Genomic DNA, 115,343 nt, shown 5'->3' with positions numbered 1-115,343 from the left:
GGTGGCGGCATCGGCACGCCCGAGCGGGCGACGGAGTACCTCACCGGCCGGTGGGCGGAGCGGCACGGTTATCCGGTGATGCCGCTGGACGGTGTGCTGGTCGGCACGGCGGCCATGGCGACGCTGGAGGCCACCACCGCGCCGGAGGTCAAGCAACTGCTGGTGGACACCCCCGGCACCCCGGACTGGGTCGGTGCGGGCACCGCGTCCGGCGGTATGGCCTCGGGCCGCAGTCAGCTGGGCGCCGACATCCACGAGATCGACAACGCCGCTTCGCGCACCGGCCGCCTGCTGGACGAGGTGGCCGGCGACGCCGACGCGGTCGCCGCGCGCCGCGACGAGATCATCACGGCGCTGAACGCCACGGCCAAGCCGTACTTCGGCGACCTGGCCACCATGACCTACCAGGACTGGCTGGAGCGCTACGTCGAACTCGCGGTCGGGCTGGACCGCCGCAAGGACTTCGACTGCGGCAGCGACCTGGGCGACGCGATCGCGGAAGCCACCCGCTCGGTGTGGCTGGACATCACCTGGCGCGACCGGTTCGCGGAGATGGTGCGCCGCACCGAATCCCGGCTGCATCCGGCCGACCGCGGCGAGATCCCGACGCTGTTCGCCGGCGACGACGACTTCGAGGACCCGGTCGCGGCGCTGTGCGCCCTGAAGGACGCCTACCCCGCCACGGCGCAGACCCTGCTGCACCCCGCAGATGTCCCGTTCTTCATCGCGCTGTGCAAGACCCCGGGCAAGCCGGTGAACTTCGTGCCGGTCGTGGACGCCGACGTGCGCCGCTGGTGGCGCTCGGATTCGCTGTGGCAGGCGCATGATCCGCGCTACTCGGCCGATCAGGTGTGCGTCATTCCCGGCACCGTCTCCGTCGCGGGCATCACCCGGGTCGACGAGCCGGTCGGTGAGCTGCTCGACCGTTTCGAGCAGGACACCGCCTACTCCCTGGTGCGCGCGGGCGTGACGCCCGCCCCGGTGGACGCGCGCCGCACGGCGGGTGTCACCAGCGGCCCGATCGACGCCGTGCTCGCCGCCCCCGACGTGCAGTGGGCCGGACGCACCACGATCAGCCCGGTGCACCGGCTCGGCGACCTGTCCGAATGGGTCGTCGACGGCAAGGGCGCGGTGCACCCGCCCAGCGGCGCGACGCTGGCCGAGACCACCGGCCCTGAGCCGGAGCACGCGTACCTGGAGCTCACCGTTCCGCTGCTGGCGGGCAACGCGGTGCGTATCCGGATCACCGTGCCGACCTCGATCTACAACGGCGGCGCCCCGGTGGTCACCGAGGCCGACGCCGACGAGGCCATGTCCGCACTGCTCGCGGTCGCGGCGGGCCAGGATCTGCCGGAGGTCAAGGGCAAGGTCGCGCATGTGAACCTGGCCTGGACGCCGGATCTGATCGCCGACCACGCCGGGGTCACCGGCTCCGGCCTGCCCGCCACGCTGAGCACGCTCGGCCGCACCGTGCCCGACGTGCTGGTCGGCGCCTGCTGGCCCGCCGTGTTCGCGGTGCTCGGCGCGTCCCGCACCGCTCAGGACGAGAGCGTCATCGAGGGCATGCTCGACCTGGTTCACCTGGATCACCAGGTGCATCTCGCCGGCGAACTGCCCGCCGAGACCAGTGTGCTGGCGGTGCGCGCGGAGGCCGGGGAGACCCTGGACACCGACCTCGGCCGCGTCGTCGAGGTGCACGTGCGGATCACCGCCATGCTGGACAAGCCCGAGACCGGGATGTCGATGCCGGTGCTGGCCACCCTCACCGAGCGTTTCGCGATTCGCGGGCGTACCGGCGCGGGTGAACTCACCGATCCGCCGCGCGCGGCGGGCACGGTGTCCGACGCGGCCACCGACACCCCGCGCAGGCGTCGTCGCGACGTGACGATCGTGGCGCCGCGCACCATGCACGCCTTCGCCGAAGTCTCCGGCGACCACAACCCGATCCACACCAGCGATGCCGCCGCGAAGCTCGCCGGGCTGGGCAGCCCGATCGTGCACGGCATGTGGCTGTCGGCCGCCGCGCAGCACGTCGTGTCGGCGGTCGATCCGGCGGCTTCGGTGCCCGCGCGGACACTGACCGCGTGGACCACCCGCTTCCTCGGCATGGTGCGCCCCGGTGCGCAGATCGATGTGCGCGTCGAGCGGGTCGCCGTCGACGCGGGCAGTGAGATCGTCGAGGTCTCCTGCCGGGCCGAAGGCGAACTGGTGATGGCCGCGACCGGTCGCACCGCGGCGCCGAAGACCGTCTACGCCTTCCCCGGACAGGGCATCCAGCGCAAGGGGATGGGGCTGGACGCCCGCTCCCGGTCGAAGGCGGCCAAGGAGATCTGGGACCGCGCGGACAAGCACACCCGTGCCGCGCTCGGGTTCTCGATTCTGGCCGTGGTGCGCGACAACCCGACCTACCTGAAGGCGCGCGGCGTCGAGCACCGGCACCCGGACGGCGTGCTGCACCTGACCCAGTTCACCCAGGTCGCCATGGCGACGCTCGGTGTCGCCCAGGTGGCCGAGCTGCGCGAGGCCGGCGCGTTCGTCGAGGACGCGCTGCTCGCGGGCCACTCGGTCGGTGAGTACAACGCGCTCGCCGCCGTCGCCGGAGTGCTGCCGCTGGAAGCGGTGCTCGAGGTGGTGTTCCAGCGTGGGTCCGCGATGCACGAGCTGGTGCCGCGGGACGCGCAGGGGCGCAGCGACTATCGGATGGCCGCGATCCGGCCCTCGCAGATCGGTCTGCCCGACGCGGAGGTCGTCGGCTTCGTGCAGGAAGTCGGCGAGCGGGTCGGGGAGTTCCTCGAGGTGGTCAACTTGAACCTGCGCGGTTCGCAGTACGCGATCGCGGGTACGGTGGCCGGGCTCGACGCGCTGGAGGAGGAGATCGACCGCCGCCGTGCCGAATTCGGCGGCAAGCGGGCGTTCATCCTGGTCCCCGGCATCGACGTGCCCTTCCACTCGACGGTGCTGCGCAAGGGCGTTCCGGAGTTCCGGCAGAAGCTCGAGCAGCTGTTGCCGGTGGATCTGCGCCCGGAGACCCTGGTCGGCCGCTACATCCCGAACCTGGTGCCGAGGTTGTTCTCGCTCGAGCGGGCGTTCGTTCAGGAGATCGCGGACCTGGTGCCGTCCGAGCCGCTCGCGGAGGTGCTGGCCGACTTCGACAGCTGGGCCGCTCGTCCGACCGAGCTGTGCCGTGTGGTGCTGATCGAGCTGCTCGCCTGGCAGTTCGCCAGCCCGGTGCGCTGGATCGAGACCCAGGACCTGCTGTTCACCGACCCCGCCCATGGCGGCCTCGGTATCGAGCGGTTCGTCGAGATCGGCCTCGGCGCCACGCCGACGGTGGCCAACCTGGCCTCCCAGACGCTGAAGCTGCCCGCGTTCGGCGGCGCCACCGTCGAGGTGCTCAACATCGAGCGCGAGGCGGCCATCGTCTACGCGACCGACACCGACCCCGCGCCGGTGGACGAGCCGGTCGAGGAGGCCCCGGCCGCAGCGGCTCCGGCGGCGGCCGCCGCCGCCCCCGTGGCCGCGCCGGCCCCGAGCTCCGGCGGCCCGCGTCCGGACGACATCGCGTTCACCGCCGCCGACGCCACCCGTGTGCTGATCGCGCTGTGGACCAAGCTGCGGCTGGACCAGATCGGCCCGGTGGACACCATCGAGGGCCTGTGCGACGGCGTGTCGTCGCGGCGCAACCAGCTGCTGGTCGACCTCGGCTCCGAGCTCTCACTCGGCGCGATCGACGGTGCGGCCGACGCCGACATGGGCGCGCTCTCCGCGACGGTGGAGCGGCTCGCCCGCACCTACCGTCCCTTCGGCACGGTGCTCACCGACGCCATCGGCGACCATCTCCGCAAGGTGTTCGGCCCGTCCGGCAAGCGTCCGGCCGCCATCGCCGAGCGGGTCACGAAGGTATGGGAACTCGGTGACGGGTGGGCCAGCCACGTGACCGCAGAGGTGTCACTGGGCACCAGGGAAGGCACCAGCGTGCGCGGTGGCGACCTGGGCGGGCTGGTCTCCGGTGCGCTGAGCGACGCTGCCTCTGTCGACGCGGCCATCGACGCGGCCGTGCAGGCCGTCGCGGCCCGCCGCGGTGTCGCGGTGTCGCTGCCGTCGGCGGGCGGGGGTGGCGGCGCGACGGTCGACGCCGCCGCGCTGGGTGAGTTCACCGAGCAGATCACCGGACGCGACGGCGTGCTGGCCACGGCCGCGCGCGTCGTGCTGGAACAGCTCGGCCTCTCCGAGCGGGTCTCCGCGCCCGAGGCGACCGACGACTCGCTGGTCGACCTGGTGTCGGCCGAACTCGGCTCGGACTGGCCGCGCCTGGTCGCGCCCGCGTTCGACGCCCGCAAGGCGGTCCTGCTGGACGACCGGTGGGCCACGGCGCGCGAGGATCTGGCCCGGCTGTGGCTGGCCGACGACTCGGGCAGCGCGAACGGACCGGTCACCGGATTCCTCGGCGCGGGCGAAGCCGTTGCCGCACAGGCGAACTGGTGGCGCCAGCGTGCGATGCACGAGGCGCGTTCGGTGCTCGCCGGGCTGTACGGGCGCATCGCAGAGGCGGCGCTGAGCACCGCTGAGCCGGGCCTGTGGTCCTCGGACATCGCGGTGATCACCGGCGCCAGTAAGGGTTCCATCGCCGCGGCGGTGACCGGCAGGCTGCTCAGCGGCGGCGCCACGGTGGTGGTGACCACCTCGACGCTGAACGACGAGCGCCTCGCCTTCTACCGCAAGCTGTACCGCGACAACGCCCGCCACGGCGCGGCGCTGTGGGTGGTGCCCGCGAACATGGCGTCCTACCAGGACATCGACGCTCTGATCGACTGGATCGGCTCCGAGCAGGTCGACAGCGCGGGCGGCGCGAAGATCAAGATCAAGGACGCGATGACGCCCACCCTGCTGCTGCCGTTCGCGGCGCCGCGGGTGGCCGGTGATCTCGCCGACGCGGGCGCGCGCGCCGAAATGGAGATGCGCGTGCTGCTCTGGTCGGTCGAACGGCTGATCGGCGGTCTGTCGAAGCTGGGCGCCGAGCACGACGTGGACGCGAAACTGCATGTGGTCCTGCCGGGTTCGCCCAACCGCGGCATGTTCGGCGGCGACGGCGCCTACGGCGAGTCGAAGGCGGCGCTGGACGCGGTGGTCGCCAAGTGGCGGGCCGAGAAGTCGTGGTCGGCCCGGGTCACCCTGGTGCACGCGTTGATCGGCTGGGTGCGCGGCACCGGTCTGATGGGCCACAACGACCCGATGGTCGAGGCGGTCGAGAAGGCGGGCGTGCAGACCTGGTCCACCGCCGAGATGGCCGACGAACTGCTCAAGTGGTGCACCTCGCGGGCCCGTCAGGTCACCGTGAGCGGCCCGCAGCAGATCGACCTGACCGGTGGGCTGGCCAGGGCCAAGCTGGATCTGCCCGCGCTGGCCAAGCAGGCCGCGGAGCAGGCGGAGGAGCAGACCGACGCCGACGCGGGCCGCACCATCGCCGCGCTGCCCGCGCCGCCGACCGTGACCTCCGCGCTGCCGGTGCCCGAGTGGGGCGAGGTGACCGCGGACCCGGCCGACATGGTGGTCATCGTCGGCGCGGGTGAGCTGGGCCCCTACGGCTCGGCGCGCACCCGCTTCGAGATGGAGGTCTCCGACGAGCTGTCGGCGGCGGGCGTGCTGGAGCTGGCCTGGACCACCGGCATGGTCACCTGGGAGAACGACCCGAAGCCGGGCTGGTACGACGCCGCGTCCGGTGACTACGTGCCCGAGCACGAGCTGGCCGAGCGTTACCACGACGCCGTGGTCGCCCGCTGCGGTGTGCGCCGCTACGAAGACGACGGCGCCATGACCGACAACTCGGCCCCGCTGATGACCTCGGTCTTCCTCGACCAGGACCTGTCGTTCACGGTGGGCGGCGAGGCCGAGGCCCGCGCCTTCCACGCCGCCGATCCGGAGCACACGGTGATCACGCCGGTCGAGGGCTCCGGTGACTGGACCGTGACGCGCAAGGCAGGCACCGAGATCCGCGTGCCGCGCCGGGCCAAGCTGTCGCGCACCGTCGGCGGCCAGATCCCGACCGGCTGGGACCCCACCATCTGGGGCATCTCGCCCGACATGGCCGCTTCGGTGGACCGGGTCGCGCTGTGGAACATCGTCTGCACGGTGGACGCGTTCGTCGGCTCAGGGTTCAGCCCCGCGGAGCTGCTGAGCTGGGTGCACCCCTCGCTGGTCGCCAATACGCAGGGCACCGGCATGGGCGGCATGTCCTCGATGCGCTCGCTGTACATCGACAACCTGCTCGGCGAGTCGCGCCCGAACGACATCCTGCAGGAGGCGCTGCCGAACGTGGCGCTGGCCCACGTGGTGCAGTCCTACGTCGGCAGCTACGGCGCGATGGTGCACCCGGTGGCGGCCTGCGCCACCGCAGCGGTGTCGGTCGAGGAGGGCGTGGACAAGATCCGGCTCGGCAAGGCCGATCTGGTCGTGGCCGGCGGGTACGACGACCTCGGCATCGAGGGCATCGTCGGCTTCGGTGACATGTCGGCCACCGCGGATTCCGCGGCCATGAGCGCCAAGGGCATCAGCGACCGGTACTTCTCCCGCGCCAACGACCGCCGCCGCGGTGGATTCATCGAATCGCAGGGTGGCGGAACGGTTCTGCTGGCGCGCGGCAGCGTCGCGCTGGAGATGGGCTTGCCGGTGCTGGGCGTGGTCGCCTACGCGCAGTCCTTCGCGGACGGCGTGCACACCTCCATCCCGGCTCCCGGCCTGGGCGCGCTGGGCGCCGGTCGCGGCGGCAGGGAGTCCAGGCTGGCGACCGAGCTGCGCAAGCTCGGCGTGACCCCGGACGAGATCGCTGTGGTGTCCAAGCACGACACCTCGACGGCCGCCAACGACCCGAACGAGTCCGAGCTGCACGAGCGCCTCGCCACGGCCATCGGACGCTCGGACGGCGCTCCGCTGTTCGTCGTCTCGCAGAAGACCCTCACCGGGCACGCGAAGGGCGGCGCCGCCGCCTTCCAGCTCATCGGCCTGTGCCAGGTGCTGGAGCAGGGCGTCATCCCGCCGAACCGCAGCCTCGACTGCGTGGACGAGAAGATGCTGGCCTTCCCGCACCTGGTGTGGCTGCGCGAGCCGTTGCGGCTGGGCGATCGTCTTCCGCTCAAGGCCGGTCTGGTCACCTCGCTCGGCTTCGGCCATGTGAACGGTCTGCTGGCGGTCGTGCACCCCCAGGCGTTCATCCAGGCCATCGAGCCGGAGCAGCGCGAGGAGTACCAGCGCAAGGCGCAGGAGCGGCAGCTGTCCGGGCGGCAGCGGTTCGTGGAGGCGATGTGCGGCGGCGCGCCGCTGTACGAGCGTCCCGCGGATCGCAGGCTCGGCGGGGACGGCACCCCGGCCAAGCGGGCGCGCGAGCTGGAGGCCGACGTGCTGCTTTCGCCGGAGGCGCGCCTGGCGCAGGACGGCGCCTACCGGGCCAAGGGCATCGGATGCGCGTAACCGGAAGCGCGGCGGGGCAACTCGCCGCGCCGGGTCCGCGCGCGGGCTCGCCACGCACGTCGTAGGCTGCCCGCCTATGACGATCCTCGGTATCGGCTTGGACTTGGTGACCATCTCCGAGTTCGCCGAACAGCTCGAACGCGCCGGAACCACCATGCTCCGGGAAAGTTTCACCGCGGGAGAGCGGCGCTACTGCCAGAGCAAAGGGACCGACCCGGCGCGCAGCTACGCGGCGCGGTGGGCGGCGAAAGAGGCGGTGCTCAAAGCCTGGGCATCGTCTCGGTTCGCCCGCCGCCCGCAGATCGGGGACAACCCCTATCCGCTGATCGAGGTGGTCAACGACGCGTGGGGCAGGCCGAGCATCAAGCTGCACGGCCTGGCCGCCGAATTCCTGCCCCGGGTACGGGTTCACCTGTCGCTGACCCACGACGGCGACACCGCCGCCGCGATGGTGGTGCTCGAGGACCCGGGCGAGCTGGCCGACCTCATCGAAGGCCGCGACAACGCCGGGTGAGCCCGCGCGGTGGTCCCGGTTCCCGCCGGGACCACCGTCATCGTTCGCTGCCGGTGCGCGATTCCTTCTCCGCGACGAGCAGGTAGGCGACCATCAGCCGCTTCAGTTCGGCGACCGCTTCCGCACTGCTCTGCTCGTCCTGCACCGAGAAATTGAGCATCGAATAGACCACGTGCACCAGCACTTCGGCCATCATGGTGCGCCGCGCCCGCGGGGTGCGCGGGGTGAGCGGTCGCAGCATCTGCGACACGACCTCGGCGAACTGCTTTTCGTGGATGGCGCCCGTGGCCCGGGTGGACGGCGTGGACTGCATGGCGAGCCACACTTCCCGCCGGGACGGGTCGGTCATCCAGAGGTTGGCCAAGTGGTCGACGAACTGGTTCATGTGCCGCAGCCAGTCCAGGGACGGGATCTCGCCGTGGAAGTCGGCCAGCTCCTGGGAAACGGCAACCAGGTCTTGGCGGTTCAGCTCGCAGACGATGACGTACTTGTTGGCGAAGAACTGATACAGCGTGCCGATCGGCACCTCCGCCCTGGCCGCCACCTCTTCACAGGTGAAGGACTCGAACCCGACCTCGACGAGCAGTTCCCTGGACGCCTGGAGTAAGGCGTCGAACTTTCGTTTGCTGCGTTCCTGCGTCGGCCGGCGTCGCGGCATGAGCTCCTGTGGGTCGTCCTGCAGCTCCAACGCAGGGTCCAGACGGTGCTTCGACCTGGCCTCCGCGCGTACTTCCACGCATCCAGGCTAACGGTAGGGACAAGCGTGCGATACGCGCATCCGCCGTTCGCGTCCCCGCGACTCGATTTCCGCTACCCATCCGTAACCGATGTGGTGCCGAACACTTACCGAGCGCGCGTGCATCGCGACGTGTGTTCCGAGCAGGGGAATCCATGGGGCTCATGGCTTTCGGCAAGTCCGTGAGCTCGGTCAATGCACAGAGGGAAGGCGTGATCAGTGGTGGCTGAATCTGTGGTGACTCTCGGCGTTTCGACCGAACGCGGTGCCGTGCACGCGGTGGCGCTGGCCGACGGCAAGAAGCTGGCCGACCGGGTGCTGCTGCGCCGGGTGGTGCGAACGGACGGTGACGGCAAGGCGGAGGTGGCCGCGGCGGTGGAGACCGCGCTCGGCGCGCTGACCGCAGGGCTCGGCGCGGAGCGGGAGGTCGGCGGCGTGGCGGTCGCCTACCGGGATCCCGCGGAGCGGCGCGCCATCGTGACCCGGCTGGCGGCCGGTCCGTGGCACAGCGCCTCGATGGTGTCGGTGAAATCGGCCCACCTGAGCGTGGCGAGCATGATGACCTGGCTCGACGCCTACGACAACCTGCTGATCTGCGAGGTGGTGCCCGGGTACCACGCGTTCACCCTGGTCGATCGCGGCCGCCGCCGGGTGCTCGCCGCGGTGGGGCAGGCGGGCCGCGCGACGCCGCGTTCGCTCGGCCTGAGCGTTGCGGCCACAGTGGATCAGCTGGAGGCGGCTGCCGCGCGCCCCGACGCGGTGGCGCTGATCGGTTCGGCGGGCGCCGGGTCGGCGGTGCTGACCGCGGTCGAGACGTTCGAGGTGCCGGTGATCCCCTGCACCATGGGGGCTTTCGCGTCGGCCGCCGGTGCGGCGTTGAGCGCGCGGCTGGAGCAGGACGGTTACGCCGGGCCGGTGAGCGAGCCGCAGCGCGGGCGCGGCGGGGTGGCGGTGTTCGCCGCGGCCGGCGTACTGGCCAGCGGAATGGTCGTCGGCGGGAGCTACCTGCTGAACGATTCCGCCCAGCCGCTGCCGACCGTCGTCGCGGCGGACGCCAGGATCGAGGGCACCGGTGCGGGCCACGCCACCGAGCCCGTCCCAGCCGCGGACGCCGAGGTGGACGGGCCGGTCGGTTCCGGCTTCGACGCCTCCACGGCCGGGGTGCAGCTGCCCCAGCACAGCTGGGGCCCCGCGCCGCGGAATCTGCCGCTGCCGCTGGTCGCCGCCGATGCCACGGATGGGCCGGAGACCGAGGCGGAGGGCCCCGAGCCGCTGGTACCGGGTACCGGGCTCCCGTCCGATCGCAAGGTGGGCGCGCCCGACGGCGCGCTGCTGTTCCCCGGTGAGGCGCCGCCGCCCGCCGCGTTCACCCCGGAAGCCGCGGACTGGTGGGACGAGCATCTCCGCCTGATGGCGCAATGGGCCGCCCAGCAGGTCTGGCAGGCCTGAACTGGAGCCGCACGGCGGCCTCGGCCCGGCGTCCCTGCGGCGCCGGGCTTTTCACTGCCGGCGCTACACCGACAGGTCGCGACGCAACTTGGCGACGTGGCCGGTGGCGCGGACGTTGTACTGCGCGACGGCGATCTTGCCCGCTTCGTCCACCAGGAAGGTCGAGCGGATGACACCGACGACCGTCTTGCCGTACATGGTCTTCTCGCCGTACGCGCCCCAGGCGGTGAGCACGGTGCGGTCGGGATCCGACAGCAGCGGGAAGGTGAGCTGTTCCGCGTCGCGGAACTTGGCCAGCTTGGCGGGCTTGTCCGGCGAGATGCCCACCACGTCGATGCCCGCGCCGTCCAGCTCGGCCAGATTGTCGCGGAAGTCGCAGGCTTGCTTGGTGCAGCCGGGCGTGCTGGCGGCGGGGTAGAAATACACGATCACCTTGCGACCGCGGTAGTCCGACAGCGAGACGTTCTTGCCGTCGGCGTCGGGGAGCGTGAAGTCGGGGGCGGTGTCGCCCGGGGAGAGTCGTTGGTTGGGGGTCACCTCCAGCACGCTATCCGAAGGCGGTGACCGGAGATCCTTCGCGCGGCCGGTGGGCGCGGCGTGGCGGCGGATAGACTCGTCCGCGAGCCCCGGCGCCGCACGGACGGCCGGACATGTGGCGTGATCGTGCACCGGGTGCGGCAATCGACAACAGGAGGGTGGAACGTGGCAAGGGATACCGAGCGGATCGAGCGGGAGATCGAGGCCGCCCGCACTCGGCTGGCGAGCACGCTCGACGAACTCGCGGTACGCGCGGACCCGCATCGCATCGCGGATGACACCAAGCAGATCGTGGTCGGGAAGCTGAACGAGCCGAAGGTGAAGTACAGCCTGATCGGCGCCGCCGCACTGGTGGTCGGGCTGGTGCTGCTCAAGATCTTCCGCTGAGCTGGAAAAACGACGACACCCGGTGTGGCATCGCCCACCGGGTGTCGTCGTTTCGCGGTCGGTTCAGACCGTCGGGCAGGCGAAGCCGTCGCCGTCGGGATCCAGTTGCGGCCCGTAGCCGGGTTCGCCGCGGAACAGCGGCGCGTGGCCGGCGGCCCGGGCGTCGTCGCAGTTGGCGAAGGTGCCACCGGCCGAACCGGTCTGCGACAGACCGGCCGAGCCGGTCGCGGCGGAGCCGCTGTCGACGGCCGAGGAGCCGGTTCCGGCGGATCCGGACGGAGGGGCGGCTAGGGCGGCGGGAGCCGCGAGAAAGGTCAATCCCGCGACGGCCGCGCTGACGGAGAGCCGGCGAACGTTCATGTATTCCTCTGTGTGGTTGCTGCGGTGGATGGGCGTCCGACCGGACGCCGCATCCACTGTTGTGACGGGCCGCTCTCTTGTCAACCTCGGGGGGAGGGAACTAGGGCATTAGGGGATCGCGCCCATCGTCGTCGCTCACGCGGTAGTGCCGGTGCCGCGGATGTGCTCCGCGGGGATGTTTCCCATGCGTCCGGCCTGATAGTCCTCCATCGCTTCGATGATCTCGGCGCGAGTGTTCATCACGAACGGCCCGTACTGCACCACCGGTTCCCGGATCGGCTGTCCGCCGAGCAACAGCACTTCGAGTGCTCCGGTCGGATTGTCTTGGCGCGCATCGGCTGTCACGCTGATCGCGTCGCCGCGGCCGAAGACCGCCAGCTGTCCTTCGCGCAGCGGCCTGCGTTCCGCGCCGACGCCACCGCTGCCGGAGAGCACGTACGCCATCGCCGTGAATTCCTGCGGCCACGGCGTTTCGAGGAGCCCGCCGGGCGTGATCGATGCGTGGGCGTAGGCGATCGGGGTGTAAGTCGATCCCGGGCCGGTGAATCCACCGACTTCCCCGGCGATGAGCCGCACCAGCGCGCCGCCGTCGTGCGAACTCACCAGGGTCAGTTTGCGTGCACTCAGGTCTTGGTAGCGCGGTGCGGCGAACTTCAGTGCGCGCGGCAGGTTCACCCACAGCTGGATGCCGTGGAACCACCCGCCCGAGGCGACCATCTCCTCCGGCGGCACCTCGTCGTGCAAGATGCCGGAGCCCGCGGTCATCCACTGGGTGTCGCCTTCGCCGATCACGCCGCCGCCACCCTGCGAATCGTGGTGCACCATGGTGCCGTCCAGCATGTAGGTTACCGTCTCGAAGCCCCGGTGCGGATGCCAGGGCGCGCCTTTCGCCTCGTGCGGTTCGTAGGCAACCGGGCCCATCTGGTCGAGCAGGATGAAGGGATCGGCCGTGCGCAGATCCATGCTGGGGAACGGCCTGCGCACCTCGAATCCAGCGCCCTCACGTTGGGTGTGCGCGGTGACCACGCTTCGGACCGGCCGTTCGCGCAGGGTCGCGTCGGAACGAGGCAGGCGGGGCAGAACCATGATGTCGGGAACGGTCACGGCGGGCATCGGAACCTCCTGAGGAGTTGGTGTCCATGTCAACCAACCACGACTACACTTCATTCCCATGGTCCGGTGGTTGAGTGACGACGAGCAGGCGACTTGGCAGGCCTATGTGCGGCTGCGCCAGCGTCTGGACGGGGCGATTTCCGCCGGGCTGGCCGAGGACGGCCTGTCCCTGGCGGACTACGAGCTGATGGTGGCGTTGTCCGCCGCCCCGAACGGCTGTCTGCGCGCCAAGGAACTGGCCGCGGAGGTGTGCTGGGAGAAGAGCCGGTTGTCCAAGCATCTGGCCAGGATGGACGCGCGCGGCCTGGTCGAGCGGCGGCCCGCCGAGGAGGATGCGCGCGGCGTCATCGTCCAACTCACGCCGGAAGGGCGCGTAGCGCTGGAGCGGGCCGCGCCGAACCATGTCGATCTGGTCCGTCGCGTCTTCGTGGAGCCGATGACGGCGGACGAGGCTCAGGTGCTGCGCGCGCTGGCGGACAAGGTGATCGCCGAGGTGGAGCAAGTAACCGAACTCGGCGCGTGAGCGGCGGGATGGCGCCGAGCTACCCGGCGCCGGTGCTGTTTCCCCGCCACCGACGCCACCACCGCCGACGGGGGCGGGTTGTCGCCTCCGCGTCCCGCGGTGGGGAGGGCGCGGGGTTCCGGCTGCTCGACTGCTCGCGCCTCGGCCGCGCGGTCGCGCGCGCGTTCCGCCACTGCGCGACGATCTCGTCCGCGTTCACCGGAGCGATCGGCACGAACGGCCCTTCCGGCATCCGCAGCCAGTCCACGATGCGTTTGTTGAGTTCGCTCACGGCCGCCCGCACCTGGCGTTCGCTGGTCGCGTCGCTCACCTCGTCGGGCAGGTGCTCGATATCCCGGCGCAACAGCAGCGACGGTGGCAAGAGCGCCTCGCTGCCGACGCCTTCGCGACGCAGATATCCGCGCAGCCACCAATCCTGGTCGTAAGCCGTGCCCGCCCCGGGGATCGGCTTGCCGGTGCCAGGGAGGTTGTCGAATTCGCCGCGCTCGGCCGCCTCGCGGATCTGCTTGTCGACCCACGATTCGAAGGTCTGCTTCGGCGGCTTGCGCTCGGTCATCGCGACGGCCGGGGCGGCGGGTACATGACATTACTCTACGGAACTTTGTAGTAGACGTGGAAAGGCTTGTAGAGCAACTGTTTTGAGACAATCAGGACCACGGACGGATCGGCGGCTTCACCCACAGCAGCTTCTCGTCGGTGTGTTCGCGCCGGGCGGCGGGATGCCCCGGATGGCGGGCGGCCCAGTCGTCCTTCTCCGCCAGCAGCCGCGCCACCGTGGTCCAGGTCTCGTCGGTGCTCGGCGGATTCGTCGCGGCGGCCCTGGCCAGTTTGCGCCGGGCGGGCGCGGGCATCGCGAGCACCTCGGGACCGGTGATGCCGCGGTGCCAGAGATAGCTCGCCAGCCGTCGCGCTTTCTCGGCGCGGCTCTTGGCCGCCGCGTCGTTGTGTGCGTAGTCGGTCACGGCATGTCCACAGGGTCGCAGGTGCCTCGACCCTAACGGACGCAGCCGGAGGTCATCCGGGCCCGCGCCGGAAAACACCACAGCCTCCCCATCCGCGGATAGGGAGGCTGTGGTGGCGGGTGTGGCTCAGTACGCGCTGTTGACGTTGTCCATCGAGCCGTAACGGTGCGCCGCGTAGTTGCAGGCGGCCACGATGTTGGCCACCGGATCCCAGATGTCGAAGGGGGTGCCCGCGACGTGGTAGGCGGCGAAGGTGGGGTCGATCACCTGCAGCAGGCCCTTGGACGGGATGCCCATGGCGGCATTGGAGTCCCACAGGTTGATGGCCTGGGGGTTGCCGGTCGACTCACGCATGATGTTGCGGTGGATGCCCTCGTAGGTGCCCGGGATGCCGTTGGCGTGCATGATGTCGAGCGCGTGGCGGATCCAGCCGTCCAGGTTGTCCGCGTAGACCGGCGGGGCCGGGGCGGGCATCGGGGCAGGGGCCGGCTCGGGGGCGGGAGCGGGAGCCGGGGCGGGCATCGGCGCGGGGATCGCCTCCGCGACCGGGGCGGCGGTCTGCTCGGCGACCGGAGCGGGCGCGGCCTCCGGCTGCTGCTCGGGCTGCTGCTCGGCCACCATGGCGATGCGAGACGGGACGCTGTCATCGGCAACGGACGCCGCGGAGCAGGCGGCCACGGCAACAACACCGGCGGCGGCGACCGCGACGGTGACGGTTTCGCGGAACGAGGGGCGGCGAAGGGTGGAAAGGCGTCTGTCAGGCATTGCGAATCGGTTCCTTGATCGGGGACTTACTCGATCCGGCCGCGGTTGGGCAGCACGGATCCTGCGGCGTACGCTCGTGGACGCGCGCCGAAACGGCCATGTGCTGTTGTGTGGTTTTGTTGTGGGGGACGTTTTTCGTCCCCGGAACGCGACGCGGTTCGTGCGGCGCCGGATCGCCCGCACTGGGGCTCGGCCGCGGTGTCGCGCGGGACTTCGCACCTCGATGCGAAGAGACGGGCGGAAGTAGGTTCGCGGGTCCGTTGCCGGATTCCGCTCCGCTGATCACTGGCGGGCAACTGCCTGCCGTGTGATCGTTACCGAATCGGTGTCTACAACTCCTCGGGCTGACCAACTTCAGGTCGCTTTGTGACCTGATTGCAGAATGGTCACGCTTGGTAAACAAAGGGTGAACGGATCTTGAATGCCCGGGGTTGCCGATCTTGGAAAGCCCAGGACTCGGTAGCCGAATCGTTATCCAAGCTGGGAGTTTGCCGTTAAACCTCTTGTGCTGTACGTCACATAATTTTTCGGCCGCACAGCTGGATTTGTGCGTCTCGACAGGCGTAACGCTGTCCGAATTGAGACCAATGGTGCATCTGGGAAAAAGCCCAGGTCACGGTGATGTCACGGCGGCCGGGCCGCTGTGGGGACGAAAAAACCGCGCCCTTGCCGGCGAACCTGGCAAAAGCACGGTTTTCGTGTTGTGCGCCATCAGGGACTCGAACCCCGAACCCGCTGATTAAGAGTCAGCTGCTCTGCCAATTGAGCTAATGGCGCGTGCACCGTGTTCCGGTGCGGGACAAACCTTAACAGGCGAGGGCCGCAGAAGTGAAATCGTGCCCTGACCGGCGGCGATGTGCGGTGCTCCCGCGCCGGTAACGCGGGGGATCGGCGGGGTGATCTACAGGTGGTAACGCTGCAGTGACGGACAAGGTGTTCACATTGGCGCGAACGTGACGCACTGGCAGAATGTCCGATTGTGGTTCCGACCGCCCGCGTACACGGCGGGGTGAGCGGCGTGGTGGTCGGGAGACTTTGAAACGGGGTTGAAATGAGTGTTGGTCCAGGTCGGCACAAGCGCAAGCCGGCCGCACGCTGGTCGGTGCGCACTTTCGCGGGACCGGTGATCGTCGTCGCGGTCGCCGCACTGGCATTGACGGGATGTTCGGCGTCCGACGCCAAGGATGCGGCGCAGGTGGCCATCGACCGCAACCCCATCACGGAATTGATCAAGCCCAAGCTGCTGTCGCCGGTGAAGGACGGGGAGGTCGGCGTCTCGCCGGGCGTCCCGCTGGCGTTCAAGGTCGAGGACGGCAAGTTCACCAACGTGACCTTGGTCAGCCCGCAGGGCAAGGCGGTGGAGGGCAAGCTCGCCGCGGACGGGCGGTCGTGGGAGACCACCGAGGTGCTCGGCTACGGCAAGACCTACCGATTGAAGGCCGACGCGATCGGGCTGGGCGGCGCGAACTCGGCGACGCTGAGCTTCACCACGAGTTCTCCCGGTAACCAGACCAAGCCCTACCTGGTCCCTGGCGAGGGCGAGGTGGTCGGTATCGGCCAGCCGGTGGCCGTCCAGTTCGACGAGAACATCCCCGATCGGAAGGCCGCGCAGTCGGCGATCAAGATCACCACGGAGCCGCCGGTGGAGGGCGCGTTCTACTGGGTGAACAACCGCGAGGTGCGGTGGCGGCCCGAGCATTTCTGGGCGCCGGGGACGAAGGTCACCATCGACGTGAACGTCTATGGGCGTGATCTCGGCAACGGTTTGTTCGGGCAGGACAACATCCACTCGTTATTCACCATCGGCGACGCCGTGATCTTCACCGCCGACGACAACACCAAGCAGGTGACCGTCGAGCAGAACGGTCAGGTGATCCGCACCATGCCGACCTCGATGGGCAAGGACAGCACGCCCACCGACAACGGCATCTACATCGTCGCCGACCGGCACGAGAAGATCATCATGGATTCCTCGACCTACGGCGTGGCGGTCAACTCGCCGGACGGGTACAAGACGCCGGTGGACTTCGCGACGCGACTGTCCTACAGCGGGATCTTCTTCCACTCGGCGCCGTGGTCGGTCGGTGCGCAGGGCTACAGCAACACCAGTCACGGTTGCCTGAACCTCAGCCCGGCGAATGCGCAGTGGGTCTTCCAGAACGCCAAACGCGGGGACATCACGATCGTGAAGAACACCGTGGGCGGCACCCTGTCCGGCGTGGACGGCTTGGGTGACTGGAACATCCCGTGGCCGGTCTGGAAGGCGGGCAACGCGGACGACAATCGCTGAGCCGAAGCAGAACGCCGAACGGGCCACCGGAGCGAATCCGGCGGCCCGTTCGGCGTTTCCGGGGCGTCAGGGCAGCATGTTGCAGCCCAATTGAGCGTCGCCGAGGATCGCGATCGCGCTGCCCGTGGCGGCGCACAGCAGCTTGCTGCCCGCCGAACCGCTGCCGGCGGAGCCGGTGGTGGCCAGGCCGCCGGCCGAGCCGCTCGATGCCGAACCGGACGCGGGCAGCGGGGGAAGCCCGATACCCGCGACGGCGGTTCCGCTGGATCCGGTGAGGAGGGTGGCGCCGACGAAGGCTGTGATCACCGCAGAACGCATCACGAGGTGTGTCTTTCTGGTCGAACCGGGAGAGCGCCCAGCGACGCCGTCCCCTGTGCACTGCAGTCTACGGAAGCGGGGGAGATTCTGGAGGAAATTCGTTTCACATTTCGCCGACTCCGGAGCGGCAAAGAGTTTGTGGCGCAACGAAAAAACCCGGGTGGCTCCGATCTCTCGGGGCCACCCGGGCTATTGGGGTGAGCGACGGGACTCGAACCCGCGACAGCCAGGATCACAACCTGGTGCTCTACCAACTGAACTACGCTCACCATCGCCGGTAAGAACCGGCGGGCTAGATATTAGCGTGTCAACCCGCCCACTCCCTAATCGGCGTCTGGCGAGCCGTTGACCTGCGCCGATTCGGTCTGCTGTGCGGCGAGGTCGGAGATCTCGGCGGCGACCGCGGCGATTTCGGTGGTGGAGGGACCGGGCGGCGCGACGAACGCGGTTCGCCGGTAGTACTCCAGTTCGCGGATGGACTCCTGGATGTCGGCCAGCGCGCGATGGCTCAGGCCCTTCTCCGGCTGGCCGAAGTAGATGCGCGGGTACCAGCGGCGGCACAGTTCCTTGATCGAGCTCACGTCGACCATCCGGTAGTGCAGGTGGGCATCGAGCAGGGGCATGTCCCTGGCGATGAACCCGCGATCGGTGGCGATCGAGTTACCGGCCAGTGGCACGGTGCGCGGGGTGGGGATGTACTCGCGGATGTAGTCGAGCACGCGCTGCTCGGCCTCTTCGAGGGTGACGGTGGAGCGGCGGACCTCGTCGGTCAGCCCGGAGCGCGCGTGCATCTCGGCGACCACGGCGGGCATCGCGGCCAGCGCGTCGTCGTCGGCGTGGATGACGATGTCCACGCCCTCGCCGAGGATGTTGAGATCGCTGTCGGTCACGAGTGCGGCCACCTCGATCAGCTTGTCGCTGTCCAAGCGCAGGCCGGTCATCTCGCAATCGATCCACACCATGTATTTGTCGGACACCCGTGCAACATTAGCCGGGCGTGGGCCCGGCGCATGCGGTACGGCGCGGCAACTGCGTGGCAGCCGATCCTGCCCCCAATCCAACCGGCGGGGATACGGTTTTCCCAGATCGGCACCCGGCGTTTCCGGTGCGACAGCAAACATTGAGTAACGCAGTTCCGGCGAAGCCAGGAGGACGCGCGATGATCACCCCTCAGGAGAAGGCGGCCGCGGCGCGCAAAGCGGCCGACGAGGCGGCGCGTATCGCGGCGGAGGCGGCCGCAGCCGCAGAGGCCGCGGAACGCGAACTGGAGCAGACCGCGGGAGCCGGTTCGGCAGGACGAGACGAACCGTCCGCCGACGCCCGAGGGGCGTCCGCCGCCCACGAGATCGCCGCCGGGTACGCCTTCGAGGGCGCTGCGCTGGAACTGGGCACCGTCGTGGTCGACGGGACGGTGGTTCCCGACGCACGTGTGCGCATTCCCCTGCGGATGATGAACCGGCACGGTCTGGTTGCCGGAGCAACCGGCACGGGGAAGACGAAAACCCTGCAGGGCATCGCGGAGCAGTTGTCGAGCGCCGGGGTTCCGGTCGTGCTTGCCGACATCAAAGGCGACCTGTCGGGGCTGGCCGAACCGGGGCGATCGGACGAGAGACTCGCCGCGCGCAGCGCGGAGACCGGCGCCGCGGACTGGGCGCCGACCGGTTTCCCGACCGAGTTCGTCTCGCTGGGCACCACCGGGGCGGGACTTCCGGTCCGCGCGACGATCAGCTCGTTCGGCCCGGTGCTGCTGAGCAAGGTGCTCGAGCTGAACGAGACGCAGGAGTCGACCCTCGGCTTGATCTTCCACTGGGCCGACCGCAACGGGCTCGCGCTGCTGCCTGAAGGACCTGCGCGCCGTGATCACGCATCTGACCAGTCCCGAAGGCAAGGAAGACCTGAAGGGCATCGGCGGCGTCTCCGCGACCACCGCCGGGGTGATTCTGCGCGCGCTGGTGAATCTGGAGGCGGGCGGCGGCGACACGTTCTTCGGCGAGCCCGAACTCGACCCGGCCGACTTGGTGCGGGTCGTGGACGGGAAAGGTGTGATCACGCTCTTCGAGCTGGGCGCTCGGGCGGCGCGTCCGGTGCTGTTCTCCACCTTTCTGATGTGGGTGCTCGCCGACCTGTTCCAGACGCTGCCGGAGATCGGCGACCAGGACGAGCCCGTGCTTGTCCTCCTCTTCGACGAAGCCCACGTGCTGTTCTCCGACGCTTCCAAGGCGTTCCTGGATCAGGTCGAGCAAACCGTCGAACTGATCCGGTCCAAAGGGGTGGGTGTGTTCTTCTGCACCCATCTGCCCACCGATATCCCGAATCCGGTGCTCTCCCAGCTCGGCGCGCGTATCCAGCACGCGCTGCGCGCGTTCACCCCGGACGACCAGAAGGCGTTGTCCAAGACTGTCCGCACCTATCCCCGGACCGGCGTCTACGACCTGGAGCAGGCGCTGACCTCGCTCGATACGGGCGAGGCCATCGTGACCGTGCTCTCCGAGCAGGGCGCGCCGACACCGGTGGCGTGGACCAGGCTGCGGCCGCCCCGGTCGCTGATGGACGCCATCGGCGCGGACGCGATCCGATCGCGTGCCCTGTCCAGCTCGCTGGCCTCGAAGTACGCCCGGACCATCGACCGGGAGTCGGCCTACGAACTGCTCGCCGCGAAGGTGGTCGCGGCGTCGCCGGAGCCGGAGGCCGCACCCGTACCCGGCCGTACCGCGACCCGTGCCGAAGAGGACTCGGCGGCCGAGCGGATCATGACCAACCCCGCGGTGCGCGGCTTCCTGCGTTCGGCTGCGGCGGCGGCCGGCCGTGAGATCACCCGCAGTCTGTTCGGCGCCAGGCGCCGGTGAGCGCGGCTGACGCTCAGTTGCCGAGCTTCCTGTAGAACGCGCCCGCGATCGGAGCGGTGACCGCGCGCGGGCCGTATTGCCCGGCCACGCTCATCCCCTTGCTGATCAGGCCGGGGACCACACGCATCTTGTTGCGGGCGAGTGCGTCGACCGAGACCTTGGCGGTGTATTCCGACGAGACCCACATGAAGTCGGGCACCATCCGGTCGACGATGGAAGCTTCGGCGGGGTCGGGAATCTCGGTGCGGACCGGCCCGGGCGCCAACAGCGTGACGTGCACGCCCGAGCCTTTCAGCTCGCCGCGCAGCGATTCGGAGAAGGTGTTGGCGAACGCCTTGCTCGCGGCGTAGGTGGCGTTGTTCGGGATCGGCATGTTGCCCGCGGCCGACCCGCTGATCAGGATGCCGCCGCCGCGCCGGGCGAGCATGCCGGGCAGCACGGCCAGGGTCAGATCGTGCACGGCGACGGCGTTGAGCTCCATCTGCGCGCGCTCGTAGGCCGGGTCGAGTTCGGCGACCGCGCCGAAGGTCGCGATGCCCGCGTTGTTGCACAGCACGGCGATGTCGCGGCTCGCCAGTTCGTCCACCAGCACACCGCGCTGCTCGCGGTCGGCCAGGTCGACCGGGCGCACCTCGGCGGTGATGCCGTGGGCCAGGGTCAGCCGCTGCGCGAGCTCGGTGAGCAGCTCCTCGCGGCGGGCGACCAGGATCAGCGAGTAGCCGCGTGCGGCGAGTTCGGCGGCGAGCGCGGTACCGATGCCGGAGGAGGCGCCGGTGACGACCGCGCGATTCTCGGAGGTGGGGGAGGGCAGGCTCACCCGGTGCAGCCTAGGCGATCCGGCGCGGTGGCCCGCCGCACGATCCCCGGCGAGGTCTCCGCGCCGCCCGATCACAGTCGTGCGGCGAGCCGGGTGCCCTGGTCGATGGCGCGTTTGGCGTCCAGTTCGGCGACGAGTTCGTCGGCGCCGACCCGCTTGTTCAGATGCACGGTGACGCCGGTGCGCTCGAGCATCCGGTTGTAGTAGCGGATCGACTCGCTGAACTCCTCCTTGCCCGGGATGCGGCGGGCGATGTCGAACTGGCCGCCGATCTTGTCGTCGGCCTCGAACAGGTCGACGCGGTGGCCGCGTTCGGCGAGGTTCACTGCCGCGGAGAGCCCGGCCGGACCCGCGCCGACCACCGCGATGCGCTTGCCGCGGCGGGTCGGCAGCAGCTTCAGCTCGGTCTCGTGACCCGCGCGCGGGTTGAGCAGGCACGACACGGTCTTGTGCTGGAAGGCGTGGTCGAGGCATGCCTGGTTGCAGGCGATGCAGGTATTGATCTCGTCGACGCGATCCTGCGCGGCCTTGTTGACCCACTCCGGGTCGGACAGGAACGAACGGGCCAGCGAGACCAGCTGGGCGTCACCGCGAGTCAGGATCTCCTCGGCCACCTCCGGCATGTTGATCCGGTTGGACGCGCAGACCGGTATGCCCACCCGCGCGGTGATCTTCGCGGTGAACTCGACGAAGGCGGCGCGGGGCACCGAGGTCACGATGGTGGGGACGCGTGCCTCGTGCCAGCCGATGTCGGTGTTCAGGATGTTCACTCCGGCGGCTTCGAGTTCTTGCGCCAGCGCGATGATCTCGTCGAAGGTCTGCCCTTTCTCCACCAGTTCGGCCATGGACAGCCGGAACACGATGATGAAGTCCGGGCCGACGGCGGCGCGGGTGCGGCGCACGATCTCCACCGCGATCCGGCGCCGGTTCTCCGGCGATCCGCCCCACGCGTCGGTGCGCTTGTTCGTGCGCGGCGCGAGGAACTGGTTGATGAAATAGCCCTCCCCGCCCATGATCTCGCAGCCGTCGTAACCGGCGAACTGCGCGAGTTTCGCGCAGCGGGCGTAGTCGTCGATGGTGCGCTCGATGCCCTTGGCCGACAGGGCGCGCGGCCGGAACGGGTTGATGGGCGCCTTGATCGATGACGCCGACACACTGCCCGGCATGTAGGAGTAGCGGCCCGCGTGCAGGATCTGAATGGCGATCTTGCCACCATGGGCGTGCACCGCTTTGGTGATCGTGCGATGCCGGTACGCCTCGGTTCTGTTGGTCAGCTTGGCGCCGAACGGCAGCAGCCAGCCCGCGCGATTGGGCGCGTAGCCACCGGTGATGATCAGGCCCGCGCCGCCGCGTGCGCGCTCGGCGAAGTAGGCGGCCAGTTTGCCGGTGTCCCAGGCGCGGTCCTCCAGCCCGGTGTGCATCGACCCCATGACCACTCGATTGCGCAAGGTCGTGAAGCCGAGATCGAGCGGCTCGAACAGATGGGGGAAGGAGCTCATGGGTGAGGTCGCCTTTCTCCGTCAATCCGCGTGCGGGGCTGACGCGCGCGGGTGCAGTGCTTGCAGAACTTCGTCGCACCATTCGACGAACCCCGACTCCACGCGAATGCCCGCGCGCAGGACGAGGTACTGGTGCAGGGCTGTCCCGCCGAGCCGGTCGGGGGCGGGGAAGTCGCGTTTCTCGATGTGCCGGTACAACTCGAGGCGCTGGGCGTGCTGGTCGCGATGGCGGGCCACTTCGGCACGTAAGGCGGTGATGTCTCCATACGCGGCCGCGCGGATCTTCACCGCGAGCTCGTTGCGCGGGGTGCCCGAGTCGCTCGGTGCGGCGATCCAGCGCGCGAGTTCGGCGCGGCCCGCCTCGCTCACCGAGTAGACCTTCTTGTCCGGCCTGCCTTCCTGCGCCACTGCTTCGCCGTCGACCCAGCCGGATTCCTCCATGCGTTTGAGCACGCGATAGATCTGCTGGTGGGTCGCGCTCCAGAAGTAGCCGATGGACTTGTCGAAGCGGCGCGCCAGCTCGTATCCCGAGCCGGCGCGCTCGGTCAGCGATACCAGCAACGCATGCTCGAGGGCCATGCGGTGAGAATAGCCGTGACATTCGGTACTATGCAACTAGGTGCATACCGGCTCCCGCCTGAACTGCGGTCCGGTTGCGATTTCCGCCGCACTCGCGACGGTCGCGCGCATTAAGCTGCGCGGCATGACCGAGGTGAACGCCCGGGCGACAGTAGGACAGGCCGCCGGGCGCGGGCAGGTGCTGGCGTGGGGGCTGTGGGACTGGGGGTCTTCGGCATTCAATGCCGTGACCCTCACGTTCGTCTTCTCGGTGTACCTCACCGACAAAGTCGGCGACGACCTACCCGGCGACGTCTCCGCCAGTGCGTGGCTGGGGTTGGCCTTGGGCCTGGCGGGCCTGATCGTCGCGTTGACCGCGCCGATCAGTGGGCAGCGCTTCGACGCGTCCGCCAAGCGCAAACGTTCGCTCGGCGCGCTGACCGCGCTCACCATCGCGGCGATGACGCTGATGTTCTTCGTGCACGACGACTATCGCGACCTGTGGCTCGGTCTGGTGCTGCTGGCGTTCGCGTCGGCCTGCTTCGAGCTGGCCAATGTGCCCTACAACGCGATGCTGCGGCAGGTCTCCACGCCCGCGACGGTCGGCCGGGTCTCCGGGTTCGGCTGGGCCATGGGCTATTTCGGCGGCATCTTTTTGCTGCTCATCTGCTACTTCGGCTTCATCGCCGGGGAAGGCGACAATCGCGGATTGCTCGGCGTGCCCACCGACCAAGGACTGAATATCCGCTTGGTCGCCGTGCTGGCCGCCGTCTGGTTCGCCGCCTTCGCGCTGCCGGTGCTGTTCGCGGTCCCGGAACTGCCACGCACCGGCGCCGATCCCGGCGCGGCGAACGCCGGATTCCTCGGCTCGTACCGGGTGCTGTGGCGGGACCTGCGCGAGCTGGGGCGCATCGACCCGCGCACGGTCGGGTTCCTGGTGGCCAGCGCCGTGTTCCGGGACGGTCTCGCCGGAGTGTTCACCTTCGGCGCGGTGCTCGCCGTGCGCGTCTACGGCATCGCCGACTCCGATGTGCTGCTGTTCGGGATAGCGGCCAATGTCGTCGCGGCGCTGGGCGCGGTCGTCGCGGGCCGTTTCGACGACCGGAACGGCCCCAAGGTCGTCATCGTGGTGTCGCTGTCCGCGATGCTGGTGTGCGGGCTGGCGCTGCTCGTGGTGTCCGGGCCGTTGATGTTCTGGATCTTCGGCTTGCTGCTCACCGTTTTCGTCGGTCCCGCGCAGGCGGCGGCGCGGTCGTTCCTGGCCCGCCTCGCGCCGCCGGGCCGCGAAGGCCAGCTGTTCGGCTTGTACACGACCACCGGGCGCGCGGTGTCTTTCCTCGCGCCGAGCCTGTTCGGCGCGTTCGCCTGGCTGTTCCACGCCGACCGCGCCGGTATCGTGGGCCTGCTGATCGTGCTCGCGGCGGGGCTGGCGATGCTGCTGCCGCTGCGGTCGCCGAGACCGGTCGCCGTCGCCCGCGGCGACGCCGAGGGGGTGCGCCCGGCCGAGTGAGGCGCGCAGCCGGCCCGGATCAGCGCCTTCCTGGCGGCCGCCAGCCGCCCATGCCGAGGGCGATCAATCGCATCTGCTGGACGGTGCGGTCGATGATCGCCTGCTCGTCGCGCGGCGCGGCCGACACGTAGGCGGCGATTCCGTCGGTCACCGTGGTGACCATGAGATCGGCGGCGATCTCGAGGTCGCGCGGCGTCCAGGAGTCCAGGGCCCGGATCCGGGACAGATCGGCGACGAGTTCCCGCACGATCAGCTGGATCTCCCTGGCGATGGCCGTGCGCAGCGCCGCGGACCCGCCGTGGCGCTCCCTGGTGAGGAAGCCGAACAGCTCACGCTTGGGGCCCACCTGGGCGAACACGAATCGCACCGTGTCCGACAGGCTCGCCTCCGCGTTGCGGCGGACCTCGCGCAGCGCCAGCCGCAACGCGGTGACGCCGTCGTCGACCAGCGTGGCGCCGAGGTCCTCCAACGACGCGAAGTGCCGGTAGAACGCCGTCGGCACGATGCCGGCCGACCGTGCGATCTCGCGCAGGCTGAGCGCGGCGAATCCGCGCTCGGCGGCCAGCGCGAGGGTGCCGTCAAGGAGTGCCTGCCTGGTCCGCTCCTTGCGCTCGCCTCGGGTAGCTGCCTGCTCATTCATCCCGGTGAGCATACATCCGTTCACCATTCGCCCTATCCCTAGATGTAGTTCGAGTCACATGTTTCGCCGGTTGACACCTAGCCCCCGTCATCAGTCACACTAGTTGAGTGTACAGACGTGCACTGAAATCAGGTCGCACGTCGTCAGCCCGACAAGAGGCACGGAGAACTAATGGTGGATCTCATCAACCTGGTGCAGACCCTGACCTCGCCACACCCGCTGGACCGGTATCTGGAGCTGGTCCGCCCCACCCTCACGGTGCGGGACATGCGGGCCGAAATCACTCACGTGCGCCGCTCGGCGCCGGGTTCGGTCACGCTCACACTGCGCCCGACCCGGCAGTGGAAGGGCCATGCCGCCGGACAATATGTCCAGATCGGCGTGGTGATCGACGGTGTGCGGCACGCGCGGTGCTATTCGCCGGTCAACCCGGAAGGCGGGCGGGATCGCCACATCCAGCTGACTGTGAAAGCGCATCCGGACGGCCTGGTGTCGCAGTACCTGTATCGCCACGCCGCTCCCGGCATGGTGGTCGATCTGACGCCCGCCGACGGCGTGTTCCGGCTGCCCGAGCCGCGGCCGCGGCGCCTGCTGCTGATCAGCGGCGGCAGCGGCATCACGCCGGTGCTGTCCATGCTGCGCACGCTCGCCGCGGAGGACCATCCGGGCGAGGTCGTGTTCCTGCACTACGCGAAGTCGCCCGCGGTGCTCCCGCACCGAGCGGAACTGGACGCGATCGCCGAGCGGCACCCGAACTTTCGCATCGAGCTGCGCTATCCGCACCGCACGCGAGATGTGACGAGGGTGGATCCCGGTGCGCTGTGGGTGGATCTGAACCAACCGAAGGGCAGCGGATACTTCGACTACGACGAACTGGAGCGCGTCGCGCCGTGGTTCGCCGACGCGCAGACCTACGTCTGCGGTCCGCAGTCGCTGATGGACGCCGTGCGGACGATCTATCAGGCCGAGCAGCTGGAGGACCGGCTGCACATTGAGGAGTTCACGCTCTCGCTCGCCCCGGCCGACGCCGCGGACGCGCAGGGCACCGTCGACTTCTCGGCCAGCGGCGTGAGCGCGCCGAACAACGGCGCCACGCTGCTCGAACAGGCCGAATCCGCCGGGCTCAGTCCGGAGTACGGCTGCCGCATGGGGATCTGCTTCTCCTGCACAGCGGTGCGTCGTTCCGGCTGCACGCGCAATCTGCGCACCGGCGAGACCGACAGCGACCCCGACCAGCCGATCCAGCTGTGCATCAGCGCGCCGGTCGGCGACGTCGAGATCGACATCTAACGAAGGGGAGCCAATCATGACCATCCTGACCGAAACCGAGCACGGACCGCTGGTCCTGAGCCCCGACCAGATCGAGGAACTCGGCCGCGAACTCGACGAGCTGCGCGCGGCGATCGTCGCCGACCTCGGCGAGCGCGACCGGGAGTACCTGTACTCGATCATCAAGGCGCAGCGCGGCTTCGAGATCGCAGGCCGCGGCCTGATGTATCTCGGCTTTCTTCCGCCGTTCTGGCTGGCCGCGGTGGCCGCGCTGAGTGTCTCGAAGATCCTGGACAACATGGAGATCGGCCACAACGTGATGCACGGCCAGTACGACTGGATGCGCGAACCCGGCCTGAATTCCCGGGTCTTCGAGTGGGATACGGTCTGCCCGGCCGATCAGTGGAAGCACTCGCACAACTACCTGCACCACACCTACACCAACATCCACAACAAGGACCGCGACATCGGCTACTCCATCCTGCGCATGGACGAGGGCCAGGAGTGGAACGTGCTGCGGCTCGGGCAGCCGCTGTACGCCTTCGTGCTGATGATGCTGTTCGAGTGGGGTGTGATGGGCCACGACCTCGAGGTCGAGAACATCCTGGCGGGCAAGAAGAAGTGGCCGGAGGTCAAGAAACTGCTGATCGGGCAGTGGCGCAAAGCGGGCAAACAGGTGCTCAAGGACTACCTGGTCTTCCCCGCGCTCACCGGTCCGCTGTTCTTCCACACGCTGGCGGGTAACGTCACCGCCAACCTCGTGCGCAACGTGTGGGCCTTCGCGATCATCTTCTGTGGTCACTTCCCGGCCGGCGTACAGACGTTCACCGAGGAAGAGACCGAGGACGAGACCCGCGGCGAGTGGTACATCCGGCAGATGCTCGGCTCGGCCAACATCACCGGCAGCAAGCTGTTCCACATCATGTCCGGGAATTTGTCGCACCAGATCGAACACCACCTGTTTCCGGACCTGCCCGCGAGCCGTTATCCGGAGATGGCCCCGACCGTGCGCGCATTGTGTGAAAAGTACGGTTTGCCGTACAACACCGGCCCGCTCGGCAAGCAGATCGGCTCGGTGTGGAAGAAAATTTTCAAGCTGGCACTGCCGCCGCGCTGGGTGGAGAGCGAGCCGTCTCCCGGTGTTATCGTGATGCGACAGCGGAAGGCGAGCGAAGCGGGCGTGTGAATGATCGGGAAATTCGAAAGCAACAAAGATCTCATTCAGGAATTGACGTCTTCCGGCGCCCGGCATGTCGGCAATATCGCCAACATCATCACGGGCACCGTCGCCGAAGTCACCCGGGAGATCGGTGAGTGGATCACCGATGCGATCGAGATGAACGAGGCGGCGGCCGCGGCGCGCCGGGACGCGGCGGCGCAGCAGGACCTCGACCGTGACCTCGGCGACGAGGCCGAGGTAGCGGTCACCAAGCCGCAGTCAGAGGGGGCGGAGAGTTTCCTCGACGCCGAGGTCGTCGAACCCGAAGTCGACGAGCCGCGCTGATCACCACACCGGCAGTCTGCGCCGATGCGCGGCGACGTCGGTGATCAGATCCTGGTAGCCGTCGATCAGCTCGGCCAGCCTGGTCCACTGCAGGTGGGCCGCGTCGCCCGCCTGTGCGGGCTGCGGCCCGGCCGTGACCTCGTCGCCCAAAGTGTGACGAGCCGCAACCCATTTCGCCGCAATTCGATCGATCACCGCGCCGAGGGTCTCGGTATGCAGGGAGGCGCCCTCCCGGTGCTGCACGTTGGCCGCGACCCAGGCGTCGATCCGGCCGATCCATTCGGCACGGCAGCCGTCGATGTCCTCCAGTTGCTGGCTGCAGGCCGCGACGCTGGTGCTGGACGCCCCCGGTGCGTGCGCTCGCGTCAGCGTGCGCTGCCGCCGCTCGTGGCAGTCGACGAGTTTCCGCGCGGCGTGCAGCACGCTGTGGCGATGCTGGCTCTCACCGGGCTCGCGGATCGCGCGCAGCAGTGCGGCGGGCGGTGGTAGCTCTTCGGTTCCGAAACTGCGCTGAGCGTATTCGGTGGGCATGGGCGTACCTCTGCGACATGACGAATCCTTGGATACGCCAGGGCCGAGGGGGATTTCGGGGAGGGGCGCCCCTCGGCTCCGGCGCAGCCCCGCAACCGGATGTCGTCCCACGGTCCACCAGCACGGCAGAGAAACCGGGAAATCCGCGACGATGCGAGAGAAGACGTCCGAGAAAATCGGGACACTTTCAGGAAAGCGCGGTAGCCGAATCCGCGCAACACTCTGGTCTGCGAATCCGGGAGCTGCCGGGAAATCGTTATGTTCCGTTACGGATCGGTCAACCGGCGCGGTTCGTCGCCCGGCGTTTCTCCCATTCCTCGGGCGCATGAGCAGCAACCGATTCGCCGCGACCGCTGCGCGCTGCCGCTCGATCCGCTAGCCTCGGTGTTCGTGCCCGCCTATGTGTCATCGCCCGAGTTGACATTCGGCTTCATGTTCGCGCTGGAAGACCCCGAGCGAATCGCAGAGGTCGTGCGCAATCTGATCGTCCGCAAAACCGTCTCGGTCTTCCGTCTCGCCAGGCTGTCGGACGACGACGGCCCGCCGGAGCGCTACGTGGTCAACTGGGCGGTCATCCCGCAGATCTCGATCACCACCAGCGCGCCGGATCACGAGGAGTTGCGGGCCACCCGCACCATGCTGGTCAACGCCTTCCTGAGCGAAGACGGCGAGGTCAGCCTGTATTCCGCGCAGTCGAGCGGGCCTGCCTGACCGGGCCGCCCCGGATGGCGCGCATCCGGGACGGCCGCACCGATCAGCCGACCGGAACCGGCGCGTCGAGTCGTCCGGACCGGGCGAGGGCGAACAGGCCGGCCGCCGCGGCCGCACCGACGGCGACGAGCACCGCCCAGGCCAGCGCGCTCATCCCGGCTTCGCGCGTGGCGTCCAGCAGCGCTCCGATACCCAGGTTCCCGAGCAGAATGCCGATGCCGACAATGGTGTTGTAGAGGCCGTAGTGCGTCGCCACCAGGCGGTTGCCCGACAACGCGACCACCGTGTCCATTTCGAACGGAAACACCGCCGCCGCACCGATTCCCAGCGCTGCCGCGGTCAGCAGCAGTGCGCCGATCGCGGGCCACACGCCGAAGCGGGTGCCCGGAATCGCCACCAGTGGCACGAACGCCGCCGCGAGGATCGCCAGGCCGGCCACCAGACTGTGCGCGCGACCCCACCGCCGGCCGAACCATCGGGTGATGCGCAGTTGACCGGCGATCGCGATCACTCCGGACAGCACGAACACCGTCGTCATCAGCACGGTCGCCGAGTCGCCCGCGATCCGCGCGGCGTGCACGGGCAACGCCGAGTAGACCTGGAAGGCCAGCACCGAGGAGCTGATCATCGCCGCGGCGAACAGCAGGAACGGGCGATTGGCCAGCACGACCCGCCAATCGTCCAGCACCGAGCCGGTTTTCGGCTCGCCCGCGTGCTGGGGAGCGCGCGTAACTGGGCCAGCGTCAGCACGGCGAACACCACCGCGGCGCCGGTGGCGGTCGCGCGGAAGTCGACGGCCATCAGCGCTAACCGACGATCGGGCCGACCAGGATGCCTGCCTGGTAGAAGACGTTGAACACGGCGAAGGCCTCCACCCGCCGCTCGCCGGAGTTCGCCGCGAGATACGCGCGCACCGCGGGGTTGAACAGCGCACCCGCGAAGCCGGTGGCCGCCGACGCGACCGGCAGCGCCGGCAGTGTCTCCGCGACCGCGAGCAGGGCGAAACCGCCCGTGCGCAGGAGGCATCCGGTCACGATGAGCGGTTTGTAGCCGAGCCGATCGGCCAGTGTGCCGCCGAGCAGGAACATGCCTTGCTGGGCGAAATTGCGGATGCCGAGCACCAGCCCCACCGCCCACGCGGCCAGCCCGAGCGGCCCGGCCAGTAGGGCATCAGCATGTAGAACCCGATGTTGATGGCGAACTGATCGACCATCAGCACGCGGCTGGGCCGATCGAAGCCGCGGAAGGCGGCGATCAGGTCGGTCATCGTGTCCCCTCCTCGCCTGCGCCGCCGCGGGGATCGATGACCGTGGAGCACCGGGTCCAGGACTCCGCGACCGCGTCGCCCGGATGCGCGATGCGGCGCGGCGCGGCGGGTGGGGCGGCGCCGAGCAAGCCGTGGGCACGGCAGTACTCGTCGTTGTAGACGGTGTCGAAGTAGCGCAGCGGACCGTCGGGGAAGACGGCGGCGATTCGCGTGGCCGGGTCGCTGGTGCGGGCCAGCCAGCCCGCGACCAGGGCGACCGCGCCGACGCTCCAGCCGCCGGTGGCGTGGTGGGTCGCGGCGAGCCTGCGGCAGGCCCACACCGCCTCCGCCGGCGCGACCCAGTGGACCTCGTCGAACGCCGGATAGTCGACGTTGTCCGGGTGGATACTCGACCCCAGCCCGCGCATCAACCGCAGGCCCGCCGGCTGCCCGAAGATCGTGGACGCCACGGTGTCGACGCCCACCAAGCGCAGGTGCGGGAAATACCGGCGCAGCGTGCGGCTGATCCCCGCGGAATGCCCGCCCGTCCCGACCGAGCAGACCAGGACGTCGATCCGTCCCAGCTGGGCGACCAACTCCAGCGCCAGCGTCTCGTAGGCGTCGCGGTTGTCGGGGTTGCGGTACTGGTCCGGGCACCATGCTCGCCGGTCCCGGGTCAGCAGCTCGGCGACGCGGTCACGGCGCGCCTGCTGCCAGCCGCCGGTGGGGTGCGGCTCGGTGACCAGCTCCACCCGCGCGCCGTAGGCCGCGAGCATGCGCCGCATGAGCGGCTCCAAGCCGGGGTCGGTGACCAGCGTGACCGGGTGGTGATAGACCATGCCCGCCAGGGCCAGGCCCAAACCGAGGGTGCCGCTGGTCGATTCGATGATCGGAGCGCTTGGGACCAGGTCGCCGCGGGCCCTGGCGCGCTCGACCATGTGCAGGGCCGGCCGGTCCTTCATCCCGCCGGGGTTGGCGCCTTCGAGCTTGGCCCAGAAGCCGCGGCCGTCCGGTTGCGTTGTGCTGTCGAGCGGTTCGGTGATCCAGAGGACCGGCGTGTTGCCCACCATGGTGTCCGGACGCGGGCAGCGCTGGGCGGCGGTCAGGAGACTCGCCGGGCTCGCGAGCGGGACCGAGGCAGCCGGTTCGCGCGGAGCGGGTTCGGGCACAGCCGGGTTCTGCAGTGCAGAAGTCATGGGAATCGTCGATTCTGTGCGGTCGCTGGCTACAGCGACGGTGTGAGTGCGGAGGTCGCACGAACACCGGCCGGGCCCCGGCAGGCTCCGGCCTGACGCTGACCGATCAGTTCCGATCGATGCCGAATCGAGTGAGTTTGTCTCTGCCCGGCCACACCGGGAGCGCCGCGACCGGAGGCGCGCGCACGCCGCCGCCGAGCGCGGCCGCAGGCGCCGCCAGGAGCACCGACACCGCCGCGACCAGCAGCAGCACCAGTAGTGCGACAGCGCGCGGCAGGGCGGCGAGCACCGCGTCTGCGGGTACGTGCCGGTCCGGCTCGGCGGCGTGCTGATGGCGGTCGAGGAGGATCGCCGGAGAGGCGGGGGAGGCCATGACGGGACCGGACGCTTCGATGTGCGCGTGCGGCGCGACGGCATGGGTGAAGACGTGACACTGCGGCACCGCCATGGCGATCACCCAGACGGTGTACGCGAGAGCCACGAGCACCCGGGCAACCGGTAGTCGCAGCGCGCCGAACGTCACGGTTCCCGATGGTACAAGTCCGGCAGCGGCACGAGTCGCCGGTGGCTCGGTCGATTCGATTGCGGCGCAAGCCCGGCCGTGCGACGGGCTCCCCTCCTCGAATTCTGTTCGTTGGCGTGTCGGTATCGGATGGTGCCGTTCCCGAGCGCCTGGATACGGGACAATCAGGACACCTACTGGTTGTGGCTTGGATCACAGCAACCGTAAGGAGCATCGCTCATGGAACTCGAGAAGCCCGTCGTCCCGTCCGACCCGATTCGCGTGCGCGGCGATCTGGATCCCGCGCTGTCGCGGTGGTTGTGGCTGGTGAAGTGGCTATTGGCGATACCGCACTACATCGTGCTGCTCTTTCTGCACATCGCCTACGCGGTGCTCACGGTGGTCGCCTTCTTCGCGATCCTGATCACCGGCAAGTACCCGCGGGGACTGTTCGACTTCAACGTCGGCGTCATGCGCTGGGGATGGCGGGTGACCTTCTACGCCTTGTCGGTACTCGGCACCGACAAGTACCCGCCGTTCAGTCTGCGGGCGAACGCCGACTACCCGGCCGACTTGGAGATCGACTACCCGGAGACGTTGCACCGTGGCCTGGTGCTGGTGAAATGGTGGCTGCTGGCCATTCCGCACTACCTGATCGTCGGGGCGGTGGTGAGCGGCGGCATCGCGGTCGCGGGCGGCGAGGGTGACGACTGGGGCGGCGCCTCGATGTCGCTGCTCGGCATCCTGCTGCTCGTGGCGCTGGTCGCGTTGCTGTTCACGGCGCGGTACCCGCAGGGCCTCTACGACTTCGTGATGGGCATCAATCGGTGGATCATCCGCGTGCAGGCCTACGCCGGTTTGATGCGCGACGAGTACCCGCCGTTCCGGCTCGACCAGGGCGCTCGCGAGTCCGACTGAACCCGATATCGCCACCGGATCCGCCCGCCCGGCAGCGGGCGGATTCGCGCGCTCGGGGCCGGAAAGGCTTCGGCGCTGTTTCCGGAAAAGGCCACACCCGGCAGGCATCGGTGTTAGAAACACTGTCACTTCAGATTTTGGAGCGCTCGCGCACGACGAGTAAGGATCGCCATGACCGTCGCCGAGATGACTGTTTTCGATGCACTCGAATCGAATGTGCGCGGGTACTGTCGCTGCTGGCCCGCCGTCTTCGACACCGCCAGCGGCGCGTGGTTACGCGACGAGAACGGCAAGGAATATCTGGACTTCTTCGCCGGCGCGGGCTCGCTCAACTACGGCCACAACAATCCGGTGCTCAAACGCGCACTCCTGGACTACATCGCCGGGGACGGCATCACCCACGGGCTCGACATGTCCACCGTCGCCAAGCGGCGGCTGCTCGAAGCGCTGCGCGACACCGTCTTCGTCCCCCGCGGCCTGGACTACAAGGTCCAGTTCCCGGGACCGACCGGAGCGAACGCGGTGGAGGCAGCGTTGAAGCTCGCGCGCAAGGTCACCGGGCGGCAGACCGTGCTGAGCTTCACCAACGCCTTCCACGGGATGTCGCTCGGCGCGCTGGCCGTCACCGGGAACGCCGCCAAGCGGGCGGGCGCCGGGGTGCCGCTCGGGCATGCCATGCCGATGCCCTACGACGGCTACCTCGGGATCGCCGACGACCTGCTGTGGATGCGCAAGGCGCTCGACGACCCGTCGTCGGGTTTGGATCTACCGGCCGCGGTGATCGTGGAGACGGTGCAGGGCGAAGGGGGCATCAACGTCGCCCGCGCGGAATGGCTGCGTGGGCTGGCCGAGTTGTGCTCGTCCCGGGGGATCCTGCTGATCGTCGACGACGTCCAGATGGGCTGCGGCCGCACCGGGCCGTTCTTCTCCTTCGAGGTCGCCGGCATCGTGCCCGACATCGTCACGTTGTCGAAGTCGATCGGAGGTTACGGCCTGCCGATGGCGCTGGTGCTGTTCGGGCCCGAGCTCGACCAGTGGGCGCCGGGCGAGCACAACGGCACCTTCCGAGGCAACAACGCGGCTTTCGTCACCGGACGAGTAGCGCTGGAACACTATTGGTCGGATTCCGCGCTGGAGGCCGCGACCGCTGCCAAGGGTGAGCGGATCGCGCGGGCCCTGAGCGAGCTGACCGCGGCCTTCCCCGGTGTCTCTGCTCGTGGACGTGGCCTGGTGCACGGCGTCGTCTTCGAGGACGCGTCGCTGGGGGAGAAGGTCGCGCAGGCCGCCTTCGACCGTGGTCTGCTGGTGGAGACCTCCGGATCGGCGGACGAGGTGGTCAAACTGATGCCGCCCCTGACTATCGCCGAGGACGAGATCGACCACGGCATCCGGCTGCTGGCCGGAGCCATGGAGACGATCTGCGCGTGAACGCTCGTCGGGCGTGTCGCCGAACCATCCTGGCCGCCATCGTCCGCTGACCGAGGACATCGCCTTCTCGCCCGTGCGGGCCCAGCGGCGGGAATGTCGACAGGGGAGCCCGGGGGATTCGGGGTTATCGGGCCGTCGGCGGTGGTCGAAACTTGGTTCGAGTTGGGACAGCCTTCGGCGCGCCGTCCGCGGCGGCGGTGCCGGGTCCGGGGGTATGCATCGGTGGAACAGCAGCCGGCGTCGGCGCGAGCCTGTCAGTCGATCGGGGCGCCAGCTGGCTGCTCGGGTCTTTTGCCGCCGGGCCTGCGGTGGTCGAGGTGTCGGCAACGTATGGGCTTGCCATAGCTGGTGAATACGCGCATTGCGCCCGGACACGAAGTGCGAAATCTTCGAAGGTTAGGACATTCGGATCCTGACGAGAACCATCCAGGCGAATGTGGGAACTGCTCGTGAACTGCTCTCGGTCGATGTCGCGCGTCGGCGCCGCCGGTGGCTTCGGCGCGTTCGTCGTTCCCGGAACGCGGAGAGCGCCGTGACGCGGGCCGGGGATGAGGATCTCGCCGGAGTCACCGAGCGGATCGCGGATGGGCTGCGTGCGGTGGCCCCGTCCGGGTGGCAGCGGCTGGAGGCGTGGTTCGCGATGACCGTGGTCGCCGAATCGGCGCTGCTGGTGGTCGACGATGGTTCCCGGTCGTTCCGGTGCCAGGTACCGGATGCGGTGTGGAATGCGGTGCGCCGGCATCGGCAGGTGTCGGCAGGGGCTGCCGGCGGGCCGTGGTGGCGGTTGCTGGTGCGCATCGAGGCGGACGGTGTCGAGGCCGTCGCCGATCACGGTGCGGTGCCGTTCCCGGGCGAGCAATTGTTCGCACCGGAAGCCTATCTCGCCGACTTGGAACGCTATCCGCGAGATCGGCTGCCGGTGTGGCTGGCGGCCTACCTCGGTCGCGGCGAACGCCGAACACGGTCGCCGCGCGCCGCCGCCGACGCGATGCGTGCGGACCAGCGTGCGGGTTTGCGGGCGGTGGTCGTGGACAACGAACTGCCGGAGCTGGCCGTGCTGTGGGCACGGTGGGCGGTGCTGGCGGCAGCCTTCGTGGCGGTGGGGTCGAAGCAGGGGCCGCGAATCGGTCCGTCGGTGGGCATCTTCGAAGGCGGGGGACGTAGTGGTTCGACGTTGACCCTACTGCCCGGTGACCGAGCTGTGCTGTCGGGTGGTGTGTGGGATGCGCCAGTCCTGGACGCCGCGTACAACGCGGGCGCTGCGATGCCGGATTTGTTCGCGGGAGCGCCTGCGTGGGTGGCCGATCCGGTGCTCAACCCGCGGGCGACAACCGGTCTGCTGTCGTTTTGTTACTGGTGGGAGGCCGGTCGGTGGTATCGGGGTGAGTCCGCGCCGATACCGGAGTGCGCGCCGGCGCTGCCCGCGGTGTGGACGGTCGGCACCGTGGCGGGTGTCGTCGGCAACTTGCTGGAGGACCGGTCGGGCGGTACGTCGGACGCGGCCGAGTTGTTGGTGTCGGCCGCGCAGGCCGGTGCGGTGACCCGCGAGGCCATCGCGCAGGCTTTCGGTGACGCCACCGACATCGATGGCGCGATGTTCCAGTTTGTGCTCGCGGATCTGGCGGCGAACCACGCGGAGGGGATCGGCGAAGCGGATGCGCTCGATCTCGTCCGGGATCACATCCGACGACGGGGTTATGAGACGACGGGATACCCGCTGTCGAGGTTGCGAGCTGATCGCATCAGCGTGGGGTGGGTGGTGCGTTCGCCGGTGCCGGACGGCGAAATTGCCTTGGACCGGGCGGTTTTCTATGTCGCCGACGATGGTGTTGTGGAGCGCTCGACCACGTCGGTGCCGTTGTCCGCGTTCGTCACCGGTTTCGAGCGACGGTTCCGGCTGCGCGGGAACGGCCGAAACACGCCGGAGGGGGTCACGACGTGAACCAAGTCCGGTTGGATCCGGACAGCCTGCGAAATCGGGGAGCGCGGCTGGCCGAGCTCGGGGACCGCGTGGGGCAAACCTATGCCGGACTGCGCGATTCCTTGGCGCAGGCTGAAGGCAGTTGGGGCGACGACGATCTGGGTGTCGCGTTCGCCCGTGAGTTCAAGCCGCAGGCCGACAATCTGCTGGCCGGCGTACGGGCCATGGAGGAGAGTCTGCGCGGCACGGCCGCCGGAATAGTGGACGCCGCTAGCCAATTCGTAGCGCACGACAGGTTCGGCGCCAGCCGGGTCGGCACTGCAGCCGCCTACCTGGCCCCGATCGGCGAGCCGACGACGCTGCCCTGGCCGGAGGGCAGCGCGGGCTCGTCCTCGCCCGCAGGCCCCCATGGACCCGTGACGGCGGATCCCGCGGCGACCTTTCCGGCGACGGCGAACCCGGCGTACCCCACGGATCGGGCCGACCCCGCCGAATCACCCATCCCCGGCGGGTCACGGACACCGGATGCGTCCGTGGGACGCTCCACGCCGGAGGGCGGTCCGCAGCGAGGTCCCTCGGATCGGGCAGCAGGCCGAGAGGGGAATCGGGGAGCAGGCGGACCGGGCAGCGGCAACTCGGGCAAGCCCGCCGCAGACCCCGGTCGTTCTTCGGCCTCCACGGCGCCCCCTCCGGCCGCCGCACGCGCATCATCCGCTGACTCCGGTCGCCGTCCTCCGGCCTCCGCGGTGCTCCCTCCGGCCGCCACCCGGGATGCACCTCCTGCCCCGGGCGGGCGGCAGGCCGGGGCACGCTCACCGGGCGGTGGGGGACGACGAGACACCCCGTGGTCCGGGCAGCCACCCAGAACGGCCGGACCACCCGCCGGTGCCGAGCCGAGACCCCCAGGCCCTCGGTTCGGTTCGCCGCCGCGGAGGTCGGGGGAGCGCGATCGGCGTCGCTCCGGCGCACGGCCGGCCGCCGACCCCGTGGTCGGCTGGCTGGCGCGGATGCTGGCCGAACACCACGACGTGCGGGTGGCCGGATTCGATACCCCCGGGTTGCAAGTGCCGGTCGTGCGCGAATTCGTGGCCGCTGTGGACCGGGTGCTCACCGACTACCCGGTGATCGCTCTCGACGTCGTCGCGGTGGCAGAACTCGATGCCGAATCGGGGCCGGTGCGGTGGAGTCCCGACCCAGGCGATACGGGGGGTACAAGCGCAGGCCGGTCGATCACCCTCGACCAGCGGACCGCGCTGGAGTCGAGGCGAGCGACCGGAACCCCGGAGTCCGAGGCCGAGTCGGCGGAGCCGGCAATCTACCTGGCGACGCTGCGCGAATTCGGCCGGGCACTCGACTGCGCCGGTGGCGGTCTCGCTCGCAGGCAGGCGGAGCGTGTCCTGATCGCGGAGTACCTGCGTCTGGAGGCGGGACACGACAGCACACTCGCCGAGGTGGTTCGCGGTTACCGGCGCTGGCGCGCCGTGTTGGCCGGGGACGCTGCGGACGCGGGCGAGTTCGACGTGAGCCGGGCACTCGGCGCCGCGTTCGCCGATGTCGTGCTGCGCGGCGACGAGGCGAGCCGCCAGGCGCGAGCACTGCACGCGGTGCTGGTCGACGCGACGTCGCGGCGGGGGTAGGCGGTGCCGGTGGACGGTTCGATGTCGCTGAACCCGGTCGTGGAGTTGCGCCGCTTGTTCGAGGGTTTGCCCGGCCCGGTGCGTCGCCCGATCGAGTTGGTGGTCTTCGGGGGAGACCTGCCGCGCGCCGACGTGTCCAGGATGCGGTGGATGGCCGCGGAGCTGCGGGCCAAGGCCGACGCCATGAACGAGCACGCGGAGGATGCCGGAAACATACTCGCGCAGGAGGATTCGCTCGGCACCCTGGGTGACCGAGTGCGCGAGACATTGCATCTGCACCAGGAGGGCGCGGCCAAACTGCGGGAGGAAGCGCTGGCCTTGGCCGATCAAGCTCACGCGGCCGCCAACGATGCGGAGAAGACGCTGTGCGTGATGTTCGCGTTCGGCGTCGAACTGGCCTGGCGCATCATCAGCACGTTGGCGGCAGCCGCCGCGGCCGGTCCGGCCGGGCAGGTTGCGGCGGCTCCCGTGGTGGAGTCGATGCTGATCGAGGGCCGAGGCAGGGTCGCGCTGATGCGCGCGGGCCTGGAACAGGCCTACAAGGCGGGCGCGGCGAAGACGGCGACCCGAATCGCGGCATTGGGGCCGCACCGGTTCGTTCTCGCGGTCGGCACAGCCGCCGCGCTGCCCGCGGGTGTGGATCTCGGGGTACAGATCGCGCAGGTCGAGTCCGGCGACCGGACCGCGACCGTCAAGGGCCCGAACGGGGAGAACCCGAGGGGTATCGATCTGAAGTCGGTCGAAGCCGCAGCAGTGTCGGGCGCCGGAGGCGCGGTGGGCGGCATAGCCGCGGGCAAGGTCGCGCCCAAGCTTCTTCCCAGGCTGGAGACCAGCCGCTCGGCGCTCGGACTGGTGCAAGGGGTCGCGGGCGCGGTGTCCGGTCTGGGTGCGGCGGCATTGGTCACGGGCTGGCCGGAACACTTCGAAGACGTCCTGGCGTCGCTGCTCAGCGGCGGATTCGGCGGAGTCGTGGATGTCCACCGTGGCGTCCACCCGGATCTCGGTTCCTCCCTCGCAGAGGTGGTCGACGGCGGCGGCGCCTACGTTCCCCCGGATCCATCCACGGTGAGTCTCAGCAAGGATGCCGTGCTGGGACTGGCGGGGGCTCCCCAGGGTGTGAAATCGCTGACGCCCGCTCCGCCTGCTGGGCCGGTGGACAGCACCACCCCGCAGCTCGCGACCTCGGCCGTGCCCGGCCACGCTACGGATGCCGGAGGATCGGAGCCTGGACGGAACCTGGTTTCGTCCGGACCACCGGAAGCGACGGGTGATCGGCGGCACCAGCCGGATGAGGCCGGGGACCTGGCACAGCGCCTCGGCGATTCGGAATCGGGTGAGCAGGCTCCCGCGCCGGATGACCGCACGAACAGTCGAGCGGGAGCGGATGGGCAACCAGGTGAACACCATTCGACCGCGCGACCGAGCGACCGGGGATCGGCAGACCATGCCGACGATCGGGAGCCGGGTGTAGACCTTCCCTCCGGTGGCGAAGAGACCTCCGGTGGCGGCGCGCGGGCCGGTGCAGATGTTCCGGGCGGTAGTGGCGCTGCGCAGACCGGTGATCCCGCGCAGGCCGATGATGATGGGCACGACGATGGTGCTCGCGCACATGGCGGTGCGGGGCACGATGGCGGCGGTGCGCAGGCCGCTGACGTCGGCAATGCGCAAACCGGGGACGGCGAGCATGCCGGTAGTGGCGGCGGTGTGCAAGCCGGCGATGGGCGGGGCGGTGGTGGTGCGCACGGTGCCGACGGTGGAGCCGATGCGCACGCCGGTGGCCCTGGTGCTGGTGGTGCGCAGGCTGCCGGGGGTGTGGCTTCCGGTGCGGTGTCGTCGGGCGCGGGTGGCGACCACTCCGGTTCGGGACCGCGGCAGTCGGCAGCTCATGGCGGGGACCACGCGCGTGCGGTCGGTGGCGGCCGGAGCGCACGGGCTCCGGTCGGCGACGGTATGGCCGGGCACGAGCCGGCGGCTGTGCGGCCGGGGCGGGGGCCGGGGAAACTCGATCCGCCGGTGCAGGTGGGGAATGCGTCCGGTCGCCATGGCGCGGGCCACGAAGGCCTCGCCCGGGTTACGGCGCCGAAGTACGCCGACGTACCACCGGTGCACGAGCCACCGGCTGTGGAGCCGTCCAAGGACGCCGTGCCCGCTGACGTTCGCCCGTCCGTGCACGACGGACCCGACCGCCCGGCGGCGGAGCTGGTAGCGGAGCTGGCGGGGTTGCCGTCGGCGGATCCGGCGACGAAGCAAGACCTCAGCGCCGAGCAGCAGACGCAATTCAAAGGTGCGGCGAAGAAGGCGCTGGCGTTGTATCGGTTGCGGCACGAGGAGCTGGCCGCTGAGTCGTGGGAGCAGCGCAGGCACGCGATGGAACATGGTGATCGGGCCGAGTCGCTGCTGCGGTACATCGACGCGATGCGCGAGGGTACCGGGAAGACGCCGCGGTGGAATCAAATCAAGGCGTTCCTGCTCGGCGAGCACGGGTTCATGCGCCAGATGGGCACGGGGCAGGGCAAATCCATGGTCGGTGCCTTGGATACGTTGCGGCAATTGTCGCGCGGGGAGCCGGTGGAGCAGGCGAGCGGAAAGCCGGTGCGGGTGCACCATGTGATCACCACGACCGAGGTGCTGGCCAACGAGGGGGTCCGGGAATTCGCGCCGATGCTCCGCAGTCTCGGGTACGAGGTCGCGCGCTGGGATCCGCACAACCCGCCGGGTGAGACGGAACGCCCGACCGTGTACTACATGACCTACGACGAGCGCGCGACCGCCGAGCTGTTCGACCGGCCGCCGCCGGGGAAGACCGCGACCATCGACGAGGCGGATGCGGTGCTGGTGCACAACCAGACGGTGCACTACCAGTCCGACGGACAGCGGGAGCTCGCCTCGGAGGTGGAGGCCGCCGCGGTGTACCGGGTCCGTGACTTCTTGAAAGCCGTGTTGCGCAGCAGAATCACGACGGCGGAGGACCTGTCGGCGCATCTCGGGGAAGCACTCCACGACGGGCCGCTGTCGGTGGCGGAGGGCGGGGCGGCGCGGCCGCTGTCGGCGGAGGAGGTCGGGGCGGCACGGACGCTGACAGCGCGGTTGTTGCGCGAGCAACCCGAGCGGTGCCTCGATACGGTGAGCGGGTTGTGGGAAAGCCACGCCGGGCGTGCATTCACCGCCGAGGAAACCGAGATGGCCCGTGCCTTCTTGGACGTCAGAGCGGGCCGGTTGAAACTGAATCGGGACTTTCAGATCTTCGGGCGGGATGCCGAGAAGAAGATCCAGATTCTCGACGAGTACGGGAAGCCGCGAAGCGATCCGAAGATCGGCACCGAGAGCCGGTGGTTCGGAGGCCGTCACAAAATGGTCGAAGCGATGTTCGGCGCCCCGGTGTATTCCGATGGGACGGGATCGAAACAGGTCACCGTGGAGGACGTCCTCGGCGGATACGAACATCTGCATCTGATGTCGGGCACGCTGGAACGGACCGCGGCCGAGATCAAGGAGAACTTCCCGGTCGAGGGTGGTCTGGCCAAGGTGGAGGACTTCGGGCGGTCGAAACTGGCGGGGGAGCAGGATCGGATATTCCTCACCGAGCCGGAGAAATTGCGGGACGCGGTGAGCCGGGTACAGCAGTTGCAGGCCGAGGGACGGCCGGTGCTGGTGATCTGCCCGTTCAACGATCTGGCGCGGAAATTCTCGCTGATGCTGACCAAGGCGGACGTGGAACACACGGCGATCGACGCCCGGTGGTTCGCCGAGCACCGCGACAACAATGCCGCGGAGGAACACTTGCTGTCGGTCAAGGACACCGCCGGTGTCCGGGGCGCGGTGACCGTCGGCACGGGAATGCTCGGCCGGGGCTTCGACGTATCGATCAGCGACGAGGTCGACCGGTTGGGCGGGGTGCACGCGCACATGCTGGGGCGTTCGCCGACGAACCCGGACGAGGATCATCAGTGGTCGGCGCGGGCTGGGCGCAACGGCCGCAACGGCAGCTTCTGTTTCAACGTCGCCGCGTCCGACCGCCTCTACAGCGACGCGCAGCAGCACGGTGCGCGCGTCGCGGTCACCCACTATCGGACCGCACTGGCCGAGCACGCCGAAGCCACCGCGGAATACACCGAAGCCGTCCGTCGGACGGGCAGTACGGATGCGGCCCGACCAGGTGAGGCCGTGCAGGCGGCGCGGACGAAGGTTGCGGCCACCGCGGCCGATGTCGCCGCGGCCGAGCGGGAGATGCGCAGCCTGACATCCACCCTGCAGAACGACGCGGCCGACCGCATGTATCTGGAGCGTGCGATGCGCCGCGCCAATCAGGCCCACGCGCCCCCGACCGCAGTCGCTCCCGCTGCCCCCTCGTTCCAGACCACTGTCGCTCCGGGCCCCCTCCACACCGAGTCGGGCACCGTGCATACTTCGGCGGATACCGGCCAGGCCGGGGCAGACACTCGCCAGAGCAGGTCGGACACCGGCCACGCCGGAGCTGATATCGACCGTACCGCGATGGAGGCTTTGCACGCCGGGCCTGACGCCGTCCAACCGCACCTGCGGGGGGACCGGTTCGCGCGGCTGGCCGGGTGGCTCGGGATCCCAGCATCGGTCCAGGCGGCCGCGGCTGTGTTCGACAACGACGATGCCGACGACCCGTTGAGCCGACTGCTGGAAAGAGCAGGCGTCTCCTCAGCCGCCGTGGAAGCGCTGAACCAGCACCTCGACCACGCCCCGCCCGCGGCGGTGCTGCGGGCGGACGCCCTCACCGACGAGCAAGCACTGAATCGACTGACGCCGCAGCGCAACCGGCTGGCCGCCGAACTAGGGTGGGAATCCGCCCAGGTCGCTGGCGCGGAGGGCGTGCGCCAGGTCGGCGCCGCAGTCGACACGGCCCGCGCAGAGCTGGCGGTCCTGCTGGAGGTTCCCGTCACCGAGGTGAACGCCGCCACCGCCCGCGATGTGCTCGCCGACGCGGTCGCCCGCCTGCTCGCCCGCACCGAGATCGCCGACGACCCGGCCACCGAACTCCTCGTTCTCACCGCTTCCACCTATCTGGCCGTCACCGCCTTGCTCGACCTCGCCGTCGCCATTCACCAGCGCAGCCCGAAGAGCTGCGTCAACAACGGCGTGACGATGATGCGGGTGCTGTACCCGGACAACGAGCACGCCTACCACCTCCCGGACGACATGCCACTGCGGGGCCACGACGCCGAAGCCACGGAGCGGGCCTTCGGCGGCGCCTTCCGGGCATTCCGGTCGCTGGACGAGGCTGCCGAATCGTTGGAAGGGCGGCCCTGGGGTAGCCAGGCGCTGGTCTACAAGTGGATGAACAAGGGGGAAGTCGAAAGTCACTTGGTGCTGCTGGTCAACGCCAGTGACCGGGCGGAGGCCCCGAACCTGGTCGTCCTGGACATCGCGGCCGCCCCCGGACAGGCTCCGATCACCGCGGCGGATCTGGCGGCCCGGCCCGCGCTGCTGAAAAAGGCAGTCCCGTTCCAGCAGTGGCGGCGTGAGCAGCAAGCGTTCATCGACCGACTGACGGAGGCCGATCGCCGCGTTTTCGCCATCGAATTCGACCACAAGGGCGAACCCCTCGACCGCCTTTCCGCCACACGGCGTTCTGCCGTCGCCTCCCAGGACCCAGGACTCCCTCCACCATCGCTCTGGTCGAGCCGTGCCCCACCGCTGCGGCGGAACCAGTTCGCACTCGCCGGTCATCGCCCGGTCGGCGACGGTTCGTTACCGGGGAACTCCGTCCGGGCCGATACGAGCCAACCGGATACGGCGCCATCGAACGTCCGCACCGGCCGGGCGAGGCCGCACGACGAGCCGGGAAGTCGCGGCACGGGAGCGGACTCCATCGGCCACTCCGGCGAGGACGGTGATGGCGAACCACACATCGCAGATGAGGGCTCGATCGGCGGCCGATCATCCGATGCGATGTCGTTCCTTCCTGCGGGGGATCTCCCCGCTGAGCAGATGACAGGGCCTGTTGTCGTTCCCCAGCAGCTTCTGCTCACCGAGGAGCTTGCCGTCGCACTGTCGGATGCACTGACCGAACGCGATCAGGCAGTCCACCGGATCACCGACCAGGTGCGCGAAGTGGAGCACGCGCTCGCGCCACTGGTCGGTGAACCGGGAACGGTGGACATGGTGTCGCTGATGGGTGTCCGCGATGAGCTGAGTGCATTCTTGGGCCGGCAGTTGGCCGCATACGCCGAAACCGCAGAGGGACAGCGTGATCAGATGATCGCGACCCTGCGTGAGATCACTGCGCGCCCGCGTCTCGACGAGCGAGATATTCGGGTGCTTGCCGAGATGGTCCCGGTCAAGCGCAATAAAATCATCGCGTCGCTTCCCGGGGGGCGAGATCGCTATGCCCAGGAGTTACGCACGGCGGCTCGGGTTCGGCTTGCGGAACTGGATTCGCCTCGAGCGGAGTTCTTCCGAGCCGATGACGCGATACGGCGTTTGCAGCGCGGAATCCAGGGCCGGCTCGACCGCGCGGCAGAGGTGCTTTATGACCGCGGTTCGCGCAGGACGGTCCGGGCTTTGCTCGACGGCATAGATGCGATGCGGTCCGAAATATCGGCGGCGCGTCGGCAGATAAGCGTCGACTGGCATGATATCCCGGAAAATGAGCTGGCACCGTTGCTGTCGGAGATCACCCGAGGGCTGCGTAGCAGAGAAGATGCAGTCGAAGCGGTAGCCGCCATGGCCGCGCCCCGGCACATCACCATGGTCGTCGATGACGCACTGAGGACTGTCGAAAAGTCCGCGGTAAGCATATTCGCCGAATCGTCGATACGCGGATTCGTGTTCCGGGATCACGATGCGAGGAACGTCAGGGCTTTGGAGGACGCCATAGCCCGCGTGCGCACGATGGTGCGCGCTCCCGAGACCACCCCCGATCTGTCCACCCGAGTAGTGGACGAGTCGGTGGAGCGCCGATCCGATTTCAGCACCTTCGTGGATCCGGCCGACACACTGTATCTGCACTTCACCCCGAATATTCGCGCCATCGCGACAACGGGCATGATCCGGTCCGGCGCACACGACGACGTCGTCAACACCACGGCCGCCCATTCCGTCGGGGTGCATTTCATCAAGCCCGGGGACTGGCAGGGCACGGAAAACTTCAACATGTATGTCGGATACGCCGGACTCCGCCGCACACTCAGTGGCACTGTATTGCCCGACGCGCTCGGCGCGATCGTCGTCATGCCGCTCGGCGCGATCACGGAGACGACGCCGTTACGCAACGAAGCCAAGACGACCGCATCGGACGAGGCTCATCTGGCCAGCGACGCCACGTTCCGTCCATTGAACGGGAGTCCCAGATACGCCTACCCCCTCGACGACGCCTACATCATTCCTTGTTACAGCGACCTGCAGGTCTCCCGGGAGCAACGTCTGATCATCGATCCCGACACCGGGGAACGACACTGGCGACCGGTTGCCGAGCCGATCCGCGACGCTTTTCGCCGCGCTGGATACGACGAAGCGTGGATCGACCGGCACGTCATCGAGCTACCGGAACGCATCGCGGCGGACCCCGAAACTCGCGCCAGCCGTGGGGAGTACGACCGCACCCAAAGGTTGATCCGGCAGGCCCAGGAGGAGATCAAGCGGCGGATGGCCGAGGACGGGAAGTACTCGGATCGACTCGTCGTCCCTTTGTCCACCGAGCACGGGAGACAACTCGAGACCCTCGATCGGCACGGCACAACGCGGCACGGCTACTACTCGACATTGGATTTCGCCATCGAACGGCTGATCGTCGCCGACCGGCACCCGCCGGAGACCGCGCCACCTGCCGGCCGAGCTACAGTGCCCGAAGAGCAGCCTCCTGCGAAGGTGGCGGGGCAGTCGAGTGGTGGCGATGCCGAACAGCGTGCCCGGCCGCGCGGCCCGGACGGTCTCATCGGCCGCCGGCCATCGTTCGATTCGGAAGGTGGCGCCGAACGGAGAACGGCGGAGGCGGGTACACCGGGATCGGACGGTCCGATCGATGCCGGTGAGCTCGGTCGGCTGCTGGCCGAGCACGGTGTCGTGGTGGGACGTGCGGCGGCGGCGCGCGTATGGGGTTCGGACGTGCCGGGTGACCCGGATGTCGTCGAACTGTCGGTTCCGGAATGGCTGTACCGGCGGTGCGCGGCGGAAGGTTGGGCACAGGAGGACGGACAGCGCTCGGTGCTGGGGCGGGGGCGGTTCCGGGTATCAGTGGGTTGGCCCGGCGTCCGGACCGACGTGGTGTCGCACGAGGACCTGGCGGGCCGGTCGTGGCAGCCCGCCGAGGGCGGATCGAAGGTCGCCCTGCCCGCCGATCCGGAGATCCGGCGCGGGATACGGCTGGCCGCCGAAGGACTTTTCGAGGAGGCGGGCGACGCCGGCCTCACCCGGCCGTCTCGTGATCCCGATTCCGACGCGGTGCCATTCGGACCGGACGCCGCCGTCCCGGTGCTCGGTCCCGGTCCTGTGCCGCCCGGTCTCCGGCACGCACAGCGGGGCTTGCAGCGGCAGAACGAGGCGGCGGTTGTCCTCGCTCGGGCCGGCTTCCGGGTCGAGCAGCACCCTGTCGAATCCGGTGCGCGGCTGCCCGACTTCCGTATAGAGGGACGGATCTTCGACTGCTACTCGCCGACTACCGGCAAAGTCAGCAATATCTGCTTCGAGATCCGCCGCAAGGTGTATGTGAAACGCCAGGCCGATCGGATCGTGGTGAACCTGACCGACTCCGCCGCGGACCCGGTCGAATTGAGTCTGGCGTTGCGTCGGCACCTTATCCCGAACCTGCGCGAAGTACTGGCCATCGACCGGCGCGGTACTGTGCTGCGGCTTTCGCCCGGCCCCTTGGCCGTCGTCGCGAGTCTGCCCGACACGGGCGACCACGGATTCATCGGCAGCAGACCGCGAGAACGGGCCGGTGAATCGGACGCTGCGAGTCGCGCGGACGCGCGGCGGGTGACGGTCGAAGGGGACAGTCCGCCCGGCCTCATCGGCAGCCGTCCCGGTGAGCAGCCCGATCCGTTGGACGCCTCGCGTGGCGCGTGGCTGAAGGCGTTGCGGCTCGAACAGGGGATGAAGCAGAAGGACGTGGCGCAGGCCGCGGGCCTGACCAATGCCGCACTCTCCAATATCGAGAAGGGACGACGGACGACGCTCGGCACTTTTCAGCAGGTCTGCCGCGCGCTGGGAGTCGAGGGCGAGGCGCTGGTCGCGGCCGCTCGGCGGTTCTATCCGGATATCGATCTCGAAACCGATGTCGCCGCGCATGATTCGCTGGGCGGCTGGGTCGCCGCGCATCGCAACATCCGCGGAATGACAAAGGCGGATCTCGCACGCGCGGTCGGAGTGACGCCGACGCGGATCTGGGAGGTCGAGAACGGGGATCGCCCGCCAGCGAACCTCTTCTTCCGAATTGCTCGAGCATTGGACGTAGGAGAGCAGGCGCTGGCGGCGGCTGCGCGCAGCTTCTATCCGGAGTTCGTGCTCGACCTCGATCCGGCGGCGCACGATTCGGCCTCAACCGGTACGTGGATCATGGCGCTGCGGCACAGCCGCAATATGACCCAGGCCGAGTTGGCACGAACCGCGGGCACGTCGGCGGGCTACATCGCCGGGATCGAGGGCGGAGAATACACTCCGAACTCGATCATCTTCCGCCGGATCTGCCGGGCCCTGGAGGTTGTGCCGACACTCCTCGGCGCGGCCACCCGCCACTTTTATCCGGAGCTCGAACTCGATCTATCCCCGCGCACACACAATCCCGCGTCCCCCGGCGGTTGGATCGTGGCTGTGCGTCACGACCGGGATATGACCAGGCTGCAGCTCGCGGAAGCGATCGGGCCTGGCTGGGGTCATCTCGGCCATATCGAGACCGGAGAATATGTGCCGAGGTTCGCGGTTTTCCGGCGGATCTGCGAGGTATTGGGCATCGACGACGAACTGTTGCGGGCGGCAACCCGGCAGTTCTATCCGCACATCGATCTCGACCTCGAGCCGGCGGCACACGACCTCGGCGGATGGATTACCGCGCTGCGTAACGACCGGGACATGACTCGCGTCGAACTCGCCCGCGTGACCGGGTTGTCCACGAAATACCTGGCACAGGTCGAGACCGAGAATCGACGGCCGCAGTTCGGCACGTTCCGGCGAATCTGCCGGGGGCTGGGAGTCTCGGGTCGCCTGCTGATCCAGGCGGTGCGGGACTTCTACCCGGACATCACCGCCGACATCGATCCCGCTGCACACCAATCGCTGGGGCGATGGATTGCGGCGCTGCGTTACGACGAAGGAATGACGACAACCGAACTCGCGCGGCGAGTGGGGATGCCTCGCAGGTCTCTTTCCGATATCGAGAACGATCGCTATCTTCCGCGGTTGAGTAAATTGCGGCAACTGTGCCAAGCGCAGGGCGTCGGCGGCGAATTGTTGCTGGAGATCGTCGAGCGATTCTATGCGGATCGATACGAGCGGTCCGGCTATCGAGACGAAGAAGAACTGTTCCAACGGTATGTCGTGACTCGGGTGGGTTCGCCCGCGGAAAGGGAGGTCAAGGACGAGATCAACCAGAGGTTCGCGTGGATTCCGAAGGCGGTCGCGCGTCGCGAAGATCCGGCTGTTCGTGACGAGGTGGAACAGGTTGCTTGGATCGGGATGCTGCTCGCGATCGGCAATCACGTTCCGTCTGCGTCGTTCGCTGCACACGCGTGGGCCAGCTGCCGTGGGGCGATATTGCGGTACCGCCTCGCGATCCGGTTCCCCGATCTCGACGACCGCATTCTGCGGCTGGACGCTCCGATCAGCGACGACAGGTCGGGACACTCGGTCGTAGCCGATTCGGCGCCGGTACGGTCCTCCGACACCGGCTTCGTGCGGAAGGTCCGCGCCGCACTGGCCGACATGGACGATGCCGCCACCGCGGAGCGGCTGGTCATGCTGCATCTGGTCGAGGGCATGTCCTTTACCCGCGCCACTCAGCTGCTGGGGTTGCCGGCCGATGTCGCGGCAGACGTTCGTGCCGAGACGGTCGCCCGCTTGCGCCGCGCGTTCACCCGTCGTCAACCGTCTGTCCGCACCGCAAGCGAGCAGAACCGGCCGACGCCGTGGACTTCGGCGGGGGCGGAGCCGGATCAGCCGCCCATTCCACCGGGGTCACGCGGCGATTCCGCGCCAGGCGACGGCAGGACCAGGCCGGGCGAATTCATAGGCAGCAGGCCCGGGGATGACGCGCCGGTGGCTCCGGGGGAGCCGGGACGTGCCGGAGCGGACCCCACCGCCGATCTCATCGGACCGGTCGACGAGCGTGCCGGGCTGCCCACCTACACCCCGCCGAGGAGCACTCCGGGGTCCGGGTCCCTCGGCGACAGTCGTCCAAGCGGCGTGCCGGAGGCTACGGTGGCCGATCCGTCCCCGCGCGCCGAACCCGCCGGACCCGATTCGATCCACGCCACGGGAGAAGAACTCGCCCACTGGGCAACCCAGCTGTCCGACCACGGTCTGCTAACCTTCCTCACCCGCGCCCAGACCGAAGCTTCGGCGCACATCGCACACCTGCGCCGCGGACAATCGCCCGCGCTGGAAGCAGCCATCGCCGCGGCACGAGTACAGACCGCATTGGTGGTCGAACAGTTGCACCGAAGCGCCGCCGGTGGTTCCGGATCGTTGCTCGCGGCGGCCGATGCCGCCACGAATGTATTCGAGGTAATCGGAGCGCTGCACTCGGCCGACACTCGGTCGGCGTCCTATATCCACGATCTCGATGTACTGACCCGATTCCCGGAGCGAAGGCGCGCAGCCGCCGAACTAGGTGCGACGCGCTTCGTCGACGGCTCCAACTGGGCAAGAATTGCCGACGAATACCTCGTCGCGGGACGCGACAACGGCTGGGATCAAGAGTTGATCGAGTCACTGCGTGTGCTGCCCGCGCAAGCAGCCGAATTCACTACGGCGCTCACCGGCTCGGACCGGACCTTCGGCGAGGCCGCCGGTCGATATATTCCGAACGCCTACCGGGCGGCGATGTACTACATGACCCGCAGCCACGACACCGACCAAGCGATCGCCCGGCTTCGCGGGCTGGACCACGCGGTTGCGGCGGCGGTAGATCGCCTGGGGTCGACCCGGGCAGCCACCGACGTAGGGCTGTCGCTGCTTCAGCTGCGAATGGACATCCACGCGGCAATCGCGTCCGCGGACGGGGCGATCGCTCCCGCTATGCGATCCAGCGCCATGCAGGGCCTCGACCACAATCCACAGCTCCCGCAGATGATCGAGCGAATCGTGCTCGACCTCCGTGCTCTCGCCCGGCACGGCTCCGAAACACCGAGACCGATCCGACCGACCTACACCGCGCACCCCATTGCGGTCCAGGATGTGCTCGGGGCCCACGACGAGGAAACGTCCCCCGTTCTAGCAGCCGAGGCTTTCGCTGTGCAGGACGGAACTTTCATCAGATGGACCGGCCGGTCGTCGGAGCTGCTGCAAACCGGGTCAGACGGTGTTTCCTTCGCGATGGACCAGTGGGGGCGTTTGCTGGCCGCAGCCACCCACGATTCTCTACTCCACCTGATATCGGCTATGGGGGAAGGGCTGGCCGGCTGGGGCGCATTGTTCACCGACGATGACGGACGGCTGGACGGTCCGGTACGGCCTTATCGGCTCGAAAAGGCTCTCGATCCCATGGGCACCGCCCAACTGCGTGATGCGCTGACGCGCGGGGGGCTCCGTCTCGATGACGCCAACTTCGACAACGAAGGCCAGGGCAAACTGTGGCGCCGCGATGCACCGCCGGTGTCGGCGCTGTTCACCATGGAGCCGCTCGGCGTCCTAGGAAGCATCGAGTCGATGTTCGCCGTCTACGACGACGGTTTCTGGATCAAGCCTGTTCGTGACGGGACAACACGCAGCGCCGACGAGGTGCGAGTACCGCTGATCCTCGGCCCTCTGCGCCACGAACCCGGCAATATCGAGGTGGCCGTATACCGGCAGGGCGACCGCACGATGGTCCGATATCGTGACCCCGACCCAGGTCCCGAACCCGATCGAGTCGCCCCCGTATTCGCCGAGTTCCATCAGCGCATGAACCGATGGGTGGCCGAATCCGACGGTGCCGAATGGCACCCCGACACTGCCCAGGTAGTTCACACCTTCGAACAACACCTCGAACGATCAGCTCCCGAGCAAGACCGCCCCGACGACTACATCGGCAGCCGCCCACCGGATTCGGTACCGGAGCCGGTCGGTCGGCAGCCATTCGAAGAAGATTTAGCCGTCCGGGACGAGCGCTCGATGCCGGATCCGGCGCATGCCACGCACCAGGAACTCACTGGCTGGACGGGTCAGCTGTCGGATGGTGAACTACATCGTTTCCTCGCCGAAAAGCAGGCTGAAGCGTCGGCTCATGTGGCAGCCGTGCATCGCGGCCGACCGCCCGCGGTCGACGTGGCCATCGGGACGGCACGAGCGCAGATCGCCTTGGTGGCCGAACGATGGCGGCGGCTCACCGACAGCAGCACCAGACCGTCGAGCGCCGACGCCCAGACCACAGCCGACGCCGCGACCGCCGTCTTTCACATCATCGGAGCGCTCCCGATGGCAGCGACGTCGCCATCGGCGTTCACCGATGATCCCGATGGTCTGTTCGACCTGCTGACCCGATTCCCGGAGCGGCTGCTGACGGCCGCCGAGCGGGACCAGGCAACCGGGGCCGACGCAGAGGACTGGGCGCGACGCGCCGATGCCTTCCTGACCGGACACCGAGGAGGCGACTGGGATTCGGAACTGATCCGGTCCCTGCGATCGCTGCCGGCGAAGGCAGCCGAATTCGCGCACGCGCTCACCGGCTCGGACCGCGACTTCGGCGCGGCCGCCACGCAGTACATTCCGGATGCCTACCGCGCGGCCCTGTATTTCCTCACCCGAACCCGAGATGTCGCGCAGGCGGTGGATCGGCTTCGCGAGGTGGACCACGCGGTCGCGGCAGCGGTGGACCGTCTCGGATCGTCCCGGCCCGCCGCCGACGCGGGCTTGTCGCTCTTTCAGTTGCGCATCGATATTCACGAAGCCCTTGCCTACGCGGCCGACGCGGCGGCATCCAAGATGCGGTCCAGCACTCTTCTCGGGCTCGAGAAGAATCCACTGTTGCCGCAGAGAGTGACCCGGGTCGTCGATGACCTCACCGGTTTGGCCCGCCACGGTTCGGAAACGCCGAGACTTATTCGGCCCGCCTATGCCTCGCATCCGGTGACGTCCGAGGAACCGTTCACCGACGACGACTATCGGGAAGCCATCGGCGCGAAGTTTCATCCCCGGGTGCTCGGTGTGCACGACGGACAGTTCCTCACGCTGCAAGGCACGTCATTCGAACCGCTACGGACGGGGAAACAAGGGATTTCCTTTGTCATGGACCGGTGGGGCCGGATGGTCGGTGAGAATGAACACGCCCACATCATGCACGTGCTGGCTGCCATGGGGGACGAGGCGGCCGCCTGGGGCGTGGTCTTCACCGACGAGGACGGCCGCCCGGTTGGGCAACTGCATCCCTACGCTTTGGGCGGCCTGTCCGACCCGATGTGCACGACCCAGTTACGCGATGTGCTGATGCGGGCAGGATTCGACCTCACCGACACCAGTTTCAACAATGAATCCCTCGGCCGGCTGTGGCAGGGCGAATTGCCCTCCCTGCCGGATCTGTTCACTATGCGCAAGTGGGGCCTGCTGAACAGCATCGAGGCGATCTTCGGCGTGTACGATGCCCGTTTCTGGGTGCGGACCGATAGCGGAAAGATCACCCAAAGCCCTGATCAGGTGCGGGTGCCACTGACATTCGGCCCCTTGCGCCGAGCGCCCGGACACGTCGACGTAGTCGTATATCGTGAGGGCGAACACATCATCGTGCAGTACCGCGACGGTGACCCAGGTGCCGAACCCGAACAGGTTTCACCGGTGTTCAGGGCCTTCCACGAGCGGATGACGAGGTGGGTATCCGAGTCCGACGGTGTCATGTTCCACCCGGATACCGATGCTGTGGTCGTCACGTTCGTTCAACCACACGATCGTCCGGGTAACACGCAAGACCGCCCCGACGGCACCATCGGCAGCCGCCCACCGGACTCCCCAGCCGATTCGAACGATTCGCCCCGGCGCACATCCGCGGTGTTCGCGCCTGATACACCTGCGTCGCAGGTACGTACTTCGCTGGCGGAGTCGCTGGCTTCTCTCGAAGCGGGCACCACCTCGGTCCCCACCCAACTGCTCGATGTCGCTGCGTCGCTGGTGAACTACGGTCTGGCAGCCGCAGGGGGCGACAGCGTCGAAGTTTCGCTGTCGAGCAGAGACGACGACAACGGCATCACGGTCGTCGGAACGCTGTTGGGATCGACCGTGGTCCGTGCCAGTCGGGCTCTGGAGTCGGAGTTGTTGGGCAAAGGGTTCGGCACGTTCGAATGGCGGGCTGGTGAAACGGAGTCCTGGTCGGTGCACCTGTGGGCAACTCGAGAAAGCATCGTGCACGTGGACTCCGCGCAGTTAGCGGGTCTGGCAACGGATTTCGGTGCGGATCAGGTGAGTTCTGCGATATCCGCAGCGGTCGGGCGGGCATCACGACGCTGGCGTGGCCTGAAATACACCGGAGCGCTGGCGGTCGAGGTGCGCGATGGGCAGCTGAGGGTGCGAATGCTGGGGACCGTTCCTCTCGAGGGTCTCGCTTACGAGCCTCCCACGCTGTTCGACGCGACCATCACGCCGCCCGGCCCGCACCGGCCCGGCGGGTTCATCGGAAGCCGGCCGCCCGAGGCCGCCGACGCGGAGGGGCTTTTCGCCGAATTGGCGCGCAACCGCGCGGCCGCCGCAGCGGAGCTACGCGCGGCGGCGCGGCAATTCGGCGAAAAGCCACCCGAACGTGGTGCGGAGGCCGCGGCCATCGACGCATGGCAACACGCCCAGAAAGCTTCGGCTGCGACGATTGCCACGCTGACAGGGACGAACCCCAGCCTGGTGACGACACAGATCAGCGAAGTGCTCAACCTGCTGCACAGACGGCTGACCGCGCTCACCCGGCCGGAATGGGATCGACTGCTCAGCACTCCCGGCCAGCACCTGTTGACAGCGCTCGGGCCCTGGATCGGTCGCAGCCTCCGGCTGGAAGACGATCTCCAACGCGCCACGACACTGGCACTCGAAGGAACACCGGACAAGGCACTCAACACCTCGAATGCCGAAAGGCGCACACAGCGAACACGTGATCTGGACGACATGCTCGGTCGCTCCGCCACCAGCGCGGGCGCAGCGGCGAATGCGGATCTGGATCTACCGCAGGCACTCGAACGCCTCGCCGCCTCGACGGAGGAGACCCCCACTGGTCACCTCCTGAACGCGCTGCTCGATCATCTGCGGTTCGCCCGCCTGATCCAACTGACCACCACTTGGATGGAACTCGACGGATACATCACCAAGAACTTCGGCCGATTCGAGACACCGGAACAGTCAGGCGATTCGGCTCCAAAGGAAGGTGATCGCCCATCCGGGCTCATCGGGAACCGTCCCCAGGATCAATCGACGCCGTGGTCACGCTCGAGCAATCGGACCGGAGCGTCCGACCCGGCTGATTCCACCGATCGCCCCGAGCCGTCGCGTACCACTCCGTGGTCCCGGCCGACCGCCAGCTCACAGCTTGACGACCTACCCGATCCGACCGCTCCCAGATTCCCGCACCCCAACGCGTGGATCGCAGCCGCGCGCAAGCGCAGGAAAATGTCTCAGAAGGACTTGGCCGCCCACATCGGCTTGAGCGTGACCCAATGGGGGATGAAAGGACGTGCATCGGACCCACGCACCAAGGAGTTTCAGGTCTCCCTGGAGCACGCACGGCGCGCGCTCGAGGCGCTGGCCGCGCCGGAGAATGTCGCTGCGGCCTTTTTGCAACGGTTCTTTCCGGAGGCGGCAGCGGAATCCGGCACCGATGAGCCGGGCGCTGCCCACCCTCCTGATTTCATAGGCAATCGACCTTCTGCCGACGAAACCAACCTCCGAACTGGACTCGACACGGTCGCGGAGACGCCCGATGTGAAGCAAATCCAGGTGATGCAGGGACGTCCGGGAGTCACGATGGAGTTGTTGACCTTCGACGACGAGGACGAGACACAGGTCCTCCGGGAGGTTTACGACGATGTCGATCAGGCCATGGCGGAGTGGACGAAAGCGATAATCGGCAGATCGATGGGCGCGCCGATCGCCGAGGTGCGACTGGTGCCACCGGTGTACCACGTCCTCTTCCGGGATTACGTGGCCGAGGGAGCGTTCGACAACCCCCGCGCAGTCGACATGCTGGGCCTCTTCGCGGCGATCACCGGCAAACCGAGCCCCTTCGCCGCCGTCTTCGTTCGCGACGTCAACGGCCGCAGAGTGTGGCAGGACCACCACCTCCCTCGGCAAGACATCGTCGAGATCGGACGGCTGGTGAAGTCCGTTGGGGACGCGCTGGCACGACTGGCATTTCCAGAGTCGATCTCGAGGACAGTGCTCGATACGCATATGGCGGCCATGTCCGCGTTGCATAAGGTGGCGCAGCACGCCCCCGAGCATCCGCTGTGGACGGCCGGGCTCGACGACGAAGCACAGGCCAAGACCAGATCGGTCGCGAACTTCGAGCTCGATCACCCCTATATCGAACTGTCCGGGCTGATCAGTCCCCACATCCCGGAGAAAACGGTTCGGGAAGTTCTGGGCAAATTGGATGATCTGCTCGACAGGTATCGATACGCCCCCGGTTTCCGCAAGCTCATGACCAACATCCGCGTCTTGAAGATCGATTTCTTGGTGGGGGCGCGCGCCACTGCCCGCGGTCTATGGACGAAGAACGTCGAGACCGGCAAGCTTTCCCCCGCCCGAACCATATTGACAGTCAGTTTGCAGTATGCATCTGATCGGGAGATGGCTCTCGCCGACGGCGACCGCCGTCGCCGATATGGATTGCATCCGAGCAGTGCGCAAACATATGCGGACGATATCTGCCACGAATTCGCCCACGCGATCGACCAGGCCACCCACTATGCACTCAGCGATGATCTTGTCACTGTACTGAAAGACGCCCACGGAATGTTGCAGAGGTACGGTTTGATCGAGAGCTACGGGGAATGGCGCAGTCGCCTGCCCGTGTACGCCTTCGAAGATTCGACCAAGACCAGCATTGCTCCACGCGAGGCCATCGCCGTCGGATTTGCCGACGCGGAGATCAACGGCATTATCGTCGGCACGCCGCAATGGGTCATCCACGAGTACGTCACGAAACTCCAACCGCCGGAGATAAGGCCGCTACACGTCGACGCGTATCAGCGACATCGTTCCGAAGTTTGATCGGCATACCCGGCCTCCGCGCGCTCGACATCACCAGCGGAAGATCCACCGAAGGGCCACCCGCGGTCCGGGTCCTCGGGTCGGCGAGGGGGTCGGAATCGAATCGAGCGGATGACTGCTGCTCGATCGCGTTCGCTGTCCGGCTGACCTGAGCGCAAGCCCGGCAAGACTTCGCGGCAGCAGGTGTCGATCGTTCCCGGCGACCTGTTGTGCTGCAACTCGCTCGCGAAGTCTTCGGCCGGCCCTCGCTGGATCGTCCCTGCGGAACGTCCACAGGCTGAGCTGCATGGTGTTTGAGCATTGCGCTCGGTGGGTAATACCCCTGTGACCCATCGTATAGGCAGGTCACAGGGGTGGTTGCGCCCCCGGCAGGAATCGAACCTGCGACCTAGGGATTAGAAGATGTCGCATCCGGTCGGTTCCGAACGATTCGCGAACATGCTGCTACGCAACGGGTTTGGCGTTTTCGTAACGCCTACCGATTCTCAGCGGTTCCGGTCGGCTCTCTCACATATTCGGTGAGTAACCGATGGGGCTCAGACACACAGCTCCGGGTCGATCTGGCTGAGCATCGAGCGCGCCCAATCGGCACCCTTGTGTCCCTCTGGCAGGGCCGCATACCCCTCCTCCGCTTCCCGTATCGCCTCTGGAGCGCGGCCCAGCGCGGCCAGCACGATGCCGCGCTCCAAGCCCCAGAACCCGGGCGTGTACCAGTAGCCGAACGAAGGCAGGTCGATCCCCTCTGCGGCCGACGCTGCCGTGTCGGCGTGATGCAGAGCCCGCGCGGCCCGGCGCCGGTCGCCCTGGAGTGCGAGCAGTTCGGCCCGCTGATATCGGTCGTACACGCCGAGAATCGGGTGAGCCCGTGCAACTGCTATCGCCGACTCGGTGAGGTCGACGGCGCGCTGTAGCTCCCCGTTGTGGCGCGCGGTATAGGCGCGGAAGCTGTGCGCGTGCGCGAGTTGTGACGGGTCGTCGCCATCCTCGGCGAGCTTCGCGGCGTCCCCCAGTACCCGGTCTGCGAGATGCCCGCGGTGCGTGGCATGTTCCAGCCAACCCCGGTAGCGCGCGACCTCGGATGCCAGGCTGGCCGAAGCTGGGCCGCCCGCACGGTGACGTGCCAGAGTGCGCGCTGTCGCGTCCATGCCGCGGACCAACTGCACAACGGACGCAGCCCCCACGGAATCCTCGAGATGCCGCGTGCGGTCGAGGATGGCCGAGAGGTCTTCTAGCCCCGCGCGGCCCGCGGCGGACGGGTCTCCCACGGTCGCGCCGAGCCGCTCGAGGTCGACGGATTCCAGCCCCAGAACTGGATCCGAGAGCACCGCACGGTACGCGTCGAGCACCGCAGCCGTGACTGGCCGCTGCCCGGTCTCGACCAGCGATAGATAGCCGGCCGTGAAGCAGGTGCGGTCGGCCATGCGGCGCAGTCCGATACCAGCGACCGTGCGCAGTTCGCGCAGCAGTTCGCCTGTTACCCCCGAATCGGTGAACATCAGTAAACGGTAAGCCTGTTCACCGAACGATGCTGGCACAACACACTTTCTGTAGCACTCGGCGCCGGGTGAACCCCCGAATCCTCGGCGCCGAGTGTCACCAACCACACCACAACGCCGAGGGGTACAGCCTTGCCCACAGACCTTGCAGTCACCCTGATCGTCATGGCCGCTGTCGGCGGTCTGTTGATCCTGCTGTTCTGGGTGCTGCCGTGGCTACTCGAGTTGGGCGACGATCCCGACGAACAGGTCCCCTTCCGTGAGGTCATGGATCGCATCGACAGCGAGGGCAAGCGATGACCACGCGGCGTAGCTGGATTCAGGACTACTGCGACGACAGCAATTGGCCTGCCGACGAGCAGCACGCGCGCGGACTGCTGAAGCTCCACGCCACCTGCACACCGCCATGCCCCCGCAAGCTGTCCGCTGAGCGGTGGATTCGAGAGCGCGGCCAGGGCGATGCAGCGGACAACCGGGCGAGCGAGGGGTAGTCCCAAGCGAACCGTTTACGTCACGTGACGACAAGAGGGGTACTCGGCTTCGAGTACCCCTCTTTCGTGTCCGGGATGGGCTACCGGCCGAACCCTCCTCCGCGCTGGTTCGCCAGGGTCCGCCTACGCCAGACCCGCTCTACTGCGGTGCCGACGCTGTTGGGGTCCATACCGCTGGCGTTGACGACCATCTGCGGACCACCACCGCCGCCAGCGCCCATGCCCGCTACCGCCAATCCGGTGTTGAGCATCTCTTTCCAGTTGTTCTGCAACAGAGATGCGAGACCGTTGTTCGTCCGTTGCGCCAAGCTCCCCGCCTGGCTGCCCAGGTTCGCGAGCGCTTGCTCCGGCGAAGATGCCAGGTACCAAGGTGCCGGACCGTTGAACAGCTTGTCCGCGCCTGGGATGGGCAGGCCCGCAAGGGGGTGCTTGCTGTCGGCGCCTGCGTTCGGCGTCACTGCGGCGGGCTGCGTGGTGGTGCCCGGACCATAAGTCGTCTTGGACAGCTCGCCGGGGGCCAGTCCCGCGGCGGCCGGCGAGCCAACAGCCAGTTGCGGCGGCCAGTTCGTGACGAACACCGGTGTAGCGCCCGCGGTGTCGGCTTCAGTACCCGACGCGCCACCGGCACCCGCACCCGATGCGCGCGAACCACCAGCACCGCTGCCACCAGCGCCACCGCCGAGCTTGCCTGGCCGACCACCCTGGACCGCACCCGTGCCCGTGGACGCGCCGAGGTCACCGCCGCGCAGCAACTCCGGCGGAATGTGCATCTGCTTGTCGAACATGCGATGGTTCGCGCCCACTGGGCCGCCGAGGATCACACCGTCACTGCTGTTGCTCTCGACGTTCGTCCCGTCCGACAACGTCATGGCCGTATGTCCGTTGGCACCGCCCCCGTGATCGAACCAGCCGATCCGGATCGAACCGTCCGGGCCGAGACCAGGTTTCGCGCCCTTCGCCGCCAGCCATGCGCCTTCGTTCACGGTGCTCATGCGCGGCGAGAACGGATCCAACCCCAGTGCGTCGTTCACCACGGCGGAGACGAGACCGGAGCAGTCGATCGCGGTCTTGCTGTAGCCGCCCATCAAATAGGTCGCGGAATCCATGCTCTGCGCGAACTTCTTGCCCGGGACCAAGCCGCCTTCGGCGAAACCGGGGATCATGCCGTGCAGGAAATCCGCAGTCGGCACCCACCCGGAATTGATCGCCTCGAGCAGCGGCAGATTCGCGGCCGTCGCCCCGGCGTTGACGATGTATTCACCGGTGCTCGCCGCGATCAGCATCGAATCACTCGTGCCCGTGCCAGGTCCGCGCAGCAGCCCACCCGCGGCCATGTGCGCGTTCGCCCATCCGACGAGTTGTTCACCGTAGTTGCGGGCATCGCCCTGGCCGGGGAACGGGATAGGCGAGCGAGCGACCGTGAGCAGCAATTCGCCGATGACCTTCACGCCCTTGGCGATGTTGCTGACCACACCGTCCCACACCCGCCCGGCTGCGTCGCCGAGCGTGGAGAACGCCGTACCCATGGCCTTCAGCGCACCGCCCCAGAAATCCCGGGCGGTAGTGATCGCCTTCGTGGCGTTGTTCAGTTGGTCGGTCAGGTACTCCGACAGTCCTCGGATCGCGGGGATCAGAACCGGGGTGATCACGTTGTTCGCCAGCCACGTGAACGCCTCGGTGAGCTTCACGACCTGCGGCAGGATCGAGATGAAAAGATCCAGCATGGGCGGCAGCAGATCGGCGACCAGCCGAGCCAGTTCCGGCAACAGCGGAGTGAAGGCGTTCATCAGGTCGGTGAACGCCTTCGCCATGTCGGGGATGTGCGGGGAAATCTGAACCAGCGCGTCGGCGAGCGCGTCACCGAGTATCTTCGCCACATCGGCGAGGACCGGCTGCAAGTCTCGGAACGCCGGCATCAGCAGGTCCGCCCACTGCTTGATGACCGGACCGAGGGCGTCGAAGATCGTCGTCAGCGCGGGGGCGAGTGCCTGGATCAGGCCGGAGACGACATCGGCGAGCACCGGCAGGATCGGCGCCACCGCTTTCACCAGAGACGCGAACGCGTCGCCGATTGGGCCGATAGCCGGTGCCAGCGCGGTAATCGCCTGCGACAGTGCAGTTCCGACGATCTGCGCTACTTCGCTCAATGGCTCGATCAGCGGCATGATGGCCGTCGACAGCGATTGCAGTAGATCGCCGATCACCGGTAGCACCGGTTCGAGACCGGTAGCGAAGGCGTCGATGAGCTTCGCGATGTCCGGCAGCAACGCCGTCAGCGTCTCGGCGAACGTCCCACCGAGACGACCGAGCGACGGCGCGATAGAGCCGATCGACTCCCCGAGCGATTTGAACAGCGGCCCCAACGTCGGCCCAACGATGTTGCCCATCTCGATGAGGCCCTGGATCACCGGGTTCAGTCCCTCACCCAGTCCTTGCAGGATGTTGCCGAAGTTGCCGATGAGCTGCGTGAGCTGCCCGTTTTCGAATGCCGTGGCGAACGCCTGCCCGACCTGCCCGAGCATGTTCCCCAGCTGCGCGCCGATCTGGTTGGCGACCGGTTCGAATGCCTGCCCCAGCGACAGGAAGCCTTGCGTGGCTTGCTGCAGTCCGGGACCTAGGCCATCAATGAAGCCTTTGGTGCCGGCGAATGCCGCCCGGACGCCTTCGAGGTTTTCCGGTGCCGCCCAGAACGCAGCGAACTGCTTGGTCAATCCATTCATGGAGGACGCGACGTCGACCATGCCCGCCTTCAGGGTCGGCATGGCCGCCTGAGCGAGTTCGGTAATGCCCTTGGCCGCGTCATCGAACAGCGCGTCCTGAGTGGCGGTGCGCAAGTCCTGCCACATCGGGATCAGATCCCGTGTAGCCAACACGAACTCGCGTGCGTTCGGGCTGAGCTTCGCCAGTGCTTGAGCGGCCTTGTCCTGGGCGGAGGAACCGGAGTTCATCGCGTCGGTGACGCCCTGCTGCGCTTTCGCGACCTGCTCGTGTGCCTTCTGCACTTGGCGGTCGGCTTCGGCGACCCGCTCGTCCGCCTTGGCGGCTTTCTCCTTCGCGGAAACGACCTTGTCGCTGCCCTCGAGACCCTTCGCCTGAGCGTCGTTGGCTTCCTCTTGGACGTCGCGGTTACGTTCCGCCGACTCGGCATACCGCAGTTCGGCGCGCTGCAACCGCAGCAACGCCTTCTCCCGGTCCTCAGGCTTGGCCTTCGCCAGTTCGTCGCGGGCCTCCCGGACCGCGAGCGCCGCCTCCTGCTCGGAAAGGGCGGCATCCTTCAGCTTGAACTGGTAGTCCTCCAGTTCGTCGGCGGCGTCCTTGTAGGCGCGGGCAATGTCCTTGTGCGCGTCCTCGGCGTCCTTGACTGCGTCGGCCTGCGACCGTTGCGCGGTAGTGACGCCTTCGATCGCGGACTCCAGCTGATCATTCGCCGCGGCTACAGCCTTCGCCTGCGCGGCGCCGTCCTGGCCTGCTGCGTCCTCCGCCGCGGAGAGCGCCTTGAACGCATCCCCCATGCCCTGCATCCCGACGACGGCGGTTGCGATGCCGGCGGCCGCGGCAGGGCCCAGGCTGGCCAGCCCGACACCGAGCGCCCCGACCGCCCCCAGCGCAGCACCCGCCGCACCACCGATCGCCGCGATACCCGCGGCCGCGGCGGAAGCGCCTCCGGCGACCGTGCCGATCGAACCCAGTCCGGACGTGAGAGCCCGCACCGAAGACGACGCATCGCGGTCGACATCGACGTTGACCTCTTGGCGGATCGGCGTCGCCATCGCCTGCAACTGCGCGTGCAATCCCGCCATCGCGCCCAGGGCGCCCGCGGTGTCGACATCGACACCCACGCCGACCGTCCAGTTGTGGCGCGCCTGCTCGAGCGCCAACCCGACCGACATGCGGTCGCCGAACTGGCTGAAGTCGGGCATCACGTCGACGTTGATTCCGGCGATATGCGAGACGTCGATATCCGCTTTGATGCTGATCGGATGCCGGTCCGCATACCGCTGCGCATCCCGAATCGCCCCATAGACGGAGCGGGCTAGCTTGTCGGTCTCTCCCAGGATCGACAGATAGCCGACGCCGAGTTCGAACGCTTGACCTGGAGCTGTCATGCGGGGGTATCTCCCTTCAAAATCTGCCCAGGCCCTCTAGTCGTGCAGTCCTCGGCGCTGGTAATCACGTCGTCAGGGCCGACCGTGTAGGCCACCGCCCGCACCGCGCGATCCTTCGGGATCACTCCGGCGAATCCGGCCGCGTATGCGCTGTGCCCGTCCAACAGCCACGCCGGAACCGTCAGCGGCAGGCGTTCACGGAATCGGCGCACCTGCTCGGGTACAGGTCGGGGAATCTCGGCGACCATCGCGCGGCCGGGGTGGTCGAGGGCCGCGCTACGCGGGTCCGCCGCCGCGTAAGCGGACTCCAATTGCTGGCCGATCCACCGATACAAACCGGAAGGCGCCATCGCTGCGCGCACGAACTTAGGCACGGTGCCGCTCCCACCGAGCCCGAGCCGCACGTGATGCCTGCGCCGACCGCGGAGACGTGACGGCAGGCTCCGGGTCGATCTGCTTGAGCAGCCGCGCCAACGCCGCCTCGAGCAACCGCAACTCCGCGGACAGCTTGACCCGAGTCTTAGTGTCCTCGGCTTCGGAATACCGGTCGGAAAGGTCGGCTTTCCGGTCGATATTGGACGCGATCAGCTCCAAAACGGCCCGATCCCGCTCCGACCATTCCACGGGCTGCCCCAGGCGGCGGGAAACCTCCGACAGCTCAGCGTCCAGAGCACGCAGCATCTTTCGCGCCTCACTGCTGTGACGCATGGGTACTACCTCCTGACCGGACACCCGGGAACACCCCGGGATCTATCGAATGCATGCGGAGATGGAAGTTCGCAGAACGCCCCAGTACGGGGCTGGCGCCGGGGGGAGGGCCTTGGGGGCCTGGTCGCTGGCCGCGCCGGTCAGGTTGTCGACGTCGGCAGGCTGGGTGACCTGGGCTGCTGGCATGTGCTGCCCGCTCATCCGACGAGTCCGGGTGTGGACATGCGGCGTTGCACGTTGGCTCGCCGCAGCTGTTCGGGTCCGGGCCGTGGCCGCTTGGCCTGCTCGCCGGTCTCGCGCTCTTTGCGCATCCGATCGCGCACGTAGTCGGGGGCTGTGCGTTCCCGTTCGATCGCGTAGTTCCGTTCACGCCGCTGCTTGTGCAGCTCCTCGAGCTGTGCGGGTGTGGGTACCCAGAACTCGGCACCGTGGTTGATGAACCAGGCCAGTTGCATCGGGCCGTCCTGCGGCCAGGGCACACCGTCACGCGGGTCAGGTCCGGCGCCGAGGTACTGCCGGTCAGGCTGGCCGGGGCGGCGTCGCCATCCGGGATACAGCTCATCGAGGTTGGCGAAGTAGGCGTCCGTTGCGGCCTTGTCGTTGCACTGGTCGGAGCGGCAGTTGCGGACGAGGATGTCGTCGACGCATTCGCGCATGACCTTCTGCTGTGCGCTGCGGATCTCGATGTATTTGCCGTGAGCCTGGTCGAGGGCGCCGAAGGCTTGGACGGCGTCATGGCCGGCGCGGACGATGTCTTCGGCGTCGGTGATGTCGCCCAGTACCGCGGCGGATGCGCTGGCCTGGTCGATGAGCGCGGTGAGTTGCTGGTGCAGGTTGGTGAGCAGGCGCCCGGGGTTGGCGGTGAGGATGGCCCAGCACCGGGCGGCGGCGTCGGTGCGCAGGTTGGTGAGCGCTTGGCGTTCGGCGTCGTAGCGGCCCTGGGCGGTGTTGTGCTCGCGCAGCCATTCGCCGAAGTCGGCGGGGAGCTGTCCGGCGTCGAGGATGTCGGCGACCGCGTCGCTGTAGTTGGGGGCGGGTGTGAGCGCGCGGAGTCGCTGCTCGGCTTGCTCGGCGACGCGGAACGCGCGCGTGTATTCGTCGTCCGCGCCGAGGGCGGCGAACGCGGCATTGAGGGCGGGGTTTTCGCGCATCCGGCGGATGTGGCCGAGGGCGGGCACGGTGTCGCGCATGGTCATCGGTTGGCCTCCTGGCGGCTGGTGTGGCGTCGTGCGGCTTCGGCCTTCGCGTCGGCGACGGTGGCGCGTCGGGTGGTGCGCGGCAGGTGGGGGTCGGTGTCGTTGGCGACGTAGCCGAGTGCGGCCGCGGGGGTTTCGGCCGGCGGCCGTGCTTGCGCCACGAGGGCGTCGAAGTCGCGTTGGTCGAGCGCGGACAGGTAGCTGACTACCGCGTCCGAGAGAAGTTCCGAGGGTGTTGCCATGTCCGTTCCGCTCTCCTTTGTGGCTCAATGCGAAAGGGCGGACCGCTGGACGCATCCCTTCGTCCGGGCGGTCCGCCCTTCGCTTTCCGACAGTGACTCGTTGCCCCAAGATCACTGCGCCTTCAGTGTGCGCGGACAGTGGGGGCGTGCCCTTCCGCATCCGGAACGGTCAGGCGGCGGGGCGAGCGTCGGCGTACTCCTGCACGGTGCGCCGGTTGAAGATCCAGGTGCGGCCTACGCGGATGCCGTCGAGGCTGGCGGCGATCATGCGGACGTAGCGTTCGGAGTAGCCGAGGATGACCGCGGCTTCGGCTGTGCCGCACTCGGTGTCGGTGATGTCGTCGCGGGGGGTGTCGTCCTGGTCGACGTCCCCTCGGATGACACGGTCTATCCGGTCGTAGAGGCGTTGAACTTCGCTGGGGATCGCGACGCCATAGAGTCGACGGGTTCGGATGACGTCGCGCAGCGCGTAGTAGGCGGCCAGAACTTCGGTGTCGGAGAGGTTCATGCGTCGGCGCTCCGGATGATGCGCTTCACCGACGAGCACAGGTGTGCCTGCGGATTGGTCATTTCACGCCTTTCTCGTGGGGTGATGTCCCTTGACGGCGATTCCGGTGCGGAGGGTGGTCACGCGTCTGGTGTGGCAGTCGTGGCAGCGTCCGGGGAACGGATGCGATGCGTCGAAACATGTGCAGCCCCAAGCGCGAGTTGTCTTGTCACCGAGGACGCCCGGGGCGACGGTGCGAGGGTCGACCGCTTCGATCGGGCAACCGACTGCGTAGATGTCGTTGGGTTGTTCGCTGCGGTCGTATTCCTTGACCCAGAACACGCGGCGGGCGAAGGCTGCCGGTCCGAGGCTGTCGGCGGCCATCCATGGGGCAGCGTCTCGCCGTAGTTCGGCGTAGCCGACGAGGCGACCGTGAGGCCAGCGGATGCGGCCGCCGCGGCGGGGCACCCAGTGATTGAGGGATTCGCGGACGTAGTCGTAGCGCTCGAGGTTGTCGAGCCACACGATGGCGTCCTCGCCTGCTATCCGCTCGATGGTTGCGGTCATGCGACATCGCCCCTGGTGGGCGCCTCGAGGTGGAGGATGGACCACGGGTCGTAGGCGTGGAACGCTTCGCACATGTAGACCGAGACCCACGAACCGGCAGGGAGGGCGAGGGTGGTCGATCCGTCGGTCTCGCAGCGGAGGCAGCCGTCGACGGTCAGCACGTCCTCGGCGACGACGAGCAGTTCCCTGCCGTCGGCCAGTTCGATGCGGTAGTAGTACTCGCCGGACTTCGGATCGCGCGGCCGTTTCGGATTGACGGAGAAGTCGAGAGTGGTCACGGGGTGGTTCCTTTCAGGAGCACTGGTGAAACTGGTGAAAGTGGTGAAAGCGCAGGTCATGGCTTTGGGCGGATGAAACGATGGTGAAACGACCGGTGAAACGGGTCAGGTGGTGAAACGGCGGGACCGGTGAAACGGTGGTGAAATCTCGAACCCCACCTGACCTGCTGCTATGCATCCGTTTCACCACTTTCACCACTTTCACCAGTGGTGCGAATCCGTTCGTAAGTTCCACGCTTCGGCCGCGCGATCCGGCCCGACTCGTACAGCTGCGAGAGCTTGTTGCCGACCAGCTTGTTGTCCATCGACAGCGCTTCCGCGACGACCGCGGGTGTGGTCGGCCCGTGGTCCATCACGTACTGGAAGATGTCCATGGTTCGGTCCCCGAGATTGCCTGCCTCCCTGCGGCGCTCCACCGTGGCAGCGGAGTCCATCAGGTCCATACCGTCGAGGAACCAGCGCCCGCCGTCGGCGACCAACGCATATTCGTTCTCGGGTACGTCGCGGCCCGTCACAGCCAATACAGCGCGGTCTTCCTTGCGCTTGCGACTGAGCACGAGCACGAAATCGGCCGATCCCGCGATGCCCTGAGTGCCGCTCACCGCATCGACGAAATCCGTACTTTCCGCCTTGCGGGTGTGGTGCACCGCGAGCAGACATGACCCTGGGGACGAATCGGTGAGGTCCTTCAGCCTTGATCCCATGGCGTAGTCGGCGCTGTAGGACTCCTGCCCGGCCAGCTTGGGAGGCTTCACCTTGCCGAGCGTGTCGAGGATGATCAGCGGCTTGCGGTGGCCGAACAGGTGGAGGTACTCGGCGATAATTCCGGGTACCTCGTTTGGGCGGGCTGTGACCATGAAGTGAACTTCGGCGGGAAGAGGTCCGCCGTCGGCCATGGTCCGAAACCGCGATTGCAAGCGGCGCGGGCCGTCCTCGAGCGCGAGGTAGAACACGGGGCGCTGCTTCACGGGGATTTTGCCGAGCGCATATCCGCCGGAGGAACATGCGAGCGCGAGCCCGCCGGCCATCCAGGACTTTCCCGCCTTCGGTGCACCGACGAGCAGGCCGAATCCTTCCGAGACGACGCCTTCGACCAGCCATTCCAGCGGCGGAAATTCTTGCGCGTCCAGCCATGTGCCGTTGAACATCGAATCCAGCAGACTGCGCGGGGTGGAAGGGACCACTTCGGCTTCTTCGGGTGGTGGTTCGTCTCCGGCCGATCCGTCTTCGTCCTGAATCTGCGCGATGAGTTCTGCGGTCATGTCCTGAACGGCCTGGGACCGCTCGGTCGGGGTCCGGCCGTCTCGGGCATGAACGGCAGTGCGCCGACGCTCGATCTGCCGCCGGGATGCCGCCTTGCACTTCTGGCACGTCGGCATGAACAGGTTGTGCCCGCGGCAATGCGCGGTCGGTTCGGGGAGAACGCCCGAAGGCGCGGCCGATGCGGCCGCGCCCTGGGTTTCGTTGTTGTTGGTCAACGGCCACCGCCGAGGGTGGCCTGCGCGTAGTCGCGGGACTCGACGAGCTTGGCCCGTAGGTCCGCCCCAAGCTCAGGCGAGACCGCGTCGAGCACCTGCAACAGCGGCCCCAACACGTTCCGCGCGAGCAGCGACAGAGCGGCGGCCGTGGTGTAGCCGAGTTCGTCCGGCGGGAGGATCTGCGCCCATTCGATGCCGACGCGATCGGTTGCGTCGTCGTCGCCTGCCGCAACGGCGTACTCGTACATCATCACCGTTGCCGCGCTTTGGATTTGCGAGACGTCGAGGACGCCGCGCGGTGTGCCATCGTCGTTGACGATCAGCGCCAGGTCGATGTCTTCCATGAGGTTCCTTTCGGGGTCTAGGGCGTCTCGTCGACGAACACGGCGCGGGCCAGGCGGAAGGCGTCGAGCCATGCGGACTCGGCGTCGGGCCAGGGCAGTTCGTTCGCGGAGGCGAGACGAGCGCGAGCGGCTTCGAGCTGGGCGCGGCGGGCATGTTCCCGCCATGCCTGCTCGGTGGTCCGCGGTACGCGCGGGTTGGTGGCCGGGACGGGATGGGCGCCGAAGTGCTTGCGCCACAGCTCCCGGGCGTCGGCCGGGCAGGTGATGGGCCTACCGAGCGACGGGGCCACGTGAGGGTGTGTCATCAGCGCACCCCCTCGCACTCGGCTGCGGCGTGGTTGACGTTGCCGAACCCGTAGCGGCGGACTCGGACGTCTGTCGCCCAGCCCAACCGGGGGTGGTAGATCCACGTGCCGCTGTCCTTGTCCGGCCCGTGCATCGCGGCCTGCACTGCGTAGGCGAGCAAGCAGCGCTCGCCGTGATGGTCGATCCCGTGGCGGGGAACGGCTTTCACCACGCCGCTGTCGGCGACGATGACCGAGCCCACACCGAGCCATTTCCCGCGCGGGTCGACAGTGCCGATCGGTGCGGCGAAGATGATGCCGAGGACCGCTGCGGCGTCGAGGACGGACGCAGCGGCGGTCATCGGGCCGTCTCCTTGCCCTGGTGCCCGACGGCGATCCGGTCGCACTCGACGGTGAGCAGCGCCCACTGCCGATCGGCCGGTTCGTCCCGGTTGGCTACCACGAAGTCGATGACTGCCGAGGGGGGCACGCGGTCGTCGTAGTTGCGGATCAGCCAGAGGATCAGGTCGGTCATGCTGTCGTTCGGGGTGGCGGATGCCGCCCGCTCGGCCTTGTCCACCAGGACCGACCAGCCGTTGATGTGGAGCGAGCGGCGGCACACGAGTTCTACGGCCGTGATCTGCCAGGGCTTGCGGCCGTCGATGTAGTCGCGGAGCTTGCCCGGCTTGATGCCGGTCTCCGCGGCGATCTGCTCGACGTCCTTGCCGCTCTCGTCGATGAGAGCGCGGATGCGGGCGGCAACCCGCTGGGCGTAGCCGTCGAGCTGCGAGGGGCTGGTAGGGGTTGGTATCGTGTCCAACTGAAACACTTCCTTGGTTGGGGTGGTGATTTCGTCGGCCCGGTGAGCTGTAGGCGCAGCTCCCGGGCCGTTTCCGTTTCGGGGCGGCGGCTCAGCCATTAGGCAACGGCCTTCTGGGACTCAGCCCAGGTCAGGCAATCGCTGAGCTTGTAGCGGGCGTATCGGCCGATCTTGTAGAAGTCCGGACCGGTGCCCTTGCTGGCCCATTCGGCGACCGTCTTGACGGGCACGCCGAACATCTGGGCGACCTCAGCCCGGGTAAGCCATCGGACTTGCGCATCCGACGCGAGTGCGTCCACGGGGACCTCCTTCTGTAATCGGAACGGTTTTTCAAACCGTGTCGTAAAGATGTGTCAAGTATCAGCAGGGATCGGATGTGATGTCAAGACGGTCTTCCGGAACGTTTCGGAAATGTGGGAGACTCGGCTCATGCCTGCGTACTCGACAAGTTCGACCGATCAGGGATGGCTGCTGTATGGGGGCCGCCTGTTCGCGGCCGCGCCGGCCACGGTGGTGGCCCAGCCCAAACCGGACGATGAGGATCCATGGGAGGTGAAGGTCGAAATGCGCCTGGACATCCAGGATGGGCGGCTCGTGTGCACGAAGCTGAGCGCCGAGCAACTGCCAGACGGGCCGCCAGTCACACTCGACAACATCCGGCGCATCCCGGTCGCACGGATCGTCGCTGCTGCCGCCGACGAGTTCGGCCTCATCACGGAGCGCAAGCCCGGCGGGGGATACAGCCTTATGTCAACTGGGTTCGATTGGCCCGCAGATGATTTCGCAAAGAATGGGCCGACACCAGACGCGCTCGAGGACATCACGCGCGTCTATGCCTTCTGTATGGCATCAGGCCTCAGCCCGAACGCCGAATTGCTCAAGCGATACGGCATCCCGAAGCCGACCACGTCGCGATGGATATCCACTGCACGGCGTCGGGGCATTCTGGTAGACGAGCACCGCCGGATCGGTGAATGACAATGGCCGGTAGACCGCCGCTGCGCATCGGCACCCACGGCAAGATCAAGCGAACGAGTCTCGGGGGCGGGGTATGGGTCGCGCGCTGCCGGTTCCGCGATGGCGACGGCGTGACGCGGATCGTGGAGCGTCAATCGCCCGAAGGCAAGTACGACCAGCGCGGACAGCTCGCCGAGGATGTGCTCCTGCTCGCGCTGGAAGAACGCCGAGCGGGCGCCGGAGATGACGAGATTACAGGGGAGACGCCCGTCTCGGTGTTGTGCGCCAAGCACATTGAGAACCTGGTGAACAAGGGGAGGGCAACCCGCACGATCGACACCTACCGCGATGCGGTGAAGGCGATCGAACCGCGCGCCGGGTCTGTGCGCACCCGCGAGGCAACCGCCGGGCGGATGGACAAGGCGATTCAAGCCATCTGCGACCGGCACGGCTATGCCACCGCCAAGCAAGCCCGGACGGTGCTGCGCGGTGCTCTGCAACTTGCGGTCGTCGCCGACGTGCTTGCGGTCAACCCGATCGACAGCACGTCGCGGCTCGAGCGCAAGGCGCCACCGAAGGGCGCGCCGTCGATCACCGCCGAACAGCTCGCGCAGCTCCTCGCGGATCTGCGGACCAGCGCCGTGCAGTGGAGGGGTAAGCGGACGGTTGCCGACTACTGCCGGACGGCCGACCTTGCCGACCCGATCATGATGCTCATCGGCACGGGGATGCGCCGCGGCGAACTACTCGGCCTGCGCTGGTGCGACATCGACGAAGCAACCTCCGTCGCGTCCATCTGCGGCAAGGTCGTGCGCAAGCGCGGCGGTGGGCTCATTCGCGAGAGCTTCGCCAAGACCGATGCCGGGAACCGTGACATCATCCTGCCGAAGTTCGTCATGGAGATGCTGAAGCGCCGTCGCACAGAACCGCACCCCAGCAAAGACGGGGTGATCTTCCCCAGTTCGGCCGGGACGCTACGTGACCCGGACAACTTCAACCAGCAGTGGGCCAAGGTGCGCGAACGACTCGGCGTGCCGGATGTGTCGAGCCACAGTTTCCGCAAGGCCCTGGCGACGCTGCTCGATGACGCGGCGCTGTCGGCCCGTGTCGGCGCCGACCAACTGGGGCACCGACATGTCTCGATGACACAGGATGTTTATTTCGGTCGCGGGCGGATACATAAGGAAGTGGTTGACGTACTAGACGCCTTGTCCTCATAAGCGATGGATATCCGATGGATGGAGTGTCAGGGACCGCAGTAGAAACGGTCCCTGACCAGCGCCCCCGGCAGGAATCGAACCTGCGACCTAGGGATTAGAAGGCCCTTGCTCTATCCAACTGAGCTACGGAGGCAGCGGGTTCCACGATGGCCGACATTGGCCGTGCTGTCCAGCGGGTCGATTATAGCGACCGTCCAGGTAGCCGGGTTCTCAGCGTTAGCAACGTTTCAGCCATCCCGAGACAGTAGGTGACGCGCCGGTGGTGATCCGCGGCCAGGATATCGGTACAAACCCGACCGGGCCACGGAATACTCGCCGAACTACGCTCAGTCGTATGTCGTCCGTCCCCACCTCGTCCGCCGCTCCCCGAGCCGAGGCTGCCCGGTCCGGGGCGACGGTCGCGACGGTCACCGCGCTGGCCGGCGCCATTGCGGCGGTGGTCGCGGCGCTGGTGGTAGGGCTGTCGGCGGCGCAGGCGCTGAGTCTGCTCGGCATCCCCGACCCGGGCGCGCCGACCACCTACGGCCTGCCCGCCATCCGGGCGCTCGCCGATCTGTCGGCGGCGCTGACGGTCGGTGCGCTGCTGTTCGCGGCCTTTCTCGTCCCACCGCAGCGCAACGGGCTGCTGGACGTCGGCGGGTATCGCGCGGTGCGCCGGGCGTCCGACTTCGCGGTGCTGTGGGCGTGCTGCGCGGCGCTGCTGGTGCCGCTGACTGTTTCGGACACCACGGGGCAGCCGGTGGGGGAGGTGCTGCGGCCGGACGGTCTGTGGCGGGCGATCGGTCAGATCGAGCTGGCCGGGGCCTGGCGGACGACCGTCGTCCTCGCCCTGATCGTCGCGGTCGGTTGCCGGCTCGCCCTGCGCTGGGGCTGGACGCCGGTCCTGCTCGGCGCCGCGATCGCCACCATGATGCCGCTGGCGCTGACCGGCCATTCCTCCTCGGGCGGGTCGCACGACGTGGCGACCAACAGCCTGATCCTGCACCTGGTCTCCTCCGCCGTCTGGGTCGGCGGCTTGTTCGCGGTGCTGGCGCACGCCGTGCGCGGGGGCGCCTACACCGACGTGGCGGCGCGGCGTTTCTCGCTGACCGCCACGGTCGCGTTCGCCGTGATCGCCGTCAGCGGCGTGATCAACTCCTGGGTCCGGGTGCCGCTGGACGAGCTGTTCACCACCACCTACGGCAGGTTGGTGCTGGCCAAAGCCGCGGCCTTGGCGGTGCTCGGCGTGTTCGGTTATCTGCAGCGCCGCGCCGCGCTGCCCGCTCTGGCGGCCGATCCCGGCGACCGCAGGGCGCTGATCCGGTACGCGGGCGTCGAGGTGCTGATCTTCGCCGCGACCATCGGCCTCGCGGTGGGGCTCGGCCGCACGCCGCCGCCACCGCCGGACTCCGTCCCGACTCCCGTCGAGGTGGAACTGGGCTACGACCTGGCCGGGCCCCCCAACTCGGCCCGCCTGCTGTTCGACTGGCGGTTCGATCTGATCTTCGGCACGTTGTCGATCGTCCTCGCGGTGCTGTATCTGCTCGGCGTGCGGCGGCTGCGCGCACGGGGTGACGTGTGGCCGGCCGGGCGGACGCTCGCCTGGCTGTCCGGCTGTGTGGTGCTGCTCGTCGCGACCTCCTCCGGTGTCGGCCGGTACTCGCCCGCGATGTTCAGCGTGCACATGGGGGCGCACATGGCGTTGTCGATGCTCGCGCCGATCCTGTTCGCGCTGGGTGGCGCGGTGACGCTGGCGCTGCGCGCGCTGCCCCCGGCGGGACGCGGCGGCGTGCCCGGTCCGCGGGAATGGCTGCTCGCCGCGGTGCACAACCCGGTGTCGCGTTTCCTGACCCACCCGATCGTGGCCTCGGCGATCTTCGTCGGCGGGTTCTACGCGCTGTACTTGGGCGGCATCTTCGACGCCTACGCCGACTCGCATGCCGCGCACCTGCTGATGAACCTGCACTTCCTGCTCAGCGGCTACCTGTTCTATTGGGTGGTGATCGGCATCGATCCCAAGCCGAGGCAGGTGGAGCCGCTGACCAAGCTCGCCATGGTGTTCGGCTCACTGCCGTTCCACGCGTTCTTCGGCATCGCGCTGATGAGCATGACCACGGTGCTCGGCGGCTGGTTCTACCGCGGTCTCGGTCTCGGCTGGAACGGCGATCTGCTCGGCGACCAGCGCACCGGCGGCAGCCTCGCCTGGGCGAGCGGTGAAGTGCCCCTGGTGGTGGTGATGCTGGCGTTGCTGATCCAATGGTCGCGCAGCGATCAGCGGCTCGCGCGGCGCACCGACCGCGCTGCCGAACGCGACAACGACGCCGCTCTCGCCGCACACAACGCGATGTTCGCCGAGCTGGCCAAGCGAGATGGAGAAGTGCGTAAGTGAGTGAACGCGCCACCACGGTCTCCCCACACAGACCGGCCGGGCGGGTGGAACGGTCGCACGTGCGATCCGCACGCAAGCGGCTGGCGGGCCGGATCCGCAAGACGCCCGTCTTCCACACGTCCGTGGCGAGCCCGTCGGGCCCGGTGCCGGTGACGATGAAACTCGAGCACCTTCAGCACGGCGGGACGTTCAAGGTGCGCGGCAGCCTCAACGCGTTGCTGGAGTCGGGCGACGGCATCGATCAGGTGGTGATCGCCTCCGGCGGCAACGCGGGCATCGCGGCCGCGCTGGCCGCGGCACGGCTGGACAAGACCTGCACGGTCGTCGTCCCGGAGACGGCGCCGCACACGAAGGTCGCCGCGATGTGGTCGCACGGCGCCGAAGTGCTGTGGCACGGCACCACCTACGCCGAGGCCTTGGCGCACGCGACGGAACTGGCCACCGAACGCGGCGCGCTGTTGCTGCACGGCTACGACCTGCCCGCGGTGGTCGCGGGCATCGGCGTCGTCGGGCTGGAACTCGAAGAGCAGGTGCGCGGGCGTCCGCCGGTGCTGGCCGCGGTGGGCGGCGGCGGACTGATCGCCGGGATCGCGGCCGCGGTCGGGCGCCGTCAGCAGGTGATCGGAATCGAGCCCGAGGGCTCGGCGGTCCTGCGTGCGGCGCTGGCGGCGGATCGTCCCGTCGACATCGTCGGGTCCGGAGTCACCGTCGACACCCTGGGGCCGACGCGGCTCGGTGACATCGCCCTCGACGTCGCTCGCAGGCACGACGTGCGGTCGCTGCTGGTGAGCGACGACGCGATCACCGCGGCGCGGGAGTATCTGTGGCGCGAATTCCGCATCCTGGTCGAAATGGCGGGCGCCGCGGCGCTGGCGGCCGTGCACAGCGGCGCCTACGTTCCCGCGCCGGATGAGCGACCGGTGATCGTCCTGTGCGGAGCGAATACCGACGTGGCGGTGCTCTGACCGGACGAGGTGAAAGCTTGTTTTTCACATTCAGCGGAGTTGTGCACATTCCGGGAACGGGTCGCGCGGCTTGCGCAGAATCGGCGCACCCTGGAAGTGCCTCCTGGTGGGGGAGGAATTCCGGGCAGACCCGGATCCAAATGTGAAGGGGCGTAATCATGTACGAGGCGAACGCGACCGTGATCGGAACGATCGCCACCCATCCGGTCAAGCGCGATCTGACCAATGGCGAGCAGGTGGTCACCTTCCGGCTGGCGAGTAATTCTCGTCGGCTGGATCACACGTCGGGGCAATGGGTGGACAACGGCACGTTGTATCTCACCGTCAGCTGCTGGCGCCGGCTGGTGGCCGGTGTCGACGCGTCCCTGCGGCGCGGCGATCCGATCATCGCCCACGGCCAGCTGCGCTCGCACGAGTACCGCAGCAAGGACGGCGTCGAACGACGGGATCTGGAGATGCGCGCGACCGCGGTCGGACCGGACCTGTCCCGCTGCACCGCACAGGTGACACGGTGGTCCGACCTGCCGTCGCGGAATACTTCCGAGGCGTCGAGCGCTGAAGGTCGGGTGCCGGTCGGTGGCGCGCCGGGGGAGAATATCGTTACCGCCGGTTCGGCACCTGCTCGCGGCAGCGCGCCCGAGCCTGCCGACGCTTGATCGCACGACCGGTCTTCGTCCTGCGCGGCAGGGTAGCTCTGCTTCGTCCGCTCATCTCTCGCACCGATAGGCTTCACACTTATGGCTGAGTTCATTTACCAGATGAAGAAGGTTCGCAAGGCGCACGGCGACAAAGTCGTGCTCGACGATGTCACCTTGAACTTCCTTCCCGGCGCCAAGATCGGCGTCGTCGGCCCGAACGGCGCGGGTAAATCCAGCGTGCTGAAGATCATGGCCGGACTGGACCAGCCGAACAACGGTGACGCGTTTCTCGCCGCCGGCGCCACCGTCGGCATCCTGCAGCAGGAACCTCCGCTCAACGAGGAGAAGACCGTCCGCGGCAACGTCGAGGAGGGCATGGGCGAGATCAAGGTGAAGCTGGATCGCTTCAACGAGATCGCCGAGCTGATGGCCACCGACTACTCCGACGAGCTCATGGAGGAGATGGGCAAGCTCCAGGAAGATCTGGATCATGCCGACGCGTGGGATCTGGACTCCCAGCTCGAGCAGGCGATGGACGCGCTGCGCTGCCCGCCGCCGGACGAGCCGGTCACCAACCTCTCCGGTGGTGAGCGCCGCCGGGTGGCGCTGTGCAAGCTGCTGCTGAGCAAGCCCGACCTGCTGCTGCTCGACGAGCCGACCAACCACTTGGACGCCGAGAGCGTGAACTGGCTCGAGCAGCACCTGGCGCAGTACCAGGGCGCCGTGCTCGCGGTTACCCACGACCGGTACTTCCTGGACAACGTCGCCCAATGGATCCTCGAGCTGGATCGCGGCCGCGCCTACCCATACGAGGGCAACTACTCCACCTACCTGGAGAAGAAGGCCGAGCGGCTCGAGGTCCAGGGCAAGAAGGACCAGAAGCTGCAGAAGCGGCTCAAGGAAGAGCTCGCCTGGGTGCGGTCCGGCGCGAAGGCCAGGCAGGCCAAGAACAAGGCCCGCCTCGGCCGGTACGAGGAGATGGCGGCCGAGGCCGAGAAGATGCGGAAGCTGGACTTCGAGGAGATCCAGATCCCGGCAGGCCCGCGCCTGGGCAACGTGGTGGTGGAGGTCGAGCACCTGGACAAGGGCTTCGGCGACCGCCAGTTGATCAAGGACCTGTCGTTCACCCTGCCCCGCAATGGCATCGTCGGCGTGATCGGTCCCAACGGCGTCGGTAAGACCACGCTGTTCAAGACCATCGTCGGGCTCGAGCAGCCGGACAGCGGCGAGGTGAAGGTCGGCGAGACGGTCAAGCTGAGTTACGTCGATCAGAACCGCGCGGGCATCGACCCGAAGAAGACGGTCTGGCAGGTCGTCTCCGACGGCCTGGACTACATCGAGGTCGGCCAGCAGGAGATGCCGTCACGGGCCTACGTGAGCGCATTCGGCTTCAAGGGCCCCGACCAGCAGAAGCCCGCGGGCGTGCTGTCCGGTGGTGAGCGCAACCGGCTGAACCTGGCGATGACGCTCAAGCAGGGCGGCAACCTGATCCTGCTCGACGAGCCGACCAACGACCTCGACGTGGAGACCCTCGGCTCGCTGGAGAACGCCCTGGAGAAGTTCCCCGGCTGCGCGGTGGTCATCTCGCACGACCGCTGGTTCCTCGACCGCACCTGCACCCACATCCTCGCGTGGGAGGGTGACTCCGACAACGAGGCCAAATGGTTCTGGTTCGAGGGGAACTTCGAAGCCTACGAGGCCAACAAGGTCGAGCGGCTCGGCCCGGAAGCGGCCCGTCCGCACCGGGTGACGCACCGCAAGTTGACCCGCGGCTGAGTTCGGCGCGGGGGTGGGTGCGTGCCGCACCCACCCCCGCAACTCGCCGCGCTCGTCCCCGTTCGATGTGAGCGGCGGTCGGACCGGATGGCGGCGAGTCGATTTCGCCGTGTGTGAACCCGCTGCCACTGCGGGTGTGCGCACGGAATCGGGGCGGCTGCTGCCTGGTGTTTGCTGATGCGCCGTGGGAGGCGGCGCAGCCGGAGTGCAGAGCCGGAAGGGGGGATCGAACGCGCTCGGTGGGACGGCGCGAAAAGTCTTTGTCGCGAACGCGGAACAGGAGTGACACCTACCCGTGCGTAGCTCGCTAGGGTGGGAGACGTGAATGCGCAGGCGCAGTTCGAGCAATCGGTGGCTTCGACCGCCGGCGCGGTGGTCGAGCTGACCCGAGGTACCGGTGCGGCGCCGCTGCCGCCACGGATACGGCCTGTAGCGCTCACCTGACGTTAGCGGGTCCGATTCTGTGCTGTGCCCGAGGTCGTCGCGTGCGACCCCGGCACACGAGCGGCGAATTCCGCGGTCGTGGTGAACACCTGGATGTCGAAAGGGATTTCACCCACGCGTCATCGGCGCACAGTTACCCTCGGACCGGCGTCACTTTGTTACGGAACCGATATCCGAGGGAGTTGGCGAAAAATGACCGTCTCGTCCGAATTGTCCAGCGCGGCGTGGGCCGCGGGTTTGCCGCAGTCGCTGCGCGGCGAACTCGCGACGCTCGAGGAGGCGTACTTCCGCCACGTCGACGCGGGCGATGTGGACTGTGCGATCACCGGCATCACCCAGATCTTCCGCAGGCACCTCGAGCTGGCGGTGACGCGCCGCCCCGGTCGCGCGCTGGTGCGGGTGTATCACCCGGATGACGGCTCCGGAATCGGTGCGGCGGTGCAGATCGTCACCGACGACATGCCGCTGCTGGTGGAATCGATCAGCTCCTCGCTGAGCCGGATCGGCGTGAGCGTCAGCGAGATCATCCACCCGATCTTCGAGGTCGAGCGGGACGAGCAGGGACGACTCACGCACGCCGCCGCGCACGAGGTGGACGGTACCGGCGCGGCGGGCCTGCGTGAATCCTGGATGCACGTGCAATTGCATCCGTCGACCAGTGCGGCGCTGCTGGCCAAGGTCGAGGCCGCGGTGCCGGACGTGGTGGACGACGTGCGTCAGGTGATCGGCGACACCGAAGCCATCGAGGACGTGCAGAGCAAGCTGGCCGATGACCTGGACCTGGCGGCGCAAGCCGGGACCGCGCCGTTCGAGCCGACCGAACTGACCGACACCGCGAAACTGCTGCGCTGGCTGGCCGGCGGGAACTTCACCCTCCTCGGTTACGCGCGCTACCGGCTGAACACCGACCAAGGCCGCGAGATGTCCACCGTCCTGCCCGCCACCTGCCTCGGCGTGCTGCGCCCGGACGTGGGCACCGACTTCCACGTGCCGGTCAACGGTGGTGACCGCCCGCTGCTGACGCTGACCCAGGGGCTGGTCCCCGCCACCGTGCACCGCGCGGTGTACCCGTACTTCGTCAGCGTCGCCGACTTCGACGCCGACGGAACGGTCATCGGTGAACACCTGTTCATCGGTGTCTTCACCGTTACCGCCGTGCACGAGAACGTCCTGGATATCCCCGTGATCGAGCGCCGGGTCCGCTCGGCGATCGAGGGGAGCGGATTCGACCTGGAATCGTTCTCCGGCCAGGCGATGCTCGAGGTCATCCAGTCCTTCCCGCGCACCGAACTGTTCTCCGCCGACGGCGAGACGCTGCGCCGCACCGCCACCGCCGTGCTCGGCGTGAGCCTGCGCCGCCAGGTGCGCCTGTTCCTGCGCGCGGACACCTACGGCCGCTATGTCGCCTGCCTGGTCTATCTGCCTCGCGACCGATACACCACCAGCGCGCGGCTGGAGATGCAGGACATCTTGGTCCGCGAACTGGGCGGGGTGTCCATCGACTATTCCGCGCGGGTGGGCGAAAGCGACTTGGCGCGGGTGTATTTCACGGTGCGCATGCCGGAGGCCGAACTCGGCGTTCAGCGTCGCGCGACGCCCGCCGCCGACACGTCCGAACCCAACCGGCTGCGTCTGCAGGCCCTGCTCGCCGAGGCCAGCCGGACCTGGGACGACCGCTTGAACGACGAGGTGAGCACGTCGACGGTGCTCGATCCCGCCGTGGTGCAGCGGTACGCGGAAGCCTTCCCCGAGGGCTACAAACAGGATTTCGCCGCGGCCCGCGCGTTGGCGGACATCGTTCGGCTGGAGCGGCTGCGCGACGGACGGATCGACCAGTATCTGTATCGGAAGCCGGACTCGACCCCGGGATCCTGGCGCTTCACGCTCTATGTCGGCGGCAGCGGTATCTCTCTGAGCCAGGTGCTCCCGCTGCTGCAGAGCCTCGGCGTCGAGGTGGTCGACGAGCGGCCGTACCAGCTCGCGCTGGAGGCCGCCGCCGACGGCGGAGCCGGCGGTGAGCGGTGGATCTACGACTTCGGTCTGCTGGCTCGCGCGGAGCTGCTGCGCAGCTCGCTCGATCGGGATCTGGACGCGGAACTGCTCGAGTCCTCCAAGCGCGCCGACGTGCTGGAAGCGGAGGTACGCGGGCTGCGCGAGCGGTTCGTGGAAGCCTTCGAGGCCATGTGGTACGGGCGCGCGGAGGCGGACGGTCTCAACGAGCTCGTGTTGCGTGCCCGGCTGCCGTGGCGGGCCGTCTCGATCCTGCGCACCTATGCGAAGTACCTGCAGCAGGCCGGTTTTCCGTACAGCCAGGCCAATATCTGCCGGGTGCTGCTCACCTATCCGGACATCGCGCGCCTGTTCGTCGACTTGTTCGCAGCGCGTTTCGATCCCGACACCGTCTCCGCCGAGCACGCGAAGGACCTGGAGACCCAGGTGCGTGGGCGGATCGACGAGGTGGTCAGCCTGGACGCGGACCGCATCCTGCGCGCGATCCTCGGCCTGATCAAGGCGACGCTGCGCACCAACTACTACGTGACCGACGCGGAAGGAAACCCGCGCGACTACGTCTCGGTGAAGGTGGAACCGCGGGAAATCGCCGAATTGCCGAAGCCGAAGCCGCAATTCGAGATCTTCGTCTACTCTCCCCGAGTCGAGGGCGTGCATCTGCGGTTCGGTTCCGTGGCGCGTGGCGGCTTGCGTTGGTCGGATCGGTTGGAGGATTTCCGTACCGAGATCTTGGGTTTGGTCAAGGCGCAGGCGGTGAAGAATGCCGTGATCGTGCCGGTGGGCGCCAAGGGCGGCTTCGTGGTCAAGCAACCGCCCGCCGCCACGGGTGATCCGGTCGCGGACCGGCAGGCATTGGGCGCGGAAGGCGTCGCGTGCTATCGCACGTTCATCTCCGGCCTGCTGGACGTCACCGACAACGTGGACCGCGCTACCGGTGAAGTGCTCCCGCCCGCGCGGGTGGTGCGCCGGGACGGTGACGACACCTACCTGGTCGTTGCCGCGGACAAGGGCACGGCGACGTTCTCCGACATCGCCAACGACGTGGCGCAAAGTTACGGCTTCTGGCTGGGTGATGCGTTCGCTTCGGGTGGTTCGGCGGGTTATGACCACAAGGCGATGGGCATCACCGCCAAGGGTGCGTGGGAGAGCGTGAAGCGTCATTTCCGCGAGATGGAGATCGACACCCAGACCCAAGACTTCACCGTCGTGGGAGTCGGTGACATGAGTGGTGATGTGTTCGGCAACGGGATGTTGTTGTCGGAGCACATCCGGTTGGTGGCTGCGTTCGACCATCGCCACATTTTCTTGGATCCGGATCCGGATGCGGCGCGTTCGTATCGGGAGCGGCAGCGGATGTTCGCGTTGCCGAGGTCGTCGTGGGCGGACTACGACACGTCGCTGATCAGCCCCGGCGGCGGCGTGTGGGACCGCACGGTGAAGGCGGTGCCGATCAGCCCGCAGGCCAGGGCCGCCCTCGGCCTCGGCGATGACGTCGTCTCGCTGTCGCCGCCGGAACTGGTCCGCGCCATCCTGCTGGCCCCGGTCGATCTGCTGTGGAACGGTGGGATCGGCACCTACGTCAAGGCGAGCACCGAAACCAACGCCGAGGTGGGCGACAAGTCCAACGACCCGGTTCGCGTCAACGGGAACCAGTTGCGCGTCAAGGTGGTCGGGGAGGGCGGCAACCTGGGCGCGACGGCGCTGGGGCGGATCGAGTTCTGCCGCAACGGCGGCAAGATGAACACCGACGCGCTGGACAACTCGGCGGGCGTGGACTGCTCCGACCACGAGGTCAACATCAAGATCCTGCTCGACGCCGTTGTCTCCGGCGGCCAACTGCCGCCGGACGAGCGCAATCCGCTGCTGGCCTCGATGACCGACGAAGTCGCGCAGATGGTCCTGCGGGACAACGTGGCGCAGAACTTCCTCATGGGGATCTCGCGTACCGAGGCGACGCAGATGCTGAGTGTGCAGATGCGGCTGATCGAAGATCTGGAAGAGCGGCGCGGCCTCGATCGCGAGCTCGAAGCGCTGCCCTCGGATCAGGAGATGAAGCGCAGGTCGGAGGAAGGCTCCGGGCTGGCCTCGCCGGAGCTGGCCAATCTGCTGGCGCACGTGAAGCTTTCGCTCAAGTCCGATCTGCTCGATTCCGACCTGCCCGACAGCCAGTACTTCGCCGCGCGGCTGCCGGACTACTTCCCGACGCCGCTGCGCGACCGGTTCGGCGCGGCGATCAAGCGTCACCGGCTGCGGCGGGAGATCGTCACCACGATGATCGCCAACGAGATGGTGGACTACGGCGGCATCACCTACGCGCACCGGCTGAACGAGGAGGTCGGCGCCACCACCACCGACGCGGTGCGCGCCTTCGCGGCGGCGACCGGAATCTTCGACCTGCAGGAGCGGTGGGCGCGCATTCGCGCCTGCGACGCGCCCACCGCGGTGCGCGACCTGCTCGAACTGGAGACCAAGCGCACCCTGGACCGGGCGTCCCGGTGGCTGCTGAGCAACCGGCCGCAGCCGATCGCGGTGGGCTCGGAGATCAGCCGGTACCGCGCCGACGTGCGCGCACTCGCCCCGAAGGTGCCGGGGTGGCTGCGCGGACATCACGTGTTCACCCTCACCGACCGGTCCGCCGAGTTGATCGCCCGTGGCGCGCCGACCGACCTGGCCACCGAGGTCTTCGGTCTGCTGCACCTGTTCCCGCTGCTGGACATCGTGGACATCGCCGACATCACCGATCGGGACGGCGACGAGGTCGGGTCGCTGTACTACGCGCTCAACGATCACCTCAAGATCGACTGGTTGCTGCAGGCGGTCAGCCACCTCGAACGCGGTGACCGCTGGCATGCGCTGGCGCGACTCGCGCTGCGCGACGACATGTACGGCTCGCTGCGCTCGCTCACCCTCGACGTGCTCTCCGGCGGCGACCCCGAGGAGACGGCGGACGAGAAGATTGCATACTGGGAGTCGAAGAATCAGTCCCGCCTCGGCCGAGCCAGGGCGGCGCTGTCGGAATTGTTCGAGTCCGGGACCCACGATCTCGCCACGTTGTCGGTTGCAGCGCGGCAAGTGCGGAGCATGGTGAGCGGGGTGGGCGCTCAATCGGAGGTACCACGTTGACGAGTTCGGTGAGCGGCAGCGGAAAGGCGTCGGGCAGTCTCACGCTGCCCAGGCGTTTCCACGCCAAGGTGGACGTCAGGTGGTCGGATATGGACGTGTTCCAGCACGTCAACCACGCCCGCATGGTGACGTTGCTGGAAGAGGCGCGGATTCCATGGCTGTTCGAGGACGGCCGTCCGACCGCCCCGCTGCGCGAGGGTTGCGTCCTCGCCGACCTGCGGGTCCGGTATCGCGGCCAGCTGCGGCACGAGGACACGCCGCTGGATATCGCCATGTGGATCGAGCAGTTGCGCGCGGTCGACTTCACCATCGGTTACGAGGTGCGGGCGGCGGGCGCGCAGCCCGATTCGCCCGCGGCCGTGGTCGCGTCCACGCAGATCGCGGCGTTCGATATGCGGGCGCAGCGGTTGCGCAGGCTCACCGATGCCGAGCGTGATTACCTGTCCGAATGGATGGAGTGAGCGTCGGCGCTGGTCGGATGCTGACGGCGGAGCGGCCGTGATGACAGAACAACGTGTGCTGCATGTGCCCGATCCGGCGGAGCGAGAGAATCTCGCGACGTTTCTGACCAGGGCCGTGCGGCTGGACCCTGCGGCGGTGGTGCGCCTGCGCCGCCGCGGGGAGAAGTACGTCGCGGCCTGGGTGGCGACGGGTTTCGAGGCGTTGGCGATGCGCACCGTGGTGGCCGAGCTCGGTGTCGACGACGTGACGGTCGGCGCCGATTTCGTGCTGGCCGGTTCGGCGAGCGGCGGTCCGATCGACCTCGGATACGCGATGGACTCCGCGTGGCGTGGCGCGTTGCCGCCCACGGACGGGTTCGCGCACGTCGATGACGTGCCCGCGCGCACGCTCGTCGAACTCGCCGAGCAGGGTGCGCAGCTGGCGAAGGAACACGGCAGTGGCCATGGCCCCCCGGCCTCGCTGCTCGATCAGGCGGTACTGACCGTGTCCGGCGCGGGCACCCGGGTCCAGGTGCCGATGCGGGTCGTCTTCGCGCTCACGGCGATGGACTTCATCCCGCATTCGGGGGAGAAGGCCGACCCCCGCCGCATCCCGCCCGCCGAGATCGTCCGCGTCCGGGCAACCAAGACATGGCTGCGGCTCGACGCTCGCTACGGTTCGGTGGCGCGCCGGCTGGGCGGAGGAATTCCTCTGCTGCCGCACTGAATTCCGTGGCATGCGGAGCGCGGGAGTCCCGCGCCGCAGTCAGGACAGCCGGTGGTCTCGATGACGATCGGTCTCGTGCACAACGAAATTCGCAGACGTAGGTGACGAAGCGAATTCTCGAGTAGCAAACGATTGCCCCGAAGCGATCGATGGGGCAGGCGGCGCCGTCGGCAGGAGGGGACGGCGCCGCCTGCCGCCGCGAGAAAGAAGCGAGCCGCCGAGCAGTTCCGGCCGCTCAGGAGATGCCGAGCAGGCGCACGAATGCCGTTGTAGCGGCGGCCGCGAGGATGACCAACAGAATGGGTCGTCGGAACCAAGCGACGAGTCCACCGGCGAAAACCCCTGCGGGCACGGCGAATCCGAGGTTCGCGGTGCCGAGCGGCAGTGTGGTGACGGCGACGAGCGCGGTCAGCAATACGACGGCGCCGATTTCCAGCAGCCGCACCACGCGCGCCGGAAGGCGCACTCGGTCACGCAGGGCGGGTCCGGCCCAGCGGAACGCGTAGGTGCCTGCGGCGAGGGCGACGACTCCCACGGCCAGCATCACGCCGCTCTCCATACGGTCGCGGGTTCGGGCTTCTCCCGCACTGCGACCAGTACCCCGGCCAGGGCGAGTAGGACCGGCAGCCCTGTGGGCAGGAACGGAACGCTGACCAGCGCGATCGCTGTGCCGACACCCACCGCCGCGAGGGTGGTCCGGTCCCGCAGTGCGGGCAGCACCAAGGCGAGCAGAACCGCGGGGAACACCGCATCGAGTCCGAGCGCCGAGGTGTCGGTGACCACCGATCCGATCAGCGCTCCGATGGCGGCGCCGCCGGGCCAGGCGAGCAGCACCCCCGCGCCGGTGATCCAGTAGGCCGCGCGCCTGCGTCGCGCGTCGGGCTGAGCGATGGTCATCGCGACGGACTCGTCGTTCATGAGATGGACGCCGAGCGGACGCCACCTGCCCGCGCCGACCGCGTCGGGGACCGAAAGCCCGTACGGCACATGCCGGGCGTTCACCAGCAGTCCCGCCAGCATCGCCGCGATGGGACTGCCGCCGGCGGCGACGATCCCGAGGAACAGGAACTCCGAACTCCCGGCGAGCACCACGCAGCCGAGCAGCACCGGCAGCCAGACCGGAAAGCCCGCCGCGACCGCCGTGGCCCCGTAGGAAATCCCGATCACCCCCACGGCGAGGCATACCGCCCCGATCCCGAGCAGTGCATTCCGATCGAGTGTTCGCCATATCGAACGCATGTAGCTTATAGTGAACACGACGCGGCGCTCCGTCAACCTCTTGCTCGCCGGAGTTCCGCCGGGCAAGCGATGCGAGCAGCGCCCGCACCGGGCGTCCGGCAGAACTCACGGCATAATCACGGCACACGCAACGACAGAGCAGGACCACGGCAGCGCAAGTGCGCGCCGGGGGCAACGACCAGGCGGCGCAACCACAGGCTTCTGGCGAAGTGAGAGCCGGCATGTGCTCTTCGCGGCCGCGCCGACACAGCCGTGCACACCCAGCGCCGCAGGTGCGGGACGACCAACGGAGCGGGAAATGACACAGCAGGACGCGACGACCACACCGCAGGCGGTGATCGCCGCCGCGCTGCGTCGCGAGCGCACTCGGGCCGGACTGTCGTTGAGCGAGGTCGCAGGTCGCGCCGGCATCGCGAAATCGACGTTGTCCCAACTGGAGTCGGGCGCCGGGAACCCGAGCCTGGAGACACTGTGGGCGTTGTGCGTCGCATTGGACATGCCGTTCTCCCGGTTGCTCGACCCGCCGCGCCCGAAAGTCCACGTGATCCGCGCCGGTGCAGGCCCGGTGGTGGCAGCCGAGCAATCGGAGTACCGGGCGACCCTGCTGGCGGCCGGGCCGGCCAACTCCCGCCGTGACCTGTTTCGCATCACCGCGGAACCGGGGCACGCGCGCCGATCGGATCCGCATATCGCCGGTGTGGTCGAGCACGTGCTGCTCGCCGAAGGGCGCGCGCTGGTGGGACCGGTCGACGCACCGGTCGAGCTACACCCGGGTGACTACATCGCCTACCCGGGTGATCGGCCGCACGTATTCGAGGCATTGGCGTCGCCGACCTGGGCGACGCTGGTGGTGGAGTACACCTGATCCGTCAGGCGGCGCCTTCGCCGAGATACTGCAACCACACCGGGTCGAGTTCGGCGGTGGTGGACAGCAGGCGCCAGTGCGGTCCCTTCGGGGAGACCAGCGGGGCCCGTAGCGTCCAGCCCAGCTCGCTGAGCAGCTTGTCGGCTTTGCGATGGTTGCACGGCGCGCAGCTGGCGACGCAGTTCTCCCAGGAATGCTCTCCGCCGCGGCTGCGCGGGATGACGTGGTCGATGGTCTCGGCTTTGCCGCCGCAGTATCCGCAGCGGTAGCGATCTCGGTGCATGAGGGCGGCGCGGGTCATCGGCACCCGGGCGCGGTATGGGACGTGGACATAGGTGCGCAGACGGATCACCGAAGGAATGGCCACCGACGTCTCGGCGGAGTGCACTACCGGGCCTTCTTCGCTGTGATGAATGGCGTCGGCCTTGTCGCAGATGAGCAGGATGATCGCGCGGCGCGCGGACAAAGCGGTGAGCGGCTCGTAGGTGGCGTTCAACAGCAGCACCCGGCTCTTGAGCCAGTTCGTGCCCTCGGTTGGCGGGGCGGTGGGGCGGGCCCCGTGGTCGTGATGGCCACGATGTCCACCCGGATATCGTTCGGACAAGATGTGCAGCGGAGTAGCCCCCGACCCACGATTGTGGACGTCGGCGGGCTCGAGTTGTCGGTGCGCTCGCGCCTCGTGTGATCGGGCGCCGTGCCGCTGCTTCATCTCGACCTCGATTTCATGATTGGCAGGATCATGTGGTATCTGCAAAGCAGAGACTGTCACCCAGTTGACCATGGAATGTCGGGCATTGCACGGTGATTTTCGACAATGTCCGGTTAACTGTGGCTGAAGTGCCATTCCGGCGCGATGTTCCGGTTGCCGACCGGCGGCGGATGGGCGGTGCGGCGGCGGTGACCGGGCGCGGGCACAATGGACGGCGACGCATCCGGTGAATCGAGAGGGTCTATGACTTCGGGCGAGCAAACGGCGACGTCGTTCTACGAAGCGGTCGGCGGGGCGGAGACGTTCCGGCGGCTCGTCGCGACCTTCTACCGGGAGGTGGCCGCCGACGAGGTGCTGCGCCCGCTGTATCCGGAGGAGGATCTCGGCCCGGCGGAGCGGCGTTTGCGGATGTTCTTGGAGCAGTATTGGGGCGGTCCGCGCACCTACTCCGACGAACGCGGCCACCCCCGCCTGCGCATGCGGCACATGCCGTTCACCATCGGCCCGATCGAGCGGGACGCGTGGTTGCGGTGTATGCGCATCGCGGTCGCCGAGATCGAGCCCGACATCCTGGACGACGAACATCGCAAGGCGCTGCTCGACTACCTCGAGATGGCGGCCAATTCGCTGGTGAACGCCCCCTTCTGAGACTGTGGCGCCGGTGTGTTTTCTACCGCGTTGTGGTGTCGGCAGATTCGCTGATGAACCGCTGGTGACCGCAACCTTGCGCGTGAGAAACGTGACTGAGCAGTGCTTTTCGCTTGAGAAGCTGGCACTGCTGATCATTTGCCATGGCTCTGAATCGTCGTAGTGCGGGAGAACTCGACCGTCGAAACTTTGGCACTATTGCGATGTGAGTGATGCACCAGCCTTAACGGCGCCGGCGGATCCCACCACCTCGTCGTGGTGGCGGTCCGCCGTGTTCTACCAGGTTTATCCCAGATCCTTCGCGGACTCGAGCGGCGACGGGGTCGGCGATCTCGGCGGCGTCCGGGACAAACTGGGCTATCTCGAACTGCTCGGCGTCGACGCCCTCTGGATCTGCCCCGTGATGCGTTCGCCGATGGCCGACGGTGGCTACGACGTTGCCGATCCGCGCGACATCGATCAGCTCTTCGGCGGGCTCGCCGCGATGGACGCGCTGATCGCCGAGGCGCACGCCCGCCGGATCAAGGTCACCATGGACCTGGTGCCCAACCACACCAGCGACCAGCACCCGTGGTTCCGGGCGGCGCTGGCGGCGGCTCCCGGCAGCCCGGAACGGGACCGGTACATCTTCCGCGACGGCCGTGGTCCCGACGGCGCCTTGCCGCCGAACAACTGGCCCAGCATCTTCGGCGGTCCCGCCTGGACCAGGGTCACCGAACCCGACGGCACGCCCGGCCAGTGGTACCTGCACATCTTCGCCCGTGAGCAACCCGACCTGAACTGGACGAACCCCGAAGTCGTCGCTGATTTCGAGCAGACGTTGCGGTTCTGGCTCGACCGCGGCGTGGACGGTTTCCGCATCGACGTCGCGCATGGCATGGCCAAGCCCGACGGTCTGCCGGACATGCCCGAGTTGTCCGTCTCGGCGCTGTTGGCGCACGACGACAGCGACCCGCGCTTCAACAATCCCGCCGTGCACGACATCCACCGCAGGATCCGCAAGGTGGTCGACGAGTATCCGGACGCCGTGACCATCGGAGAAGTGTGGGTGAACGACAACACCCGCTTCGGCGAGTACGTGCGCCCGGACGAACTGCACCTGGCGTTCAACTTCCGTCTCGCGGAATCGGCGTTCGACGCCGACGCGGTGCGCGACGCGATCGACAACTCGCTCGCCGCCGTGGCGCCGGTCTTCGCCGTGCCCACCTGGACGCTGTCCAATCACGACATCGAGCGGGAGGTCACCCGGTACGGCGGCGGCGCGCTCGGCGTCGCGCGGGCGCGGGCGATGGTTCTGGTGGAACTCGCGCTGCCGGGTGCGGTGTTCGTCTACAACGGCTCCGAACTGGCGCTGCCCAACGTCGATGACCTGCCCGACGACGTGCTGCAGGACCCGGTGTGGGAGCGGTCGGGGCACACCCAGCGCGGCCGCGACGGCTGCCGGGTGCCGCTGCCGTGGGAGGGTGTCGCGCCGCCGTTCGGGTTCACCACCGGGACGCCGTGGCTGCCGATTCCGCCCGAGTGGGCGCCGCTGACCGTCGAGGCGCAGCTCGAGGAGCTGGGGTCGACCTTGTCGCTGTATCGCCTGGCGATCGAACTGCGCGCACTGCGGCCGGAGTTCGCGGGGGACCGGATCGAGTGGTACGGCAGCCCGGCGGGATGCCTGGCGTTCCGCCGCCCGGGCGGGCTGGTCTGCGTGCTCAACGCCTCCGACGCACCCATCCAGCTACCGCCGGGAGACCTGCTGCTGGCCAGCGCGCAGCCCGACGCAGGCCAGCTGCCGCCGAACGCGGCCGCCTGGTTGGTCTGAGTTCCGACGGAAAACCCCAGCTCGCTGTGGGTGCAACCGACACGGACGGCGGTCCGGCTCGACCGGACGGAGAACTACTACAGAGGATCGTCTACCTTTGATCCGTGAGCATTCTCGAGACAGTGCTGATCTTCGCCGGCATCCCGCTGGTGATCTACGGCGTGATCGCCGGATTGTCGTTCCTCGGTAAGCCACTGCCTGGCGAGAAGCCGGTCCACTTCACCCTCGGTCAGAAGTGGACCCAGCAGCCGGTGCTGTGGAGTGCCACCGAAGAGGTGATCGGCTCCGGTCACCACTTCGCGGAAACCCCGCATGGAGTGCATGCGGCCATCGAGTCCACCGAGGTGGAGCTGATCGGAGGACGGGCAAGTGGCAGGTTCTAAGTGGCCCGCGGTGGTCGAAGCCGAGTTGCCGCACGGATACGCGATCACCAGTAGCGGACGCGTCTCCGGTGTGCACGAGGCGGGCGATGTGTTCAAGGAGGCGCCGTTCAACGATGAAGAGCGGCTGACCATGGACAACGTGCTCACCGAGGCGACTCGCGCAACCAAGGTGCGCTTCAACGTCTACATCGGCGATCTGGGCGGGGACCCGGCCGCGCGTGCGGACGCGATCTTCCCCGGCACGCCCGAGGCGGCGCACTCGGTGCTCATCGCCGTCTCGCCCAACGAGAAGGCGATCGAGGTGCGCTCGGGCCGCGCGGTCGCCGACCGCGCGAACGACCGTGTCTGCCAGCTCGGCGTCACCGCCGCGCTGAGTTCTTTTCGGCAGGGCCAGCTGATCGACGGCGTGGTCTCCGCGGTCCGCGTGATGGCCGCCGCCATCGGAAGGTAATAGGAAACGCCGCGCCGGCGCGTCCACCCGACCGGGTGGACGCGCCGGTTTCGTTCACGGCTGTGCGTCGAACGCGCGGGCGCGCAGCGAGCGTTCGATGCCCGCCTTGCCCTCGCTGACCAGGCGGCGCAGCGCCGGAGGGTGGTCGCCGGCGAGGAACTTGTCGGCGACGGCCACCGCGTCCTCGCTGATCGCCCAGTGCGGGTAGAGGCCGACCACCACGGTCTGGGCGACCTCGCTGGAGCGCCGCTCCCAGACGCCGGGAACCTCCGCGAAGTACCGCTCCACGTAGGGAGTGAGCAACTCACCCTGACCGGCGGGCGCGAAGCCGCCGACGATCGAGCGAGCGGTGATGTTGGGCACCGTGTCGTCGCCCATCACTGTCGCCCACGCCTGCTCCTTCACCTCGGCGATCGGACGCGCCGTCGCCGCGGCGGCCGCTTGCCGCTTGCCCGCGGCCGTGGGGTCGTTGGCCAGTTCCTGGTCGATGACCGGCGTGTCCAGGCCGTCGGCGTCCAATTCGCCCGCCGCGGCGAGTGCCGAGACGATCCGCCATCGCAAGTCGGTATCGATCACCAGGCCGGGCAGCCCGACCTTGGCCGGGTCGCCGTCGAGCAGTTCACCGAGCACCTCGGTGTGCCAGGCCGACAACTTCGCGCCGGTCAGCGCGTTGACGAAGGCCAGCTGGTGGTCCGAACCCGGCTCCGCCTCACGCGCCAGCTCCAGCAGCCGATTGGCGAATTCCGGCCAGCCGGTGGTCGCGGCCCATTCCGGATCGGCGTAACTGCTCAGCGCGGTATTGGCTTGCATCAGCAGCCGCTGCACCACGCCGATCTCGCTCTCCGCGCCGACACCCCGCTCGACCAGCGCGACGAAATCGCGGGCGCGGAACTCGGCTTGCCGCGTCATCTCCCAGGCCGCCGACCAAGCCAGCGTGCGCGGCAGCGGCTCCGCGATGTCGGCGATGCGGTTGACCAGCACATCGAGCGAATCGGGGTCCAGACGGATCGAGCAGTAGGTGAGGTCGTCGTCGTTGACCAGGACGAACTGGCCGCGCGGCACGCCGATCAGCGCGGGCACCTCGGTGCGCTCGGCGGCCTCGAGGTCGAGCTCGACCCGCTCGGTGCGCACCAGCTTTCCGTCCCGCTCGTCGTACACGCCGATCGCCAGACGGTGCACGCGCCGCTCGCCCGCGCCCGGCTGCGCGCCCTCCTGTACCACCGCGAACGAGCTGAACTTCCCGTCGTCGTCGACTTCGAACTCCGGGCGCAGGATGTTCAGCCCGGTGGTCTTGAGCCACTGCGCGCCCCAGGTGGACAGGTCGCGTCCGGACGACTTCTCCAGCGCCGACAGCAGATCGTCGAAGGTGGCGTTGCCGTAGGCGTGGTCGGCGAAGTACGCGCGCAGACCGGCCAGGAACGGCTCCAGGCCGACGTAGGCGACCAGCTGCTTCAAGACGCTGGCGCCCTTGGCGTAGGTGATGCCGTCGAAGTTCACCTCGACCGCGGCGAGGTCGGGGATGTCCGCGGCGATCGGGTGCGTGGAAGGCAGCTGGTCCTGCCGGTAGGCCCAGGACTTCTCCACGTTCGCGAACGTGGTCCAGGCGTTGGCGTATTCGGTGGCCTCTGACTGGCACAGTACCGAGGCGAAGGTGGCGAACGACTCATTCAGCCACAGATCGTCCCACCACTTCATGGTGACCAGGTCGCCGAACCACATGTGCGCCATCTCGTGCAGCACGGTCTCGGCGCGGCGCTCGTAGGACGCCCGGGTGACCTTGGACCGGAAGACGTAGTCCTCCAGGAAGGTCACCGCGCCCGCGTTCTCCATCGCGCCCGCGTTGAACTCCGGGACGAACAGCTGGTCGTACTTGCCGAACGCGTACGGGACGCCGAAGTTGCGGTGGTAGAAGCCGAAACCCTGCTTGGTCTCGGTGAACAGTCGCTCGGCGTCCATGTAGTCGGCCAGCGAGGCGCGGCAGTAGATACCGAGGGGGATGTCGCCGTGATCGTCGGTGTAGACGTCGGTCCACTGCGCGTAGGGACCCGCGATGAGCGCGACCAGGTAGGTGCTCATCCGCGGGGTGGTGCGGAAGACGTGCTTGCCCGGCTCCGGCGCGACGGTCTGCGCTACGGCGGCGTTGGAGATCACCTGCCAGTCCTCCGGTGCGGTGACCGCGAGATCGAAGGTGGCTTTGAGGTCGGGCTGGTCGAAGCAGGCGAACATCCGCTTGGCATCGGCCGTCTCGAACTGCGAGTACAGGTACACGGCGTCGTCGGTGGGGTCGACGAACCGGTGCAGGCCCTCGCCGGTGTGCGAGTACTCGCAGTCGGCCTCCACCACCAGCTCGTTGCGCTCGGCCAAGTCGGTCAGCGTGATCCCGGTCGACTCGTCGTAGCCGGAGACGTCCAGTGCGGTGCCGTTGAGCACCGCGGAGCGCACGCCGCGCGCCACGATGTCGATGAACGTGCTCGCGCCCGGCGTCGCGGTGAAGGTGACGGTGCTGCGGGAGAAGAAGGTCTGCTCGCCCGGGGCGCCCGCGCCGTCGGTGAGGTCCAGCTCGACGCGGTAGTTCTCGACCGACACCGTCGCGGCGCGTTCGATCGCCTGGTCGCGAGTGAGGTTGGGTGCGGACATAAGGCTCCTTCGGGGTCGAAGAACTGGCACGGGCGACACCCACAATGCCACTTCGGTCCGGCGGGCCGCGCGGGACTTTCCCGAGAAACCCCGATGTCCGCCGGCCCCTCCGCGCCGGGACGGCGGACGGCGCGACGGCCGCGCTCGGGGCCGGCGGTATTGTGCCTGGTACAGCACGGTTCATCAGCACGGATTCGGAGGCTCGACGTTGAAGCATGTGCACGCCGGGAAGGTGCGTGACCTGTACGAGGACGGCGACACGCTGCTGCTGGTCGCCTCCGACCGTGTGTCGGTCTACGACGTGGTGCTGCCGACGCCGATCCCGGACAAGGGTGCGCTGCTGACCCAGCTGTCGAACTGGTGGTTCGAGTACTTCACCGATGTGCCCAACCACGTGGTCTCCGCCACCGACGTGCCCGCCGAGTTCGCCGGTCGCGGCATCCGGGTCAAGCCGCTGAAGATGGTCCAGGTGGAGTGCATCGCGCGCGGCTACCTGACCGGTTCGGGGCTGGTGGAATACCGGCGGACGGGCTCGGTGTCCGGTGTCGAGCTGCCGCCCGGGCTGCGCGAGGGCGACAAGCTGCCGGAGCCGATCTTCACGCCGACCACCAAAGCGTCCGAGGGGCACGACGAGTCGATCACCTTCGCGGACGTGGTGAACCAGGAGGGGCGCGAGATCGCGGAGCGGCTGCGCGAACTGACCCTGCACATCTACGCCCAAGGCGCCGCGCATGCCGCCGAACGCGGTGTCATCGTCGCCGACACCAAGGTCGAATTCGGCTGGGACGGAGACGTGCTCACCCTCGGCGACGAAGTGCTGACCTCCGATTCGTCGCGGTTCTGGCCCGCCGACGAGTGGGAGCCCGGCCGCGCGCAGCGCTCTTTCGACAAGCAGTTCGTCCGCGACTGGTCCACCTCCACGGGCTGGAACAAGGAGGCGCCCGGCCCGGAGATCCCGGCGGAGGTCGTCGACGCGACGCGCCAGAAGTACGTCGAGGCCTACGAACTCATCACCGGCCGCGCCTGGGCCGGCGTGCCGCGCTGACGGTCATTCCCCGAGCAACTCGGCCAGCCGGTCCACGCAGGGCCGCTGCCCGGCGACCAGCTTCGCCCGCGCGGTGGGCGCGTCGAACCACTCCACGCGGTCGATCTCCGGGAACTGCGCGAACCGGCCGGAGCGCGGCGGCCATTCGAGCTCGAAGGTTCCCGGCACCACGGCGGCGGGGTCGAGGTCGCCTTCGACGGCCCAGACGGTGAGAATCTTCTTGCCGCCGCTGTAGCGCGTCTCGCCCAGCGGCAGCCACGCGCCGTCGGGGACCGGCAGTCCGAGTTCCTCGGTGAACTCGCGGCGCGCCGCCGTCCGCGCGTCCTCGGCCTCCGGCTCGTACTCGCCCTTCGGAATCGACCAAGCGCCCAGGTCTTTTCGCGCCCAGAACGGACCGCCCATATGCCCGAGCAACATCTCGACGGCGCGGTCCGGGGTCCGGCGGAAGAGAAGGACTCCCGCACTGTGTTTGCCTGCCACACCGCGTAGTCTGCCCCGCCGCGATCGACGAGCGTCCTCGCCCGTTACTGCCCGGCGCGTCGCGGGAGCATCGGAAGCCACCTTCACCCCGCGAGATTCGCATTCGCTTCGTGGCGCAACCGTGCCGCGCGAATGGTGAGATAGTCGCGCTCGGGCACGCTCGTCGTGCGGGCGGCGGCGCTGGTGTAGCAACCGATGGCCGCGTCCACCGCGCCGGCCATCTCGTGCAGGTGTCCGCGTACGGCGTCGAGCCGGTGGGTGCCCGGCAGCCGCTCGTCGAGCGTCTCGGTCAGTGCGAGACCGGCTTCGGGGCCCGACACCATCGCCGTCGCCACCGTCCGGTTGAGCGTCACCATCGGATTGTCCGACAGCTGTTCGAGCCGCTCGTAGAGCGCGAGGATCTCGGTCCACTGGGTGTCCTCGGCCCGCGGCGCCTGCGCGTGCAGAACCGCGATGGCCGCCTGGATCTGATAAGGGCCGCGCAGTCCGCCCGCGAGCGTGCCGGTGACGAGGGTCGTCCCTTCGGTGATCAGCGCCCGATCCCACAGCGCGCGACGCTGTTCGGCCAGCGGGATGAGTTCGCCGTGCGCGCCGGTGCGTGCCGTGCGGCGGGCGTCGGTGAGCAGCATCAACGCGAGCAGGCCGGTGACCTCGGAGTCGTCGGGCAGCAGCCGGTGCACGGTCCTGGTGAGCCGGATCGCCTCGTCGGACAGATCGGTCCGCTGCAACGCGAGTCCGGAACTGCTGGTGTGGCCCTCGGTGAAGATCAGGTACAGCACGTGCAGGACCGCGCCGAGCCGTTCCCGCCAGTGCCGGTCACCCGGCTGCGCGAAGGGACGCTCGACCGTGGCCAGCTTCTTCTTCGCCCGCGTGATCCGTTGCGCCATAGTCGGTTCCGGCAACAGGAAGGCGCGGGCGATCTGTTCGGTGCCGAGTCCGCCCACCGCCCGCAGGGTCAGCGCGATGGCCGCGGCGGGCGACAGCGCCGGATGACAGCACAGGAACAGCATGGTGAGCGTGTCGTCGTGGTCCACCGAGACGGCGTCGATCACTTCGCGGTCGAAGGCCGCGGTCTCCCTGCGCCGCCGCGCCACCTCCGCGCGCACGGCGTCGGCCATGCGACGTTGCGCGACCTGGACCAGCCAGGCCCGCGGATTGTCCGGCAGGCCTTCCCGCGGCCACTGGGTCGCGGCCGCCAGCAGCGCTTCCTGCAACGCGTCCTCGGCGGTGTCGAAGTCGCCGAACCGGCGGACGAGCGTTCCGAGGACCTGCGGCGCCAGTGCGCGCAGCAGGTCCTCGGTGCTCGCCGGGAGCGGTGTGTCGTCGGGCACCGCACGCCGGTCGCTCATTGCTCGGTGGCGGGGGCGCCCATCACCGCGCGCACTTCGATGTACTCGCCGATCGGTTTACCGCCGGGGCCGGGTGCGGCGGAGGCCTGCGCGGCGATCTCGTAGGCCCGTTCGGGACTGTCCACGTCGACGATCCAGTATCCGGCCAAGAACTCTTTGGTCTCCGGGAACGGCCCGTCGGTGACCACCGGCGCCGATCGACCGTCCGAACTGACGATCCGCGCCTCTTCCGGCCCGGCCAAACCCTGCGCGTCCACCAGCTCGCCCGCCTCGGCGAGCTGCGCACCCAGCGCGCGCTGGAAGTCTATGTGCGCTTGGATCTCTTCCGGGGACCATTCGTTGATCGGTGTGTCGCAGTACGCGGTGGGTCCGTAGGTCTTCAGCAGCATGTACTTCACGATTCGTTTCCTCTCGTGCGTTCGGTCGCGTGGAGCGCTCCGGTAGCGCTCGCGAAGAGGTCGGAGCCCAGCGCACGGATTCGACACGTCGTGTTGGTGATCCACATCACAACTGTGCCGTGGTGTCGGCCAGCCGGTCCGGGTCGACCGGATCGCCCGCCAGGATCAGTTCCTTGATCCGGTCGGTCACGTCCCACACGTTCACGTTCATCCCGGCGAGCACGCGGTTGTCCGCGTCCAGCCAGAAGGCCACGAACTCGCGCTTCGCCGTGTCACCCCGGACGACCACCTTTGCGTACTCGTCCGGCGCGGCGAAGCCCGTGTATTCCATGCCCAGGTCGTATTGGTCGGTGAAGAAGTAGGGCAGCCGATCGTAGGTGGCCTCGTGGCCGAGCATGGTCGCTGCGGCGACCGCGGGTTGGTTGAGCGCGTTCGCCCAGTGCTCGACCCGGATCCGGCGGTTCAGGACCGGATGCCGCTGCGCGGCTATATCGCCCACCGCGACGATGTCCGCGTCGCTGGTGGCCAGCCGCTCGTCGACGAGCACGCCGTCGTCCACCGCGAGCCCGGCGTCGGCGGCCAGTTCCACGTTCGGGCGCGCGCCGACGGCGACCAGCACGGCGTCGGCCTCGATCGTGCTGCCGTCGGCGAGCCGGACGCCGTTGGCGACCGCCGTGGCGATGGCGTCCTCGGTGGTGATCGCCTCGACCTGGGCGCCGAACCGGAACTCCACGCCGTTGGCCCGGTGCAGGTCGGCGAACACCTGACCCATCTCCGGCCCGAGCACCGCCAGCAGCGGCAGATCGGCGCGCTCCACGATGGTCACCTCCACGCCCGCCGCCCGCGCCGCCGCGGCGACCTCCAAGCCGATCCAGCCCGCTCCGATGATGACGATCCGGCGCGTCGCGTTGCTGAACAGCTCGATCAGGGTGTCGGAGTCCTCGATGGTCCGCAACGTGTACACGTTGGGCGCGTCGGCGCCGGGGATCGGCAGGGTCCGGGGCGTCGAACCGGTGGCCAGCGCGAGCTTGTCGTAGGGCAGGGTGGAATCGTCGGGCAGGGTGATCGTCTTCGCCGCGGGGTCGAGCCCGGTGACGGTGGTACCGAGGCGGACTTCGACGTGGTGGTCGCGGTACCACTGCGCGGGAACGACGGTGAACTCCGGCAGCGCCTTCTTCCCGGCGAGATGCTCCTTCGACAGCGGCGGCCGGTCGTAGGGCAGCCGCTCCTCGGCGCCGATCAGCGTCACGCTTCCGTCGAAATCCTTGGCGCGCAACGCTTCCGCGAGTTTGGCCGCGCCCAGTCCGCCGCCGACGATGACGAAACGCTGGTCAGGACTCATTGCGGACTCCTTCTCCGAAGGGAACCAAGCTCCTGCCGATCAACCCTACTGTCCGCCGTGCGCGCGGCCGGCGGAAAACGGCTCCCCGGGTGGGAACGAATCGGGAGCCGCCGTGGTTGGTCGAGGTAGGGCGGCGAAGTGTGCGCGCCGTCCGTCCGCATGCGATCGAGAGGAAGCCGCCCGTGACCGAGAAAGTCACCAAGGACGTCGCCGATTTCTGGTTCGACCCGCTGTGCCCGTGGTGCTGGATCACGTCCCGCTGGATTCTCGAGGTCGAGCAGGTGCGCGACATCGAAGCCCGGTTCCACGTGATGAGCCTGTCGGTGCTGAACGAGGGCAAGGATGTGCCGCCGCAGTACCAGGAGCTGCTCGACACGGGCTGGGGCCCGGTCCGCGTCGCGATCGCCGCGGCGCAGGAGCACGGCGACAAGGTGCTGTTGCCGCTCTACACCGCGATGGGCACGCGCATCCACAACCGCCGCGCCGAGTACGAACGCGACAGCCGCAAGGAAAGCCTCGCCGCGGTGATCGCCGACTCGCTCGCGGAGGTCGGCCTGCCCGCCGAGCTGGCCGCGGCCGCGGAGAGCACCGACTACGACGAGGCGCTGCGCAAGAGCCACCACGAGGGGATGGACAAGGTGGGCCCGGATGTCGGCACCCCGACCATCCACATCAACGGGACCGCGTTCTTCGGTCCGGTGCTGTCCCGGATCCCACGCGGCGAGGAGGCGGGCAAGCTCTGGGACGGCGCTGTGGCGCTGGCGTCCTACCCGCACTTCTTCGAGCTGAAGCGCACCCGGACGGAAGACCCGTCGTTCGACTGAGCAGTTGTGCGCGGGTGCCGCCTGGCGGCACCCGCATCGGTCAGAGCACGGACTTCGGCGGGCTCGCGGGTACCTGACCGTAGGAACTCGCGTAGCTCGCCGGCATGCCCGCGCCCGCGGGCGGCGCCGGGCGCAGGAACAGCTTCCCGTGCCTGCTGCGATCGCGCAGCGCCCACATCCGCCAGGTGAGCACCGGGTGGCTGGACAGGGCGTTCACCATCCAGACGAAGAATCCCTTCTCGACGGCCGCCCGATCGGCCATCTCGTCGAAGCCGATCAGCCGGTTCATGTACTTGCCCGCGGCCAGGGTGCCCATGGCGGCGGAGGCCCCGGTGTGCCGGTTGCAGTAACCGTGGTTGTCCGCGGTGTACTCCTGCGCGCGGATCAGGCTGTTGCCGATGATCGGCAGGAACGGGACGAGGAACATGCCCAGTTGCCGCCAGTACGACGTGTGCCCGGCCGCGATGTGGCCGACCTCGTGGCCGATGATGAACGCCAACGCGTCGGGTTCGCGTGCGGCGCCGCCGATTTCGAACAGATCGCTGTAGACCACCACGTAGCGCCGGAAGCCGTGGCCGCTGGCGAACGCGTTGATCTGGCCGTTGCCGAGCACGACATACGCGTCGGGCGCCTTCGCCATGCCGAAGCGGGCGGCGGCGTCCACCACCATCTGATAGCCCCCGGGGAACTGCGTCGGCGACATCTTGACGCCGTTGACCCGCTGACCGGCGTAGTTGATGCCGCGGCCGAACCACAGCAGCAGCGGGGCGGCCGCGAACGCCAGCACGTACTGGTCGAAGTTGCCGGTCGCGAGCAGCACCAGCGCGATCAGGTACGCGAACACGGTCAGCACCACCACGACCACCAGCATCGGGATCTCCCAGCTGTGCCGGGCGGGCATGCCGAACGGAGACAGGCCGCGGGGCTGCCGCTGCGGCGGCGCCGGGGGCGGCACCGGAAGGCCGGGGTAGGAACCGTACGGCGCCGGGTACCCGGCCGGGGGAGCGGCCGGATGTGAGCCCGAGGTGTACTGCTGGCCGTAGGACGCGGCAGGCGTGTCCTGAGCCGAGACCCACCCGCCCTGCAGGGGGTACGGGTCGGCCTGTCGGCCCGCCTGGTCGGGCGGCTGGGGTTCGAACGGCTGCATGGGATGAACTCTATTCAGTTGCCGGGAACGGGGTCGGCGCGTCGGCCGTGTCACCGGGGCTTGTGGCCGCGAACACAGCTGTCGTATCAGTCGATTCGCGCGGGCCCACCGCGGTGTTGATCGCGGGGCGTGCCCTGTTGCCGCCGCGTCGCGGACGCCTGACACAATGCCAGCCATGCGCGTTTACCTGGGTGCCGACCATGCCGGTTTCGAACTGAAGAATCACGTCAAGGCCCATCTCGAGCAGGCGGGCCACGAGGTCGTCGACTGCGGCGCGCTCGAGTACGACGCGCTCGACGACTACCCCGCCTTCTGCATCGAGGCGGCCCGCCGGACGGTCGCCGACCCCGGCAGCCTCGGCCTGGTGTTCGGCGGCAGCGGCAATGGCGAGCAGATCGCCGCCAACAAGGTGCCCGGCGCCCGCTGCGCGCTGGCCTGGAGCGTGGAGACCGCGAAGCTGGCCCGCGAGCACAACAACGCGCAGCTGATCGGCATCGGTGGCCGCATGCACTCGACCGAGGAGGCGCTGGCCATCGTGGACGCGTTCGTGTCCACCCCGTGGTCGGACGAGGAGCGCCACCAGCGGCGCATCGACATCCTGGCGGAGTACGAGAAGACCGGCATCGCCCCGGCGGTTCCCGCGTACTGAGCGCACGCAGGTCGTAACCGGCTGTGCCGGAAGGACATACACTGCACCGTCTCGCGCGGCTGCATCAGCGTCGGTTCGCGGGCGGTGTGGTGCGCGTGTCGAGCCCACAGGGGAAGTTCGCCGCGGGAGCGGCCCGGGTGGACGGGCAGATGCTGACGAAATCCGAGGCGTGGGGCAAACACCTGTTGCATCACTACGACTCGGGCTTGGTCGTGCACGTGCATCTGGGCTTGTACGGCACGTTCACCGAGTCCGGGCTGCCGATGGGGGAGCCGGTCGGGCAGGTGCGGATGCGCATGGTCGGCGGACCGGACGGACAGCCGGGCTTCGGCACCGACCTGCGCGGACCCGCAGCGTGCGAGATTCTGCTGCCGCCGGAGGTCGTCGCGCTCACCGACCGGCTGGGTCCGGACCCACTGCGGCGCGGCGCGGACCCGGACCGGGCGTGGCAGCGTATCCATCGTTCCCGCAGGCCGATCGGTGCGCTGCTGATGGACCAGCAGGTGCTCGCCGGGGTCGGTAACGTCTATCGGGCGGAACTGCTGTTCCGCCATCGGATCTCGCCGCATCGCCCCGGCACGGAGCTGTCCGTGGGTGAATGGGCCGACATGTGGGCTGATCTGGTCGCGCTGATGCGGGTGGGCGTGCGCGTCGGGAAGATGGTCGTGGTGCGACCCGAACACGATCACGGTGAGCCCTCCTACGCCCCGGATCGTCCGCGCACCTACGTCTACCGCCGCCAGGGCGCCCCCTGCCGGCTGTGCGGAACGCCGACCGCCCACCAGGTGATGCAGGCCAGGAATCTGTTCTGGTGCCCCAGCTGCCAACCGGGCTGACCGGACCGCCGCCGTGCGGCCCGGTCAGCCCGCGACGGCGGTGTCGATGTCGGGCTCGTCCGCGAGGGCGAAGCGGCGGCCACCGGCCGTCTTCGCCGAGTACATCGCCCGGTCGGCGCGGCGGATCAGATCGGTGAAATCCAGCGGGCTGCCCGGCGGGTTGTAGGCGGTCCCGACGCTGGCCGACACGGGTACCGGCCCCGCCGACGACCAGACCGGGTCACGCAGTGCGGCCACGATCCGGTGCGCGAGATCACCGAGATTGTTGTGGTGGGGATTGGTCGCGAGCACGAACTCGTCGCCGCCGTACCGGCAGATCACCGTATCCGGCGGACAGGCTTCGCGCAGCCGGCCGGCCAGCTCGACCAGCACCTCGTCGCCGATCGCATGGCCGTATCCGTCGTTGATCTGCTTGAACCGGTCCAAGTCGATCAGCAGCAGCCCGACGCCGCGAGTCGGGTCGGTGGCCATCAGGCGGACCTTGTCCTGCAGCAGCGTCCGATTGGCCAGGTCGGTGAGCGCGTCGTGGGTGGCCTCGTGGCGCAGTCGGTGCTGCAACGCGGCGATCTCCTGCACCCGCAGCGACACCTTGGCCGACAGATTCTGCTCTTGTTGCGCCAGGGCGCGCTCCTGCAGCGCCTGGGCGTAACTGTCGATGGCCTGACTGGCGATGAACGGCCAGCGGGTGGCCACCAGCGAACCGGGCGCGCCGGACGGGAAACCGAGCAGCCAGCGCGTGGCCTGCGCCAGCATCCGGATCCGGTCGAAGGGCGCCTCGGCGAGCCGGGCCCCGAGCATGCGCGCTTCGGGTACCGGGAACGGCTCCGACCTGGCGAGCGTGAGCAGGCGCTCGACGATCTCGATCAGCACGGGTTCCAACTGCTGGGGCGCCGCGCCCGACCCGGGCTCGGCGCAGACCGCACGGGCCCAGGCACGGGCCATGGCGGCTACCGGGGGCTCGATATCGGCCGACATCGGACTCACCCGGTGTGAGCGACGTCGGTACCCGGATGCCCTGTGAGCACACAGGTGCCGGCGTCACCCTGATCGTTCCCACTGCTGCGCGGTTGTGTCCACCTGGTTCGGCGCACGCTCACCGCCCCCTTTCCAGATACCCCCGTCCGGCAAAAAGGATCCTAGCAAGCCACTCGGCATCGAAAAGTGGTGATTTGCAACGTGTTCTCGATGCTCGGTGAATGGCGACCGGGTATGTGATCGTTCCCGTCGCGTTGGTGTTACACCCGATTCCGGTTCGCTGCAAAATCGCGGCGCGACGCGCTGGCGACACGCGGTACGAAGTGTGCGGGGAGTGGTGCGCTGGCCGCGGGGACGGTCCGGACCGTCCCGGTGCCACCCGCTTCACGAGAATCTGTCCTCGCACGCGAGGTCCTCGCCTTCCCTGTCGAGTTCCGGATGATGGTGCCGAGCGTTCCGGTGGCGGGCGCCTGCTCGCGGTCCGCCCGCGGTGCGGCGGCCACGGTAGGCCACCGCTCCCGGGCCTGACGCCGGAGCCCGGCTCGCCCGGGTGGGCGATGAGCGCCCGGCCGCGTCGAGGGCGCGCCGGCGCCTCCGCAGGCGGAGCCGGTGCGCGATCGGCCGGCGGCCCGTGCGACGGGCTCGCTCCCGGCGCGCACCGCTTCGACTCCCTCCGGGGCCGGTGGCCGTGGCTCGGTGAGACGCCGAGCGCGTCGGCCGTGACGGCGAGTCGTGCGGTCCTCATCGGAATTCCCTCGAGCGAAGTTCCTGGGGTGACAGGTGTGTCATTCGAGTTTCGCCCACCGGAATCCGACACGCCAGAGTTTCAATGAAAAACAGCCTTTAAAATTTCGTGTGCGCGCGCCGCCGGGCTCCGGCGGACCGGTCGTGCGAGACTGTGCGCGGCAACCCCGGAGCGCTCCGGCGGGCAACCTGCGAGATCGCGCTGCGCGGGGGGCTGATTGGCGTTTCGGAAGTCGGGTTCGGTACAGTCGGATCGCACACGACATCGTGGCGATCCCATCGGTGTCGTATGCCTGCGGGTGTAGTTCAATGGTAGAACCTCAGCCTTCCAAGCTGATGGTGCGGGTTCGATTCCCGTCACCCGCTCCACGGAGTGTTCATCCTCGTCGGCGGCCCGCCCCGGCCGCCGACGAGGGCCACGGGGTGTAGCGCAGCTTGGTAGCGCATCCGCTTTGGGAGCGGAGGGTCGCAGGTTCAAATCCTGTCACCCCGACCAACGTTCGGGGGGCTCTTTCGCGATCGAATTTTGTTCGACGCCCGCGGTAGTCGCATCGGTCCGCCGTCTTCTGTCGACGGATCGGTATACCTACGTATCCCAGTAGGTTTCGTGTGTGCGGCGGCGCGGACGCTCGCGCCGTCACGGGAGCGTGGGTGCACCGCTCCGGTTGCAGGAAGCCGTCGCCGGGCACCTCGTGGCAACTCTTCGGCACCGATCGAGCCCGGGTGGGTTCACTGGTTCGCGGGGTCCGTGTTCGATGCCCGAAGGCAAGCGCAACGGATTTTCCGCCGGCACCGTCGGCGCACCGCTCGAAAGAGCCGAACGGATTTGTCTACCTAAGTATTGAACCGTGCCGGATGGAAATAAGAGAACGGTCGGTTCGCGTCCGTGTCGTCACTGCTCCGCTTGCAGCTGCGGGGTGGAGGCCACTGTGGGCGACGGCAGCTCGGAGTGCCGGGCGAACGCCTGATCGATCAGCTCCGAGGTGGCGCGGGTGACGATCAACCGGGCGATCGCCAGATCGGTCTCCAGCTTCGTGCGATCCCGCGGAGTCCGTGCGGATTCTTCGTAGGTCTGCCCGGCGAGGCGGTAGAACAGCTCGGTGGCGAAGCGGTCGGCGATGCGATCGCAGTCCGCGCGCAGGCGCTCGACCAACTGGAACGTGTCCTGCATCGGCAGCCCGGTGTCCGCGAGCCGGGTGGCCAGATCGCAGCATCGCGGATTGGTGACCCGGTACGCCTCGAGCGGGTCTTCGCTGGAGGCCAGCGCCTGCTTCGCGTAGTCCGGCAACTCGGCGTAGCTGTCCTGTGGCTCGGTGGTGGCTTCCGGATCCGGTTCGGCCGCGTTCGCGTTCTTCACGCCGAGCACATCGGCGAGTCCGTCGCCGCGGTCCCAGGCCTCGAGCAGCTCCCTGATCCCGTTCAGCTTCATGCCACGCCCCAGCAGGCGGCTGATGGTTTGCAGCCGGTTGAGGTGGTCCGACCCGTAATACCCGATCCGCCCGCGCACCTCCGGCGAGGGCAGGAGCCCTCGCTCGTGGTACACGCGGACGCTGCGCACGGTGGTGTCGGCTGCCCGTGCCAGTTCGTCGATCGTGAATTCAGAGTCTGCAGCCATGTTTAAAAGGAAACCATAGTCGGGCCCCCGTGGAAAACGGTCCGTTTCATAACGTGCCGTTAAATACGGTAGCTGGGTATTGCTTCAAGGTCAACGAGCCGTTACATAGCGGTACAAGAGGTTGTGTGCTGGGCAACAGTGGGCTACCGTGCGTAGACCAGCTTATCGCGGCTGGGTTCCGGGGACTGTTGAGCAGCCCTGATGACCGTCCGATCCATGGGCCACGCACCTGCAACAGGTGTGTGCTCGGCATCCCCGGAGATGGCTATGAGCATTACGCGAACTCTTCCGATGGACACGGGATCCATTGCATCAGCAAAGGTCTCGTCGATTCCGGCAAAGTCGAACCAGCGGCCCCCATGTGCCGACGTCCCCGACAACTGGGACATGGACACCGGGAATCCGGATGCCTGGCGAGCAGCAGTGCGCACCTGCCAGAGTTGCCCCTTGCTCGTGCAGTGCCAACAGCTGGCGCAGATGCTGACCTCCCGCGGTGACGGTCCCCGCGCGATGATCTGGGCCGGCGTCGCCTACGACAACTCCGGCGGCGTCATCGAGAACCTGGACCGGCACCGCGCCGCTCCGATCGACCACAAGCGCCCCATGCGGATCATCCGTACCGGACCGCGTCCGCTGCGCACGGTCTCCACTCTTCCCGCGCCCCGGCGGCACATCGTGCTCGGCCAACCCCTCAAACCGACCGGCACCGACGGTCTGTGACTATGCTGCGTGCAGTTTTCCGTGTCGAGTCCTTCGGTGGTGTGTAACTCATGACAGTGCTGGCATTGGAGATCGGGTCGTCGGGCTTCGCGGCGACCAGGGTCGCCGACGATGTCGACACCGACGACATCCGGAGGATCCCGATCCCGGCGACGGGCGCCTGGGACCGATGCCAGGAATTGTTGCTCGAGGTCGCGGGCGGTAACCAGGTCACCGCCCTCGGCATCGCTTCGGCCGGGCCGATCGATATGGCGGCCGGCGTGATCGCTCCCGCCGATGTTCCGGAGTGGCGAGCGGGTTTCGGCATCGTCGGAGCCGCGCGGAAGCTGTTCACGGAAGCGCAGGTTCCGCTCGCGCTGGACGGCGTGTGCCTGGCGCTGGCGGAGCGAGGTTTCGGCGCGACGAGCGGAGTGATGGACAGTCTGGCGATCGGCGTCTCCGATCGCATCACCGGCGGCGTCGTGGTAGGCGGCTTCAGCTTGGTGGGGCGCACCGGCAACGCCGGCCACGTGGGTCATGTCCTGGTTCCCGGGTTCGACGATCGGTGCTCGTGTGGCGGCCGCGGATGCCTGGAGGCGGTCGCAGGCGGCCTGGCCGTGGTGCGCTGGGCGCGGGAGCAGGGCTGGGCCGGCACATCGGTGCCGGAGCTGCTGGAGGCAGCCCGCGTAGGCGAGGACATCCCGGCCGCGGCGCTGGGCCGGGCGGGCACGGCGCTGGGCCGGGCGATCGCTTCGGTGGCCGCATTGCTCGACATCGACCTCGTGGTGGTCGGCGGCTCGCTGGCAGGAGCGGGACCCGTGTTGTGGAAACCGCTGGGCGAAGCCGTCGCCACGCATGCCAGGCTGAGCTTCCTGCCCGGGTTGCGCGTGATTCCCTCGCAACTCGGGGATATCGCGACGATTATGGGCGCAGGTGTGCTGGCGCTGGCCGGAAGGAATGCCTGACCTTTCGCGCAACGGCACAAGCCCTGGGCGAGAGCGGGTTCCGGCTGCGGGCCGAATTAACCACGGGAATGCTAGCGGCCACGGATGGCGGTTGCCATTGATCTTGTGCGCCGGTTTGCGGCGGATGTGCCGTCGCGCTGCGCGCCGGTACGAGGGTAGCTCGACCGAACGTAACGTGAACAAAATGAACACGCCTGCGCGTGTCCCATGAGCATGACGGAGACTTCATGAGGACAGACGGTTCTCTCGCAGGTTGATTGAGCCGCTAAATAACGGTACATTGCCTGAGTCACAAGATGTCTCATCCGGGTTGAGGCGGACCCGGAGGAACGGCTGGTCGGGCAAGTGCGAAGCGAAGTGGCGCAGTGATTCCTTGGGTGACGATCGAGACGTTGGCGCCGGACGGCATGTCCGTGGCCTCGGTGGGGGATGCACCGCGTGAGTTCGCGAGCTGGCAGCGGGTGTTGCAGCGCACGCTGTCCAAAACGCCCGCGTTGTACGACAAGCTGACGACCGCGGGCCTGACGGAGGCGATCCATACCGCGCACGACCAAGCGCAGGATGTCGACCTGGCCATCCAGACGCGCGCGGGTCGGCACCAGCTGCTCATCCGCCCGATCTTCGGCCCGGCCGGCGACGTGCACGCCGTGCGACTGTGGCTGGGCCCGGCATCCGAGCGCGTCGCCGCGCCGCGCCCCGCGGTGGGCGCCATCTGGGACCTGAGCAGTCAGACGATCCAGCAGCCGAGCGGGATCACGCGGCTGTCCGGCAGCACCGCCGAACAGTACGTCCCGAGGATGTCGATCGCGGAATTGTTCCACCGGGTCTCGAGCTTCGATCGGCACGCGGAGGTCCTCGATCTCCTCTATGACCCCAAGCCCGGTGAGCGGATGCAGTTCGACACCACCGTGGTGCACGGATTCGGACGCCCGGCCCAGTGGCGGATCACCATCCGCGCCCGCGACGACGAGCGCACCCGCGGCGCGTGGTGGCTGATCGAGGATGTGACCTCGGAGAACGCGCCGGCGGCGTGGCCCACCTTGGAGCGCATCGGATTGCGTGAGGCGCACCGCCGGGCGGGCACGCATCTGGCCGTGGTGCAGCTCGAGCACACCAGCATCTCGCACTGGCTGACGGACCCCGCGCCGTGGGTGCGGTGGGACTATCTCTTCCGGCCCGTCGACGTCTTCCATCCGGAGGACCGTCCCAAGCTGGCGGAACTCGGCGATCGGCTGCGGTCGGGCGACAGTTGCGGGGTGACGTTGCGGGTACTCAACTACGGCGGTGGTTACACGCCCACCTCGTTGCTCCTCTATCCCTATCCCGGGTACTCCAGCAGACAGCTGGCGATCGCTCAGCTGGTCCGGGCCGCCGACGACGTTCCGTTGCTGGAAACCCATCGGCAGGTCCTGGAACCGCGGCAGCGCAGCGCGCCGATCGGCTATGACGAACAATTGCGGCATTGGCTCGCGGGCAGGGTGAAAAGCAACCCCGCCTGCTGACGATTGATTCCCATGAGTGGGAACTACTGGCCGGTTAAGAACGCCTGTGCTCTCTACCATTTCGGGAGTGAGGACAGTGGTTCGGGGACCGGCAGATTCGGGTGAGGCACTGCTTCGCCGGATGGCCGCCCGCCGCCGTCGCGACAACATCGTGGTCGCGGTGCTCGCGGTACTCGCCGTACTCGGCGGCGGCCACGCGATTCTCAGTGTCTTCGACTCCGGCCCGCCCGCGCCGTCGGATGATTCGACGACGGCAATTGTCGGGCATGCGCAATTGGCCGGGTCTTTCGCCGAACAGTTCGTCGTCACCTATCTGACCGCCACTGCGGGACAGCAGGATCGACTCGGCGAATTCGTCGGCTCCAATCAGCAGATCACGCTGCCGTCGTCCGCTCGCCACGTCTCCGATCCGTCGGTCGTCTATGTCTCGCGAGCGCTCGCGGCGGGCGGGCTCGAGGTCTGGTCGGTGACCGTGTCGGTCCGAGTCGGCAAAGCCGCGACCGCTGCTCCGTCCGACCAGCGTCAGTTCTATCGTGTCGCGGTCTCGTTCTCCGACGGGCGGTTGCGCGCGCTGTCGACGCCGGCGGTGGTCCAGCCTCCCGGCAAGGGCGTCGACCTCAAACCCGCCTATGGCGCGCCGTGCGCACCGGATACGCCGCTCGGTCAGGTAGCCGCGGGCTTTCTGAGTGCCATGCTGGCCGGAAACGGCGACGTGGCCCGCTACACCACCCCGGATGCCGGGCTGGCCGCACTGAAGCCGCCTCCTTTCACCGCCGTCGAGCTGACCTCGCTCACCACGGACGATTCGAGCTGCGGCTCCGGCGGAGCGAAGGCCCAAGTGCTGGCCACCGTCAACCCCAAAGCCGACACGGGCGCCACCTCGACACTGGCCTACCCGCTCACCATGATGCGCAACGCGGGCCAGTGGCAAGTGGTGTCCATCGACCCGATTCCCGCCTTGGCGAGCCCGCTCGCGGTGGTCGTCGGCCAGGATTCGCGCGGCGGAGCGCCGCCCACTTCCACCTCGACTCCTTCGCCGTCGGTGAAGATTCCGCCGGCGACGCAGAACTGATCCGAGAGGCAGCCCGATGGGTAACTTGAGCAACATCCTCTATGGCATCCTGATCTTTGTCCGATGGGGCGGACTGATCATCATCGCCATCATCACGATCGGTGTGTTGATCTCCGAGGCGGCGAAATCCAGGCTGTCGCCGGGGCGGATCATCCTCGTCTTCGGATCGGGGCTGATGGCCGGGGTGGCGATCTGGATTCTGCCCACGGCCATGAACTACGCGCGCACGGACGCAAACCTGATCGTCCCTGATCATCCCATCGGTGGCTATCGATGAGCCAAGTCATCAAGGTGTTCACGCCGATCAAACGTGTCCCCACGATGATCGGCAAGGCGCAGAACGGGCAGAAGCTGCCGTTCGGCCCCTACACCCTGCCGCAGGTCGCCGTCGCCGTGGCGGCGATGTCGGTGACATCGGTGGGAGCCATGACGTTGCCGCTGAACCCGGCCGTCACGTTCATCACGGGTCTGGCGATCACCATCCTGGCGGTCTTCGTGCTCGGGCTGGTGCCGTACACGGGCGTCCGGATGCTTTCCCGCGCTTTGTGGCTCGGCAGGCTCATCGTCTACCGCAAGCCGGTGTCGGCATCTGGCATGCCGATCACCGGTGACTCGGTGCGCCACACCATGTTCATCGAGGAGACGGTGGTCCTCCTACTGCCCGACCGCCCTGACGCGCTGGCCGCCCAGCCGAAATCCGGCATCCGCCTGCTCGAGGTGGTGAGTGGAGGCGGTAAGGCCACCGACCTGTGGCGGCGATTGAACGACAACGGCGACAGCAACGGCACAGCCTCCGGAGGACGCCCCTGATGGCACTCGGACGAGATCTACAGCCCACCGCGGCGATTCGCGGCAATCTCCAGTTCACCCATACGGGTCTGGTCACCGCGACATACTTCATCAATCCGCTCGGTTACGGCTTGCGCAAGGCCGGTGACAAGTACGACGTGAAGATGGCGCATCACGCGCTGGTCACCAATCTGCCGAGCGGCTCGCTGCTGCTCGGCATCCAGGCGCGCCTGAACACGATCGACGTGCTCACCAAGATGGTGGAGGGTGTCGACCTGGACGAGTGCGAGGACTACGCCGACGAGGTGGTGGCCTCCTACGAACGCGTGCACGCGATCATGCCGCAGACCCGAATCTTCCTGCTGTCGATCCCGGTCGGGACCAGCAACTCCAGCATGTCCGCGCTGTCGCGCCTGTGGCGTGGCAGTACCCCCACGATCGATGCGACCGCGATCTCCCGCGCCGATCTGGACGAATACGACGAGAAGGCGAACGAGATCCTGTCCAGGATCGGCGGTGACTTCGATCCGGTTCCGGTGCCGGCGGCTCTGTTCCAATGGCTGTGGGAGCACTACCTCTCGCGCGGCGCCGCAGGGGACCCGGTGGCGCCCACGCGTGCGGGCGCGCTGGACGACGCGACGGCGGCGGTATTCCGCTCCGCGGCGCTCGACGAGGGAGCACAGGCCGACAGCAATCGGCGTATCCGTCCCTCGTTCGTTCCCGTGATCAAGGTGGTACAGCCGGATTTCGAGTACCGCCCGTCCTACCAGGCGATGCTGACGCCGCACTCCTTCCCCTACGCGGGCATGACCTTTCCCGGCGGCAGCGAGTTCCTCAACGTGCTCGAAGGTCTCGGCGACGTCACCGTCGACTGGGGCATGCGGATCTCGACCAAGCCCGCCGAACAAGTGTTGAAGAACAACGAACTCAGTTTGCGCAGGCTCGGCGAGCAGATGGATCAGCGGGACCAAGAAGTCTCGTTCGCACAGAACACGTTGGCCTCGAAAGCGCGCATGCTCGGCGAGTACAACCAGCACTTCGAGGTCAACGGCGGGGAATCGGAGGTTTCGTTCACGACGGTCATCGCCATCGGCGGACCGACGCGGGACGCCACGATGGACGCGGTCAACACGCTCAAGCGGCGCTACAAGCGGTTCCAGGTCGACATGACCGCCCCGGTCGGCGCGCAGGTGGACCTGTGGTCGATGCTGATTCCGGGTAGCCCGCCGCGCCGTGCCTTCGACGACTTCGCCCACATCGTTCCCTCGGACATGTGGTCCGGTTTCGTGCCGTTCACCACCAGTCAGATCGGCGACGACAGCGGGCCGGTGATCGGTGTCAACCTGCTGTCGGGCCATTTCGAGCCGATCCACTTCGGCATCATGGAGGCCGCGCTGCACGACCTGTCCGCCTCGTTCGCCGTGACTGGCGAGCTCGGCTCGGGCAAGTCGTATTTCCTGAAACTGATGGCGGTGCTCGTCCACGACATGGGCGGGCAGTTCCTCGCCATCGACCGCAGTCAGGTCGGCGAGTGGGAGCACTTCGCGCGGTCGATCGATGACGCGGTGATCATCGACCTGGCCAATCCCACGGTGTCGCTGGATCCGCTGCGGTTGTTCAACCCGCGCATCGCGGGCGAACGTGCGCTGGATTCGATTCTTCCGCTGCTGGATCTGTCGCCGACTTCCGGCGCGGGCGCGGCGGTGAGCAATCTGCTGTCCCCGAGAGGCATGGCCGAGCACAAGATCAAGAGCCTGCTCGATCTGTACCACGTCGTTCGCCGGTTACGGGAGCATCCCGAGCGGGGCGAGGAGTACGCCGATCTCGCGGCGCGGCTGGGCACTGTGGTGGAGCGGGTTCCGGTGCTGTTCGACCCCAAACTCCGACCGCTGCGTCTCGACGCCGCCGCAACCGTCGTCCGCAGTCACAACCTGCAACTGCCGAGCGCCGAGGAACTCACCACGCCGCACTTGTACAACCGGTTGCCGCTGACGAAACGGCTCGGCACGGCGCTGTACGAACTGGTCGGCGTGGCGGCGCGGGAGGCGTTCCTCTCCGACAACGGCAGGTTCGGCCTGCTGGTCGGCGACGAGGCGCACCACTTCACGCAGACGCAGGTCGGCTCGGCGGTCACTTCGGACTTCAGTCGCGACGGCCGCAAGCACCTTGCCGCGATCGGGCTGGCCTCGCACGATCCGGCCACCGACTTCCAGGGCGCGGCGCACAACCTGATCCCGAACCGGTTCGTCTTCCGGCAGCGCGACGAGACGCTGGCGCGCAACAGCTTGGAGTGGCTGGGCGTCGATCTGGAGGAAGCGCCCTTCCTTCTGCAGATCTTGCGGGAAGAGACCTCGCCACCCGTCGGACCCGGTCGTCAGATCCCCGAGGAGCGTCGTGGCGAGATGTTCATGCGTGACGCGTTGAACCGCATCGGTCGCGGCAAGGTGCTCGGTCCGGCGCGTCCGGACCGGGCCGCGGCGATCACGAGCACCCCGACCAGCGTCAATGGCATGCGTTCGGCGCTACCGGAGCGGTCGGTGCGCTGATGAGATCGCTGCTCGCCTCCAGGATTCGCACAGATCAATCGTCCTTCGGCATGCCCTGGGAACCGCAGTTCTGGGACGCGGACCGTTGGCGACCGCAGATGGTGTTCCGGCGTTTCCGGGCTTGGATCAATGCTTCCCGCCGTCGCCGTCGCACCACGTGGATCGTCATCGCACTCTTCGTGCTGTTCGTCTTCCCTGGCCTGATGCACGCGGTGTCCATCGCGCAGACGGGCACGGTCACCCGGGGGGCCGCACCCAACAGTGCGACCGACTGGATGAATGTCAAAGACTCTTATGGCGTCAACGTGTCGAGCTACATGTTGGTGGTCGATCGCGGCGGAGTGCTGAACATCGGTAATTTCGCGCTGTGGATCATCCTCATGCCGCTGTTCGCGGTATGGCAGCTGTTGACGATCACCGGGGTCTGGCTGCCCGGCAAGGCGCTGGACTTCCAGTGGCTGAATCTGATCAGCGCGCCGTTGCAAGCGATGGCCCGCAACCTGACAACGCAGATCGCGACACCGCTGCTGGCGTCGACGGCGCTTGCGATCGGTGCGTTCTTCGTGGGCTACTTCATCGTTCGCGCCTTATACGCGAAGGCCGCTGTACAGGTCGTGACGATGATCGCCTTCGCGATCGCGGGCGTGTTCTTCCTGACGAACCCGCTTGCGGAGGCGTTGTCCGACCACGGTGTGCTGGTGCAGGGCCGTAACGTGGGACTTTCGGTCGCCGCGGGTCTGAACGGGGACAACAACCCTAACCCGGACCAGTTGGTCGGCACGCTGCAAGCGACCATGGCAACCAATATCATCCGGCTCGCGTTGCAGGTCTGGAATACCGGCCACGTGGTGGACAACAACCCTTCTTGCCGTGCGGCGTGGTCCGCAGGCATGGCGGCGGGCAGCGAAGACCGGGTGCGGAACGGAATGAAGTCGTGCGGTGACAGCGCCGCGTACGCCGCGATGGGAGATCCGAGCGTCGGTCAGATCGGAGCCGGACTGCTGCTGTTGCTGTGCGCGCTCATTCTTCTGGCTTTCGCCGCGTACCTGTCCTTCAAGATCATGTGGGCCGCGCTCGACCTCATCTACTACGGGTTCGCGTCGATCTTCGGGTTCGCCGCCGGTGGTTACATATACGGTCCGACGCAGACTTTCACCGTGCGTTGTGTGGTACACGGATTCATCGCCGGCGGGAAAATGGCCTTTTTCGTCATCGCCCTCGGCGGCTATGAGCTGTTGCTGGGCAGCCTGTTCCGAGCGGCGAACGGTCAGATCATGGTGGTGTTCGTGATCGGGGCGGGCGTCGAGGTCGTCGCCATCGTCCAGGTGCGGCGTCTGAGCAGGAATATCGACGAGGCCAACGACTGGGTGACCCACCGCATCGGCGCGGCGATCCAGAACCCCGGAACGGCGCAGGGTGCCGGTGGCGGCGCCCCATTGGGTATGGGTTTGGGCATGGGGAACTCTGGCGCGGCCAACTCGCTGACCCCGCTCGCCATGCTCGGCGCGATCAGCACCATCAACAGCTCGCCGGTCACGGCGTGGGCGGCCGGTGGCCGCCTCAACCCGCTGAGTCCTTGGTCCTGGCTCGACCATATGGACAAGAAGAATAAGGCGCGGGGCATGAAAACCAAGGACCTGCGAGCGGCTGCACATGCAGGGGTGCACACCCAAGTGCACAATGCGAATACGGCCCGGGACGGCATCGCGCGTGCCCGACGTCGCGCTCGAGTGCTCGGACTGGACTCGAGTGCGGACAGGGAAGCCGCGTTCGCCGCCCAGAATGTCGTGCATATGACGGGCCTGTCGTCCAATATCCCCTTCGCCCTCCAAATGGCCGGTGTCCGGAGGAGGGAGTTGCATCGAGCCTGGAACGCCACGACGGACGTCATAAAGCATACTGATAAAGAGCCGCTTCAGTCGGGCCACATCGGACATGTCGTCGCCGCTCACGGACTTTTCGAGAACGAATTGGTGAACGGTCATGATCCGCAAATGGTGAGGGCCAGGTTCCACGCATTGGAGGCCGTCGTCGATCGGTACCGGGGGGATTTCCCTGGTGGTGTCGCTCTCCGGACTCCGGAGTTGGAAAATCTCGGCAGATCGTATGTTCTCAATCCCGAAATGGATTTTATTACACGCCTGCAGAAGATTTCGAGCGGCGATATCTCGGATACCATTTTGGTACACGGCGGTCATATTGCCGATCTCACCCCGCACGACGCCGACCGATTGGGAAAATGGATCACCAACGAGCATGCACTTCGAATCCAGGCCGCCACCAATTGGGCAGCACAGGATCCGACCGACCTCGAACGAATCCGGGTGCTGCGTGCCGAGATCGACAATGGCACCCAAACGATTCAATATCAACAAGGAAAGCCGAGCACGGGTGCTAACTCGCTCGCGCAACCGGACGTTGTTAGCCGTCCGTTTACGCAGCCGGACCCTGTGCGGTATCCACTCGAGCCCCGCATACCGGGGGATTTAATAGAAGCTCTCAGGAACAGGCGACACGCCTGATCGGCATAAGAATTCCGAACGCATGGCAACGGGCCGAAGCACACAGAAAGGCATACGATGATCGGTCGTCTTTTGACGCTCATACTGATGCCGATCTGGGTATGGGTGGTGATGGGGGGCGTGGGCGTCGTGCTCGTGTTGATGATGGTTTTGCTGGTGGTCATCGGCGGTGCGACGTCGGCGATCGCGTCCGACCTGCACTATCAGTGCGACAGTGCGGTGGGGCCCGACCCCTCGCAGACAGTGACCCCCAGCCGCGCGACGACAGCGGCGCGGCCGACTGCGAAGAGGGCACCGGCGGGTGGAACGACCTCCACTCCCACCACGAATCCATACGCCGAGCTGACCATCGCACCGGACGACACCCACGCCTCCGAGTGGGATCGTGCCTGCGCCACGGCGATGAAGTACGCGCCACGCCAGGATCCTGCCTTGCTGTACGTCAACGGGGGCATCGGTGTGGAGTGTGCGCGTCAGCTCGCTCTGGCACAGCTGACGACGAGCGGGGCCGGCAACGGCTCCGGTAGCCGAGCTGGCGCCACGGAGTTCACCAGATCTGTGATCTACCAGGCATCGGCCGCGCAGACAACGGGTCGATGCGCGACGACCGAGGCGGCGGTCGCGCAGCCGTCGGTTGGGGACGGCGCGGGTCAGCCGAGCGTTCCGGCGCGGCGGGCATGTGGACAGCTCGGCGAAGCGTCGGTAGTCGTGTTGCCGAACACCATTGCCGCGCAAGCCGCGTGCGGCCAGCGAGTGGATCCCGTCGCGGTCTCGCCCGGCGATCTGGTGTTCTGGAATTTCCGAAACAACGCGCCGACCCAGGTCGGCATCGCGGTCAGCGACACGCGGCTAGTCACCACCGATGCGGCGACCGGTGACGTGATCGAACTGACCATCCCGAGCACGAACGACGTGCGGGTGAAACGAGTACTCGGCAGCGGGATGTGATGAATAAGCGATGCCGCCAACAGAGGTAGAGCCCCAGATAGAAGCTGGCGAGGATGCCGAGGCGCCGCCGGTGCCGATGACGCCGTGGTCGAGCCGGCCGGATCAGCAGCGGTCGCGGCCGGGTGGGGTGCCGGGGTCGCCTGGCAGTCCTTCTCCCGGGCCGGGGCAGTCTCCCGAAGCGGGTCAGCCAGGATCCGGTCAGCCAAATGGTCGCGGTGACGCCGGGGCTCCGGGTTCGTCTGGGGCGCCGGGTAATCCGACCGTGCCGGGTGCGGCGGGTGTGCCTGGTCAGGCGGGTCAGCCGAGTGGTGTGCCGGGTCAGCCGGGTGTGCCGGTGCCGGGTGGTGTGGTTGCTCCGCGGGTGGAGTCGGCGCCGGGTCGGGGTGGGGGTGCGGGTCGGGAGGAGGAGCCGGAGCCGTTGGTGGATCCGGCGTTGGTGGCGGGTGTGCTGCCGATGGCGGGGATGATGGCGATGGGGATGTTGCCGATGATCGCCTCG

The 115,343-nt window shown here is 68.1% G+C and carries 89 protein-coding genes, 5 tRNA genes and 3 pseudogenes (1 of these 97 running past the window's edge); 49 read left to right on the top strand and 48 right to left on the bottom strand.

Features of this window, described 5'->3' with window-relative positions; all coding sequences use genetic code 11:
- Both GVY64_RS16985 and acpS read left to right on the top strand, forming a co-directional pair.
- A protein-coding gene (locus tag GVY64_RS16985; RefSeq protein ID WP_236566888.1) for a type I polyketide synthase crosses the window boundary here: on the top strand, positions 1-7,464 show its 3' portion. The gene continues 1,851 nt to the left of window position 1, outside the view; only the last 7,464 of its 9,315 coding nucleotides appear in the window; the start codon falls outside the window, past its left edge; it ends in the stop codon at positions 7,462-7,464.
- A gap of 76 nt (positions 7,465-7,540) precedes the next feature.
- Positions 7,541-7,978 (top strand): holo-ACP synthase AcpS, encoded by a 438-nt coding sequence (acpS, locus tag GVY64_RS16980; RefSeq protein ID WP_043688517.1) that lies wholly within the window; start codon positions 7,541-7,543, stop codon positions 7,976-7,978.
- A 37-nt stretch (positions 7,979-8,015) separates the two neighbouring features.
- On the opposite strand, the gene GVY64_RS16975 is transcribed toward acpS, so the two are convergent.
- Positions 8,016-8,636 carry a TetR/AcrR family transcriptional regulator gene (locus GVY64_RS16975; RefSeq protein ID WP_223522150.1) on the bottom strand — a complete coding sequence of 207 codons (621 nt, stop codon included), beginning with the start codon at positions 8,634-8,636 and terminating at the stop codon, positions 8,016-8,018.
- Positions 8,637-8,933: 297 nt separating this feature from the next.
- On the opposite strand from GVY64_RS16975, the gene GVY64_RS16970 reads away from it, so the two are divergent.
- On the top strand, positions 8,934-10,163 hold the full coding sequence (locus tag GVY64_RS16970) for a hypothetical protein (protein WP_159842461.1): 1,230 nt from the start codon (positions 8,934-8,936) through the stop codon (positions 10,161-10,163).
- Between the two features lie 63 nt (positions 10,164-10,226).
- On the opposite strand, the gene bcp is transcribed toward GVY64_RS16970, so the two are convergent.
- On the bottom strand, positions 10,227-10,700 hold the full coding sequence (gene bcp / locus GVY64_RS16965) for a thioredoxin-dependent thiol peroxidase (protein WP_159842459.1): 474 nt from the start codon (positions 10,698-10,700) through the stop codon (positions 10,227-10,229).
- 165 nt (positions 10,701-10,865) lie between these two features.
- Here bcp and GVY64_RS16960 point away from each other — a divergent pair, with 165 nt between their 5' ends.
- A complete protein-coding gene (locus GVY64_RS16960; RefSeq protein ID WP_159842457.1) occupies positions 10,866-11,087 on the top strand; it encodes a DUF3618 domain-containing protein in 222 nt (73 codons plus the stop codon).
- A gap of 63 nt (positions 11,088-11,150) precedes the next feature.
- Here GVY64_RS16960 and GVY64_RS16955 read toward each other — a convergent pair whose 3' ends face one another.
- Positions 11,151-11,447 carry an excalibur calcium-binding domain-containing protein gene (locus GVY64_RS16955; protein ID WP_159842455.1) on the bottom strand — a complete coding sequence of 99 codons (297 nt, stop codon included), beginning with the start codon at positions 11,445-11,447 and terminating at the stop codon, positions 11,151-11,153.
- A 135-nt stretch (positions 11,448-11,582) separates the two neighbouring features.
- A complete protein-coding gene (locus GVY64_RS16950; protein ID WP_159842453.1) occupies positions 11,583-12,560 on the bottom strand; it encodes a pirin family protein in 978 nt (325 codons plus the stop codon).
- Between the two features lie 70 nt (positions 12,561-12,630).
- Between GVY64_RS16950 and GVY64_RS16945 the strand changes: the two genes are divergently transcribed.
- Positions 12,631-13,083: a MarR family winged helix-turn-helix transcriptional regulator gene (locus tag GVY64_RS16945; RefSeq protein ID WP_328820951.1), complete on the top strand. Its 453-nt coding sequence runs from the start codon at positions 12,631-12,633 to the stop codon at positions 13,081-13,083.
- A gap of 19 nt (positions 13,084-13,102) precedes the next feature.
- Here GVY64_RS16945 and GVY64_RS16940 read toward each other — a convergent pair whose 3' ends face one another.
- The 4 genes from GVY64_RS16940 to GVY64_RS16925 all read right to left on the bottom strand — a co-directional run bounded on the left by GVY64_RS16940 (position 13,103) and on the right by GVY64_RS16925 (position 15,587).
- Positions 13,103-13,639, bottom strand: coding sequence for a J-domain-containing protein (locus GVY64_RS16940; protein WP_159842449.1), 537 nt, complete (start codon positions 13,637-13,639; stop codon positions 13,103-13,105).
- Between the two features lie 91 nt (positions 13,640-13,730).
- Entirely contained in the window at positions 13,731-14,045 is a 315-nt protein-coding gene (locus GVY64_RS16935) for a hypothetical protein (RefSeq protein WP_159842447.1), read from the bottom strand.
- 126 nt (positions 14,046-14,171) lie between these two features.
- Entirely contained in the window at positions 14,172-14,810 is a 639-nt protein-coding gene (locus GVY64_RS16930; RefSeq protein ID WP_159842445.1) for a transglycosylase SLT domain-containing protein, read from the bottom strand.
- Between the two features lie 704 nt (positions 14,811-15,514).
- Positions 15,515-15,587 (bottom strand) — tRNA-Lys (locus tag GVY64_RS16925).
- Between the two features lie 274 nt (positions 15,588-15,861).
- Here GVY64_RS16925 and GVY64_RS16920 point away from each other — a divergent pair.
- A complete protein-coding gene (locus GVY64_RS16920) occupies positions 15,862-17,100 on the top strand; it encodes a L,D-transpeptidase (protein ID WP_201298041.1) in 1,239 nt (412 codons plus the stop codon).
- Between the two features lie 66 nt (positions 17,101-17,166).
- On the opposite strand, the gene GVY64_RS16915 is transcribed toward GVY64_RS16920, so the two are convergent.
- From GVY64_RS16915 to orn, 3 genes are all read right to left on the bottom strand, one after another.
- Entirely contained in the window at positions 17,167-17,418 is a 252-nt protein-coding gene (locus GVY64_RS16915; RefSeq protein ID WP_159842443.1) for a hypothetical protein, read from the bottom strand.
- Between the two features lie 193 nt (positions 17,419-17,611).
- Positions 17,612-17,687: transfer RNA gene (locus tag GVY64_RS16910), tRNA-His, on the bottom strand.
- Between the two features lie 54 nt (positions 17,688-17,741).
- Positions 17,742-18,395, bottom strand: a complete 654-nt coding sequence (gene orn, locus GVY64_RS16905) for an oligoribonuclease (protein WP_159842441.1) — start codon at positions 18,393-18,395, stop codon at positions 17,742-17,744.
- A gap of 182 nt (positions 18,396-18,577) precedes the next feature.
- Between orn and GVY64_RS39125 the strand changes: the two are divergent.
- Both GVY64_RS39125 and GVY64_RS39120 read left to right on the top strand, forming a co-directional pair.
- Positions 18,578-19,195, top strand: a pseudogene (locus GVY64_RS39125) (helicase HerA-like domain-containing protein); the annotation flags it as partial.
- Between the two features lie 79 nt (positions 19,196-19,274).
- On the top strand, positions 19,275-20,264 hold the full coding sequence (locus tag GVY64_RS39120; protein WP_442939601.1) for a helicase HerA-like domain-containing protein: 990 nt from the start codon (positions 19,275-19,277) through the stop codon (positions 20,262-20,264).
- A gap of 13 nt (positions 20,265-20,277) precedes the next feature.
- On the opposite strand, the gene cmrA is transcribed toward GVY64_RS39120, so the two are convergent.
- The 3 genes and pseudogenes from cmrA to GVY64_RS16885 form a co-directional block, all read right to left on the bottom strand.
- On the bottom strand, positions 20,278-21,081 hold the full coding sequence (gene cmrA / locus GVY64_RS16895; RefSeq protein ID WP_159842439.1) for a mycolate reductase: 804 nt from the start codon (positions 21,079-21,081) through the stop codon (positions 20,278-20,280).
- A 119-nt stretch (positions 21,082-21,200) separates the two neighbouring features.
- Positions 21,201-22,580, bottom strand: a pseudogene (locus tag GVY64_RS16890) (FAD-dependent oxidoreductase); the annotation flags it as partial.
- Between the two features lie 21 nt (positions 22,581-22,601).
- On the bottom strand, positions 22,602-23,159 hold the full coding sequence (locus tag GVY64_RS16885) for a PadR family transcriptional regulator (protein ID WP_159842437.1): 558 nt from the start codon (positions 23,157-23,159) through the stop codon (positions 22,602-22,604).
- A gap of 124 nt (positions 23,160-23,283) precedes the next feature.
- Here GVY64_RS16885 and GVY64_RS16880 point away from each other — a divergent pair, with 124 nt between their 5' ends.
- Positions 23,284-24,648, top strand: coding sequence for an MFS transporter (locus tag GVY64_RS16880; protein WP_159842435.1), 1,365 nt, complete (start codon positions 23,284-23,286; stop codon positions 24,646-24,648).
- A gap of 19 nt (positions 24,649-24,667) precedes the next feature.
- Here the strand turns inward: GVY64_RS16880 and GVY64_RS16875 are convergent, their stop codons facing one another.
- Positions 24,668-25,288: a TetR family transcriptional regulator gene (locus GVY64_RS16875; RefSeq protein ID WP_236566887.1), complete on the bottom strand. Its 621-nt coding sequence runs from the start codon at positions 25,286-25,288 to the stop codon at positions 24,668-24,670.
- Positions 25,289-25,459: 171 nt separating this feature from the next.
- On the opposite strand from GVY64_RS16875, the gene GVY64_RS16870 reads away from it, so the two are divergent.
- The 3 genes from GVY64_RS16870 to GVY64_RS16860 are packed head-to-tail and all read left to right on the top strand — an operon-like array spanning position 25,460 to position 28,061.
- Entirely contained in the window at positions 25,460-26,578 is a 1,119-nt protein-coding gene (locus GVY64_RS16870) for a ferredoxin reductase (RefSeq protein WP_159842431.1), read from the top strand.
- A gap of 16 nt (positions 26,579-26,594) precedes the next feature.
- Entirely contained in the window at positions 26,595-27,743 is a 1,149-nt protein-coding gene (locus GVY64_RS16865; protein WP_159842429.1) for a fatty acid desaturase family protein, read from the top strand.
- A 42-nt stretch (positions 27,744-27,785) separates the two neighbouring features.
- Complete coding sequence (locus GVY64_RS16860; RefSeq protein ID WP_236566886.1) at positions 27,786-28,061, top strand: hypothetical protein; 276 nt, start codon at positions 27,786-27,788, stop codon at positions 28,059-28,061.
- On the opposite strand, the gene GVY64_RS16855 is transcribed toward GVY64_RS16860, so the two are convergent.
- The gene (locus GVY64_RS16855; protein WP_159842425.1) at positions 28,062-28,592 is read right to left on the bottom strand and encodes a DUF4254 domain-containing protein; all 531 of its coding nucleotides are present in this window, start codon (positions 28,590-28,592) and stop codon (positions 28,062-28,064) included.
- 390 nt (positions 28,593-28,982) lie between these two features.
- On the opposite strand from GVY64_RS16855, the gene GVY64_RS16850 reads away from it, so the two are divergent.
- Positions 28,983-29,303: a hypothetical protein gene (locus GVY64_RS16850; RefSeq protein WP_159842423.1), complete on the top strand. Its 321-nt coding sequence runs from the start codon at positions 28,983-28,985 to the stop codon at positions 29,301-29,303.
- A 43-nt stretch (positions 29,304-29,346) separates the two neighbouring features.
- Here GVY64_RS16850 and GVY64_RS16845 read toward each other — a convergent pair.
- The 3 genes and pseudogenes from GVY64_RS16845 to GVY64_RS16835 form a co-directional block, all read right to left on the bottom strand.
- Positions 29,347-30,570: pseudogene (locus GVY64_RS16845) on the bottom strand (MFS transporter).
- Entirely contained in the window at positions 30,567-31,619 is a 1,053-nt protein-coding gene (locus GVY64_RS16840) for a PLP-dependent cysteine synthase family protein (RefSeq protein ID WP_236566921.1), read from the bottom strand. Before GVY64_RS16840 ends, GVY64_RS16845 begins: the two are co-directional and overlap by 4 nt.
- A 232-nt stretch (positions 31,620-31,851) precedes the next feature.
- Positions 31,852-32,268 (bottom strand): hypothetical protein, encoded by a 417-nt coding sequence (locus GVY64_RS16835; protein ID WP_159842419.1) that lies wholly within the window; start codon positions 32,266-32,268, stop codon positions 31,852-31,854.
- A gap of 219 nt (positions 32,269-32,487) precedes the next feature.
- Between GVY64_RS16835 and GVY64_RS16830 the strand changes: the two genes are divergently transcribed.
- The 3 genes from GVY64_RS16830 (at position 32,488) to GVY64_RS16820 (ending at position 36,535) form a co-directional block, all read left to right on the top strand.
- Entirely contained in the window at positions 32,488-33,165 is a 678-nt protein-coding gene (locus GVY64_RS16830; RefSeq protein WP_159842417.1) for a DUF4389 domain-containing protein, read from the top strand.
- A 171-nt stretch (positions 33,166-33,336) separates the two neighbouring features.
- Positions 33,337-34,593 carry a diaminobutyrate--2-oxoglutarate transaminase gene (ectB, locus tag GVY64_RS16825; protein ID WP_159842415.1) on the top strand — a complete coding sequence of 419 codons (1,257 nt, stop codon included), beginning with the start codon at positions 33,337-33,339 and terminating at the stop codon, positions 34,591-34,593.
- 532 nt (positions 34,594-35,125) lie between these two features.
- Entirely contained in the window at positions 35,126-36,535 is a 1,410-nt protein-coding gene (locus tag GVY64_RS16820; RefSeq protein WP_236566884.1) for a hypothetical protein, read from the top strand.
- Between the two features lie 307 nt (positions 36,536-36,842).
- On the opposite strand, the gene GVY64_RS16815 is transcribed toward GVY64_RS16820, so the two are convergent.
- Positions 36,843-37,016, bottom strand: a complete 174-nt coding sequence (locus GVY64_RS16815; protein WP_159842413.1) for a hypothetical protein — start codon at positions 37,014-37,016, stop codon at positions 36,843-36,845.
- Between the two features lie 484 nt (positions 37,017-37,500).
- Here GVY64_RS16815 and GVY64_RS16810 point away from each other — a divergent pair, with 484 nt between their 5' ends.
- On the top strand, positions 37,501-38,151 hold the full coding sequence (locus GVY64_RS16810; protein WP_159842411.1) for a hypothetical protein: 651 nt from the start codon (positions 37,501-37,503) through the stop codon (positions 38,149-38,151).
- A 9-nt stretch (positions 38,152-38,160) separates the two neighbouring features.
- Positions 38,161-56,490 carry a helix-turn-helix domain-containing protein gene (locus tag GVY64_RS16805; RefSeq protein WP_159842409.1) on the top strand — a complete coding sequence of 6,110 codons (18,330 nt, stop codon included), beginning with the start codon at positions 38,161-38,163 and terminating at the stop codon, positions 56,488-56,490.
- A gap of 536 nt (positions 56,491-57,026) precedes the next feature.
- Here the strand turns inward: GVY64_RS16805 and GVY64_RS16800 are convergent.
- The gene (locus tag GVY64_RS16800; RefSeq protein ID WP_159842407.1) at positions 57,027-57,986 is read right to left on the bottom strand and encodes a helix-turn-helix domain-containing protein; all 960 of its coding nucleotides are present in this window, start codon (positions 57,984-57,986) and stop codon (positions 57,027-57,029) included.
- A gap of 132 nt (positions 57,987-58,118) precedes the next feature.
- On the opposite strand from GVY64_RS16800, the gene GVY64_RS16795 reads away from it, so the two are divergent.
- Complete coding sequence (locus GVY64_RS16795) at positions 58,119-58,286, top strand: hypothetical protein (RefSeq protein WP_159842405.1); 168 nt, start codon at positions 58,119-58,121, stop codon at positions 58,284-58,286.
- Positions 58,283-58,477 carry a hypothetical protein gene (locus GVY64_RS16790; protein WP_159842403.1) on the top strand — a complete coding sequence of 65 codons (195 nt, stop codon included), beginning with the start codon at positions 58,283-58,285 and terminating at the stop codon, positions 58,475-58,477. The genes GVY64_RS16795 and GVY64_RS16790 overlap by 4 nt, the downstream gene beginning before the upstream one ends.
- Before the next feature lie 80 nt (positions 58,478-58,557).
- Here the strand turns inward: GVY64_RS16790 and GVY64_RS16785 are convergent, their stop codons facing one another.
- The 14 genes from GVY64_RS16785 to GVY64_RS16720 all read right to left on the bottom strand — a co-directional run bounded on the left by GVY64_RS16785 (position 58,558) and on the right by GVY64_RS16720 (position 69,286).
- Complete coding sequence (locus GVY64_RS16785; protein WP_159842401.1) at positions 58,558-62,583, bottom strand: hypothetical protein; 4,026 nt, start codon at positions 62,581-62,583, stop codon at positions 58,558-58,560.
- Complete coding sequence (locus tag GVY64_RS16780; protein WP_159842399.1) at positions 62,580-62,957, bottom strand: hypothetical protein; 378 nt, start codon at positions 62,955-62,957, stop codon at positions 62,580-62,582. The genes GVY64_RS16785 and GVY64_RS16780 overlap by 4 nt, the downstream gene beginning before the upstream one ends.
- Positions 62,950-63,291, bottom strand: coding sequence for a hypothetical protein (locus GVY64_RS16775; RefSeq protein WP_159842397.1), 342 nt, complete (start codon positions 63,289-63,291; stop codon positions 62,950-62,952). Before GVY64_RS16775 ends, GVY64_RS16780 begins: the two co-directional genes overlap by 8 nt.
- Before the next feature lie 197 nt (positions 63,292-63,488).
- Positions 63,489-64,487 carry a hypothetical protein gene (locus GVY64_RS16770; RefSeq protein ID WP_159842395.1) on the bottom strand — a complete coding sequence of 333 codons (999 nt, stop codon included), beginning with the start codon at positions 64,485-64,487 and terminating at the stop codon, positions 63,489-63,491.
- Positions 64,484-64,729: a hypothetical protein gene (locus GVY64_RS16765; protein ID WP_159842393.1), complete on the bottom strand. Its 246-nt coding sequence runs from the start codon at positions 64,727-64,729 to the stop codon at positions 64,484-64,486. The genes GVY64_RS16770 and GVY64_RS16765 overlap by 4 nt, the downstream gene beginning before the upstream one ends.
- Positions 64,730-64,898: 169 nt before the next feature.
- Positions 64,899-65,237, bottom strand: coding sequence for a hypothetical protein (locus tag GVY64_RS16760; protein WP_159842391.1), 339 nt, complete (start codon positions 65,235-65,237; stop codon positions 64,899-64,901).
- A 63-nt stretch (positions 65,238-65,300) separates the two neighbouring features.
- On the bottom strand, positions 65,301-65,783 hold the full coding sequence (locus GVY64_RS16755) for a DUF6009 family protein (protein WP_201298040.1): 483 nt from the start codon (positions 65,781-65,783) through the stop codon (positions 65,301-65,303).
- Positions 65,780-66,061, bottom strand: a complete 282-nt coding sequence (locus GVY64_RS16750) for a hypothetical protein (RefSeq protein ID WP_159842389.1) — start codon at positions 66,059-66,061, stop codon at positions 65,780-65,782. The genes GVY64_RS16755 and GVY64_RS16750 overlap by 4 nt, the downstream gene beginning before the upstream one ends.
- 170 nt (positions 66,062-66,231) lie before the next feature.
- Positions 66,232-67,539: an AAA family ATPase gene (locus tag GVY64_RS16745; protein ID WP_236566883.1), complete on the bottom strand. Its 1,308-nt coding sequence runs from the start codon at positions 67,537-67,539 to the stop codon at positions 66,232-66,234.
- Positions 67,536-67,883 (bottom strand): hypothetical protein, encoded by a 348-nt coding sequence (locus tag GVY64_RS16740; RefSeq protein ID WP_159842387.1) that lies wholly within the window; start codon positions 67,881-67,883, stop codon positions 67,536-67,538. Before GVY64_RS16740 ends, GVY64_RS16745 begins: the two co-directional genes overlap by 4 nt.
- Before the next feature lie 17 nt (positions 67,884-67,900).
- Positions 67,901-68,188: a hypothetical protein gene (locus tag GVY64_RS16735; protein WP_159842385.1), complete on the bottom strand. Its 288-nt coding sequence runs from the start codon at positions 68,186-68,188 to the stop codon at positions 67,901-67,903.
- Complete coding sequence (locus GVY64_RS16730; RefSeq protein WP_159842383.1) at positions 68,188-68,529, bottom strand: hypothetical protein; 342 nt, start codon at positions 68,527-68,529, stop codon at positions 68,188-68,190. Before GVY64_RS16730 ends, GVY64_RS16735 begins: the two co-directional genes overlap by 1 nt.
- On the bottom strand, positions 68,526-68,987 hold the full coding sequence (locus GVY64_RS16725) for a hypothetical protein (protein ID WP_159842381.1): 462 nt from the start codon (positions 68,985-68,987) through the stop codon (positions 68,526-68,528). Before GVY64_RS16725 ends, GVY64_RS16730 begins: the two co-directional genes overlap by 4 nt.
- A gap of 98 nt (positions 68,988-69,085) precedes the next feature.
- A complete protein-coding gene (locus GVY64_RS16720) occupies positions 69,086-69,286 on the bottom strand; it encodes a helix-turn-helix transcriptional regulator (protein ID WP_236566882.1) in 201 nt (66 codons plus the stop codon).
- Between the two features lie 130 nt (positions 69,287-69,416).
- On the opposite strand from GVY64_RS16720, the gene GVY64_RS16715 reads away from it, so the two are divergent.
- Positions 69,417-69,965, top strand: coding sequence for a hypothetical protein (locus tag GVY64_RS16715; protein ID WP_159842379.1), 549 nt, complete (start codon positions 69,417-69,419; stop codon positions 69,963-69,965).
- Positions 69,962-71,164, top strand: a complete 1,203-nt coding sequence (locus GVY64_RS16710) for a site-specific integrase (protein WP_236566881.1) — start codon at positions 69,962-69,964, stop codon at positions 71,162-71,164. The genes GVY64_RS16715 and GVY64_RS16710 overlap by 4 nt, the downstream gene beginning before the upstream one ends.
- A 59-nt stretch (positions 71,165-71,223) precedes the next feature.
- Here the strand turns inward: GVY64_RS16710 and GVY64_RS16705 are convergent.
- Positions 71,224-71,297 (bottom strand) — tRNA-Arg (locus GVY64_RS16705).
- Between the two features lie 201 nt (positions 71,298-71,498).
- On the opposite strand from GVY64_RS16705, the gene GVY64_RS16700 reads away from it, so the two are divergent.
- From GVY64_RS16700 to GVY64_RS16670, 7 genes are all read left to right on the top strand, one after another.
- Complete coding sequence (locus GVY64_RS16700; protein ID WP_159842377.1) at positions 71,499-73,532, top strand: cytochrome c oxidase assembly protein; 2,034 nt, start codon at positions 71,499-71,501, stop codon at positions 73,530-73,532.
- The gene (locus tag GVY64_RS16695; protein WP_236566880.1) at positions 73,529-74,497 is read left to right on the top strand and encodes a serine/threonine dehydratase; all 969 of its coding nucleotides are present in this window, start codon (positions 73,529-73,531) and stop codon (positions 74,495-74,497) included. Before GVY64_RS16700 ends, GVY64_RS16695 begins: the two co-directional genes overlap by 4 nt.
- 158 nt (positions 74,498-74,655) lie before the next feature.
- Complete coding sequence (locus GVY64_RS16690) at positions 74,656-75,153, top strand: single-stranded DNA-binding protein (RefSeq protein ID WP_159842374.1); 498 nt, start codon at positions 74,656-74,658, stop codon at positions 75,151-75,153.
- Between the two features lie 81 nt (positions 75,154-75,234).
- A complete protein-coding gene (gene ettA / locus GVY64_RS16685) occupies positions 75,235-76,911 on the top strand; it encodes an energy-dependent translational throttle protein EttA (RefSeq protein WP_159842372.1) in 1,677 nt (558 codons plus the stop codon).
- A 636-nt stretch (positions 76,912-77,547) separates the two neighbouring features.
- Positions 77,548-82,488, top strand: a complete 4,941-nt coding sequence (locus GVY64_RS16680) for an NAD-glutamate dehydrogenase (RefSeq protein WP_159842370.1) — start codon at positions 77,548-77,550, stop codon at positions 82,486-82,488.
- Positions 82,485-82,949: an acyl-CoA thioesterase gene (locus GVY64_RS16675; RefSeq protein WP_442939600.1), complete on the top strand. Its 465-nt coding sequence runs from the start codon at positions 82,485-82,487 to the stop codon at positions 82,947-82,949. Before GVY64_RS16680 ends, GVY64_RS16675 begins: the two co-directional genes overlap by 4 nt.
- A gap of 40 nt (positions 82,950-82,989) precedes the next feature.
- Positions 82,990-83,655 (top strand): hypothetical protein, encoded by a 666-nt coding sequence (locus tag GVY64_RS16670; RefSeq protein WP_159842368.1) that lies wholly within the window; start codon positions 82,990-82,992, stop codon positions 83,653-83,655.
- A 235-nt stretch (positions 83,656-83,890) separates the two neighbouring features.
- Here the strand turns inward: GVY64_RS16670 and GVY64_RS16665 are convergent, their stop codons facing one another.
- Together GVY64_RS16665 and GVY64_RS16660 are read right to left on the bottom strand one after the other, a co-directional pair.
- Entirely contained in the window at positions 83,891-84,199 is a 309-nt protein-coding gene (locus GVY64_RS16665) for an AzlD domain-containing protein (protein ID WP_236566919.1), read from the bottom strand.
- Positions 84,199-84,894, bottom strand: coding sequence for an AzlC family ABC transporter permease (locus GVY64_RS16660; RefSeq protein WP_159842364.1), 696 nt, complete (start codon positions 84,892-84,894; stop codon positions 84,199-84,201). The genes GVY64_RS16665 and GVY64_RS16660 overlap by 1 nt, the downstream gene beginning before the upstream one ends.
- A gap of 298 nt (positions 84,895-85,192) precedes the next feature.
- On the opposite strand from GVY64_RS16660, the gene GVY64_RS16655 reads away from it, so the two are divergent.
- On the top strand, positions 85,193-85,759 hold the full coding sequence (locus GVY64_RS16655; RefSeq protein ID WP_159842362.1) for a helix-turn-helix domain-containing protein: 567 nt from the start codon (positions 85,193-85,195) through the stop codon (positions 85,757-85,759).
- 4 nt (positions 85,760-85,763) lie between these two features.
- Here the strand turns inward: GVY64_RS16655 and GVY64_RS16650 are convergent, their stop codons facing one another.
- Positions 85,764-86,468: an HNH endonuclease gene (locus GVY64_RS16650; RefSeq protein WP_201298039.1), complete on the bottom strand. Its 705-nt coding sequence runs from the start codon at positions 86,466-86,468 to the stop codon at positions 85,764-85,766.
- Between the two features lie 243 nt (positions 86,469-86,711).
- Between GVY64_RS16650 and GVY64_RS16645 the strand changes: the two genes are divergently transcribed.
- The 4 genes from GVY64_RS16645 to GVY64_RS16630 all read left to right on the top strand — a co-directional run bounded on the left by GVY64_RS16645 (position 86,712) and on the right by GVY64_RS16630 (position 89,760).
- A complete protein-coding gene (locus GVY64_RS16645; RefSeq protein WP_159842360.1) occupies positions 86,712-87,116 on the top strand; it encodes a globin in 405 nt (134 codons plus the stop codon).
- A gap of 205 nt (positions 87,117-87,321) precedes the next feature.
- Positions 87,322-88,926 carry a glycoside hydrolase family 13 protein gene (locus GVY64_RS16640; protein WP_159842358.1) on the top strand — a complete coding sequence of 535 codons (1,605 nt, stop codon included), beginning with the start codon at positions 87,322-87,324 and terminating at the stop codon, positions 88,924-88,926.
- Positions 88,927-89,030: 104 nt separating this feature from the next.
- The gene (ctaJ, locus tag GVY64_RS16635) at positions 89,031-89,309 is read left to right on the top strand and encodes an aa3-type cytochrome oxidase subunit CtaJ (protein WP_159842356.1); all 279 of its coding nucleotides are present in this window, start codon (positions 89,031-89,033) and stop codon (positions 89,307-89,309) included.
- Positions 89,296-89,760: a DUF5130 domain-containing protein gene (locus GVY64_RS16630; protein WP_159842354.1), complete on the top strand. Its 465-nt coding sequence runs from the start codon at positions 89,296-89,298 to the stop codon at positions 89,758-89,760. The genes ctaJ and GVY64_RS16630 overlap by 14 nt, the downstream gene beginning before the upstream one ends.
- 54 nt (positions 89,761-89,814) lie before the next feature.
- Here GVY64_RS16630 and pepN read toward each other — a convergent pair whose 3' ends face one another.
- Positions 89,815-92,397 carry an aminopeptidase N gene (gene pepN, locus GVY64_RS16625; RefSeq protein WP_159842352.1) on the bottom strand — a complete coding sequence of 861 codons (2,583 nt, stop codon included), beginning with the start codon at positions 92,395-92,397 and terminating at the stop codon, positions 89,815-89,817.
- A gap of 208 nt (positions 92,398-92,605) precedes the next feature.
- Here pepN and GVY64_RS16620 point away from each other — a divergent pair, with 208 nt between their 5' ends.
- Positions 92,606-93,442 (top strand): phosphoribosylaminoimidazolesuccinocarboxamide synthase, encoded by an 837-nt coding sequence (locus GVY64_RS16620; protein WP_159842350.1) that lies wholly within the window; start codon positions 92,606-92,608, stop codon positions 93,440-93,442.
- 3 nt (positions 93,443-93,445) lie between these two features.
- Here GVY64_RS16620 and GVY64_RS16615 read toward each other — a convergent pair whose 3' ends face one another.
- The 4 genes from GVY64_RS16615 to GVY64_RS16600 form a co-directional block, all read right to left on the bottom strand.
- Positions 93,446-93,922, bottom strand: a complete 477-nt coding sequence (locus tag GVY64_RS16615; RefSeq protein WP_159842348.1) for an NUDIX domain-containing protein — start codon at positions 93,920-93,922, stop codon at positions 93,446-93,448.
- Positions 93,923-94,005: 83 nt separating this feature from the next.
- Positions 94,006-95,271, bottom strand: coding sequence for an RNA polymerase sigma factor (locus GVY64_RS16610; RefSeq protein WP_159842346.1), 1,266 nt, complete (start codon positions 95,269-95,271; stop codon positions 94,006-94,008).
- On the bottom strand, positions 95,268-95,669 hold the full coding sequence (locus GVY64_RS16605) for a YciI family protein (RefSeq protein WP_201298038.1): 402 nt from the start codon (positions 95,667-95,669) through the stop codon (positions 95,268-95,270). Before GVY64_RS16605 ends, GVY64_RS16610 begins: the two co-directional genes overlap by 4 nt.
- Before the next feature lie 106 nt (positions 95,670-95,775).
- Positions 95,776-97,011, bottom strand: a complete 1,236-nt coding sequence (locus GVY64_RS16600) for an NAD(P)/FAD-dependent oxidoreductase (RefSeq protein ID WP_159842344.1) — start codon at positions 97,009-97,011, stop codon at positions 95,776-95,778.
- A gap of 182 nt (positions 97,012-97,193) precedes the next feature.
- Here GVY64_RS16600 and GVY64_RS16595 point away from each other — a divergent pair, with 182 nt between their 5' ends.
- Positions 97,194-97,835, top strand: coding sequence for a mycothiol-dependent nitroreductase Rv2466c family protein (locus GVY64_RS16595; protein WP_159842342.1), 642 nt, complete (start codon positions 97,194-97,196; stop codon positions 97,833-97,835).
- A 40-nt stretch (positions 97,836-97,875) separates the two neighbouring features.
- Here the strand turns inward: GVY64_RS16595 and GVY64_RS16590 are convergent, their stop codons facing one another.
- Positions 97,876-98,982 (bottom strand): M48 family metallopeptidase, encoded by a 1,107-nt coding sequence (locus GVY64_RS16590; protein WP_236566879.1) that lies wholly within the window; start codon positions 98,980-98,982, stop codon positions 97,876-97,878.
- A 175-nt stretch (positions 98,983-99,157) separates the two neighbouring features.
- Between GVY64_RS16590 and GVY64_RS16585 the strand changes: the two genes are divergently transcribed.
- On the top strand, positions 99,158-99,631 hold the full coding sequence (locus GVY64_RS16585; RefSeq protein ID WP_159842340.1) for a ribose-5-phosphate isomerase: 474 nt from the start codon (positions 99,158-99,160) through the stop codon (positions 99,629-99,631).
- 23 nt (positions 99,632-99,654) lie between these two features.
- The gene (locus GVY64_RS16580) at positions 99,655-100,467 is read left to right on the top strand and encodes an Fpg/Nei family DNA glycosylase (protein WP_159842338.1); all 813 of its coding nucleotides are present in this window, start codon (positions 99,655-99,657) and stop codon (positions 100,465-100,467) included.
- A 24-nt stretch (positions 100,468-100,491) separates the two neighbouring features.
- Here the strand turns inward: GVY64_RS16580 and GVY64_RS16575 are convergent, their stop codons facing one another.
- Positions 100,492-101,442, bottom strand: a complete 951-nt coding sequence (locus tag GVY64_RS16575; RefSeq protein ID WP_159842336.1) for a GGDEF domain-containing protein — start codon at positions 101,440-101,442, stop codon at positions 100,492-100,494.
- Between the two features lie 1,039 nt (positions 101,443-102,481).
- On the opposite strand from GVY64_RS16575, the gene GVY64_RS16570 reads away from it, so the two are divergent.
- Together GVY64_RS16570 and GVY64_RS16565 are read left to right on the top strand one after the other, a co-directional pair.
- Positions 102,482-102,555, top strand: a tRNA-Gly gene (locus tag GVY64_RS16570).
- Between the two features lie 50 nt (positions 102,556-102,605).
- Positions 102,606-102,682: transfer RNA gene (locus GVY64_RS16565), tRNA-Pro, on the top strand.
- 396 nt (positions 102,683-103,078) lie between these two features.
- On the opposite strand, the gene GVY64_RS16560 is transcribed toward GVY64_RS16565, so the two are convergent.
- Positions 103,079-103,801, bottom strand: coding sequence for a MerR family transcriptional regulator (locus GVY64_RS16560; RefSeq protein ID WP_159842334.1), 723 nt, complete (start codon positions 103,799-103,801; stop codon positions 103,079-103,081).
- Between the two features lie 387 nt (positions 103,802-104,188).
- Between GVY64_RS16560 and GVY64_RS16555 the strand changes: the two genes are divergently transcribed.
- The 9 genes from GVY64_RS16555 (at position 104,189) to GVY64_RS16515 (ending at position 114,844) form a co-directional block, all read left to right on the top strand.
- Positions 104,189-104,521: a hypothetical protein gene (locus GVY64_RS16555; protein ID WP_159842332.1), complete on the top strand. Its 333-nt coding sequence runs from the start codon at positions 104,189-104,191 to the stop codon at positions 104,519-104,521.
- Between the two features lie 50 nt (positions 104,522-104,571).
- Positions 104,572-105,465, top strand: coding sequence for an ROK family protein (locus tag GVY64_RS16550; protein ID WP_159842330.1), 894 nt, complete (start codon positions 104,572-104,574; stop codon positions 105,463-105,465).
- A 377-nt stretch (positions 105,466-105,842) separates the two neighbouring features.
- Positions 105,843-106,967 carry a GAF domain-containing protein gene (locus GVY64_RS16545; RefSeq protein ID WP_159842328.1) on the top strand — a complete coding sequence of 375 codons (1,125 nt, stop codon included), beginning with the start codon at positions 105,843-105,845 and terminating at the stop codon, positions 106,965-106,967.
- 67 nt (positions 106,968-107,034) lie between these two features.
- The gene (locus GVY64_RS16540) at positions 107,035-108,039 is read left to right on the top strand and encodes a conjugal transfer protein (protein ID WP_236566878.1); all 1,005 of its coding nucleotides are present in this window, start codon (positions 107,035-107,037) and stop codon (positions 108,037-108,039) included.
- A 25-nt stretch (positions 108,040-108,064) separates the two neighbouring features.
- On the top strand, positions 108,065-108,316 hold the full coding sequence (locus tag GVY64_RS16535) for a hypothetical protein (RefSeq protein WP_442939599.1): 252 nt from the start codon (positions 108,065-108,067) through the stop codon (positions 108,314-108,316).
- Positions 108,313-108,849, top strand: a complete 537-nt coding sequence (locus GVY64_RS16530) for a hypothetical protein (RefSeq protein ID WP_201298037.1) — start codon at positions 108,313-108,315, stop codon at positions 108,847-108,849. The genes GVY64_RS16535 and GVY64_RS16530 overlap by 4 nt, the downstream gene beginning before the upstream one ends.
- Complete coding sequence (locus tag GVY64_RS16525) at positions 108,849-111,374, top strand: ATP-binding protein (RefSeq protein ID WP_159842324.1); 2,526 nt, start codon at positions 108,849-108,851, stop codon at positions 111,372-111,374. Before GVY64_RS16530 ends, GVY64_RS16525 begins: the two co-directional genes overlap by 1 nt.
- Positions 111,374-113,896, top strand: a complete 2,523-nt coding sequence (locus tag GVY64_RS16520; RefSeq protein WP_159842322.1) for a hypothetical protein — start codon at positions 111,374-111,376, stop codon at positions 113,894-113,896. The genes GVY64_RS16525 and GVY64_RS16520 overlap by 1 nt, the downstream gene beginning before the upstream one ends.
- Positions 113,897-113,983: 87 nt before the next feature.
- Positions 113,984-114,844, top strand: coding sequence for a hypothetical protein (locus tag GVY64_RS16515; RefSeq protein WP_159842320.1), 861 nt, complete (start codon positions 113,984-113,986; stop codon positions 114,842-114,844).
- Positions 114,845-115,162: 318 nt separating this feature from the next.
- On the opposite strand, the gene GVY64_RS16510 is transcribed toward GVY64_RS16515, so the two are convergent.
- The coding region (locus tag GVY64_RS16510) for a hypothetical protein (RefSeq protein ID WP_442939598.1) at positions 115,163-115,343 on the bottom strand (181 nt) is incomplete at its 5' end.

The organism is Nocardia sp. CY41 (genome assembly GCF_009829325.1).
Taxonomy (GTDB): domain Bacteria; phylum Actinomycetota; class Actinomycetes; order Mycobacteriales; family Mycobacteriaceae; genus Nocardia.
This window is presented reverse-complemented; position numbering and strand designations above follow the sequence as displayed.

What these genes read in the sequence shown, in the direction of transcription:
- acpS (WP_043688517.1), top strand. Translation starts at nt 7,541, where the DNA reads ATGACGATCCTCGGTATCGGCTTGGACTTGGTGACCATCTCCGAGTTC.
- GVY64_RS16975 (WP_223522150.1), bottom strand. Translation starts at nt 8,636, where the DNA reads ATGCCGCGACGCCGGCCGACGCAGGAACGCAGCAAACGAAAGTTCGAC.
- GVY64_RS16955 (WP_159842455.1), bottom strand. Translation starts at nt 11,447, where the DNA reads ATGAACGTTCGCCGGCTCTCCGTCAGCGCGGCCGTCGCGGGATTGACC.
- GVY64_RS16950 (WP_159842453.1), bottom strand. Translation starts at nt 12,560, where the DNA reads ATGCCCGCCGTGACCGTTCCCGACATCATGGTTCTGCCCCGCCTGCCT.
- GVY64_RS16940 (WP_159842449.1), bottom strand. Translation starts at nt 13,639, where the DNA reads ATGACCGAGCGCAAGCCGCCGAAGCAGACCTTCGAATCGTGGGTCGAC.
- GVY64_RS16930 (WP_159842445.1), bottom strand. Translation starts at nt 14,810, where the DNA reads ATGCCTGACAGACGCCTTTCCACCCTTCGCCGCCCCTCGTTCCGCGAA.
- GVY64_RS16920 (WP_201298041.1), top strand. Translation starts at nt 15,862, where the DNA reads ATGAGTGTTGGTCCAGGTCGGCACAAGCGCAAGCCGGCCGCACGCTGG.
- GVY64_RS16915 (WP_159842443.1), bottom strand. Translation starts at nt 17,418, where the DNA reads ATGCGTTCTGCGGTGATCACAGCCTTCGTCGGCGCCACCCTCCTCACC.
- GVY64_RS16885 (WP_159842437.1), bottom strand. Translation starts at nt 23,159, where the DNA reads ATGGCCCTCGAGCATGCGTTGCTGGTATCGCTGACCGAGCGCGCCGGC.
- GVY64_RS16880 (WP_159842435.1), top strand. Translation starts at nt 23,284, where the DNA reads ATGACCGAGGTGAACGCCCGGGCGACAGTAGGACAGGCCGCCGGGCGC.
- GVY64_RS16875 (WP_236566887.1), bottom strand. Translation starts at nt 25,288, where the DNA reads ATGAATGAGCAGGCAGCTACCCGAGGCGAGCGCAAGGAGCGGACCAGG.
- GVY64_RS16870 (WP_159842431.1), top strand. Translation starts at nt 25,460, where the DNA reads ATGGTGGATCTCATCAACCTGGTGCAGACCCTGACCTCGCCACACCCG.
- GVY64_RS16865 (WP_159842429.1), top strand. Translation starts at nt 26,595, where the DNA reads ATGACCATCCTGACCGAAACCGAGCACGGACCGCTGGTCCTGAGCCCC.
- GVY64_RS16855 (WP_159842425.1), bottom strand. Translation starts at nt 28,592, where the DNA reads ATGCCCACCGAATACGCTCAGCGCAGTTTCGGAACCGAAGAGCTACCA.
- GVY64_RS16840 (WP_236566921.1), bottom strand. Translation starts at nt 31,619, where the DNA reads ATGGTGGGCAACACGCCGGTCCTCTGGATCACCGAACCGCTCGACAGC.
- GVY64_RS16830 (WP_159842417.1), top strand. Translation starts at nt 32,488, where the DNA reads ATGGAACTCGAGAAGCCCGTCGTCCCGTCCGACCCGATTCGCGTGCGC.
- ectB (WP_159842415.1), top strand. Translation starts at nt 33,337, where the DNA reads ATGACCGTCGCCGAGATGACTGTTTTCGATGCACTCGAATCGAATGTG.
- GVY64_RS16815 (WP_159842413.1), bottom strand. Translation starts at nt 37,016, where the DNA reads ATGGGTGATTCGGCGGGGTCGGCCCGATCCGTGGGGTACGCCGGGTTC.
- GVY64_RS16800 (WP_159842407.1), bottom strand. Translation starts at nt 57,986, where the DNA reads ATGTTCACCGATTCGGGGGTAACAGGCGAACTGCTGCGCGAACTGCGC.
- GVY64_RS16790 (WP_159842403.1), top strand. Translation starts at nt 58,283, where the DNA reads ATGACCACGCGGCGTAGCTGGATTCAGGACTACTGCGACGACAGCAAT.
- GVY64_RS16785 (WP_159842401.1), bottom strand. Translation starts at nt 62,583, where the DNA reads ATGACAGCTCCAGGTCAAGCGTTCGAACTCGGCGTCGGCTATCTGTCG.
- GVY64_RS16775 (WP_159842397.1), bottom strand. Translation starts at nt 63,291, where the DNA reads ATGCGTCACAGCAGTGAGGCGCGAAAGATGCTGCGTGCTCTGGACGCT.
- GVY64_RS16770 (WP_159842395.1), bottom strand. Translation starts at nt 64,487, where the DNA reads ATGACCATGCGCGACACCGTGCCCGCCCTCGGCCACATCCGCCGGATG.
- GVY64_RS16765 (WP_159842393.1), bottom strand. Translation starts at nt 64,729, where the DNA reads ATGGCAACACCCTCGGAACTTCTCTCGGACGCGGTAGTCAGCTACCTG.
- GVY64_RS16760 (WP_159842391.1), bottom strand. Translation starts at nt 65,237, where the DNA reads ATGAACCTCTCCGACACCGAAGTTCTGGCCGCCTACTACGCGCTGCGC.
- GVY64_RS16755 (WP_201298040.1), bottom strand. Translation starts at nt 65,783, where the DNA reads ATGACCGCAACCATCGAGCGGATAGCAGGCGAGGACGCCATCGTGTGG.
- GVY64_RS16740 (WP_159842387.1), bottom strand. Translation starts at nt 67,883, where the DNA reads ATGGAAGACATCGACCTGGCGCTGATCGTCAACGACGATGGCACACCG.
- GVY64_RS16735 (WP_159842385.1), bottom strand. Translation starts at nt 68,188, where the DNA reads ATGACACACCCTCACGTGGCCCCGTCGCTCGGTAGGCCCATCACCTGC.
- GVY64_RS16730 (WP_159842383.1), bottom strand. Translation starts at nt 68,529, where the DNA reads ATGACCGCCGCTGCGTCCGTCCTCGACGCCGCAGCGGTCCTCGGCATC.
- GVY64_RS16715 (WP_159842379.1), top strand. Translation starts at nt 69,417, where the DNA reads ATGCCTGCGTACTCGACAAGTTCGACCGATCAGGGATGGCTGCTGTAT.
- GVY64_RS16710 (WP_236566881.1), top strand. Translation starts at nt 69,962, where the DNA reads ATGACAATGGCCGGTAGACCGCCGCTGCGCATCGGCACCCACGGCAAG.
- GVY64_RS16700 (WP_159842377.1), top strand. Translation starts at nt 71,499, where the DNA reads ATGTCGTCCGTCCCCACCTCGTCCGCCGCTCCCCGAGCCGAGGCTGCC.
- GVY64_RS16690 (WP_159842374.1), top strand. Translation starts at nt 74,656, where the DNA reads ATGTACGAGGCGAACGCGACCGTGATCGGAACGATCGCCACCCATCCG.
- ettA (WP_159842372.1), top strand. Translation starts at nt 75,235, where the DNA reads ATGGCTGAGTTCATTTACCAGATGAAGAAGGTTCGCAAGGCGCACGGC.
- GVY64_RS16680 (WP_159842370.1), top strand. Translation starts at nt 77,548, where the DNA reads ATGACCGTCTCGTCCGAATTGTCCAGCGCGGCGTGGGCCGCGGGTTTG.
- GVY64_RS16670 (WP_159842368.1), top strand. Translation starts at nt 82,990, where the DNA reads ATGACAGAACAACGTGTGCTGCATGTGCCCGATCCGGCGGAGCGAGAG.
- GVY64_RS16665 (WP_236566919.1), bottom strand. Translation starts at nt 84,199, where the DNA reads ATGCTGGCCGTGGGAGTCGTCGCCCTCGCCGCAGGCACCTACGCGTTC.
- GVY64_RS16660 (WP_159842364.1), bottom strand. Translation starts at nt 84,894, where the DNA reads ATGCGTTCGATATGGCGAACACTCGATCGGAATGCACTGCTCGGGATC.
- GVY64_RS16655 (WP_159842362.1), top strand. Translation starts at nt 85,193, where the DNA reads ATGACACAGCAGGACGCGACGACCACACCGCAGGCGGTGATCGCCGCC.
- GVY64_RS16650 (WP_201298039.1), bottom strand. Translation starts at nt 86,468, where the DNA reads ATGAAGCAGCGGCACGGCGCCCGATCACACGAGGCGCGAGCGCACCGA.
- GVY64_RS16645 (WP_159842360.1), top strand. Translation starts at nt 86,712, where the DNA reads ATGACTTCGGGCGAGCAAACGGCGACGTCGTTCTACGAAGCGGTCGGC.
- pepN (WP_159842352.1), bottom strand. Translation starts at nt 92,397, where the DNA reads ATGTCCGCACCCAACCTCACTCGCGACCAGGCGATCGAACGCGCCGCG.
- GVY64_RS16610 (WP_159842346.1), bottom strand. Translation starts at nt 95,271, where the DNA reads ATGAGCGACCGGCGTGCGGTGCCCGACGACACACCGCTCCCGGCGAGC.
- GVY64_RS16600 (WP_159842344.1), bottom strand. Translation starts at nt 97,011, where the DNA reads ATGAGTCCTGACCAGCGTTTCGTCATCGTCGGCGGCGGACTGGGCGCG.
- GVY64_RS16590 (WP_236566879.1), bottom strand. Translation starts at nt 98,982, where the DNA reads ATGCAGCCGTTCGAACCCCAGCCGCCCGACCAGGCGGGCCGACAGGCC.
- GVY64_RS16585 (WP_159842340.1), top strand. Translation starts at nt 99,158, where the DNA reads ATGCGCGTTTACCTGGGTGCCGACCATGCCGGTTTCGAACTGAAGAAT.
- GVY64_RS16575 (WP_159842336.1), bottom strand. Translation starts at nt 101,442, where the DNA reads ATGTCGGCCGATATCGAGCCCCCGGTAGCCGCCATGGCCCGTGCCTGG.
- GVY64_RS16560 (WP_159842334.1), bottom strand. Translation starts at nt 103,801, where the DNA reads ATGGCTGCAGACTCTGAATTCACGATCGACGAACTGGCACGGGCAGCC.
- GVY64_RS16555 (WP_159842332.1), top strand. Translation starts at nt 104,189, where the DNA reads ATGGACACCGGGAATCCGGATGCCTGGCGAGCAGCAGTGCGCACCTGC.
- GVY64_RS16550 (WP_159842330.1), top strand. Translation starts at nt 104,572, where the DNA reads ATGACAGTGCTGGCATTGGAGATCGGGTCGTCGGGCTTCGCGGCGACC.
- GVY64_RS16530 (WP_201298037.1), top strand. Translation starts at nt 108,313, where the DNA reads ATGAGCCAAGTCATCAAGGTGTTCACGCCGATCAAACGTGTCCCCACG.
- GVY64_RS16525 (WP_159842324.1), top strand. Translation starts at nt 108,849, where the DNA reads ATGGCACTCGGACGAGATCTACAGCCCACCGCGGCGATTCGCGGCAAT.
- GVY64_RS16520 (WP_159842322.1), top strand. Translation starts at nt 111,374, where the DNA reads ATGAGATCGCTGCTCGCCTCCAGGATTCGCACAGATCAATCGTCCTTC.
- GVY64_RS16515 (WP_159842320.1), top strand. Translation starts at nt 113,984, where the DNA reads ATGCCGATCTGGGTATGGGTGGTGATGGGGGGCGTGGGCGTCGTGCTC.